Below are 112,812 nucleotides of genomic sequence, written 5' to 3' on the forward strand. Positions count from 1 at the left end.
GACGGACGAAGCCCTCCGGCGTCGTCGAGGCGATCGTCACCGACGGCACGTTCGGCCTCTACCTCGGGTGGGTGTGCGTCGCGACGGCAGCGAACACGGCCGCGGTGCTGACGGCAGCGGGCTTCCGGGGCTTCGACCTCGGGCAGGACGTCTGGGGTGTGCTCGTCGCAGCGGTGGCCGGGCTCGTCGGGCTGCTGCTGGCGGTGTGGGGTCGGGGTCGCCTGGCGCCGATGCTCTCCCTGGCCTGGGGGCTGGCGTGGGTGGCGGTCGCGCGGCTCGACGGTCCGCTGGTGTCGACGCCGACCGCCGTGGCCGCGGTGGTCGCAGCCGCCGCGGTCGTGGTGGTGACGGTCGCCGTGCGGGCACGGGCGGGTTGGTCCGGCGCGCGTGGCCTGGCGGCGCGCACGGCGTGACAGCGGGCCGGGGCGGGGCTGTGCGCCACGGTGCGTCGCGGTCTGTCCCGGTCTGTCCCGGTCTGTCCCGGTCTGTCCCGGTCTGTCCCGGTCTGTCCCGGCAAACCGACGCTTCTCGCGGCGCCGATCCGGTCCGTGCCGCCAAAGCGACAGTCTGCCGCGGATGTTCCGCGGCAGACTGTCGCTTTCGCGGGCCGGGGCCCGGGCCCGGCGCGGCGCAGCCGGGGCCTACCGCGCGGACGCCACGAGGCCGTGCGCGGCCGCCACTGCCTCGTTCGTGACCTGGCCGGCGTGCACGTTCAGGCCGAGGGCGAGCGATGGGTCGGCGGCCAGCGCGGCCTCCCACCCGCGGTCGGCGATCGCGACGGCGTACGGCAGCGTCGCGTTCGTCAGCGAGATCGTGCTCGTGCGCGGGACGGCACCGGGCATGTTCGCCACGCAGTAGTACACGGTGTCGTGCACCGCGAACGTCGGGTCGTCGTGGGTGGTCGGGTGCGAGCCCTCGAAGCAGCCGCCCTGGTCGATCGCGATGTCGACGAGCACCGATCCCGGCCGCATGTCCGCGACCATGGCGTCGGTGACGAGCTTCGGCGCGGACGCCCCGGGGATGAGCACGGAACCGATCACCAGGTCGGCGTCGCGCAGGGCCTCCGCGATGGCGTGCGCCGAGGACCGCAGCGTGGTGATGCGTCCATCGAACCGGGCGTCGAGCGCGCGCAGCCGGGGCAGGCTGATGTCGAAGACCGTCACGTCGGCCCCCATGCCGAGCGCCATCGTCGCGGCGTGCTCGCCCGCGACGCCACCGCCGATCACGACGACGCGGCCCTTCGGCGTGCCGGGCACCCCACCGAGCAGCAGTCCGCGTCCGCCGTTCGTGCGCATCAGGTTGTAGGCGCCGACCTGGGCGGACAGCCGTCCGGCGACCTCGGACATCGGCGACAGCAGGGGCAGCGAGCGGTCCGGCAGCTGCACGGTCTCGTAGGCGATCGCGGTGGCCCCGGAGTCGATGAGCGCGTCGGTCAGCGGGCGGTCGGCCGCCAGGTGCAGGTACGTGAAGAGCACCTGGCCCGGACGGATGAGCGGGTACTCGGACGCCACCGGCTCCTTGACCTTCAGGATCAGCTCGGCGCGCGCCCAGACCTCGGCGGCGGTGTCGACGATCTCGGCGCCCGCGGTGCGGTACTCGTCGTCGGGGAACGCCGACCCGGTGCCGGCACCGGCCTGCACCAGGACCTGGTGGCCGTGCAGCGCCAGCTCCGCGACACCCGCCGGGGTGGCCGCCACGCGGTACTCGTTGTTCTTGATCTCGGTGGGGACGCCGATGCGCATCGCAGACTCCTTCGTGGGTGGTGCTCTCGTCCACACCATTCAGCGCCGGATTCGTTGCGGTGACGTTACGGCCGAAGATCCTGACGACGCACGGCACATCCGTGCGATGAGATTCGGCGATCAGCCACTCAGAACACCTTGCCCGGGTTCAGGATGCCTGCCGGGTCGAACACCCGTCGGATCCCCCGCTGCAGCTCGAGCACGTCGCCGCCGAGCTCGTCACCGATCCACCGACGCTTCAACACCCCCACGCCGTGCTCGCCCGTCAGGGTGCCACCCAACTCGATCGCGGCACGGAACATCGCATCGGCGGCGTCCCAGACGTGAGCCGGCACCTCGTCGCCGTCGAAGACGAAGTTCGGGTGCAGGTTGCCGTCGCCGGCGTGCGCCACGGTCGGGATCGGGACACCGTGTTCGCGACCGATCTCCTCCACGCGGGCGAACATCTCGGCGAGCCGGCTGCGCGGCACGGCGACGTCCTCGATGAGCACCCGGCCTCGCGACTCCATCGCGGCGTGGAAGGACCGGCGGATCGTCAGCAGGCGCTCGCGTTCCGCCGCCGACCCGGCCAGGTGCACGGTTCCGCCCTCGGCCTGGAGGCGCGGCATGGCCCCCAGCGCGGCCTCGGTCGCGCCCGGACCGTCGAACTCCACGAGCAGGAACACCCCGCCCGCCGCGGTGCTCCCCACCGTCTCGACGATCACCTCGGGCCCCAGGTACGCCGCGATCCCCTCGAGGGCCAGGGCGTCCAGCAGCTCGACCGTCGACGGCCGGTCCGCTCCCGCCACGACGGCCGCTGCCGCGGCCGCCGCCTGCTGCACGGACGGGTAGACGGCCCCGAGCGTCGCGGGCTCCCCCGCCGGGATGGGCACGAGGCGCACCGTCGCGCCGACGATGACGCCGAGCGTGCCCTCGGACCCGACGAGCAACGCCGTCAGGTCGAGGCCGGTCACCCCCTTGACGGTGCGGTGGCCGGTCGACACGAGCCGACCGTCCGCCAGCACGACGTCGAGCCCGAGCACGGCCTCGCGCGTGACGCCGTACTTCACGCACCGCAGACCACCGGCGTTCGTGGCGATGTTCCCGCCGACGCTCGCGATCGCCGCGCTCGCGGGGTCCGGTGCGAAGCGCAGCCCGTGCTCGGCGACGGCGGCGTTCAGCGCACCGTTGAGCACCCCGGGTTCGACGACGGCGAGTTCGTCCTCGACGGACACCTCGACGATGCGGTCCATCCGCGCGACACTGAGCACCACCGTGCCCTCGGTGCCGTTCGCGCCACCCGCCAGACCGGTGCCGGCGCCGCGCGGGACGACGGGGACGCCCAGGGCCGAGCAGGTCCGGAGCGTCGCCTGCACGTGCTCGACGGTGCGGGCCTCGACGACGGCGACCGGACCGCCAGGGGCGATCCAGCCGGACTTGTCGGTCCGCGCGGCGTCGAGCACGCCCGGTTCGGTCCGGACGACGGTGCCGTCGGGGTCCTGCAGTGCGGAGCGGAGCGCGGTGACGACGGTGTCCATGTCGTCACGCTACCGCCGCCGGGTGGACTCCCCGGCTCGGTGCCCCCACGGCGGTCAGCGCGTGCGGAGCGACTCGCTCGGCAGCTCGCCGAAGCGGGCACGGTACGTCGCCGAGAACCGCCCGAGGTGTCCGAAGCCCCACGACCGGGCGATCTCGGCGACCGAGGTCTCGTCACGCGCACCGCCGAGCAGGTCCGCCCGCGCACCGTCGAGCCGCACCTCGCGCAGCAGGTCGCCGGGCGTCTGGTCGAGGTGCCGTCGCAGGGACTGCTGCAGCCCGCGCGGGCTGAGCCCCGCCGCCGCGGCGATCTCCGGTGTGCCGATGGGTTCGCGGGCGTGCTCGTGCACGAAGTCGAGCGCCCGGCGGACGCGGCCGTGCTCCGGACCGCCGCCGGCCACGGTCGAGCGCCAGCGATCGCGCTGCGGGAACGCACGGATCGCAGCGGTCGCGAAGGCCTCGGCGATGTCGCGCTGCGCGATCGGGTCGAGGTCGTGGTCCACGTCGAGCCACGTCGACGAGTGCGTCCGGACCACGTCCTGCCACGCGCCCGTGCCCGCAGCCGTCGGGCGCTGCATCGGCTCGAAGGCGAAGTCGTCCTCGCCGACCAGCGCCCGGACGAAGTCGCGGTCCAGGTGCACGAGGTTCAGCGCGATGTCGCGGTGGTGCAGGGAGTACGGCTCGGCGAACGGCAGCACGACGGGCACGCCGGCTTCGAGCGCCCAGGTCTCGCCGCCGCAGGTGATCCGGCTGGAACCGCTCCGCATCCAGGCCACCAGGAACTCGTCGTCGACCTGGCTCTCGCTGCGCAGGTCGACCATGAACCGCGACGACCGCAGCGACATCCGGTCGTCGCCGACTCCGGCGAAGTCCCAGTGCGCGGTGGGGCGGGTGCGCCGGACCGCGGGTGCCCGGAAGTCGTAGTCGCGCCCGAAGAACGCGAGCGCCTGGTCGACGTCCGTGCCGACCACGCGACGGGAGTACCGGCCGCCCGGTCGGTCCATCGAGATCACCATGGCCGAGAACGTACCCGGCACCCCCGACAGAACCGGGTCACATCCTGACTCAGGGCTGCAGGATCGCCTGCCCGACGCTCTCGTCCAGGATCAGGTCCGTGACGAGCCCGGACGCCAGCGCACCCCGCAACGACGCCGCCTTCGACCGGCCCGCGACGACGCAGACCCGACGCGGAGCGCGCTTGATGGTGTCGAGGTCCGGCCCGCCGGCGCGCGCGTTCACGCCGATGTCCCGCCACGACCCGTCGGCCCGGTAGAACACGGTCGAGACGTCCCCGACGACCTGGGCCTTCGTGAGCTCGTCGCGGTCCGCGGGGTCGAGGTAGCCGCCGGAGTACACGTGCGACGGCACCGGGGCCTGCGGGGCGCCCACACCGAACACCACCAGGTCCATCCGCTCGTGCAGGTCGAGCACGCGGCGGATCGACCGCTCGCGGAACAGCGCCTCCTTCGTGGCCGGGTCGTCGAAGAACGCGGGCACCGGGAACTGCTGCACGAACGCGCCGTAGGCCTCGCCGAACCGCCGCAGGATCTCCGAGGCGTAGACGATGCCCGTGGTCCGGGTGTTCGCGGCGCCGTTGATCTGCACGATGGTCGACCCGTGCGTGGTCTTCGGCACCAGGTACCGGCTGACCGCGCTCACCGTCGAGCCCCACGAGATCCCGATCACCATGTTCGACTCGACGTACTGCGTCAGGATCCGGGCGGCGGACAGGGCGACCCGTTCCAGCCGGTCGACGTCGCTCGTGTGGTCCGGCACCGGGACGACGTGCGCGTGCACCCCGAACCGCGAGCGGATGCTGCGGCTCAGCGCGGCCGCCTGGTCGAGGGGTGAGCGGATCTGGATGTCGACGAGACCGGTGTCCCTGGCGTACTTCAGCAGGCGCGACACCGACGAGCGCGAGGTCGCGAGTTCGTCCGCGATGGCGTCCATCGTCAGGTCCTGCAGGTAGTACAGGTGGGCGGCGCGCAGCGCCTGCTGCGTGCGCATGGGCTGAGCCGCATCGCTCATGGTGCTCCGATCTGTCGAACGCAACCATGCACGGACGTGCACGGCCTCTGCAACCCCTGTCGCGCCTCCCGGCCCCCGGATCGGAGCGCACGACACGTGTGCTGCACGTTCGTGCACGCAAGTTGCCCGACCTCCCAAACCGGCGCACGATCGATCCTGACCACGAGAACAGACGAAGGAAGCGACGAACCATGTCGAAGAAGACACAGCCCCGGAACACGGTGACCGCCCTCACCGAGCGCCCGAACGCGCAGGTCCTCGTCGTCGGCGGCGGCATCAACGGCATCGCCACGTTCCGCGACCTCGCGCTGCAGGGCGTCGACGTCGCCCTGGTCGAGCGCGGCGACTACGCCTCCGGTGCGTCCGCCGCGTCGAGCCACATGATCCACGGCGGCATCCGCTACCTCGAGAACGGCGAGTTCCGCCTGGTGCGCGAGAGCGTCCAGGAGCGCAACGGGCTCATCCGCATCGCCCCGCACTACGTCAAGCCGCTGCAGACGACGATGCCGATCTTCTCGACGTTCTCCGGCATCATGAACGCCCCGCTGCGCATGCTGACGCACAAGCAGCGCTCCACCAAGGAGCGCGGCGCGATGCTCATCAAGATCGGCATGACGATCTACGACTCCTTCTCGCGCGACGGCGGCTCCGTCCCGAAGCACGTCTTCCGCACCAAGAAGGCCGCGCTCGAGGACATGCCCGCACTCAACAAGGACCTCAAGTACACGGGTACCTACTACGACGCGAGCGTGCACGAGCCCGAGCGCCTGGCCCTCGACGTGCTCAAGGACGGCATCGCCGCCGGCACCGGGACCGGCTCCGCGGCGACCGCCCGCGCGACCAACTACGTCGAGGCCGCCGGCACCCGCGACGGCGGCGTGCTGCTCCGCGACCGCGAGACCGGCGAGGAGTTCGTCTTCTCCGCCGAGGTCGTCGTCAACGCCTCCGGCCCCTGGACCGACCTGACGAACGAGGCGTTCGGCGGCGAGACGAAGTTCATGGGCGGCACGAAGGGCTCGCACATCGTCGTCCAGAACGACGAGCTGCTCGAGGCCACCAAGGGCCGCGAGCTGTTCTTCGAGAACGACGACGGACGCATCGTCCTCATCTACCCGCTCAAGGGCCGGGTCCTCATCGGCACGACCGACATCGACGCCGACCCCTCGAAGCCGGTCACGACCACCGACGAGGAGATCGACTACTTCTTCGGGCTCGTGAAGCACGTGTTCCCGCAGATCGACGTCACCCGCGACCACATCGTCTACAGCTACTCCGGCATCCGCCCGCTCCCCCGCCACGAGGACACCGCCCCCGGCTTCGTCTCGCGTGACTACCGGATCGTGGACACCCAGATCGCCGGGCTGCCGAAGTCGACCGTGCTGTCGCTCGTCGGCGGCAAGTGGACGACGTTCCGCGCCCTCGCCGCGCACCTGTCGACCGAGGCCACCACGAAGCTCGGGATGACCCGCAAGGTCGACACCACCGGCATGGCGATCGGCGGTGGCAAGGAGTTCCCGACCACCGACGCGCAGCGCGCCCTGTGGATCACCTCGCACCGTGACGGTCTGGACGAGTCCCTGGTCGAAGGCCTGCTGGAGCGCTACGGCACCCGTGCCGCCGAGGTCGTGGACGTCCTGACCGACGGCCCCGTCGAGGCGCTCGAGTCCGACCCGTCGCTCACCCGCGCCGAGGTCGCGTACTTCGCCGAGCACGAGCAGGCCGTCCACCTGGTCGACGTGGTGCTGCGCCGCACGAACCTCGCGTTTGTCGGCGGTGTCACGATCGATCTGCTCGACGAGCTGGCCGACGTGCTCGCCGGGGCGCTCGACTGGACGCCCGAGGAGCGCGCGGACGAGGTCCAGCGCACGCTCGACGTGCTGCGCGAGGCGCACCGCGTGATCGTGCCGCTGACGTCCGCAACGGCACAGGCGTCGGCGTCGCAGCTCGCGTAGTCGACGCGACCGCATTCGGACGGGAGGCCCGGTACCAGCTGGTACCGGGCCTCCCGTCCGTCATGGGGTTGCGTTCTCGTGCGTCAGTAGCGCTCGCCGGTCGGGTCCAGCGCGGTGCGGTCGATGAGCTGGTCACCACCGATCGGCTCGCCCTCCCAGTCGACCAGGTGCCAGCCGTCGGCGAAGGACCCCTCGAGCTCGACGATGCCGGTGTTCTCCAGGTGGCGCTTGGTGCCGAAGTGGTCCGGGGTGTTGTCGGCGGCCGCGCTCGCCCAGGTACGGATCGCCGCACCGTGACTCACCGCCGCCGCCACGCCGACGCCGGTGGCCTCGATCTGCCGCACGGCGTCGTCGTACCGCTCGAAGAACTCGAGCCCGCTCTCCGCCCCCGGCATCCGGGTCGTGCGGTCCCCGCCGGACCAGCCGTGCACCGTCGAGATGTACAGCTGCACGGACACCTTGTCGCTCTTGCCCTGGGTGTCCCCGGCCTCGATCTCACGCAGACCGGGCAGCACGACGGGCTCGAGCCCGAGCGACGCCGCCAGGGGCGCCGCGGTGATCTGCGTCCGGACCATGGTGGAGGCGAAGAGCCGCTCGATCCCCCGGTCGGCCAGGGCTGCCGGCAGGGCATCCGCCTGCTGCTGGCCGAGCTCGGTCAGTCCGGGTCCGGGCACCACGGCGTCGAGGACACCGTTCACGTTCGCGGGGGTCTGGCCGTGGCGGATGAGCAGCAGTCGCATGGATCCACCCTACGGACCACCGCCGACGTCAGCCCTGGCGGGTGTTCCAGCGGGGGTTCTGCTTGTTGATGACGTAGGCCCGGCCGCGGCGACGGACGACCTGCGAGCCGGGGATCTTCTTCAGTGCCTTGAGCGAGTTGCGGACCTTCATGGTTCTCCTCCGTCGGCGCTCTCTTGTTGAGAACGGTTTTCAGGTAGGGTACCCGACATGCGTGCTGCTGCCATCACCCTCGTCACCGCCCTCCACGAGGCCGACGCCGACCGCGTCGCCGCCCGGATCACCACCGGGCACCGGATGCACGTGGACGGGAGCGCGTTCGCAGCGGCCCGCGCGGTCGCCGAGCGGGCTGACCACCTCGACCGCGCCTGCGGCCCCGACGCCGACCACGGCCTCGTCGTCACCCTGCGACCCGGCTCCGACGCCCGCGCCGTGGGCATGATGCTCGCGAACGCCGCCCGGAGCGAGACCGGCGACGACCGGGTGCTCCGACACGTGGTCGGGGTACTGCGTGCCGACGACATCGCCCACCTGCTGTGGTCCGACGTCGACGACGCGTTCGTGGCCGCCGACCGGGTGGCGTCCCTCGTCGAGTACGCGACCGTCATCGCGCTCGACCGTCTCGCGCCACTGTCCCTGCGCCGCCGTCGCGCACTGGTCGCACTGCTGCACCGGCTCGCACCGCAGGCCGTGATCGTGGCGCTGCCCGCACTCCGGACCGCGCGCGACCTGCCCGCGTCGAACGGCGGGGCCGCTCGGGTCCTGGCCTCGGGCGCCGGGTGGATGCGCGCCCTGTCGAGCGGAGCCGACACCGGCCGGGACGCCCGCGACGACCTGGTCGCGATGCGCTACCGGGAGCCGCTGCCGTTCCACCCCGGGCGACTGGCCACCGTGATCGAGCGAGACCTGGCCGCCGGTAGCTCGGGCCGGGTGCTCCGCTCGAAGGGGTTCTTCCGGCTGGCGTCACGCCCGGACCACGTCGGCTCGTGGTCGAGCTTCGGGGCGATGCTCGCGCTCGACCCCACCGCGAACCCGTCGTGGGACGCCGACGCCCCGATCGGGCAGGCGCTGTGGTTCGTCGGCGAGCGGCTCGACGTGCGGGCGATCGAACGTGCCCTCGACGAGGCGCTGCTCACGCCGCCGGAGCTGCTGGCCGGGCCGGATCTGTGGCGCGGGTGGGCGGACCCGTTCCCCGTGTGGCCGGCGGTGGACCCGGCGTCGGAGCACCGGCACGAGTGAGGCGAGTGCGCGCGGGTGCGTGCGTGCGCATCTTCCGACAGGACACGAGTCGATCGACGCGTGGATCGTCGCAGCATGCGCATGCATCCGGTGCGTGCGCATCTTCCGACAGAACACGAGTCGATCGACGCGTGGAACGTCGCAGCATGCGCACGCACAGACGGGAGGCGCGGTGCAGGTCGGACCTGCACCGCGCCTCCCGTCCGTGGTCGCGTCGCGAGCGCCCCCCAGTGTCAGCGCGCCGGCACGGCCTCGGCCTCGGCGGCGTCGCCCGCGGCCCGGGCGGCAGCGTCCTGCGCGGCGAACGGCAGGTCCCCCAGGTCCAGGTTCGGGTTCGTGTCCTGCGTGAGCACGAGTTCCTTCGCCTCAGCCTCGGTCTCCACCGCCGGCATCGAACCCGGCAGCGGACGGCGCGAGGACTCCTTCATGCAGAAGACGCCGATCGCGCCGACGACGCTCATCGCCATCAGGAAGTACGCCGGGGCGAGTTCGTCCCCGGTCACGGTCAGCAGCGCCTGCACGATCAGAGGCGTGGTCCCACCGAAGACCGCGATGGCGATGTTGTAGGCGAAACCCATGCCGCCGTACCGCGTCGAGGTCGGGAACAGCGCCGGCAGCGACGCCGCCTGGTTCGACACCCACAGCGCGGTCATCAGTGCGAGCAGCCCGAGTCCGGCCAGCGTGGACCACTGCGCACCGTGCCCGATCAGCATGAACGCCGGCACGACGAGCACCACGGTCGTCGCGGCACCGATCCACATCACGACGCGTCGACCGAGCTTGTCGGACAGCTTGCCGGTGAGCGGGAGCATGACCGCCAGCAGCAGGAGCACCGGGATCGTCAGCAGTGTGCCGTCGAGCGGCGAGTACCCGAGCGAGTCGGTCAGGTAGGTCGGCATGTACGAGGTCAGGGCGTACCCGACGGTGTTCGACGCCGCGACGAGCATGATCGCGATGACGATCGGCCGCCAGTGGTCCCGGACCATCACGAGCACGTTCGCGGGACGCTCTCCGTCGAAGGACGCGCGGGTCTCGGACGCGGCCTCCTGCGCCGCCTGGGTCGCCTGGAACACCGGCGACTCCTCGATGCGCAGACGGAACCAGATCGCGACGACGCCGATCACACCGGCCGCCAGGAACGGGAAGCGCCAGCCGTAGGCGACCATCGCGTCCTCGCCGAGGGTGATCTGCAGCACCGAGACCACGGTCGCTCCGAGCGCGAAGCCCAGGTAGCTGCCGAAGTCCAGGATGCTCGCGAAGAACCCGCGGCGACGGTCCGGGGCGTACTCGGTCACGAAGGTCGTCGCACCGGCGTACTCACCGCCGGTGGAGAACCCCTGCGCCAGCTTCAGCACGACCAGCACGATCGGTGCGAACACCCCGATCGTCGCGTAGGCGGGCAGCGCTCCGATGAGGAACGTCGACGCCGCCATCATGATGAGCGTCGTCGCGAGCACCTTCTGGCGCCCGATGCGGTCGCCGAGACGGCCGAAGACGATGCCGCCGAGCGGACGGGCGATGTACGTCGCAGCGAAGACACCGAGGCTGAACAGGATCTGCACGGCGGGCTCGGCGGTCGGCAGGAAGACCTTCCCCATCGTGACCGCCAGGTAGCCGTAGACGCCGACGTCGTACCACTCCATCGTGTTGCCGACGACCATGCCGCTCACCGCGCGGCGCATCATGCTCTTGTCGACCACGGTGACGTCGCTCTCGCGCAGACGTCGGTGCGGCCGGGTCGGGGTATGGCTGGGATCGGAGCCCATGTCTCTCCTCGAGGATCGTGACGAGCCGGCAGGGACCGGCTCGGGCCGGTGGAGACCGGCTCAGGAACAGCGAGCGACGTTACCGAGCGACCGAAATGTCATTGGCCGGTGATTCCCAGGCAGCGGCGTGTCACCCGAACGGGGGGAGGGCCCGATCCGCATGCGCCTGCGGATCCGGAAGGCTGAGTAACGAGGACATAACATCGGCGCATGGCGATCGAACCCGAGACGAAGAGCTGGACCTGGGTCATCGAGGGCACCTGCCCCGAGTGCGGCTACGACGGCACCACGGTGTCGATCCGCGACGTGCCGGGGATCATCGACGCGAACACGACCGCGTGGCCGACCGAACTCGGCCGGGATGACGTGCGCGAGCGTCCCGACGACCACACCTGGTCGGCACTCGAGTACGGCGCCCACGTGCGCGACGTGCACCGGAAGATGACCGAGCGGCTCGCCCTGATGCTCACAGAGGACGCCCCGACGTTCCCGAACTGGGACCAGGACGCCACCGCGGTCCAGGACCGGTACGGCGAGCAGGACCCGGCCGTCGTCGTCCGGGAGCTCGGCGAGGCCGCACACCGGGCAGCGCGGGCGTTCGACGAGGTCCGTGAAGACCAGCTCGAGCGCACCGGACTGCGGTCGGACGGCAGCGCCTTCACCGTCGCGAGCCTCGCGACGTACTACGCGCACGACCCCGTCCACCACCTGTGGGACGTGCGGCGCACGCACTAGGTTCGGGCGTACCTGCCCGAATCGGGCGTACCTGCCGGAATCGGGCGTACCTGCCACGAAGAAACGACCAGGTATGCCCGAAAGCGCCTTCCATCGCGCCCGTTCTGGGAAGGAGCGCGCACCTGCCAGGCGTCGAGCAGACCGCTCAGGCGAGCGCGTCGAGCAGGGCGCGGGCCGTCGCGGCGTCCGACACCAGCTCGTTGACGAGCCCTCCGCGCACGGCGCCGACGATGCTGCCGACCTTGGCGCTGCCGACGGCGACGCCGACGGCGTGCGGCACACCGGACAGGACCTCGCGTGAGGTCCGGACCATCCGGTCGCTGCCGGGGAACTCGATGGGCGAACCGTCCGCGGCGTAGAAGTTGAGGCAGACGTCACCGGCGGCCTGGTCGAACGCGGCGTCCTCGACGGGGACGCCCCGCGCCAGGGCGTCGCGCGTCGGGGTCGGCGCCCCGATGCCGAGGATCGCGCCCTTCGCCCGGCCCCAGAGCCCGACGACGTGCTGGAAGGCCGGGTCCTCGTCGAGCGAGGAGCGCATCGCGGGCGACGGAAGCGCCTGCGCGAACAGGAAGGCGGGGATCGCTCCGGAGTGCTCCGCGGCGGTCCGGGTGATCTCGTTCGTCTGGAACCACGGCATCGGGTCGGCTTGCCCGCCCACCGTCGGGACGAGCTGCACGCCGGGCAGGCTCGGCATGCCGGCGTGTGCGACGTCGTACACCGTGCGGCCCGACGACATCAGGACGGCGTCGCCGGGGACGAGTCCCATGCCCTCGACCGCTGCGGCCAGGGGCGCGGCGAGGTCGGCGCCGAGCGTGGCGGTGTGCGTGACGGCGGCCAGGTGCACCGCTCGGATGCCGAGCACGACCTGCAGCCGTTCGGCGAGCGCGACGGTCTCGTCCTGGAACGGGTCGACGACCTCGATGCGGACGAGTCCGGCCTTGCGCGCCTCGGCCACGAGCCGCGACACCGTCGGACGCGAGACACCGAGGCGCGAGGCGATCTCGACCTGGGTGGCGTCCTCGAGGTAGTACATCCGCGCCGCCTGGTACACGGTGTCAAGCGGGAACCGGGTCCGGGCACCCTCGGCGGCAGGGTTCTCGGCGGACATGCGCCGATCGTATCCCCGGCACACCTCAGCGGATCGTGAACCCGCCGTCCACCCGGAGGTCGGCGCCGTTCACCATCGCGCTCGACTCCCCCGCCAGGAACAGCACCGCGGCGGCGATCTCGTCGGGGGTGGCGAAGCGGCCGGTGGGGATCTCGTCCTGGTGCCGGATGCCGTTCTCGTTCGCCCACGCGGCACGGCCGAGGTCGGTGAGCACGACGGTCGGCGACACGGTGTTGACGGTGACGCCGCGACCGCCCCACTCGAGCGCGAGCACACGGGTGAGTCCGATGACGCCCGCCTTCGAGGCGCAGTAGGCGGCGTGCCCGTCGATGCCGACGTGCGCGGCCTGCGAAGCGATGTTCACCACGCGCCCGTACCCGGCGGCGAGCATGTGCCGGCCGACGGCCTGGGCGACGCGGAAGGTGCCGGTCAGGTTGACGTCGATCGTCCTCGACCAGGTCTCGGCGGACAGTTCGTCCGCCGGAGCGAGTGCGGCGATCCCGGCGCAGTTGACGAGCACGTCGACGCGACCGAAGTGCGCGACGACGTCGGCGACGGTGCGCGCCACGGATGTCTCGTCCGTCACGTCGCAGCCGAACCCGGCATGGAGGCCCGCGGCCGGCAGGTCGGCCGCCGCCGTCGTGGCGCCGTCGGCACGGACGTCGACGATCGCGACCCGCGCACCCCGTGCGGCGAGTGCCCGGGCGATGGCGTTCCCGATGCCGGAGGCGCCGCCGGTCACCACTGCGGTGCGGCCGGTGAAGTCGTTCGTCAGGTCGACGGTGTCCGGGCCCGGGCGCAGGGCTGCGGCGAAGTCGGGGGTGGTGCTGGTCGTCATGTTCGCTCCTTTGCGTCGGGTCGAACCTAGCAGAAATTGTGTTCTGGACAAACGTTCTGCGAGGTGTACAGTCGTCGCCGAAGCCATCCAACGAAGGAGCAGCGCATGTCGACGACGACCGAGAACGCGGCCACGACCGCCACCACGACCATCCCCACGACGATGCGAGCCGTCGTCGTCCACGGCCCGGGCGACTACCGGCTCGAGGAACGCCCCGTGCCGACGCCCGGCCCCGGCGAACTCCTGCTCCGGACCGACGCCGTCGGCATCTGCGCGAGCGACCTGAAGTGCTACCACGGCGCCGCGAAGTTCTGGGGTGACGAGAACCGCGCCGCCTGGGCCGAGACGGACCGCATCCCCGGGCACGAGTTCGTCGGCACGATCGTCTCCGGCGACGACGACACCCTGGCGAAGCGGAAGGTCTCACTCGGCGACCGCATCGCGTGCGAGCAGATCGTGCCGTGCTGGGAGTGCCGGTACTGCCTCGAAGGCGCGTACTGGATGTGCAACGTCCACGACATGTTCGGCTTCAAGGGCTACGACGGCGCGATGGCCGAGTACGTGCTCGTCCCCGCCAAGGCCCTGACCCACCCCGTGTCGAGCGCTCTGCCCGGTCAGGTCGCCGCGTTCGCCGAGCCGCTGTCCTGCGCGTTCCACGCCGTCGAGCGGGGCGACATCAAGTTCGGCGACACCGTCGTGATCGCCGGCGCCGGACCGATCGGCCTCTCCGCCATCGCCGGTGCTCGACAGAAGAACCCGCTCCGGATCATCGCGCTCGACGTGGTCGAGGCGAAGCTCGAGCTGGCACGCAAGGTCGGCGCGGACCTGACGATCAACATCGCCGAGGACGACGCGGTCGCCCGGGTCAAGGAGCTCACCGACGGCTACGGCGCCGACGTCTACATCGAGGCGACCGGCCACCCGTCGGCGGTGCCCCAGGGCCTCAACCTGCTGCGCAAGCTCGGCACCTTCGTCGAGTACTCGGTGTTCAAGGACGCCGTCTCCGTCGACTGGTCGATCATCTCGGACGACAAGGAGCTCGACGTCCGGGGCGCCCACCTCGGCCCGCACACCTGGCCGGCGGCGATCAAGCTGCTCGAGGCCGAGACCCTGCCGATGTCGGAGATCTGCACGCACCAGTTCCCGCTCGAGCGGTTCCAAGAGGCCCTCGACCTGGTCGGCGACTCCGCCGGCGCGAGCGTCAAGGTCTCGATCCTCCCGTCCCTGCAGGCCTGAGCCCGCCGACCCTTGGAGTCAGCAAGCATGTCAACGACGACACAGCGCGCCACCGGTGCGCCCACGACCCCTCGCGCCGAGGGCCGCCTCGACCGGATGGGGATCCCCCGCCCGCTCGCCCTCGGGTTCGTCGCCGTCCTGGTCTTCATGACCGGGAACGGCGTCGAGTCGAACTTCATCACCCCGCACATGGTCGCGGTCCTCGGCAGTCCCGAGGCCACCGTCGCGACGATCGTGACCTTCTACAGCCTCGCCGCCCTGATCGGCAGCTACGTCTCCGGCGCCCTCTCCGACCTGATCGGGCCGCGCCGGGTGATGATCCTCGGGTTCGCCGTCTGGGTCGTCTTCGAGGTGCTCTTCCTGCTCGCGCTGAACATCGGCAGCGTGCCGTTCGCGGCCGTCGCCTACGCCGTCCGGGGCTTCGGCTACCCGCTCTTCGCCTTCGCGTTCCTGGTCTGGGTGAACATCACCACCCCGGTCGAGCGGAACGGTTCGGCGGTCGGCTGGTTCTACGTCGCCTTCACGGGTGGCCTGCCGACGCTCGGTTCCCTCTTCGCGATCGGCGCCATCCCGGTGTTCGGCGGCGGCACGATCGGTGAGACCGGCGCGATGGTCGCCTCGATCGGCCTGGTCGTGATCGGGTTCCTCATCATGCTGTTCGGCGTCCGGCTGCCGAACGGGTTCTCCCGCATCGCCCCGGCCGGCGAGAGCGCCTGGCAGGTGCTGACGAGCGGCATCCGCCTGACCGTCACCCGGCCGAAGATCCTGATGGGCTTCCTGGTCCGTCTGATCAACACCGCGCCCGAGTTCGGCATGTTCGTCGTCCTGCCCGCCGTCATCGCGAACGAGCGCGGGTGGGGCCAGAGCCGCTGGCTGCTCATGACCGTGTGCGTCTACGCGACGAACATCCTGGTGAACGCGCTGTTCGGCTGGGTCGGCGACAAGATCGGCTGGCAGCGCACCGTCAAGTGGTTCGGCATCGTCGGGTCCGCCCTCGGCCTCATCGCCTGGTGGTACGTCCCACAGCTCGTCCCCGCCGGGTCGGACTGGGGCTACGTGCTCTCCGTCGTCGCCGGCTGCGTGTTCGGCTGCCTGCTCGCCGGCTTCGTGCCGATGGGCGCGATCATGCCGGCGCTCGCCCCCGAGCACAAGGGCGCCGCGATGGCGATGTACACGACGGCGGCCGGCGGCGCGGCGTTCCTCGGCACCGGTGTGGTCGCCGCGGTCTTCGCGCTCGGCGGTGGCGGTCAGGCCGCGACCTGGACGTTCGTCGGCCTGTACGCCTGCGCGTTCGTGATGATCCACTTCCTCAAGGTGCCGCAGGGCACCCGCACCTCCCACTGAAGGACTCGAGCATGACCACGATCCACGACGCCCCCGACGAGTTCGCCGAGGACCAGCTCGCCGGCTGGCTCGCGCTCTACGCCGACCGCGTCCGCGGCGTCCACGGCGGCGTCGTCACCCTGCCCACCGACGGCGCCGACCCCCAGGTCGCGGTGGTCGTCGGCGGCGGTTCCGGCCACTACCCCGCGTTCTGCGGGATCGTCGGCCCGGGGTTCGCCACCGGCGCCGTCGTCGGCAACGTCTTCACCTCGCCGTCCACCGCGCAGGTGTACTCGGTCGCCAAGGCGGCCGACCAGGGGAAGGGCGTCGTCCTGTCGTTCGGCAACTACGCCGGTGACACGATGAACTTCGGGCTCGCCGCCGAGCGGCTGCGTGCCGAGGGCATCGACACCCGGATCGTCGTGGTCACGGACGACATCGCGAGCGCCGACGAGGAGTCGAAGCGTCGTGGCATCGCCGGGGACTTCTCGGTCTTCAAGGCGATGGGTGCCGCAGCCGCCGCGGGCGCGGACCTCGACGAGGTCGAACGCCTCGGCAATGCATCGAACGCCGCCACCCGCACGATCGGTGTCGCGTTCTCCGGGTGCACCATGCCCGGCGCCACCGAGCCGCTCTTCACCGTGCCCGACGGCCACCTCGGACTCGGGCTCGGCATCCACGGTGAACCCGGCATCGAGGACGTCCCACTGCTCCGCGCCACCGACCTCGCGGCGCTGCTCGTCGAACGACTCCTCGCCGACCGACCGGCGAACGCGGGCACCCGGGTCGCCCCGATCCTCAACGGCCTCGGCGACACCAAGTACGAGGAACTGTTCCTGCTCTGGGGACGCGTCCTCCCGCTGCTGCGGGACGCCGGCCTCGAGATCGTCGAACCCGAGGTCGGCGAACTCGTCACGAGCCTCGACATGGGCGGCTGCTCGCTGACCCTCCAGTGGCTCGACGACGAGCTCGACCCCCTGTGGCGTGCCGACACCTACACGCCCGCGTACCGCAAGGCGGCCGCGCCGATCGCAGCGTTGCTGCCGGCCGACGCGGTGGACGACGCCGAGGACGAGGCGACGGTCGTGCCGGACGCGAGTGATGCCTCCCGGCAGGCCGCGCAGACGGCACGCGACGCGATCGAGGCGATCGACGCGCTCCTGCGGGAGCACGAGGAGGAGCTCGGCCGCATCGACGCCGTCGCCGGCGACGGCGACCACGGACGCGGCATGGTCAAGGGGATCGGCGCGGCTCGGAAGGCAGTCGACCGGGTCGGCCAGGAGGCAGGGGTCGCCTTCGTCCTCGGACGCGCCGGTGACGCGTGGGCCGAGTTCGCGGGCGGCACCTCGGGAGTCCTGTGGGGTGCGGCACTCGAGGCCTTCGGACGGTCGCTGCGCGACGACCGCTCCGCGTACGAGGCGTCCGACGTCGTGGAGGCCGCACAGGCCTTCGCCGACTCGATCGTCCACCTGGGCGGGGCGTCCCGCGGGGACAAGACGCTGCTCGACGCACTGCTGCCGTTCGTGGATGCACTGCGGACCTCGGTGTCGGCTGGTTCCTCGCTCACCGACGCGTGGCAGGCTGCAGCGGAAGTCGCTCGTGACGAGGCCGACAAGACAGCCGACCTCACGCCGAAGGTCGGGCGTGCCCGGCCGCTGGCGGAGAAGAGCCTGGGGACACCCGACGCGGGTGCCACCTCGATGGGGATGATCCTCACGCGGGTCGGCGAGGTCCTCGCTGCCCGTGCGAACGAACTGGAAGGAACACACGCATGACGTACCGTCTCGTGATCGGCTCGGACGATGCCGGGTTCGACTACAAGGAGATCATCAAGCAGGACCTGCAGGCCGACCCGCGGGTGGCGTCGGTCGTCGACGTCGGCGTCGACGCGGACGGGCACACCGCGTACCCGCACGTGGCCGTCGACGCAGCGCGACTCGTCGCGTCGGGTGAGGCCGACCGCGCGATCCTGATCTGCGGCACCGGACTCGGCGTCGCGATCGCGGCGAACAAGGTCCCGGGCATCCGGGCCGTCACGGCGCACGACTCGTTCAGCGTCGAGCGTTCGGTCCTGTCGAACGACGCCCAGGTCCTCTGCATGGGCCAGCGGGTCGTCGGCGTCGAGGTCGCCCGCCGGATGGCGAAGGAGTGGTTGGGCTACGAGTTCGACCGAACGAGCGCGAGCGCCTCGAAGGTCCAGGCCATCTGCGATTACGACGGCAGCGCGCCGGCCGGCGTCGACGCCCAGGCGTAGGCGCGGCGGCACTCCCGCGGAACCAGGTTCCGGACACAGCACCGTGCATCTGCGCGGTGCTGTGTCCGTTGCGCGGTGTCGAACGGTCAGCTGCGCGCGGCCAAGCGGTGCACGACGGCCTTCGTCGCCTCGTAGAGCTCGCGGTAGTCGCGGTACCCGGGCTCGTAGGCGGCCGTCGCAACGGGGTCGGGCTCGATGACGGTGGCCGGCGGGTTCCACTGCCGGATGTCGACGTCGGCCACGAGCGCTGCCGCCAAGAACGCCGACCCGTACGACGCCCCCACGGTCACCGACGGCACCGTCTGCCGCAGCCCGGTCACGTCGCTCACGATCGTCGGCCAGAGCCGTCCGAGCAACCCGCCGCCGGCCCCGACGAGCTCGCGGACCTCGACCCCGGCCGCACGCAGCACCTCGATGTTGTGCCGGACCGCGTAGGCCGTCGCCTCGAGCGTCGCCCGGTAGATGTCCCCACGCGTGTGCCGCACCGTCAGCCCAGCGATCACCCCGCGCGCGTCCGGATCGGCGATGGGCGTCCGCTCACCCGCGAAGTACGGCAGCATCAGCAGCCCGTTCGCGCCGATCCCGGCGCACCGTGCCTCTTCGAGCATCGTCGGCCACTCGCCGTCGACCAGCCGACGCAGCCAGTCGGTGATCGCCCCGGAGGTCGCCATCCCACCCGACACGCTCGGCTGCCCCGGGTGCGTCCCGACCGTCGTCCACATGCCCGGCACCGGCGTCGGCTCGGCGGTCGGCGCGATCATGAACATCGTGGTGCCGTACTGCAGGAACATCCGGCCCGGCACCGACTCGCCGACGCTCACGCCCTCCGCCCAGGCGTCGATGGTGCCGGCCGTCACGGGGATACCGACCGGGAGGCCCGTGGCCGCGGCCGCCTCGCGCGTCACCACGCCCGCCTGGTCGCCGGACCACAGCAGCCGCGGCAGGGGCAGGCCGGGCGCAAGCCGGTCGCACCACTCGGTGATCCAGGTGTTCTCGTGGACGTCGTAGAACGGGGTGGTCTGGCTGGCCGAGTGGTGGTCGAGGACGTACTCCCCCGTCAGCAGCTCCACCACGCGTGACGCCGGCATCGTGAACCGGACCGCCCGCTCCCAGACGTCGGGCTCGTGCCGGGCGACCCACGCGAGCTTCGCCCCGGCGGCCTGGGTGCTCAGCGCAGAGCCGCACCGGGCGCGGATCGTGTCCTCGCCCCCGAGCTCGGCCGTGACCTCGTCGAGCAGGTCGGCCGTCCGGGTGTCGATGCCGTACAGGACCGCCGGGCGCAGCGGATCCCCTGCATCGTCGGTCAGCAGGACGCAGGGGCCGATGCCGCTCACGCCCACGGCTTGCACGTCGGCATCGGGGACGAGCGCGAGGAGCTCGTGCGTCAACGTCGTGAATTCGTCCCACCACACGGCCGCGTCCATCTCGACCAGGCCCTGGGCAGGACGGTCGACGTCGTGCCGACGGCTCACCTCGGCGATCACGGTGCCGTCGAACCGGGCCAGCAGCGCCTTCGTGCTCGACGTCCCGATGTCCAGACCGAGCACCGCCCGCATGCCGCCTCCTTCGCCGCCACACGACCGCCGTCGGTCGCGCCCCGAGTCTACGAACGATCGCGATCCGTCGACGCCCAGCGTCCTGTCGGGGGCCGGACGTACCGTACTCACGACTCCGATGCTCCACGAGGGGAACCCGATGAAGAAGTCAGCCTGGCTGCCAGCAGTCATCGCGCCGGTGGTCGTCGCCGGCGCCGTCGCCGCCCCGATGATCGCGAACGCGGCGAACGACCCGATCGCGGGGACGAACCCGACCGCGGCCGACGTCATCGCCAGCATCGCGAAGTCCTCGGACGCGCAGTACTCCGGCAAGCTCTCGCAGTCGAGCGACCTCGGACTCCCCGAACTGCCGACCGGTTCCGGCGGCTCCTCGCTCGAGGGCGACGCCTCGGACGTGCTCGGGCTGCTCACCTCGTCGCACACTGCCCGCGTGTACGTCGACGGCGCCGACAAGCAGCGCGTGCAGTTGACGGAGCAGCTCGCCGAGCAGGACGTGGTCCGCAACGGGTCCGAGGTCTGGACCTGGGACTCGAAGGAGCGCACGGCCACGCACGTGACCCTGCCCTCCGACACCGCGAAGGACCTGCAGGACGGCACCACCACGCCGACCGACATCGCCGAGCAAGCCATCGACGCCATCACCCCCAGCACCACGGTCTCGAAGCCGACCGAGGTCAGCGTCGCGGGTCACGACGCCTGGCAGATCACGCTGACGCCGAAGTCCTCCGACACCCTGGTCGGCACCGTCCGACTGGCGGTCGACCAGCAGACCGGGCTCCCGCTGCGCGCGACGATCCAGGCCGCCGGGCAGGACGACCCCGCGGTGCAGGTCGGGTTCACGAGCCTCGACTACGGCGCCCCGGCCGCACGGCTCTTCGACTTCACTCCCCCGTCGAACGCGAAGGTCACCGAGAAGGACCTGTCCGACGCCGAGCACGGTGCGCACGCGAAGGGTGACCACGCCCGCACCGCGCACGACGGTGACGAGCCGACCTTGACGGGCGAAGGCTGGGGCACGATCGCCGAGCTCCCCGCCGGCACGGTGGACCAGTCGTCCCTCGGTGACGAGGCGTCGGGCCTGCTCGGCCAGCTCACGAAGGCCGTCGACGGCGGCCGTGCCGTCCAGACCTCGCTCGTGTCGGTCTACCTGACCGACGACGGCCGGGTCCTCGCCGGCGCCGTGCCGGTGTCGTCGCTGGTCGCCGCCGCGAAGTGAGCACACCGGAACCCGCGCACACGACGGAACCGGCCGCCGTGGACGCGACCCGTCCGACCACGGGCACCGACCTCGCGATCCGCACCACGGGCCTCCAGAAGGTCTTCCGCAAGCAGCGCGCCGTCGACGGCATCGACCTGTCGGTGCCGCGCGGCGCGGTGTTCGGGTTCCTCGGGCCGAACGGCTCCGGCAAGACGACGACGATCCGGATGCTGCTCGGGCTGTCGAGCGCGACCGGCGGCACGATCGAGGTGCTCGGCCAGTCGATGCCGAAGGCGCTCCACCAGGTGCTGCCGCACGTCGGTGCCCTGGTCGAGGGTCCGGCCTTCTACCCGTACCTGTCCGGGCGCGCGAACCTGCAGCGCTTCGACGCGGCCGACCCCACGTCGGACCCGCGCACCCGCAAGGCCCGCGTGGCCAGCGCCCTCGACCGTGTCGGCCTGACGCACGCGGCGGACAAGAAGGCGCACGCGTACTCGCTCGGCATGAAGCAGCGATTGGGCCTGGCGAACGCACTGCTCTCCCCGCGCGACCTGCTGGTGCTCGACGAACCGACGAACGGCCTCGACCCGCAGGGCACGCGCGAGGTCCGCAACCTCATCCGGTCCCTGGCGGACGACGGCACGACGGTGTTCGTGTCGAGCCACCTGCTCGCCGAGATCGAGCAGGTCTGCACCCACGCCGCGGTGATGCGCACCGGCAAGCTCGTGGCACAGGGCGAACTCGACGAGCTGCGGTCCGCCGGTGCACGCACCGTGACCGTCCGCACGCCCGACGTCGGGCAGGCCGGCAGCGTGCTGAGCCGGCTCGGACTCGTCCCCCGGCACGACGGCGGCGCGGACGTCCTGGTCGCCGACCTGCCGCACGAGCTGCTGCCCGAGACCATCACCGCCGAACTCGTCCGCGCCGACGTCCGCGTCCGTGGGCTGACGGTCGGCGGCGGCACGCTCGAGGACCTGTTCGTCGCGCTCACCGGAGAGGGCTTCGATGTCGCTGCCTGACACTGCCCGTGCACTGCCCGACGCCGAGGCCGATGCCGAGGCCCCGCGCCGCCAGCGTCCCTTCGCCCTGCTCGGCTCCGAACTCGCGCTGGTGTTCCGCCGCCGCCGCACGTGGGCGATGCTCGGGGCCCTCGCGCTCGTCCCCGTCCTGATCGCGGTCGCCGTGAAGCTGACGACCGACGGCGACGACGGCGGTCCGGCGTTCCTCGGCGACATCACCAACAACGGCCTGTTCGTGGCGTTCACTGCGTTGACGGTGTCGATCCCGCTGTTCCTGCCGCTCACTGTCGGCGTGGTCGCGGGCGACACCGTCGCGGGCGAGGCCAGCCACGGCACCATCCGCTACCTGCTCGTCGCACCGACCGGCCGGGTGCGGTTCATCCTGGTCAAGTTCGCCGGCGCGGTCGCGTTCTGCCTGGCAGCGACGCTGCTCGTGGTGCTCGTCGGTGCGGCGATCGGTGCCGTGCTGTTCCCGATCGGTCCGGTCACCCTGCTGTCCGGCACCCAGGTCGGCGGAGCGTCGTACGCCGGTCGGGCACTGCTCCTCGCCCTCTACGTGGCGATGTCGATGCTCGGACTCGTGGCGATCGGCATGTTCGCCTCGACACTGACGAACGTGCCGGTCGGGGCGATGGCCGCGACGGTGGTGTTGGCCGGGGCCTCCCAGGTCCTCGACCAGCTGCCCCAGCTCGACTGGCTGCACCCGTACCTGTTCTCGCACCAGTGGCTGGGGTTCGGCGACCTGCTCCGCGACCCGATCTCGTTCGACTCGTTCGGGTCGAACGCACTGCTGCAGCTCGGCTACGTCGTCGTGTTCGGGGCGCTGGCGTACAGCCGGTTCGCCTCGAAGGACATCCTGAGCTGAGCCCGACCGCCGAGCCCGACCGCCGTCAGCTCGCCGGACTCGCTGAACCGCCCGCCATCGTCTCCGCCTCCGAGCCGCGCGCATCCGCGTAGCGGTCCCGCAGGTCGCGGGCCTTCTCGGAGCGGTACCAGTCGAGCCGAGCCCCGGTCTCGACCGTCTGCATCCCGATGACGACCTTGCCGCGTGACTTCATCTCGGCGAGGTCCTCGTACGCCTCGACGATGTACTCGAACGGGTAGAACCCCGAGATGAGCACCTGGAAGCGGCGCTCCTGCAGGGCCTTCGCCAGCAGGGTCAGGAGTTCCCGGGTCTCCTCGTCCTCTGCCGGGGCGCGCAGGAACCGGAGCTCGATGTCGCGGCGTTCGTCCGACGACACGAAGCGCTCGTCCCCGACCCCGAGGCGTTCGGCCAGGAGCTCGGCGTTGCTCTCGCCGTGGTTGTCGATGAAGGCGGTGATCGGTCGGCCGTCCGCGATCGCTCGGATGCGGTCTTCCTCGCCCTCGCCGTACACGACCGGCAGCGTGCCGATCTGCCGCAGGTAGTCGTGGTTGCGCGCACTGCCGAGGGTGATCACGGTCGCACCGGCGTCGTGCGCCAGCTGGCTCTCGATGTGGCCGACACCGCCCGCAGCAGCGGTGATGACGACGGTGTCGTCCGGTCCGAGGCGGAGCGATCGCACCACCGACAGCGCCGTGCACCCGGCCAGGTACAGGCCACCGGCGACCTCCCACCCGACGTACTCCGGCTTCTTGATGACGGCACCACGCGGCACCGCGATCCAGTTCGCGTGCGAGCCTCCCTGGGGCGCGTGCCCCATGACCTCGTCACCCACCCGCAGGTCCTTCACGCCGTCGCCCCGCGCCCGGACGATGCCGGCGAAGTCGACGCCCTGCCGTGCCGGGAACTCGAGCTCGATGTGGTCCCGGAGCTTCCCCTCGCGCAGGAAGCGCTCGATGTGGTTCAGCCCGGCGGCGACGATCTCGACGACGATCTCGCCGGGGCCGGCCGTCGGCTTCTCCTGGGGGACGAGCTCGACCACGCTGAAGTCGCCGTACCGGTCGTACTGGACTGCCTTGCCGTTCCGCATGGGTGCTCCTTTGCTGGCGTGTGCCTCCGGCCTACTCGGTTTCCCCGCGTGCAGCCCGAGCAGGCGGGGTACCGGCCGTGGGCGGTACCGACGAGCGGACGGGAGGCCCGTGGCGGCGCCGCCACGGGCCTCCCGTCCGTCGGTCGCGCACGTCCAGTGCGCCTCGCGCGCCCGGTGCGCGTCGCGCGCTCACTGCACGCCGGCCGCTCAGTGTTTGCTGGCTGCCGCTCAGTGCTTGCCGGCTGCCGCTCAGTGCTTGCCGGCTACCGCGATGACGGACGCGACGGTCTCGGCGTCGAGGTGGAACGCGAGCGGGTCGGCGTCGGGTCGTGGGACGCGCAGCGGCGTCGACCAGACGGAGCCGTCCTCGGCGACGTCGACGACGAGGGCGCCGCTGTCGGCGTACGCGGATTCCTCGTCGTAGGCGCCGGTCACGTCCGTGTCGTTCGCGACCCCGGGGGCGACGAGGACCGGGACGCCGGCCAGCGATCCGGCGAAGTGGTGGTGGTAGTGCCCGCCCAGGACCACGCGGACGTCGGACCCCCGGATCACGTCAGCGAGCGCCTCGGGGTTCTGCAGTCGGAGCGCCTCGTGCAGCTCGGTCGGGGCCGGCAGGGGCGGGTGGTGCAGGACGACGACCGTGCCGTGCGGCGCGTGGTCCCCGGCGAGCGCGGCGCGGAGTCGTTCGAGGCTGGCGTCGCTGAGTTCGCCGTAGCCGGCACCCGGCACGCTCGTGTCGACCGTGACGATCCTCCGGCCGGCGACGAGCGACTGCCCCCGCACCGGCACGGTCGGCGGGTGGTACTCCATCGTGTGCATGACGGGGCGGCCGCCCTCGCCGAGGACGTGGCCGTTGGACAGCACCTGGCGGAAGCCCTCGCGCAGGTCGTGGTTGCCCGGGACCGCGACGAGGGCGGCTCCGTGGCGTTCGGCCCATCCGCCGACCCGCTCGAGGACGGCGGCGTAGGACTCGGGGCTGCCGTCCTCGGACACGTCGCCCGAGATGACGACGAGGCCGATGCCGGACACCCCGTCGACGCGGGCGAGCACGCCGTCCAGCGCTGCGGTGGTGTCGACGGACCCCTGGTGCAGGGCGCCGTCGCCGGTCAGGTGGGTGTCGGAGAGGTGGAGGACGCGGAGGGTTCCTGCTGCGGGCGGCTGCATGGGGTCCACGGTAGCCACGGGGGCGATGGGCGGGCTGGGCGGGTCGGGGTTGGGTCGGGGGCGCTTCGTGAGCAGGAATGGTCGGGTCGGGTCACCCCACCCGACCGTTTCTGCTCACGAAGTGACTCGTGCCGGGGCCGGCGACGTGCTGCGTGCCGTCGGGCAGGACGACGTCCGCGCCGGAACCGGGCGGCACCGTCACGGTGAGGGACACGGTGCCGTCATCGGCGGTCCACGCCACCGCGGCGTCGCCGTACGGGGTCCGCACCGTGCACGATGCCGACCCGACCGGGCCGCACACCGCGGGCGCCACGGTGAACCGCCGCCACCCGGCCTCGGTCGGCCGGATCCCCGCGACCCACCCGGTGAGCCAGTCGTCGACCGTCCCGAGGAAGTAGTGACCGTGCGACCGTGCCGCCAGGTCCCAGTGCTCGAACATCGACGTCGCCCCGGCCTCGCGCCAGGCGCCCCACGACGGTGGCGAGGTCTGTCGGGCGACGGCGAGCGCGAGGTCCGGGTAGCCGGCGTCGGTCAGGACGGGCAGCAGCCACTTCGTCCCGATCGCCCCGGTGTCCAGGTGGTCGCCGCGGGCCCGGACGTCGGCGGCGAGCGCCGCGGCCACGGCTGCCCGGTCGGACGGGGCGCGCACGACGTCGAACGCGAGGGCGAGCACCTGGTGGGACTGTCGGAATCCCTCGTCGTGTTCGCCCCGGACCGCGCCGTCGTGCAGGAACGCCTCGGTGAACGCCGCGCGGACGTCCTCTGCGGCCGTTCGTGCCCAGGACCCGTCGCGCCCGAGCACGTCGTCGATCGCGGCGACGGTGTCGAGGATCCGGACGAGGAACGCGGTGGCCGGCACGCGGGAGTCCTCGGGTGGGTTGCCGCCGCCGGGGCTCGTGCCGGGGGCGACCCAGTCCCCGAGGATCGTGTCGGCGATCCCCCCGGGCGACCGGTCGGCCTCGAAGCGCGCGTACTCCTCGATGACGTCGACGTGCTGCTCCAGCACTGCGGGGTCCCCGGTGTGGCGGTACACGTCCCACGGCACGGTGACGAGCGCTGCGTGCCACACGGGTGCGCGGGTGTCGACGCCGAACACGCCGGCGTTGGGGGCGATCAGCGCGGGCGGGTGCCCCGGTGCGACGGTCTCCGCGAGGTCACCGACCCACTTCGTGAGCACCGCCGCGGTGTCGAGGTTCGTCAGGAACATGTCCGCGCCGACCGCTGCGTCGCCGGTCCACCCGTTCTTCTCGTACTTCGGGGTGTCGGTCGGGTACCCGTGCAGGTTGTTCTCCATCGTGTGCACGGTCGCGTCGTGCACCCACTGCAGCAGGGCCTCGTCGGTCCGGAAGTCCGCGCGCCGTGCGACGTCGGTGCGCACCACCCGGGCGACGACGTCGGACGGAGCGGGACCGGACGCGTCCGGCCACCCGGAGAGCTGCACGAACCGGAATCCCTTGTACGAGAAGCGTGGCTCCCACCACCCGCCACGGTCGTCGAGGGTGACCTCGTCGGTCTGGAACCCGTCGGCGAAGTAGTGGTTGTCGTCGTCGGCGTTCGGCAGTCCGTCAGCGCGCAGCCGTTCGCCCGAGCGGATCCGGACCGTCCGCCCCGCGGCACCGGCCGGCAACTGCAGACCGACCCAACCGGCGATCACCCGCGGGAAGGCCACGACCCACTCCCCCGGTGCGGCTTCGGTGACCGAGGTGGCCGCGAGCTCCTCGACGATCCGGATCGGCTGCTCACGTCGCGCCTCGAGCGCCCCGGCCGGGCCGGGGACGACGGTGGCCGGTTGCGGAACCGCCGCCAGCGACCCGCCGACGCGACGGCGCAGGTCCGCCAGCTCGCCGCCGTACAGGTCGTCCAGGAGGATCGTGCCGGCCCGCGCGGTCCAGTCCGGTCCGGTGGGCAGCACCTCCACCGCGCCGCCGTCGCGCTCGATCCGGAGCACCGCACGGACCGAGGGCTCCGCGTGCCACGGAGCCCGTTCCCACGCCCAGACGTTCGCGTTCGTCATGCCGTGGAAGCCGCGGCCGAGTTCGAGACCGACCTCGTGCGCGTTGCCGTCGCCGAGCGCCGCCGTCAGGTCGTGCACGACGACCTGGACCCGGCGGTCCCAGTGCGTCGTGGTCGGCGCCAGGACCTCGTCGGTGGCGAGCGCCCCGTCGACGCGCACGTCGGCGTGGCCCCCGGCGGCGAGGGCGAGCAGTACCCGTTCGACCGGCGGTCCGGCCGGCACACCGATCGAGAGCACCGGTGCGGCGAAGCTGCCGTCCGCGCTGCGTTCGCGCGGACCCCGGCCGTCGTCGACGGCGTCACGCGCGGCGGCTCCGGCGCTGGCCGGGCCTCCGATCCAGCGCGCTCCGGACCACTCGGCGGCGGCGAGCGGTGCCGGGGTGAACCTGCCGCGTACCACGGCGACGCCCGTGGCGGACTCCACCCGGGCCTCCCAAGCGTGTTCGGTCCACGCGGTGAACCGCAGGTCGGACGGCGAACGCAACCAGGGTGTCGGCGTCTCCGTGCGGCCGGAGTCCCAGACGACGCGGTCGGCGTCCCGGACCACCACCTGCGCAGCGGTCTGGGTCTCGTCGGGACGCCAGGCGAACCGCAGGCCGCACTGTGCGGTCCCGATCGGGTCGTGTTGGCCGTCGACGTCGTGGTCCAGGAGCTCCATCGCACCTCCAAGGTCGGATGAAACGATTCAGGACGATCCGGGCGCTGTCAACCCGTGCGGCATCAAGGTCGGATGCGGTCGGTGCCGTAGCGACTCGGCGGGACTCCGAACGCGTCACGGAACGCCCGCGAGAAGTACAGCGGGTCGGCGAACCCGACTGCGGCGGCGACCTCGCCGACCCGGAGTCCGCTCGTCAACAGCAGTTCGGCTGCCTCTCGCATCCGGGTCTCGCGCACCCAGCTCGACACCGACGACCCGAGGTGCGCGGCGAACAGCCGGCCGGCCGTCGACTCACTGCAGTCGCCAGCGGTGGCGATCTCGGCGACGGTCATCGGGCGCTGCAGGTTCCGGAGCACGAAGTCCGTCATCCGGTCGAGCGCGACCGGGACCGTCTCGTGTTCGTCGTCGCGTGCGGCGCGGGTCTCGGCGAGCACGACCGCCCCGAGCGCGCGGAACACCGACTCGTCGAACGGGCCGTCGGCGAACCGTTCGACGACGTACCGGCCGAGCGACCCGAGGCGACGCGCGACACTGCTGCGCCCCGGCCAGAGGATCGGGAGGTCCACGCCGTCGGGATCGTCGAAGCGTGCGGAGTCGTCCAGCACCTGGTCACCGGGCGCGTGCGCGACCTCCGGCACGACCGGCCGACCGTGCGCATGGCGCGGGACGACGTGCACCGTCCCCAACCGGAACGGCGAGCGGTCGTCGGCGCGGTAGGCGACGTCGTGGCTCCACGGCAGCCGGAGGACGTCGCCGGCGGTCAGGTGGAACCGCTGCCCGGTGGACTCGACCACCCCGCTCCCGCTCAGCACCCAGAGGCAGCACACGCTGTGCACCCACAGGTGGTGGATCTGCTCACCCGGGCGGAAGCGGTACCAGTTCGCCGCGACGACGACGGGGCCGGCGGCAGCGCGTTCGTCCATGCGGACACTGTACGCATCGGTGCAGGTGGACCAGCGTTGACCGGATCGTCCAGGTTCTGCCCGCGGAACCCATGCCGCCGCCACCTGGTCCGAACGTAGCGTCGGTGCACCGGTCGACGGCGATCGGTGACAGGAGGACGACCATGCGGATCACCGCGGACACGGACATCTGCGTCGGAGCCGGGCAGTGCGCCCTGGTCGCCGGAGCACTCTTCGACCAGGACGACGACGGCATCGTGGAGCTGCTCGACGAGCACCCGGGCGCCGCCGACGAACCAGCAGCCCGACGAGCGGCGGCGCTCTGCCCCGCACACGCGATCACCCTGCAGGACTGACCGTGCACGTGGTCGTCGTCGGCGCCTCGGTCGCCGGTCTGACGGTCGCCGAGGCGCTCCGGGCCGAGGGCCACAGCGGGCCGGTGACCCTGGTCGGCGACGAGCCCCACGTGCCGTACGGTCGCCCACCGCTCTCGAAGCAGGTCCTGACCGGAGCATGGGATGCCGATCGCGCGGCGCTCCGGACCGCCGCGGAGCTCGACGCCCTCGACCTCACGATCCGCAGTGGTGTCCGAGCCACCGGCCTCGAGCCGTCGGCGCACCGACTGCTGACCGATGCCGGCCCGATCGCGTACGACGTGCTCGTCGTCGCCACCGGGGCGACCGCGGTCCGACCCGCAGTACCGGGCGCCGAACGCGTGCACCTGCTGCGGACGCTCGACGACGCCGTGCGGCTGCGTGCCGCGTGGACGTCCGCCGAGCGGGTCGTGGTCATCGGCAGCGGGGTGCTCGCGTCCGAGATCGCCTCGGCGGCCCGGGGCAGCGAGCGAGCGGTCACGATGGTCGGACGTCGTGGCGGGCTGTCGTTCGGCACGGTCGGGCTCGCGCTGTCCGATCGGCTCACCGCGCTGCACCGGGCCGCGGGCGTCACGGTCGAACCGAACGCCGGGGCACGGGCGGTCGAGGGCACGCGGACCGGCGGCACGGGGCGCGGCGGCACGGCGGTCGTGCTCGGCGACGGTCGGCGCGTGCCGGCCGACGTGGTCGTGGCCGCGACCGGCGGACGTCCGAACACGGCCTGGCTCGCTGGCTCCGGGCTGGTCGTCGACGACGGCGTCTGCTGCGATGCACGCGGGGTCGCGGCTCCCGACGTCTTCGCGATCGGCGACGTGGCGCGGTGGGCGGCGCCCGGGGTCTTGCCGGCACCCGCTCCCGCGTCCGGCACGTCGCTGCCGCCCCGTGTCGAGCACCAGACCAACGCGATCGAGCAGGCCCTGTCCGTCGCCGCGACCATCACCGGCCACGACGACCAGACCGAGCGCGTGCCGTTCTTCTGGTCCGAGGTGCACGGCGTGCTCGTGCAGGCAGCCGGCACCTTCGACCCCGCCGCGCCGCTCGAACCGTGGGACGACGACCCGGCCGTCCTCGTGCAGCGCTCCGGCGACCACGGCGGTGCCGGCGACCACGACAGTGCCGGCGACCGCGGTGGTACCAACGACCACGCAACCACGGGTGTCGTCGGCTGGGGTGCACCGCGGTCCTTCCGACGCGCACGACGGCTCCTGGCGGCCGGCATCCCGACACCCACCCGATGACCCGCACCGCACCGACCTGGAGGTCCCCGTGACCACTTCGACCGAACCCGCCGCCTGCCCGTTCGCGCACGCGCGCACCCTGCCCGTGGACGGCACGCCGCTCGCCCCGTCGCCGACACTCGCCGCGTGGCGCGCATCCGACGCCGCGGTACTGCTCGAGTACCAGGACGGCCACGTCGGCAGGGTCGTGACCCGGTGGGAGGCCGCGCGAGCGGTGCTCGGTGACCCGCGCTTCAGCCAGCTGCCCCACCGCATGCCGCGGAGCGACGCTGCACCGGCCCACGACCCAGCGCACGCAACCACGGCGCCTCCACCGGACACGCTCGACGACGCCGCACGCCGGTCGATCGACGCCGCCAACCTGCTCGCCCTGGACGGCGACGCCCACCAGCGCATGCGCCGCGGTGTGACCAGCCGGTTCTCGGTGAAGCAGGTCCGTGGTCGCGAGCCCTGGGTGCACGACACGGTGGCCGGCCAGCTCGCGGTGTTCCGGGCGCTGGGCCCCGGTGCCGACGTGTTCGCCGACTTCGCCCAGCCGATCGCCGCACGGACGCACTGCCGGGTGATCGGGGTGCCGGACGACCTGGTGCCGCAGTTCCGGGAACTGTTCGTCGACCAGGTGACGACGACCACCACCCAGCAGCGGTTCGACCACATCCGGACGGTCCTCGACCGACGGACGGGCGATCCCGGCGACGACGTCGTGAGCGACCTGCTCGCCTCGGACTTCGAGCGGTACGAGGTCGAGGGGCTCGTGTTCCAGCTCATGAGCGCGGGACACGACTCCGTCGCCTACCTGATCGCCACCGCCACGGTCGCGTTGCTCACGAACCCCGACCAGCTGGCCCTGCTCCGCGACGACCCGGACCGCATCGCGCCGGCCATCGAGGAGTTCATGCGAACCGGTGCGATGTTCCTGACCCTGTTCCCGCGGACGGCGACCGAGGACGTCGTCGTCGACGACCAGCTCGTCCCGGCCGGCACGACGGTGTCGGTCTCGCCCGTCGGTGCGAACCGGGATCCGGAACGGTTCCCGGACCCCGATCGCCTGGACGTCGAGCGGGACGCCTTCGGGCACCTCGGGTTCGGGCACGGTCCGCACGGGTGCGTCGGGCAGCAGCTCGCGCGGCTCGAGATCCGGCAGGCGCTCACGCAAATGCTCGCCGGCCTGCCCGGGCTCCGACTGCTCGACGCCGACCAGCTCCACCCGCTGCCGTTCGCGAACCCCGTCGCCACGTACGAGGCGGGAGCGGTCCATGTCACGTGGGACCAGGAGACCGCGGGGACCGCGGGGACCGGCCCGAAAACCGATTCTCGTTCAATTTGTCCATCGATCTGAATTAATGCTGGCGCTCCGGCCCGGAGCGTCGTACATTTGTCGCCAGCCGCCCGGTGAAACGATTCACCTCCACCGGACGGTGTGCCGATTGTCAACGAAGATGACCGGAGGGACTCGATGTCGAGCCGACCACCACACCCACCCACCAGGCCCGCGCCACGCGACGTGTCGCGTCGGGCGTTCCTCGCAGCGATCGCCGCCGGCACAGCGACGATCGGGCTCGCGGGGTGCACCGTGATCAGCGGCGGCGCAGTTGCTGCCGACCAGCAGGGCATCCGACTCAGCAAGGACCCGGCACCGGGCCGCGACCACGTCATCGAGCTCTACAACATCTGGGGCGGCACCCTCGGCAACGCCTGGGTGCTGCTCGGGGAGCTCTACGAGAAGTCGCAGTCGCACACCGGCGTCCGGGTCACGTACGCGCCGCTGTCCGGCAACACCCAGATCCGTCTGCAGACCGCGATCGCCGCGGGCACCCCGCCCGACCTGGCCTTCTGCACGCCCGAGGAGTACCCGCAGTTCGCCGGGTACGGCGTCGTCACGAAGCTCGACGGCTACATGGCGAAGGCCGGCCTCGGCGAAGCCGACTACGCCCCGGCGGTGTGGAAGCAGATGACCGCGACCGACGGCATCTACGCGCACCCGATCCTGGTCGACGTCAACTTCCCGCTGTTCTGGAACAAGAAGGTCTTCGCCGACGCCGGCCTCGACCCCGAGACGCCGCCGACGACCATCGACGAGCTCGACCGGTTCTCGGACAAGATCCTGCGGAAGGACGGCCGGCGGATCACCCGCATCGGCACGATCCCGTGGGACTACTACGGCTTCAGCAACTCGATGTTCACGCTCGGCTTCGCCTTCGGCGGCAAGTTCATGAGCGACGACAACCAGGTCGCGACCCCGGACGACGACAACATCGTGCAGGGGCTGCAGTGGATGTGCGACTACGCGAAGAAGGTCGGCGGCGCCAGCCAGCTCGCCGTCACCGCTCCGTCGCAGACCCTGCCGTCCATCGCGAGCGGCAACGTCGGCATGGCGCCGATGACCACGACCGACAGCTCGAACGTCTACAAGCAGGGTGACGCGTCCAAGGTCGAGCTCGGCGCCGCACTGTTCCCCTACGCCGAGGGGCTCGGCTCCCCCGGCAGTGCCACCTGGCTCGGCGGCTACGACCTCTTCATCCCGAAGGAGTCGAAGGAGCACGACGCCGCGTGGGACTTCCTGCAGTTCGCGACCACGTCCGACGAGGGCACCCAGGCGAACTTCACGAACGGCACCCTGCTGCCCGGCTACACGAAGTCCCCGGTGCTGCAGGAGTTCCGCGACGACCCGACGGTCGCGATCTACCGCGAGGGCCTGCTGTCCGCGCGGAACATCCGCCCGACGATCCCGGTCGCCAGCACGTACGCGACGGCACTCGACGTCGCCGTCAGCAGTGCCATCTACGGCAAGACGACCCCCGAGCGCGCCATGAAGAGCGTCGCCGCGCAGGTCAACTCCGCCCTCGACGAGTTCCGGAAGGAGCACCCGTGACCGTCACACGGAGCATCACGACCAGCGGACCACGGTCGCGCGACAAGGGGCCCAGCTGGCTCACCCACTGGATCCCCCGCACCCGCGCGCAGCGACAGACGTTCCTGTGGGGGCTCTTCTTCACCGCGCCGGCGATCATCGGTCTCGTCGCCTTCACGGGTGGCCCGATCATCACCAGCGCCGTGAACAGCTTCACGAACGCCAACCTGCTCGGCGGCAGCCGCGACTGGATCGGCTGGGACAACTACCGGACGCTCTTCGCCGACGGCCAGTGGTGGCTGTCGCTCGGCAACACGCTCTTCATCACGGTGATCTCCGTCCCGCTCGGCATCGCCGTCGCGCTCGGCCTGGCACTGCTGCTGAACTGGCGGGTGCGGGGCCTCGGCTTCTACCGCGTGGTCTTCTTCGTCCCGTCCATCGTGCCGATCGTCGCCAGTGCGGTGATCTGGGCGTACGTCCTCAACCCGCAGTACGGCGTCATCAACAACGTGCTCGGCCTGTTCGGCATCCAGGGCCCCGGTTGGCTCTCGGACCCGGACTGGTCCAAGCCCGCGCTGATCCTGTTCGGGCTGTGGGGCGTCGGCAACCTCATGGTGATCCTGCTCGCCGGCCTGCAGGGCGTGCCGCAGGACCTGCTCGAGCAGGCGTCCCTCGACGGCGCCGGCACCTGGCAGCAGTTCCGCAACGTGACGCTGCCGTTCATCAGCCCGCAGCTGCTGTTCGCGACCATCACGGGCCTGATCGCCGGGTTCCAGTACTTCACGCAGGCGTTCGTGATGACGGGCGGGTACGGCGATCCAGCCGGCTCGACCCTGGTGTCCGGCGTCTACCTGTACCAGTCCGCGTTCTACCACTACCAACTCGGCTACTCGAGCGCGGTCGGCTGGGTGCTCTTCGTGATCATCGCCGCCGTCTCGATCCTGGCGTACCGGATCATCGGCCGGCGCGTCTACTACGGAGGTGAGGCACGATGACCGCCATCGACAGTCCGACCGGCGCGGCCGCGGCCGCCCTCGAGCCGGGGCAACCCGGCCGCCCCGGCACCGCGGAGCCCAGCCGACCGGTCCCGAAGCACCGCAAGCGGACGTGGCCGCAGGTCGCCGAGTCGATCGCGAAGCACTCCGTCCTGATCGTGCTGAGCGTCGTCTTCCTGATGCCCCTGTTCTGGATGGTGACGGGCGCGTTCAAGACCCAGGCGGACATCGGTGCGTTCCCGGTGAAGTGGTTCCCGGACACCATCACGACCGGCAACTTCTCGTACGGCCTCGCCACGTTCCCGCTGCTGCAGTACTTCTGGAACACGCTCGTGATCTGCGTGCCCTCGATGATCGGCGCCGCACTGTCCAGCGCGATGGTCGGCTACGGCGTCTCGAAGATCCGGTGGCCGTGGCGGAACGGGATCTTCACGATCCTGATCGCGACGATGATGGTGCCGTTCTACGTCACGATGGTGCCGCTGTTCGTGGCCTACCGTGACATCGGCTGGACGGGCACGTACCTGCCGCTCATCGTGCCGACGTTCTTCGGCATCCCGTTCTTCATCTTCCTGATGCGCCAGTTCTTCCTCGGCATCCCCGAAGCGCTGTCGGACGCCGCACGCATCGACGGCGCCGGCGAGCTGCGTGTGTTCTTCCAGGTGATCCTGCCGCTCTGCAAGCCCGCGCTGGCGGCCGTGATGCTCTTCCAGTTCCTGGCGTCCTGGAGCGACCTGCTCGGCCCGCTCCTGTACCTGACGAAGTCGAGCCAGTACACCCTGTCCCTCGGCCTGACGTTCTTCCAGGGCGCGCAGGGCGACACCGCGGTCGGCCCCCTCATGGCCGTCTCGACCATCATCCTCATCCCCATCGTGGTGCTGTTCTTCTTCGCCCAGAAGACCTTCATCCAGGGCATCACGATGTCCGGCATCAAGGACTGACGAAAGGAACCGCATGACCGACACGACGACCTCCACCGCCCGCCGTGTGGCCGGCTCCCACCCGACCGGGAGGCCCGCCACCGGCCCGCAGGACATGGTCGCCCCGTCGGGGCTCCGCGTCGAACACCTCCGCGAACCCCTCGGGATCGGCTCACCGACTCCGCGCCTGTCGTGGCTCGTACCCGACGCCCCCGCGGGCTGGTCCCCGACCGGAGCCGACGTCGAACTCGTCTCGCGGTCGGAGGGCGACGACACCGGTTCCTCCGCCCGGGTCGACGGCTCCGGCGTCCTCGTCGCGTGGCCGTTCGCACCGCTGGCGTCCCGCGAGCGCGCGGTCTGGGGCGTCCGTGTGGTGGGCGACGACGGCACCGGAGCCGAGCACGCGACGGGCTGGAGCGAGCCCCTGGAGGTCGAGGCGGGCCTCCTGGCCGACAGCGACTGGACCGCCTCGTTCGTCGCCGCGCCCTGGCGGGAGAACACCCGTGTCGACCAGGCACCGCCGGTGCTCCGGCGACAGGTCCCGCTGCGCGGACCGGTACGCCGGGCGCGGCTCGCGGTCGCGAGCCTCGGCCTGCACGAGGTGACCATCGACGGGGTGCACGTCGGCGACGCCGAGCTCGCGCCGGGGTGGACGTCGTACGGACACCGCGTGCGGTACCTCGTGCACGACGTCACCGGACACCTGTCGCAGGGCGGCGACGTCGTCCTCGGCGCGCGCCTGGCGGACGGCTGGTACCGCGGCCGGATCACCTGGGACGACCGCATGCGGAACGTCTACGGCGACCGCCTCGCACTCATCGCTCAACTCGAGGTGGAGTACGAGGACGGCACGGCCGAGACCTTCGGCACCGATGACTCCTGGCGCGCCGCACGCGCCGGGATCCTGCTCTCCGGCCTCTACGACGGAGAGAAGTGGGATGGCGGAGTCGAGCCCGACGGTTGGCAGGCCGTCGGGTTCGACGACTCCGACTGGGACCCGGTCGAGGTCCTCGACCGCCCGTCCGCCTCGCTCGTCGCCGCCGACGGCCCCGTCGTCCGGGTGACCGAGGAGATCGAACCGACGTGGTCACGGCGTTGGGACGCCGGCGCGATCCAGCTCGACTTCGGGCAGAACCTGCCGGGCCGCCTGCGGATCCGGAACCACGCGGTCGGACCGTTCGGCGTCACGATCCGGCACGCCGAGGTCATGCAGGACGACGAGCTCGCCACCAGGCCACTGCGCACCGCGAAGGCCACCGACGTCTTCTACTCCGGGCCGTCCGACGACGGCACCGGCACGTGGCACCCGCGGTTCACGGTGCACGGGTTCCGCTACGCCGAGGTCGAGGGATGGCCGTCCGCGACGCTCGAGCCCGGGGACATCGTCGCCGAGGTCCTGCACTCGGACATGCGCCGCACCGGGTGGTTCCACTGCTCGGATCCGCGACTCGAACGGTTCCACGAGAACGTCGTCTGGTCGATGCGCGGCAACTTCGTCGACATCCCGACCGACTGCCCGCAGCGCGACGAACGGCTCGGCTGGTCCGGCGACCTGCAGGTGTTCACGCCCACCGCGGCGTTCCTGTACGACTGCGCCGGCGTCCTGCGGTCGTGGCTGCGGGACCTCGCGCTCGAGCAGCGACCGGACGGCGGCGTGCCGCACTACGTGCCGACGCTGCCGGGCGCCGACCCCGAGGGCAACCACGCCGCCGTGTGGGGCGACGTGGCGGTGCTCACACCCTGGGAGCTGTACCGGGCGTACGGCGACGTCGGGCTGCTCGAGGACCAGTGGGCCTCCGCCAAGGCCTGGGTCGACGGGGTGCACGCGACCTCGGACGAGTCGTTGGTGCGCGTCGACGGCTTCGAGTTCGGCGACTGGCTCGACCCGCTCGCCCCGCCGGAGGACGCCGCGGCTGCGAAGGCCGACAAGTACTGCCTGGCGACGGCGTACTCGTACCGATCGACGTCGGTGCTGGCGGCGTGGGCGGGGGTGCTCGGGGACCAGTCCTCGTCCGACCACTACGCGGCGCTCGCCTCACGGATCCGGGACGCATGGCGCGAACGGTTCCTGTCCGACGCCGGCGAGGTGCTCGATGACTCGCAGGCGTCCAGCGCGCTCGCGATCGTGTTCGGGCTCGTGGACGCCTCGGGGCCGGTCGGTGAACGGCTCGCCGCCCTGGTGCGCGCGAACGGACACCGGATCGGCACCGGGTTCGCGGGCACCCCCGTGGTCTGCGACGCGCTGCTGCAGGCCGGACACCTCGACGACGCCTACGCGATGCTGCTGCAGGACGAGTGCCCGTCGTGGCTCTACCCGGTGGCGCAGGGCGCGACGACGATCTGGGAGCGCTGGGACTCGTTGCTGCCGGACGGCCGTGTGAACTCCGGCGGGATGACGTCGTTCAACCACTACGCCCTCGGGTCGGTCGCGGACTTCATGCACCGGGTGGTGGCCGGCATCGCGCTCGCGTCCCCCGGCTACGGGGACATCCTGTTCGCCCCGCGCCCCGGTGGTGGGTTGACCTCGGCGGGGGCAGCGCTCGACACCCCGCACGGACGGGCGGCGATCGACTGGGAGGTCGTGGACGGCACGCTGTCGGTCACGGTCACCGTGCCGGTCGGCGCGACCGCGGTGCTCGACCTGCCCGGCGCTCCGGCGACGCCGCTGGCCCACGGCACGTGGCAGGCCTCGGTTCCCGTGTAGCGCGGGCGGGCGCTTCGTGAGCAGGAATGGTCGGGTCGGGGCGTCAGACTCGACCATTTCTGCTCACGAAGTCATCCGGGCACGCATTCGCGCTTAGTCCGGCAGCACCACGTCCGGGATGTCCCGCAGGAAGATCTCGATCGTCTTCGGGCCGACCCCCTTGAGCGCACCGAGTCGGTCGCGCAGGTCCTTCCGCGACGCCGCGGTCTTCACCAGGTGCGACACGGACCCCTCGTCGGCGTCGAGCGTGTGCATCGTCTCGTGCAGGGCATCGGTCATCTGGTAGTCGAACCGCGCGTAGCCGCCCTCGTCCAGGACCCGGCGCAGCTGCTCGCGTCCGGCGCCCGCGAACTTCCCCGGGCTGGTGAACCCGTGGTCGATGAGGACGCGGTAGGTCTCCGCCGCCTGCTCCTGCCGGATGGGCCGGCCGAAGAGCATGCTGGCGAGGAACCACCGGTAGAGCTGTTGGGGCTTGCCGTCGGACAGGTCGATCCCGAGGTCCGCGGCGTGGGTCACGTCGGCCATGGACCGGACGCTACCCGCTCCCCGCTCCCCCGCTCCTCACTCGGCGGCGGCGGCCAGCTGGTCCTCCAGGTTGAACACCTCGGGCAGCACCCGCGCGGTCTGGTCCGCCCGACCCGCGGCACCGTCGAACAGGTCCTGCATGTGCGCCTCCCATGCGCTCGCGACCTCGGAGGCCGCGAGCGACGCGTCGGCATCGGCCACCGAGTCGGTCTCGTAGTAGCCGATCAGCAGGCCGTCGTCGTCGAGGAACAGGGAGTAGTTCCGCCGCCCCGCCGTGGCGATCGCCCGGAGCATCGCCGGCCAGACCGCGGCGTGCCGCTCGCGGTAGGCGTCCAGGTGCTCGGCCTGCACCTGCAGTCGGAAGCAGACGCGGGTCATCGGTCGGCCTCGGCGCGGCGACGCTGTTCGGCGTCCTGCACGGCGCGCTCGTCGGCGGTGCGCACGGTACCGGTGACGGTGGTCACGGTGCCGTACCGCTCGGCCTCGATCGCCTCGAGCGTCTTGCCCTGCGTGCGCGGCGCCCAGATGGTGCCGACCAGGAACGACATCGCGAGGAGCCCCAGGATGAGTCCACCGAGTGCACGGAGTCCGATGTCGGACAGCAGCAGCGGGAACCAGATGCTCAGCAGACCGACCATGACCCGCGCGGCGAGGAAGAGCACGCCCTGCGCACTGGCCCGGTACCGGGTGGCGAAGAGCTCGCTCGTCCAGAGGCCGTAGAACGCCTGGGCACCGATGCCCGACGAGATGCCCCACGCCACGGCGAAGAACAGCAGCGTGCCGAGGTTCGCCGGCGCGTAGATCAGGACGGCCCAGGCGACGATCGCGAGCACCGCGCCGAGGGCGAACAGCAACCGTCGACTGACCCGGTCGCCGTAGCGCATGAAGCCGAAGTAGGTCGCGGCGACGGTGCAGCCCCACACCAGGATCTGCAGGCCGTACTGCTCGGTGACGCTCGTGACCCCGGTGGCCGAGTACACCCGCGGCTGGAAGATGCCGGCCTGCCCGGCGACGGTGTTCCAGAGCGCGTAGACGCCGAACAGGAACAGCATCGCGGTCAGGTTCCGGCGCCGGCTGAACAGCTGGGTGATCCCGTGGAAGAAGTTCGCGGTGCCGGTCGCGGCGCGCTCGTCCTTCCAGATCGCCGACTCCGGCAGCCCGCGGCGGAGCCACCAGACGACGGCGGCGACGACGAACAGGTGCGCGAAGATGAGCCGGCTGCCGAGCAGCCCGAGGGGTGCGGCGGCGATGGCCAACCCGAAGCCGACCATCGGGCCGATCGACCAGGCGAGCTGCGCGGTGCCGACGTGGGCCGCACGCTTGTCCGCTGGTGCCTGCTCGGCGATGTAGGTCCAGCTCGCCGGCACCCCGGCGCCGACCGCGATGCCGGTCAGGATGAAGCCGACCAACAGCATGCCGTAGCTGCCGGCGAAGACCGCGAGCAGGATGCCGAGCATGTACAGCAGCAGGTCGTAGGTGTAGATGAACTTCCGGCCGTAGCGGTCGCACAGCGGTCCGCCGATGATGGCGCCGGCGGCCGCGCCGAACGCGTTCGCCGACAGGCTCGCCAGCAGACCGACCTCGAGGTCGCCGACGTGGAACTGCGCCTGCCACAGGCTGAGGCTCGTGGCGATCGCGATGATCGACCCCGACTCGATGTAGTTCGACATGGCGACCGAGACGGTCGCCTTCCAGCCCGTGGTGCTCCGGGCTCCGATTCGGACCGCCATTGGTCCTCCGTTCGCGTGTTCGTCAGTGAATCGTTTCAACGGGACAGCGAGACGATAGTGCGACCCGGCGGGCGTTGGCAAGTCCGTGCTGTGCGCGTCCGCACGGTGCGCGGTCGCTCACTTGGTGCGAGGTTGCCCGCTCCGTGCGGCGCTGCAAGCGCGCACCGAGCGGCCAACCTCGCACGTTGCGGCGCAGCACGCACGGTGCGACGCCGGAACGGAGCACGCACGGGGCGCGGCCGCACCCACAATCTCGCACCGTGCGGTGGACCTGCCCACCCACCGGACGGGAGGCCCGGGTCCAGCCCGCACCGCGCCTCCCGTCCGCCGTTTTCCACAGATCACGGCGCGCACCACCCGGAAGCGCAGGTGCGATGCCAGGATGGCCACATGGCGGTCAGTGTGCGAGAGGTGGCAGCGCTCGCCGGCGTGTCCCTGGGGACGGTGTCGAACGTCCTGAACCGCCCTGACAAGGTGGCCCCGACCACTGTCGACCGAGTGCAGTCCGCCATCGCCGCGCTCGGGTTCGTCCGCAACGACTCCGCACGCCAGCTCCGGGCCGGCCGCAGCTCCACCGTCGGCCTGATCGTGCTCGACGGCGGCAACCCGTTCTTCACCGACGTCGCGCGCGGTGCAGAAGACGCCGCGATGGACAAGGGCCTGGCCGTCCTGATCGGCAACTCCGACGAGTCCACCGACCGCGAGCGCACCTACGTCGACCTGTTCGAGGAACGCCGCGTCGCCGGCCTGCTCATCTCCCCCGCCGGTGACGACCTGTCCCGCCTCGCCCGCCTGCGTGACCAGGGCACCGCCGTCGTGCTCGTCGACCGCCGCGCCGACGACGAGCACTTCGCCTCGGTGTCGGTGGACGACGTCGCGGGCGGTCGCATCGCGGTCGAGCACCTCGCGGCCATCGGGCGGACGCGCATCGCGTTCGTCGGCGGCCCGTCCAGCATCCGCCAGGTTGCCGACCGGCACGCCGGCGCACTGTCGGCGGCCCGGGCAGCTGGTATCGAGCTCGAGGTCCTGCCGACCGCGTCACTGTCGGTGCTCGAAGGGCGTCGCATCGGCGAAGAACTCCAGGCACGCGCCCGCGCCGAACGGCCGGACGCGGTGTTCGCGGCGAACGACCTGCTCGCGGTCGGCCTCGAACAGGCGTTCATCATGCGCGGCACGATCGCGGTGCCGGACGAGATCGCGATCGTGGGCTACGACGACATCGCCTTCGCCGAGGCAGCCGTCGTCCCGTTGACCTCGGTGCGCCAGCCTGCACAGGACCTCGGGCGCCAGGCGATCGAGCTGTTGACGAAGCAGGTCGAGCTCGGGCAGGGCATCGACCTCGAGCACGTCGAGTTCACGCCGGAGCTGGTGGTCCGGCAGTCCTCCGTCGCCGACGCGTAGCCGACCGCCTCGCGTCTGCCCACCAGCCTGCCCGGCTCTGCGGCACGGATCGGCCGCCGCTGCGGCCTACGATCGGAGCATGGTGCATGTCCCCCGGCGCGACGGCCCGCCGAGCGTGCACCACGTCGCAGCTCGCGCCGGCGTCTCGCTGGCGACGGTCTCGAACGTCCTGAACCACCCCGAGCGGGTCGCCGAGCCCACGGCCGCACGCGTGCACGACGCGATCGCCGAACTCGGGTACACGCCGAACCGCAACGCCCGGGCACTGGTGTCCGGCAGCACCCGGGCGATCGGTCTCGTGGTCGCCTCGCTCCGCAACTCGCTGTTCACCGACGTGGTCAGCGGCGCGCACACGACCGCCCGCGAACGCCGGCGAACCCTGCTCGTCGCCAGCAGCGAGAACGACCTCGAGGCGCAGGGCGAACACCTCGCGTTCCTCGAGAGCACCCGGGTGTCCGGCATCCTGCTGGCCTCGATGACGGAGTCCCGCGCACAGGTCGAGGCGGCGAAGCAGCACGGCCTGCCCGTCGTCTACGTCAACTACGAACCGACCGAGGTGGACGCCTGCTCGGTGGTCGTCGACAACGAGCAGGCCGGGTACGTGGCCGCGCAGCACCTCATCGAGCAGGGCTGCCGACGCATCGGCTTCGTGAGCGCCCGGCCCGACCTGCAGCCGGTGGCCCGTCGCCGCGCGGGGCTCCTCCGCGCGATCGCGGAACACCCCGGAGTCGAACTCGTCGACGTCGACGCCGGTGACATCGACCCGCCCGGCGGCACCGACGCCGGCGCGCGGATCGCCGCGATGCCGGTCGCCGAACGGCCCGACGGCGTCCTGGGCGTCACGGACCTGCTCGCGATGGCGGTCGTCTCCGAGCTCCGAGCCGCCGGCATCCGCGTGCCCGAGGACATCCCGGTGTCGGGGTGCGACCACAACTCGGTGGCGTGGGGCGGCGCGGTGCCGTTGACCTCGGTCACCATGCACGGCGAGGAGATGGGCGCCACCGCCGTGGCCCTGCTGCTCGAGGAACTCTCCGACCCGATGCACGTCCACCGCACCGTGGTGCTCGGCAGCGAGCTCGTCCCCCGCGAGAGCACGCTCGGCCGCGCCGGTGCAGCGGCCGCGCGGGCCACGGCGCCGAGCGACCCGCGCCGCACCGAGGCCTGAGCGCCCGAAAGCGACAGTCCTGCGGCACGGGACGCCGTCTGGTCCGGCAAAGCGACAGATCCACGCGAACAGTTCGCGGCACACTGTCGCTTTCGCGGGTGGGGTGGAGGCAGGGCGGGCGAAGCAGGGCGGGTGGGGCGAGGCGGGACCGCGCGCACCAGGCATGCGCGTTCCCGTAACGAAATCGGCACAGCGATTGACACGCTTCAATCCACGTGGTTCCATCCTGATTGAAACGTTCTAAACAGCAGCAACCGGAGCCCACGACGACGCGGGATCCGGGTCCGTTTCACCCGGGGTACCCCGCCCCGGGCCTTACGAGGAGGTAAGGAATGTCAGCTCGTTCCCTGACCACGAGGACGCTCACCAAGCGCGCCGTCGTCAAACGGCTCGTCGCCATCGGCGGCGCCACGGTCCTGATCGGCGGGCTCGCGGCGTGTTCGTCCGGCGGTTCCGCCGACGAAGGCGGCGGCAAGGTGCAGATCACCTACCAGGCCGACAACTCACCCGCGACCGCAGCCACCGCGAAGCCGCTCATCGAGGCGTTCGAGAAGGCCAACCCCGACATCACGGTCAAGTTCGACACCCGCCCGCAGGGCACCGACGGCGACAACCTGGTGAAGACCCAGCTGTCGACCGGCGAGATGGCCGACGTCTTCAACTACAACTCCGGTTCGCTCATGCAGGCCCTCAACCCGGACAACACCCTGGTGGACCTGTCCGACGAGAGCTGGACGAAGGACGTCGACGAGCAGTTCACCAAGGTCGTCAGCACCGACAAGGGCGTCTACGGCGCTCCCTTCGGCACGAGCTTCGGCGGCGGCGTCATGTACAACAAGAAGGTCTACGCCGACCTCGGACTCAGCGTCCCCACCACGTGGGACGAGTTCATCAGCAACAGCGAGAAGATCAAGGACGCCGGCAAGGTCGCCCCGATCATCCAGACGTACGGCGACACCTGGACCAGCCAGCTGTTCGTGCTCGGCGACTTCGCCAACATCACGGCGCAGGACAAGGACTGGGCGGAGAACTACACCGCGAACAAGGAGTCCTACGCCAAGGACCCCGCACTCGCCGGCTTCGACCACCTCGCCGAGGGCAAGGACAAGGACCTCTACAACGAGGACTACGCCTCGGCCACGCAGGCGAACGGCCTGAAGATGCTCGCCGACGGCACCGGAGCGCAGTACCCGATGCTGACGAACGCGATCTCGACCCTGCAGCAGGACAGCCCCGACGCGGTCGCGGACATCGGAGCGTTCGCGCTGCCGGCCGAGGACGCCGACGACACGAACCTGACCATTTGGGAGCCGAACGGCCTGTACATCCCGAAGACCACCGAGGGCGACGAACTCGCCGCCGCGAAGAAGTTCATCGCCTTCGCGAACTCGGCCGACGGCTGCAAGGTGCAGAACGACACCGGAACGCCCGGTGGCCCGTACGTCATCTCGACCTGCTCGCTGCCGGACGACGTGCCCCCGATGATCGACGACCTGCAGAAGTACCTGGACGACGGCAAGGCGAGCCCGGCGCTCGAGTTCCTGTCCCCGATCAAGGGCCCGAACCTCGAGAAGATCTGCGTGCAGGTCGGCTCCGGCATCACCAACGCGGCCAAGGGTGCTGACCAGTACGACGACGACGTCGTCCAGCAGGCCCAGCAGCTCGGCATCAAGGGCTGGTGACACGGTGACCGCGACACTCACGACGGCACTCGAGCCGGCGAAGACCCGAGCGGGTTCCGGCGGGACCGGTCCCGCGCGCAAGCGGATGCGCTCGTTCTACCCCGCGTGGTTCTTCATCCCCGCGATCGCGCTGTACGTCGTGTTCTTCGCGGTCCCCACCTTCGCCGGGTTCTACTTCTCCCTCACCCGCTGGACGCTGTTCGACCAGACCTTCATCGGTTTCGACAACTTCGTCCGGTTCTTCCAGGACCCGCAGCTCGTCTCCGGGTTCGTGCACACGTTCCAGTACGGCTTCGTGACGAGCGCGGCGAAGGTGGTCATCGGACTCGCCCTCGCCCTGCTCCTCACGTCGCCCGTGCTGGGGCGCGGCTACCTGCGGGCGGTCGTGTTCTTCCCGGTGCTCGTGTCGACGATCGGCATCGGCATCACGTTCAAGGCGCTGATGGACCCGTTCCACGGGATCATCAACGGCGTCCTCGGCTCGGTCGGCCTCCCCACTCCGGGGTGGCTGACCGACCCGGCCCTCGCCCTGTGGAGCGTCGCCGCGGTGGACGTCTGGAAGGGCGTCGGCATCGCGACGCTCATCTTCATCGCCGGCATCGTGGCGATCCCGCAGGAGTACTTCGAGGCCGCACGGGTCGACGGCGCGAGCGCGTGGTCGATCTTCCGGAACATCACCCTGCCGCTGTCGCGTCCCGCGATGGGCACCGTCATCATCCTGTCGCTGATCGGCGGGCTGCGGTCCTTCGACCTGATCTGGGCGATGACCGGCGGTGGGCCAGGGTTCACCAGTGACGTCATCGCGAGCGTCATCTACAAGCAGTACCAGGCCGGGTTCTACGGCCTGTCCACCGCCGGCAACGTGGTCCTGTTCGTGGTCGTGACAGCGATCATGGTCCCGATCTCGTGGCTCCTGAACCGCAAGGAGGCGGACCTGTGACCGCCGTCACCAGCCCCCGCCGGACCGCCGGCCGTGCGCCGACGCCGGCGAGCCGGAACCGCCACCCCGGCCGGACCCGCCGGTGGATCATCGGCTCGATCGCCATCGTCGTCAGCTTCGTGGTGTTCCTGGTGCCGTTCGTCTTCGTCCTGCTGCAGGCCATGAAGAACCCGGCCGAGGCGAACCAGCTCGGCTTCAGCCTGCCGACCGAGTGGCAGCTCTGGCAGAACCTGCAGGCCGTGTTCGGGTCCGGTGACGGCGTGATCGTCCGCGCGTTCCTGAACAGTGCGGTCCTGACCGTGGGCAGCGTGATCGTGATGGTCGTGTTCTCCGCGATGGTCGGGTACGTGCTGCAGCGTCGTCCGAGCAAGTGGAACGGCGTGATCAACTTCTTCGTCCTGGCGGGCCTCATCGTCCCGCCCGCGATCGTCCCGACGATCTGGGTGCTGCAGGGGCTCAACCTGTTCAAGACCATGGGCGGGATGATCCTCATCGAGGCGACGTTCGGCCTGTCGTTCTGCATCCTGCTCTTCCGGGCGTTCGTGGCGACGATCCCGAAGGAGCTCGACGAGGCAGCCGTCCTCGACGGCGCCGGACCGATCCGTCTGTTCTTCGGCGTCGTGCTGCCGCTGCTCAAGCCGGTCATCATCACGGTCGTGCTCGTGCAGTCCGTCACGGTGTTCAACGACTTCACGAACCCGCTGTACTTCCTGCCGGGTTCCGAGAACGCCACGGTGCAGCAGACGCTCTACTCGTTCCAGAGCCAGTCGGTCAGCCAGCTCAACCTGCTGTTCACCGACGTCCTGCTCATCACGATCCCGCCGCTCATCCTCTACATCTTCTTCAACCGACAGATCGTCGCCGGCATGACCAGCGGCGCCGTCAAGGGCTGACGCCCGACCCCGGCCTGGAGGCGCGGCTCGCCTCCTCCGGTCGTCCCACCTCGACGGGACGGCCGGGCCCACGACCCCCGCACCGGTCGACGACGACCGGTCGCGTGAAAGGACACACCACATGACCGCCTGGACAGCACCGTTCATCACGAGCGACGCCGACCTCGGGAGCGCACCGATCCTGCGCCGTGAGTTCACCCTCGACGACGGCCACGGCGCCGTCACGAGCGCGACCCTCGACGTCAGCGCCCTCGGCGTCGTCGAGGCGTGGCTTGGTGGCGAACGCGTCTCCGACCACCTGCTCGAACCGGGGTGGACGAGCTACGAGTGGCGCATCCGCGTCGTCTCGCACGACGTCACGGCGCACCTGACCGAGACGCCCGCGGGCAGTGCCGCCGTGCTGGCACTCGTGCTCGGCAAGGGCTGGGCCGCCGGTCGGCTCGCCTGGGGTGGCGGCGGCGGCTGGTACGCCGACGAGCCCGCCGGGTTCGCCGAGCTCCGCATCACCTTCGCCGACGGCCACGAACAGCTCGTCGCCACCGACACGGACTGGCAGGCCCTGTCCAGCGCGATCACCGCCGATCAGCTGTACGACGGTGAGGACATCGACGCCCGGCTCCGCGACGGCTCCTTCCTGACGCCCGGCGAGGTCACCACACCGAGCGTCGACGGCCACGAGGGACGCATCAGCGCCGTGCGCACCGTCGACATCGGCGAGCGCGAACTCGTCGCCGACACCGTGCCGCCGGTCCGACCCCTCGCCGAGATCGCCCCCGTCGAGGTGTGGACGAGCCCGTCCGGCGCGACGCTGATCGACTTCGGCGTGAACCTGGTCGGCTGGCTCCGCGTGGTCGCCTCTGGGCCCGCGGGCAGGGTGCTGACCCTGAAGCACGCCGAGGTGCTCGAACACGACGAGCTCGGCACCCGCCCGCTGCGCACCGCGAAGGCGACGGACCACTTCACCCTGAGCGGCGGTGAGGACCGCTTCGAGCCCCGCTTCACCTTCCACGGCTTCCGGTACGCCCAGGTCGACGGCTGGACCGGCACGCTCGACGAACTCCGCGCGGCCGTCACCGCGGTGCAGGTCGGCTCCGACCTGACCCGGACGGGCACCTTCGAGTCCAGCCACGAGCTGCTCAACACGTTCCACGACAACGTCATCCGGGGCATGCAGGGCAACTTCCTGAGCGTCCCGACCGACTGCCCGCAGCGTGACGAGCGCCTCGGCTGGACGGGCGACATCGCGGCGTTCGCGCCGACGGCGTCCTACCTGTTCGACACCCGCGCGTTCCTGGGCGACTGGCTCCGCGACGTGTGGCTCGAGCAGCAGCACGCCGACGGTGTCATCCCGTTCGTGGTGCCGGACGTGCTCAAGTACTCCCCCGCCGAGGACTTCGGCACCCCCGACGCCACCGCCATCTGGTCGGACGCCGGCGTCTGGGTGCCGTGGACCCTGTACCAGGCCTACGGCGACACCGCGGTGCTCGAGGAGCAGCTCGACTCGATGACGGCGCACCTCCGCCGCATCAAGGGCCACCTGTCACCCGAGGGCCTGTGGGACACCGTCTTCCAGTTCGGCGACTGGCTCGACCCGGACGCCCCGCCGGAGGACGCCGCCAAGGCGAAGGCCGACCCGGGCGTCGTCGCGACGGCGTGCGCGTACCGCAGCGCGACCCTGGTGGCGCAGGCGGCGCGGTTGACGGGCCACGAGGCGGAGGCGACGGAAGCCGAGGAGCTCGCCACGGGCCTCCAGGCCGCGTTCCGTCAGCACTACGTGACCGACGGCCGCATCCGGAGCGACTGCACCACCGTCTACGCGCTCGCGATCGTGTTCGGCATCCTCGACGAGGACGACGAGCGCCGTGCGGGCGACCGCCTGGCGGAGCTGGCCGAGCAGTCCGGGTACCGGATCTCGACGGGCTTCGCGGGTACGCCGTTCATCACCGACGCGCTGACGCAGACCGGACACCTCGACGACGCGTACCGGCTGCTTCTGCAGACGGAGTGCCCGTCGTGGCTGTACCCGGTGACGATGGGTGCGACGACGGTCTGGGAGCGTTGGGACTCGATGCTGCCGGACGGCACCATCAACCCGGGTGAGATGACCTCGTTCAACCACTACGCACTCGGTGCCGTGGCGGACTGGATGCACCGGGTGGTGGGCGGTCTGTCGGCGCTCGAACCGGGGTACGCCTCCGTGCTCATCGCACCGCAGCCGGGCGGTGGCCTGACGTGGGCTTCGACGTCGCTCGACTCCGTGCACGGGCACATCGCGGTGCGGTGGGAGCTCGTCGACGGCGAGCTGCTCGTCCGTGCACAGGTGCCGGAGGGCGTCACTGCGGTCGTGCGCCTGCCGGGTGCTGCGGAGCAGCGGCTCGGCGCTGGCTCGCACGAGCTGCGCGCGCCGGCTGCGGTCCCCGCGGCGTAGCGCGGGGAGCGGACGGTGGGCTGGTCACGGTGGGTGCGCGGGACGCCTGACGGCGCTCGCCCGGCGTCGCGCCCCCGGGCGGTCTTCGCGCCCCGACTCTTCGGGGCGCGAAGACCGCAACGGGGCGCGCAGCCCGCGCCCGTCCCGCGCCCCCGTGCGCGCATCGCGCCCGCGCCCGTCCCGCATCGCGCCCCCGTGCGGTCATCGCGCCCCGACTCTCCGGGGCGCGATGACCGCAACGGGGCGCGCGACGCAACACACCCCACACGGTTGCGGCAGACCGCCGCGACCCGTACTGTATGAAACGATTCAATCGCACACGAGGAAGTGACACGATGACATCGACCCCGACCTTCACCGGCATCGCCGACCAGCTCGCACGACAGCAGATCGAGCTGCCCAGCTGGGCCTTCGGCAACTCCGGGACCCGCTTCAAGGTGTTCAGCACGCCCGGCACCCCGCGCGACCCGTACGAGAAGATCGCCGACGCCGCCCAGGTGCACAAGTACACGGGCCTCGCACCGACCGTGGCCCTGCACATCCCGTGGGACCTCGTCGACGACTTCAGCGACCTCAAGCGGCACGCCGAAGAGCACGGGGTGTCGCTCGGCACCGTGAACTCGAACACGTTCCAGGACGACGACTACAAGTTCGGCGCCCTGACCCACGTCGACGAGACGATCCGGCAGAAGGCGATCGACCACCACCTGCGCTGCATCGACGTGATGGACGCCACCGGCAGCCGCGACCTGAAGATCTGGCTCGCCGAGGGCTCGAACTACCCCGGGCAGGAGGACATGCGCTCCCGCCAGGACCGCCTGCACGAGTCGCTCAGCACGATCTACGACCGCCTCGGTGCCGACCAGCGCCTGGTGCTCGAGTACAAGTTCTTCGAGCCGTCGTTCTACCACACCGACGTGCCGGACTGGGGCACGAGCTACGTGCAGACGTCCGCGCTCGGCGACAAGGCGATGGTCTGCCTCGACACCGGCCACCACGCCCCCGGCACGAACATCGAGTTCATCGTGATGCAGCTCCTGCGCCTCGGCAAGCTCGGCAGCTTCGACTTCAACTCGCGGTTCTACGCCGACGACGACCTGATCGTGGGCGCAGCGGACCCGTTCCAGCTGTTCCGCATCCTGGTCGAGGTCATCCGCGGCGGCGGCTACGACAACCACGACGTCGCGTTCATGCTCGACCAGTGCCACAACATCGAGGACAAGATCCCCGGTCAGATCCGCTCCGTGCTCAACGTGCAGGAGATGACGGCCCGGGCACTGCTCCTCGACCGCGTGGCCCTGACCGCAGCGCAGGAGGCCCACGACGTCCTCGGCGCGAACGAGGTCTTCATGGACGCGTACCAGACCGACGTCCGGGCGGACCTCGCCGCGTGGCGCGAATCCCGCGGTCTGCCGGCGAACCCGATGCGCGCGTACCTGGACTCCGGGTACCAGCAGTCGATCGCCGAGGACCGCGTCGGTGGCGTCCAGGCCGGCTGGGGCGCGTAGACAGATGACGATCAACGACCTGGAGGCTCGGGTGGACCCCGCAACGCACGGCACCGACGCAGACACCACGATCAGTGCGCTCATCGCGCGCTCGAACGCGCTCGGCTCGGATCCGCGGATCACGAACTACGCCGGCGGGAACACCTCGGCGAAGGGCACCGACACCGACCCGGTCACGGGCGAGCCGGTGGAGCTGCTCTGGGTGAAGGGCTCCGGGGGCGACCTCGGCACCCTCACCCCGGCGGGCCTCGCGGTCCTGCGCGTCGACCGCGTCCGTGCCCTCCAGGACATGTACGCATCAGAAACAGGCCCGGGAGTGGAGCGCGAGGACGAGATGGTCGCCGCGTTCGACTACACGCTGCACGGCAAGGGCGGTGCCGCCCCGTCCATCGACACGGCGATGCACGCCCTGGTCGACGCCGCGCACGTCGACCACCTGCACCCGGACGCCGGCATCGCCATCGCGACGGCGGCGGACGGACCAGCCCTGACGTCGACGATCTTCGGCGACACGGTGGTGTGGGTGCCGTGGCGCCGACCCGGGTTCCAGCTCGGGCTCGACATCGCCGCGATCAAGCGGGACAACCCCCAGGCGATCGGCACGATCCTCGGCGGCCACGGGATCACGGCTTGGGGCGAGACGAGCGAGGAGGCCGAGGCGAACTCGCGCTGGATCATCGACACCGCCGAGCAGTTCATCGCGGAGCACGGGAAGGCCGACCCGTTCGGCGGATCCCGAGCAGGCTTCGAGGCGCTGCCGACCGAGGAACGCCACGCACGCGCCGCCGCCCTCGCACCGACGATCCGCGGCATCGCCGGGCACGACAAGCCGGTGGTGGGGCACTTCACCGACAGCGATGTCGTGCTCGAGTTCCTGGCGTCGTCGCGCGCCGAGGAGCTCGCCGCGCTCGGCACGAGCTGCCCCGACCACTTCCTGCGCACCAAGGTGAAGCCCCTCATCCTCGACCTGCCCGCCACCGCGAGCGTCGACGAGCAGACCGCCCGCCTGCACGAACTCCACGAGCAGTACCGCGCGGACTACCAGGCCTACTACGACCGCCACGCGAACCCGGACTCCCCCGCGATCCGCGGCGCCGACCCCCTCATCGTGCTGGTGCCCGGCGTCGGGATGTTCTCCTACGGCAAGGACGCCCAGACCGCCCGCGTCGCCGGGGAGTTCTACGTCAACGCGATCAACGTCATGCGCGGCGCCGAGTCGCTGAGCACCTACGCCCCCATCGACGAGGCCGAGAAGTTCCGCATCGAGTACTGGGCCCTCGAAGAGGCGAAGCTGCAGCGGATGCCGGCCCCCAAGAAGCTCGCCACCCGCATCGCCCTGGTCACCGGAGCCGCGAGCGGCATCGGCAAGGCGATCGCGAAGCGCCTGGCCGCCGAGGGTGCCGCGGTCGTCATCGCCGACCTCGACCTCACGAAGGCGCAAGACGCTGCGGCCGAGATCGGGAACACGGACAGGGCCATCGGCGTCGCGGCGAACGTGACGTCCGCAGCGGAGATCGAGCAGGCCATCCAAGAGACGCTGCTGCACTTCGGCGGCCTCGACCTCGTCGTCAACAACGCCGGACTGTCGCTCAGCAAGAGCCTGCTCGAGACCACCGAACAGGACTGGGACCTGCAGCACGACGTCATGGCGAAGGGGTCGTTCCTGGTGTCCAAGGCGGCAGCGAAGGTCCTCATCGAGCAGGGCCTCGGCGGCGACATCGTCTACATCTCGTCGAAGAACTCGGTGTTCGCCGGTCCGAACAACATCGCGTACTCGGCGACGAAGGCCGACCAGGCGCACCAGGTCCGGTTGTTGGCGGCGGAGCTCGGCGAGCACGGTGTCCGCGTCAACGGGATCAACCCCGACGGCGTCGTCCGTGGCTCGGGGATCTTCGCGAGCGGCTGGGGAGCGAACCGCGCGAAGACCTACGGCATCGAGGAGCAGGACCTCGGCGCGTTCTACGCCCAGCGCACCATCCTCAAGCGCGAGGTCGTCCCGGAGAACGTCGCGAACGCCGTCTACGCCATCTGCACCGACGACTTCTCGCACACGACCGGGTTGCACGTGCCCGTCGACGCGGGTGTCGCCGCCGCGTTCCTGCGCTGATGAACGACAAGAGGTAAGAGCATGTCCACCAGCGGCACCGTCGCCGCCGTCGACCTCGGGGCCACCAGCGGCCGCGTGATCCTCGGGCACGTCGACACCGACGGCGTCCGGATGGAGCACGTCGCCCGGTTCCCGAACGGCCCCGTGACCCTGCACGAGCACGACCGCGAGGCCCTGCACTGGGACGTCGTCGAGCTCCACCGACAGGTGACCGACGGCCTCCGTCAGGCGTTCGCCACGCACCCGGCGATCGTCAGCATCGGCATCGACTCGTGGGCGGTCGACTACGGCCTGCTGCGCGACGGTCGGCTGCTCGGGCTGCCGTACCACTACCGCGACGAGCGGCACGAGGGCGGCGTCGACCGCGTGCACCGACGGATGGACGCGGCCGAGCTGTACGCCCGGAACGGTCTGCAGCACCTGCCCTTCAACACGGTGTTCCAGTTCGCTGCCGACCCGTCCCTGCAGCTCGCGCAGCGGGCGTTGCTCGTCCCCGACCTGCTCGGCTACTGGCTCACCGGTGTCGAGGCGGCCGAGCGCACGAACGCGTCGACGACCGGGGTCCTGAACGCGACGACCCGCGGGTGGGACCCGGCGTTGCGGGCTGCTGCGGGCCTCCCGGCCGGCCTCCTGCCCACCCTGCGTGACCCGGGCGACCGACTCGGGCCCCTGCTGCCGTCCGTCGCCGACGCCGTCGGCGGGCAGGCACCCGTCACGCTCGTCGGCTCGCACGACACGGCCTCCGCCGTCGTCGCGGTCCCCGCGACCGAACCGGACTTCGCGTACATCTCCTCCGGCACCTGGTCACTCGTCGGCGTCGAGCTCGACGCACCCGTCCTGTCGGACGCGGCGCGCGACGCGAACTGCACCAACGAGGGCGGGGTCGACGGCCGCGTCCGGTTCCTGAAGAACGTGTCCGGACTGTGGTTGCTCTCCGAGAGCGTCCGCACCTGGGAACGTGACGGCGCGAGCATCGACCTGGAGGCCCTGCTCGCCTCCGCCGCGGCCGTCACGGCCCCGGTCCCCGTCTTCGACCCCGCTGACGAGTCGTTCACGGCGCCCGGCGACATGCCCGCGCGCATCGCCGCCTGGTGCGGCGACCACGGGCTGAGCGCGCCCGCGTCGCGGGCCGAGTTCGTGCGCTCGATCCTCGAGTCACTGGCCGGCGCGTACGCGGAGACACTTGCGACGATCAGCACCATCACGGGGAAAGACGTCCGACAGGTGCACATCGTCGGCGGCGGATCGCAGAACCGACTGCTCTGCCAGCTGACGGCCGACCGCACCGGGCTGCCCGTCCTGGCCGGGCCCGTCGAGGCGACGGCACTCGGCAACATCCTGGTGCAGGCGCGGGCAGCCGGACTCGGCGGCCTGCGCGGCGCATCGCTCGAGGCCCTGCGCGCGACGATCGCGCGCACCGTCGAGCCCGTCCGGTACACCCCGCGTTCCTCCGACGCTTCCCTCCGCCAATCCACCTCGAGACGTAGGATGTCTGTATGACCTCGACCGACGACCAGCACCGCGTCGACCCCGCCACGGGCGCACCGGCAGCCACCCCGGGCACACCGTCGGCCCGGCGGACCCCGATCAAGCGGCAGCTGCCGACCGTGCGTGACCTCGCGCCGCTCATGCAGTTCAAGAAGCCTTCGCTGCCCGGTCGGCGTCAGCGCCTCGAACAGGCCCTGACGATCTGGGACCTGCGCGACATCGCCGCCCGCCGCACGCCGAAGGCCGCGTTCGACTACACCGAGGGCGCCGCCGAGGCCGAGATCTCGCTCGCGCGCGCCCGCCAGGCGTTCGAGGACATCGAGTTCACACCCGCGATCCTGCGCGACGTGTCGTCCGTGGACACCTCGCGCTCGGTGCTGGGTGCGCCGGTCGCGTACCCGTTCGGCATCGCCCCCACCGGGTTCACGCGCATGATGCAGACCGAGGGCGAACGTGCCGGTGCTCGGGCAGCCGGACGCGCGGGCATCCCGTTCTCGCTCTCCACCATGGGCACCACGGCCATCGAGGACGTCCGCGGCGCCAACCCGAACGGCCGCAACTGGTTCCAGCTGTACATGTGGAAGGACCGCGAGAAGTCGATGGCGCTGGTCTCCCGCGCCGAGAAGGCCGGGTTCGACACGCTGCTCGTCACCGTGGACGTGCCCGTCGCCGGCGCGCGCCTGCGGGACAAGCGCAACGGCTTCTCGATCCCGCCGCAGCTGAGCGCCCGGACCGTACTGAACGCCATCCCGCGACCGTGGTGGTGGTTCGACTTCCTGACCACCGAGCCGCTGGCGTTCGCGTCGCTCGACCGGTGGTCCGGCACCGTCGGGGAGCTCCTCGACCACATGTTCGACCCGACCGTCACCTACGAGGACCTCGCCTGGATCCGCGACCAGTGGAAGGGCAAGGTCGTCGTCAAGGGCGTGCAGTCCCTGGCCGACGCCCGTCGTCTGGCGGACATGGGCGTCGACGGGATCACGCTGTCGAACCACGGCGGACGCCAGCTCGACCGGGCACCCGTGCCGTTCCACCTGCTGCCCTCCGTGGTGAAGGAGGTCGGCATGGACACCGAGGTGCACCTCGACACCGGCATCATGTCCGGCGCGGACATCGTCGCCGCCGTGGCGCTCGGTGCGAAGTTCACCATGGTCGCTCGCGCGTACCTGTACGGGCTGATGGCGGGCGGCGAGGCCGGTGTCGACCGGATGATCCAGATCCTGTCGGAGCAGATCGAGCGCACGATGCGGCTGCTCGGGGTCACGTCGCTCGACGAGCTCGAGCCCGGTCACGTGACGCAGCTGCAGCGCTTGCAGCCGGTGCCGCGCGGCTGAGGCGGCGGGCGCGGGCTGCCCGCCGTTCACCGCGCGTTCGGGTGCCGATTCGGGCGATTACCCCCGAACGGGGCACAAATGATGCAAGATGTCCGTGGACGCGTCACCGAACCCCTCGGCATCCTGCCCCCTGGCGCGCCGTCCCCTCCCCGCATCCTGCGCCCGAGCACCCCGAGGAGCCCGACATCTCGACCCGAAGCACGTGCACGCCCATGCGCGGCACGACCCCCGCGACCACCACGCCCATCACCTCCACCACCGAACGGCACACCCGATGAGCCGCCGTCGCGCGATCCTGGCGGCAGCGACCGCCGGTTGCCTGGCACTCGGAGTCCCCACCGCCTCCGCCGCCTCCGCTGACAGCTGGTGGGGCTGGGGCGGACACCGCCACGGGCAGCACGCCCCGGTGACCCCCACGCCCACCCCCTCGGACACTGCGACCCCGGCCCCGTCAGACGACGAGGAGTCGGACGCGACGCCGACGGAGACGCCCGCGCCGACCGCCGAGGCCGCGCCGATCAAGGACACCACCCCGACCGCGGAACCCGAGGCGGCTGCGCCCACCGACGACGCCGAAGCCGCGGAGTCGGACGCCGACGACGCGGCCGAACCGCAGGACGAGGTCGCCGACACCTCCGCTGCGCCGGCCGCCTCGTTCGTCGAGGACTTCACCACCGACGCCGTCACCGGCCTCGTCTCGCGGCTCTACCCGCAGTCGTGGCAGCCCTACCCCGACGGCACCTCCGGCATCTACGCGCCGAGCAAGACCGTCTCGGTGCACGACGGCGTGATGGACGTCGCCCTCGGCACCGGAGCGGGGGCGGCCGGCACGTTCGGCTCCTCCGCCGGAGCCTGGGACCACGTCGGCGGCTCGTTCTCCGTCCGCGCCAAGGCAACCGGTGGCGACGGCAACGGCGCGGCGTTCATGCTGTGGCCGACGTCGGGCACCTGGTCCGACGGCGAGATCGACTTCCCCGAGGGCAACTTCGAGGACAGCCCCTCGGCCTTCCACCACTCGATGACCCCGGGCAAGGAAGCCGACCGCGTCCAGATCGGCACGGGCGTCTCATGGCGCGACTGGCACACCTACACGGTGGACTGGGTGCCCGGAGAGTCGGTCACCTACAGCGTCGACGGCAAGGTCCTCGACACGATCACGCACGACGTACCGACGACCCCGCACCGCTTCATGTTCCAGGTCGGCAACTGGGGCGACCAGGGCAACCTGCTCATCGACTGGGTCTCCACCACGGAGTGAGCGTTCGGCCCACTGAGTGAGCAGAAGACGTCGGTTTCCCACCAGGGACCCGACGTCTTCTGCTCACTGGATCAGGCTCGCGACGTCAGCGCACGGTCCAGGTTCCGCGCAGGGTGGTCAGCAGGTGGTCGATGTTCCGCAGTGCCCGTCGGGTCTCCCAGACGGAGTACGCGCACATCCCCACGAACAGCACCAGGATCGCCCACCAGAACGGACTGACCGTCAGAGCTGCCCAGACCGAGAAGGCCGCGAAGACGACGACCATGATCGGCACGATGACCCGGTTGTTCCGGTACCGCTTGCGGGTCGACTCGAGCTCGCGGGTCCACACGACGTGGTCGACGTCGTCCGGCAGGTCTCCGGAGCGCACCGCTCGCTGGATCGCGGCAGCACCCTCGGTGCCACCCGCTCGGCGGCGACGGTAGGCGATGAGGAAGCCGAAGAACACCGTCATCAAGACGGCGTAGAAGAGCGATCCGATCGCGCGGGCGGCCAGACCGGCACCGTCGGGGTTCGAAGCCAGACCGATGGCGAAGTACAGTCCGCCGACCAGGACGAACACGATGGGCAGCAGTGCCGGCAGCGGGAGTCGTCGAAAGCGGTCCACGGTGTCTCCTCGTCGAATGTTCGAGTGGTCCTCGGTTCCTCCACCATGCCGACGGTGCCCGGGAGTCGGCTGAGCCTTCCCGCTCGAGTAATAGTTAGGTTAGCCTTACCTACGTGGCACGGACGAACATGCAGGCGACCCGCACGAAGCCGGAACGCGTCGAGCTCCTCACCCTGCACGTCGTGCGGACCGAACGGATCTCGCCGTCCTTCATCCGCGTGGTGTTCGGCGACGACGACCTGAGCCGATTCACCCACATGGGCTACGACCAGTGGTTCCGTCTGTTCCTGCCGGTGGACGGCGGTGACCTCGCGCGGGCCCCGCAGAAGCTCGACACGGTGAGCTACCTGAGGTTCCTGACGGTGGCGAAGGCGAGCCGACCGATCCTCCGCAGCTACACCGTGCGGAGCCTCCGGCGACTGCACCAGGGCGACGAGCTCGACGTCGACTTCGTGGTGCACGGCACTGGTGACGACCACGCACCGACCGGGCCGACCGCGGCTGGGTGGGCACTCGGCGCACAGCCCGGCGACGTGGCCGGGCTCATCGACGAGGGCATCGGCTTCGACCGGGACGCCCTCGGTCGTCCGATCGTGATCGTCGCGGACGAGAGCGCCCTGCCCGCTGCAGCCGGGATCCTCGAGTCGCTCCCCCGTTCGACCAAGGGCACCGCGATCCTCGAGGTCCCGACGGACGCCGACGTGCGGACCATCGATGCGCCGACCGGCATCGACGTGACGTGGATCACCCGCGAACCCGGTCGACGTCCCGGAGCCGCGGCGCTCGACGCGGTCACCCGATCGTCGGTGAGCCCCGACCACGCTGCCTGGGTCGCCGGCGAGCAGTCCCTCGCCGGCGGAGCACGACGGCACTGGGTCGGCGCGGGCATCCCGAAGGAGCGGATCGCCTTCACCGGGTACTGGCGCGCGGGCCGGTCCGGCTGACTGCGTTCGGGCACCTCCGGCAACTTCGTGAGCAGGAATGGTCGAGTGCCGATTCCCGACCCGACCATTTCTGCTCACGAAGCACGGCACACGGCGCACGGCCACCAGCGCCGCACGCCTAGGGTGGGCGGGTGATGGGTGACGAGGGGCGAGCACGGGCGGCACTCGCGACCGTCGCAGCGAACGGGTGGGGCGACGCCGAGCCTCCCGTCGAACCCGGCGGCACGACCACCCCGCGGCACGCCGCCGTCCTGATGCTCTTCGGCACGCTCGACCGCACCCCCAGCGACCGCCCGGCCGTCGCCGCCGACGTCCAACGCGACCTCGACGTCCTGCTGCTCGCGCGTGCCACGACCCTGCGCGCGCACCCGGGCGAGGTCGCGTTCCCCGGTGGACGGATCGACCCGGGCGATGCCGACGCCGTCGCCGCAGCCCTCCGCGAAGCACACGAGGAGACCGGGCTCGACCCGACGGGCGTCGAGGTCCTCGGCACGCTGCCCGCGGTGCCGCTGGCGTTCTCGAACCACCTGGTGCGCCCGGTGCTGGGGTGGTGGCGCGAGCCGTCCCCGATCCGGGTCGTCGACGAGCGCGAGTCGGCCGCGGTGTTCCGGGTCCCCGTGGCGGACCTGCTCGACCCGGCGAACCGCGGGGTCACGGTGATCCGACGCGGTGGTCAGGAGTGGCGCGGGCCGGGCTTCACCGTCGATGCGGAGCACAGCGACCACGACGACGGCGACCACCACGACGACCACCTGGTGTGGGGGTTCACCGCGATGCTGCTGGATGCGTTGTTCGACCGGCTCGGGTGGACCGAGGACTGGGATCGGGAGCGGGAACTGCCGCTCGATCGTCGACACTGATCCGGTCGGCACCGCCCAGCGGGAACGACAGCGGGTCGGCACGGACCGCGTCTACCGCGTGGGCGACTGCCCCGATGACGACGACGTCACCGCCGAGCGTCGACGCCACCAGGTCGGGCACGGGGTCGAAGTGCCAACCGTCGAGCAGGGCACGAGCCCGGTCGATGACGGCGACCGCCGGCTGGGCGATCGCACCGGCGACGACCACGCGGTCGATGTCGAGCAGGCTGGCGAGCAGGACGCAGACGCGGGCCAGTCGGTCGCCGAGGCGGTCGACGATCGCCAGCGCCACGGTGTCGCCGTCCTGCGCCGCGCGGAACACGGCGGAGGCACCGGCGTCCACCGCGAGCGGACTGCCCGGCCGGACCTCGCCCGCAGCGACGGCCTCGGCGACCAGCGTCCGCGCCGTCGCGCCGATGCCGTCCGACGACCCGACCCCCTGGACGATGTCGAGCACGCGCATCTCCCCCGCGCCGCCGTGGGCACCGCGGAGCAGCACACCGTCGACCACGAGGCCGCTGCCGAACCGCTCGCCGGAGAGCAGTGCGGCGAACGAGGCGTCCCCCGATGACGGCCGCTCGGCGAGCGCGGCGAGGTTCGCGTCGTTCTCGACGACGACGCGGCCGTGCGGGACGGCGCCGGCGAAGCCCGGGTTCATCCGGTCCCAGAAGCCGCCGTCGCCCGGCGATGCCCCGCCGGCGTCGACCGGCGCGGGGATGCCGACGACGGTGACCAGGACGCGGGAGCGGTCGGCTCCGGCCGCGGCGAGCGCGTCGTCCACGGTGTCGGCGAGGACTGCGAGCCGGACGGGGACCTCGAGTCCCGACTCACCGAGTGCCCCTTCGGCGCGCCCGAGCACGGTGCCGCGCAGGTCGGCGACGATGGCGGTGACCCGGTGCTGTCCGGCGTCCACGCCGACGACGACCCCGGCGGCGGTGTCGAGTTCGTAGCGACGGGCAGGCCGGCCGATCCGGTACTCCCCGGCGGCACGGGCGTCATCGAGCTCGTGGAGCCAGCCGAGCCGGACGAGTTCCTCGCACGCGGCCAGCACGGTCGAGCGGGTCAGGCCGGTGGCGTCGATGGCTTCGGTCGCGGTGAAGGCGCCAGCGTCGAAGGCGTGCGCGAGCAGTGTCTCGGCGCTCGTTCGACGGGGTGGCGGCATGCCGCGACCTTATCGCGCAACGAGTTCCTTGCGTAATTAGATTTTGTCGCTAGATTTAGTCTCGCGGTCGGCATCGGAGCCGATCGCAGGACGGAACGGCAGGGCTGCCGGGTCCGGACGGACGGAGACGACGTGCAACCACACGCCACGACCAGGACGGCGGCATCGGTGAGCCGACGCTCGTTCCTGCTCGGAGCCGGCGGCATCGGAGCGGGCCTCGCGCTCGCCGGGTGCGCCCCGATCGGGTCCTCGAGCGCCAAGCCGGAGACCATCACGTTCTACGTCTCGAAGCCCGAGGTCATCGGGTACTTCGACGGCGTCATCGCGCAGTTCCACGACAGCCAGTCGAAGGTGCGGGTCGTCCGCGACTCGACCTCGAGCATGTCCGCGAACTTCGTCCGGAACCGGCCGCCGGACCTCGGCTGCTGGAACTACAACTTCTCGGTCGTGCCGTTCGTCGAGCACGGAGCCCTGACGGACCTCTCCGACCTGTCGCAGGCCGACACGATCAACCCGGACCTGTGGCCGCTCATGCAGCAGACCGCCGACTACCCGGGTCGCAAGAGCGCGCTGCCGTACTCGGTGACTGCCGCCTCGGTGATCTACAACAAGGCACTGTTCGCCGAGCAGGGACTCGAGGTACCCACCACCTGGAGCGAGTTCGCCGATCTCTGCGGGCGCCTGCAGCAGGCCGGCATCGCCCCGATCTACGGGACGTTCAAGGACAACTGGACGATCGCGCAGGGCATGTTCGACTACACGGTCGGCGGTGCGATCGACACCCCGAAGACGTTCGACGCACTGCGACGCGAGGGCACGAGCGTCGGCAAGGACTCGTCGGTGTCGTTCGAGAAGGACCTGCGGACGCCGATGGAACGCATGACCCAGCTGCGCGCATGGCACCAGGACGGTGCCGCCAGCCGCGGGTACGGCGACGGCAACCTCGCGTTCGCACAGGGCAAGGCCGCGATGTACCTGCAGGGGCCGTGGGCGCTCGGCGAGATCGCCAAGACGAACAAGGACATGGACCTCGGCACGTTCCCGCTGCCCGTCACCGACGACGCCGCGGACAACAAGGTGCGGGTGAACGTCGACCTGGCGCTCTGGATCCCGGAGGCGTCCCGCAAGCAGGAGGCCGCCCGCGAGTTCCTGACGTTCCTGATGCAGTCGAAGGTCAACGACAAGTACAACGCCGACAACAACGGCTTCGGTGTCCGCAAGGACGCTCCCCCGGCGTCGAACCCGGCGCTGACCGGCATGCAGTCGTACTACGACGACGCCGCCTTCTACCTCGGTGCGTCGCAGCTCATCCCCGCCGAGATCCCGGTCGCGAACTACGCGCAGTCGATCGCCTTCGGAGGCGATCCGCAGCGCCAGCTCCGCACCCTCGACGCCGACTGGGCGCGTCTCGCGCTCCGCACGGCCGCGTAAGGAGACGTCCCATGGCAACCACGACCACCGAAGCCATCACGACGGCGGACCGCCGCCGACGTGGCGGAGCCGCCCCGGGCCTCCCGTCCGTCACCCACAAGCGGAAGCGGATCGAACCGCTCTTCCTCGCCTTCCTGCTCCCCACCCTGCTGCTCTTCACGCTCGCCATCACGCTGCCGGCCGTGATGGGCATCGTGCTCAGCTTCACGAACTCCGTCGGCTTCGGTGAGTTCCGCTTCATCGGGCTCACGAACTACGTCGCGGTGTTCTCCGACCCCGCGATCCTGCAGGCGTACCTGTTCACCCTCGGGTTCTCGCTCGTCACCGTGATCGTCGTCAACGCGATCGCGTTCCTGCTCGCCATCGCGCTGACGTCGAAGATCCGCGGCAAGATCGCCCTCCGCGCGGTGTTCGTGCTGCCGATGGTCATCTCGGGCATCGTCATCGCGTACGTGTTCTCGTTCCTGTTCGCGAACAGCCTGCCGGCCCTGGCCAGTGCGATCGGCTTCGGTCCGCTCGAGCAGAGCATCCTGGCGAACCCCGACCTGGCGTGGGTCGCCATCGTGATCGTCACCGCGTGGCAGGCGATCCCGTCGACGCTCCTCATCTACATCGCCGGGGTGCTGTCCATCCCCGGCGAGGTCTACGAGGCAGCTGCCCTCGACGGCGCGAGCGCGTGGCGGCAGCTGATCTCGATCACCGCACCGCTGACGGCCGGCTACATCCTGATCAACCTGGTGATCGGGTTCAAGAACTTCCTGAACTCGTACGACATCATCGTCGGCCTGACCGACGGTGGCCCCGGCACCTCGACCACGAGCGTCGCGATGTCGATCTTCAAGGGCTTCAACGGCGGCGACTACGCCTACCAGATGGCCAACGCCACGATCTTCTTCATCATCGCGGTCGTCATCGCCGTGATCCAGCTGCGGGCGACCCGCGGGAAGGCAGCGCTCTGATGACCATCCAGACACCCCTCCGTCCGGGGACGACGAAGACGGGCAGCATCAGATCGGTCGACGCCGACCGGACCGCCGGCCGCCGCGGCGGCAACGCCAACTGGCCCGTCACCGTCGTCCTCGTGCTCTGCGCGCTCTCGATCCTGGTGCCGCTCTACGTCACCCTGACGATGGCGTTCAAGACGACCGGCCAGGCCGTCGACGGCAACGCGTTCTCGCTGCCGGCTCCGTTCAGCGTCGACGGCTTCGTGCAGGCGTGGGAGCTCACCGACTTCCCGCGGGCGTTCGGCGTCTCGGTGCTCGTCGCCGCGATCACCGTCGTCGGCACGATCCTGCTCGCGTCGTTCACGGCGTTCGCGATCGCCCGGAACTGGGACCGTCGGCTGTTCCGCTGGTCGTTCTTCTACCTGCTCGCCGCGATGTTCCTGCCGTTCCCGGTGCTCGCGCTGTCGCAGGTGAAGCTCACCGGCCTCGCGCACCTGGACAACCCGTTCGGCGTCGCGCTGCTGCACGTCATGTTCCAGCTGTCGTTCAGCGTGCTGCTCTTCACCGCGTTCCTGCGGTCGATCCCGGCCGAGCTCGAGGAGAGCGCCCGCATCGACGGCGCGAGCACCGGTCAGGTGTTCTGGCGGCTCGTGTTCCCGCTGCTGGCACCGATGAGCGCCACCGTCGGCATCTTCGCGTTCCTGGCGTCGTGGAACGACTTCGTGATGCCGTCGCTGATCACCTCGGACCCGGCGTTGCAGACCCTGCCGGTGCTGCAGCAGATGTTCCAGACCCAGTTCAGCAACAACTACAACGTGTCGTTCGCCTCGTACCTGATGGCGATGGCCCCGGCGATCATCGTCTACCTCGTCACCCAGCGATGGGTGATGGCCGGTGTGACCCAGGGCGCCATCAAGTGAGCAAGACGACCGACCCGGCCGGTACGACCGAACCGACCGACACCGCCACGAACATCGAAAGGCCCGTCGTGACCGACACCCTCGCCCAGCCCGCCACCACCAGCGCCGACGAGACCTGGTGGCGCCAGGCGAGCGTCTACCAGATCTACCCCCGCTCCTTCGCGGACGCGAACGGCGACGGCATCGGCGACCTGCCCGGCATCACCGAACGCGTGCCGTACCTGGCGTCGCTCGGTGTCGAGGCCGTCTGGCTCAGCCCGTTCTACCCGTCCGCCCTCGCCGACGGCGGCTACGACGTCGACGACTACCGCGACGTCGACCCGAAGCTCGGCACGCTCGACGACTTCGACCGGATGGTCGAGGCGCTGCACGCCGCCGGCATCCGGGTGATCGTCGACGTGGTGCCGAACCACACGAGCGACCGGCACGAGTGGTTCCGCGAGGCGCTCGCCGCGCCGAAGGGCTCCCCCGCCCGCGACCGGTACGTCTTCCGCGACGGCACCGGGCCGTCCGGCGAACAGGCTCCGGCCGACTGGATCTCGATCTTCGGCGGCCCGGCCTGGACCGCGGTCGGCGACGGCCAGTGGTACCTGCACTCCTTCGCCAAGGAGCAGCCCGACCTGAACTGGGCGAACCGCGAGGTCCGCGACGACTTCCTGCACACCCTGCGCTTCTGGTCGGACCGCGGCGTCGACGGCTTCCGCATCGACGTCGCCCACGGGCTCGCGAAGGACCTGCCCTCCGGCGCCCTGCCGACCTGGGCGGAGCTCGCCGAGATCCCGAAGGACGGCTCGCACCCGCTGTGGGACCGCGATGACGTGCACGAGATCTACGCCGAGTGGCGGACCGTGTTCAACGAGTACACCCCCGCCCGCACCGCGGTCGCCGAGGCCTGGGTCGCCGCCGACCGCCGCGCCCGGTACGCCAGCGCCGACGGTCTGGGGCAGGCGTTCAACTTCGACCTGCTCGAGGCCGACTTCGACGCCGGTTCGTTCAAGGAGATCATCGAGTTCAACCTCGGCCTGGCCGAGCAGTCCGGCTCGTCGACCACGTGGGTGTTCTCGAACCACGACGTCGTCCGGCACGCCACCCGCTACGCGCTGCCTGCGCGGAACGGCTCCCCCGACAAGCAGGGCGGCAAGTGGCTGCTCGCCGGTGGGTCGCAGGACGCGCTGGACCGCTCGCTCGGGCTGCGCCGCGCGCAGGCGGCGACCCTGCTCGAGCTCGCACTGCCCGGCTCCGCCTACCTGTACCAGGGCGAGGAGCTCGGTCTGCACGAGGTCGGCGACATCCCCGACGCCGACCGCCAGGACCCCGCGTTCTTCCGCAACCCGGGCGTCGACGTCGGCCGCGACGGCTGCCGTGTCCCGATCCCGTGGACCCGGTCCGGCCCGTCGTTCGGCTTCGGCTCCGGCTCCGCGCACCTGCCGCAGCCGGCGTGGTTCGCGGACGCGAGCGTCGAGGCCGAGGACACCGACCCCGACTCGACCCTGAGCCTGTACCGGAAGGCCCTCGGGCTGCGCGGCCAGCTGCAGTCCGAGGAGCACCTGGAGTGGCTCGAGACCGGCCGCGACGACGTGCTCGCGTTCCGACGCCCGAACGGCTGGACGAGCGTGACGGTGTTCGGTGACGAGCCCTACGAACTCCCCGCCGGCGAGCTGCTGCTCGCCTCGGCACCGGTGGCAGACGGTGCTCTCACGGGCGTGGGGACGGCCTGGTTGCGTTCCTGACGCAGGGTGCGCGTCGTGGACGCGACCAGGTGACGGACGGGAGGCACGGTGCAGGCAGGCACCGGGCCTCCCGTCCGCCGTGGGGTCACCATCTCGGGCCGCGACCGGCATCCGAGACGTCAGCCGCTGACGGTAGGGTCGCCGCATGAGCGGGGCGACGATCAGCGTGCAGGACTTCGTCATGCGGTTCGGGGACCGGAACGTGGTCGACGGACTGTCGTTCGACGTCGCCGCCGGCGAGACGTTCGGCCTGCTCGGCAGCAACGGCTCCGGCAAGACCACGACGATCCGTGCCCTGCTCGGCATCACCACCCCGACCGCGGGCACCCTGACCATCGACGGCCAGCCCTACCGGCCCGCCACCGGTGGCATCGGGTACCTGCCCGAAGAGCGCGGGCTCTACCGCAAGGAATCCGTCATCGACGTGATGTCCTACTTCGGACGGCTCCGCGGGCTGCGCGGCCCCGAGGCGACGGCCTGGAGCATGGACTACCTGGCACGCGTTGGTCTGGCCGACCGCGCCAAGCTCCGCGTCGACAAGCTCTCCGGCGGGCAGCAGCAGAAGGTGCAGCTCGGCATCACGATCATGGACCGGCCGCGGCTGCTCATCCTCGACGAACCGACGAAGGGCCTCGACCCCGTGAACCGACGGCTGCTGCTCGACCTGGTCGACGAACGGAAGGCCGACGGCGCGACCGTCATCCTCGTGACCCACCACATGGACGAGGTCGAGCGGCTCTGCGACCGGATCCTGCTGCTCAAGGACGGCACCGCCGCCGCCTACGGGTCGATCCCCGACGTGCAGGACGCCTTCGGCGGCGCCGTCGCCCGGGTCGGCCTCGACGGACCGGTCCCCCGCTCGCCGCTGTACAAGCTCGCGCGGCACGAGGGGCACGTCGCCTACCTCGTGCCGACGTCCGCCGCCGCACCGGACGGTGCCGACATCCTCGCGGCGCTCGTGGCGGACGGTGTCCGCGTCACCGCGTTCGAGATGCGTCGGATCCCGCTCGACGAGATCTTCGTGCAGGTCTACGGCCACGACGCGCTCGCCGCCGCGGGGGCAGCAGCGTGAGCCGCCTCGGCACCGTCGTCCGGTTCGAGTTCGTCCGCGCGGTCAAGAAGCCCGCGTTCTGGATCGGCACCCTCGCACTGCCGGTCGTCATCGTCATCGTGTCCCTGCTCGTCGGCATCGGACAGGCAGCCGGCACCGACTCGGTCGTCTCGGGCTCGTCGGCCACGAAGACCCCGTTCCGCTACGTCGACCACTCCGGGCTGGTGTCCGAGTCCGTCGCGGCGAAGTGGGGCGGGTCGCCGTCCACCGACGCCGACGCCGACCGCGCCGCCGTGCGTTCCGGGGACCTCGACGCCTTCATCTCGTTCCCGTCCTCCCCCTCGACCTCGCCGATCACCGTCGATGCCGCCGACCGCGGCCTGTTCGCGAACGGTGGCTACTCGTCGCTCGCCGAACGGGTGCTCGAGCAGAGCGTCGCCGCGACCGTCGACGACCCCGAGACCGTCGAGCTCCTGCGTTCCCCACCGGCCACCGACGTCACGACCTACGCCGACGGGCAGGTCGCGCCGGGATGGCTGTCGATCGTTCCGCCGTTCCTGTACGTCGCCGCCTTCTTCGGACTCGTCATCCTGCTCGCGGCACGCATGGTGACCGTCGTGGTCGAGGAGAAGGAGAACCGCATCTCCGAGATGATCCTGACCGCCGTCACCGCCGGCGACCTGATCCGCGGCAAGGTGATCGCGATGCTGCTCGTCGGGTTCGTGCAGGTCGGGGTGTTCGTCATCCCGGGGCTGGTCGGGATGCTCGCCGTCCTGCCACTCGTCGCCTCGCAGCTCGGCGGGCTGACGATCGACCCGTGGCGCATGCTCGTCGGCGCGCTGCTGCTCGTCGGCGGCGTGCTGCTGGCGTCCGGACTGTTCGTCGCCGTCGGTGCCGCGGTGCCGTCGATCAAGGACGCCTCGGCACTGCAGTCGGCGGCGATCTTCGCCCTGATCATCCCGCTCTACGCGGCGTTCTTCGTGATGACCACCCCGACGTCGCCCGTCGCCGCGTTCTTCACGTACTTCCCGACGTTCACGCCCGTCACCGCCATGGTGCGGAACGCCGTCGGCTCGCTGAGCGTCACCGAGTCGGTGGTCTGCATCGTCGAGGTGTTCGTCGCCGCCGGCCTGCTGCTCTGGTTCGCCGAGTACCTGTTCCGGCACTCGGTCGCGCAGTACGGGTCGAAGGTGACGCTGCGCCAGATCGTGTCGTGGCGGCGGCGGTCGGTCTCCCGTTAGGGACGGCTCTGGGGTTCCCGCTCGGCTTCGCGTGCAGTCTGCTGGTGTTCCGCCGGTCGCTGGCGCTGCGGCGTCTCGCGCTCGGGGACGTCGGCGTCGAGGTCCCACGACGGCAACTCGTGCTGCTTCCAGCCCTGGCGGAGCGTCCGGACCGACCGGTCGAACTCCACCATGACGTCGATGTGCGGCCGGACGAGCATCTGGATCTGCAGTCCCTCGTACACCGCGAGCAGCTGCGTGGCCGCCTGGTACGACGGGATCGCCGATTCCTCGGCACCGTTGTCGAAGTCGCGCTGCAGACCGTTGCTGAGCTGCTCGACGTACTCGTCGAAGCGCTTGCGGAACAGCTCGGCGAAGCCGGACTCCGAGCTCGCGACCGTGATCACGCCCGCGAGGACGCGGACGAGCCCCGGGTCGGCGACGTCCTCGGCCAGGGTCAGCCGGACGTGGTCGATCGTGCACGCCGGCGGGGTCTTCCGACGGGTGCCACGCAGCTGCGTCCACCGGTCGTACGTCACCAGCAACAGGGCTTCCCACGCGGGGAACAACCGCTCCACGGTCTCGAGCGGGATGCCCGCGACCTCGGCCACCACCGAGGCGTCGACCGCGTCGAAGGAGTGCAGCCGGTAGGCGCGGATCGCTCCGCGGACGGTGCGCTCGGCGAGGGACTCATCGTCCTCGACGCGTTCGCCGTGCAGGGGTTCCATCCGACCATCCCATCGTGTGCGGTACCCCATTGTCTCGTCCCAGACCGGGGGCCGTCACATCCACGCCGGGTCGGCGTGGACCGGATCGGCGTGGGCGGGCCGTTCAGCCGGGTCGTCAGCCGACTCGTCAGCCGACGGTGACGGGGGCTGCCGGGGGCTTCACCCGCTGCTTCGCCCAGACGAAGAACCCGGTCAGCGTGAAGACGCCGTAGAAGACGTACATGAGACCCGACGCGTAGTACCCGGCCGAGAACAGGAGCGGGACACCGACAAGGTCGACCGCGACCCAGATGAGCCAGAACTCGACCCAGCCCTTCGCCATGCCGTAGGTGGCGAGCAGTGAGCCGACGAAGATCCACGCGTCACTCCACACCGGCTCGTACGACCCGAGGGCGCGGAACACCGGGGTGAGCAGGGCGGTCCCGCCGACCATGCCGACGACCAGCAGGACGCGCGTCCGCCACGACGCCCAGTGCGGTTCGATCACGGTGGACGTGTCGTCGGGCCGGTGGGTCCAGCGGTACCAGCCGTAGATGCTCACGATGATGAACATCACCTGGCGGCCGGCCTGGCCGAGCAGGTTGACGGGGTTCGGGGTGTCGAACAGTGCGCCCATGAAGACGGTGAACAGGAGCGCGTTGCCGACCAGCCCGACGGGCCAGGCCCAGACCTTGCGGCGCATCCCGCCGAGCGCGCTGAGCAGCCCGACGACGTTGCCGATCACCTCGCGCCAGAGCACCGTCTGGTCGCCGATGACGATCTGCGCGTCGAACAGCCAGCGCACGATGCCCATGGGCCCTCCTCGTTTCCGGTCGGTGCAACGGTCGGGGGCCGTCCGGCATTCCGGTGGTGATCGGGGTACAAACATGTCCTCCACAGGGTGGACAAAAATCACCCCCGTTCTGGGTCCATGCGAAAGCATGTTCCTACTTGTCCGCACTTTGGGGGACGAGTACCGTCGTCACCAGAGCGAGTCCAGCCCGCCCGAGCAGCAGATCTGCGCTCCGGAGCCCGGCGACCGCTCTCGGCAAAGGTCAGCCGCGACCCCTCACCCGCGAGGTCGATGACACCGTCCCACCGGCACGACGACCCGAATCACGAGCTGGTGGAATCCAGTGCGCCCCGAACGCACAGAACGGACCCGCCAACATGCACAAGATCGTCACCGGTGCCATCGCCGGCGCAGCCGGCATCGCCCTCCTCCTCGGTGGAGCAGGCACCTTCGCCCTCTGGAACGCCAGTGCCTCCAGCGCCGCGTCCTCGGTGAGCTCCGGCACGCTGACCCTCAGCGCGAACAACGACGGCGCCTGGACGGACATCACGAACGGCCGCTCGACCGCGATCAACCCCACCACCGCCCTGATGGTGCCGGGCAACACGTTCCAGTTCACGCAGACGCTGAACATCGGTGCGACCGGCCAGGACCTCAAGGCGAACCTGACCTACGCCAGCCAGTCGATCACCGGTGACTCCGCACTCCTCGCCGCGACGCAGAAGACCCTGGCCGTGACGTCCTCGAGCGCCACCGTCGTGCAGTCCACGTCGAACGCGAACACCTTCGTCGTCTCGCCGTCGGCGTCGACCTCGACCGTCAAGGTCGTCTTCACGATCACGCTGCCGTCCTCGGCGACGACCGGGCAGAACGGGTCGATCAACGTCGGCGCCCTGGCCTTCACGCTCACCCAGACCGCGATCGGTTCCTGATCCACCGATCGCACTGACGCGGGCCACGACCGGCCCCTGATCCGCCGGTCGTGGCCCGTGCTGGGCCCTTGTGGCCCGTCTGGGCCCTTGTGGCCCGTCTGGGCCCTTGTGGCCCGCACCAGCAGAGGCTCACGAGCACCAGGGGACGCACATGACCGGGACACCGAGGACGACGGGCCGCCACCGCGCGGCACGACGCCACCGGTGGATCCTGCCCGTCGCGCTCGCCCTGGTCGTCGCCGTCGCCACGGCGCTCCTCGGCGTCGGCGGGACCTACGCCCTCTGGAACGGCACCGCCAGCACCGCGGCCACCACCGTGAAGTCCGCGACCGCGACGATCACCGTCGGCACCCTGTCGACGATGAACACGACCGTCCTCGGACCGGGTACCGGAGTCACCGGCACCTTCGCCGTGAAGAACACCGGTTCGATCCCACTGTCGATGCGCGTCGCCACGACGTCCACGAACGTCGCCTACGCGACGAACGCGTCGTCGGCGGCCGTCCTCGGCGAGCTGACGCTCCGTCTGACCAACGTGTCATCGGCTGCGGCCTGCACCGCCGGGCTGTCCGGCGCGAGCGGCCGTCTCGCCGCCTTCGACACCGGTAGCGGTTCGTTCACGCTCCAGCCCGGTGCGAGCACCGTCGGCTGTGTCGAGCTGGTCCTCGACGCCGACGCGCCGCAGAGCGTGTCCGGCGCCGTCACCGACTTCACCCTCACCGTCACCGGAACGCAGGTCTCCGCATGAACCGCCGTCTCCGGCTCGTCGTCGCCGTGCTGCTCACCGCCGTGTTCGTCGGCGGTGGGTCGAGCGCCGCCTGGGCACTGTGGAGTGCGTCCGGCACCACGGCCTCGAGCGTCACGATCGGCAAGGTCTCCGCCTCGATCGCCGGCACGAGCGCGCTGACCACCACCTTCTCGTCCACGGTGACGTCGGTCACGAAGCCGATCACGCTCACCAACTCGGGCTCCATCGCCGGCACCGCGACGACCACCGTGTCCGTCGTCGCCGGCAGCTCGACGGCGCTCGCGCAGGCGGTCACCGTCGTCGCGTGGCCCGTCGCCACGACCGCGGCGTGCACGACGAACACCGCGGTCGGCAGCGGCTCGGTCACCGGCACCTGGGCGTCACTGCCGAGCATGACGTCCAAGCTCGCCGCCGGCGCCTCGGCCATCTGGTGCACCCGCAGCACGCCCAAGTCCTCGGCGCCGGCATCCGCCACGGCCAACGTGAACGTGAACCTCACCGTGGCGAGCGGCAGCTGGACCTCGGGCGTCGTGCAGGGAGGCTTCTACCTGAACACCTCGGCAGCGGAAGCAGCGCTGACCTGCAACGACCACAGCGGCAACTACGTCGACGTCACCTGGGACGCCGCAGGCCGCCCCAAGGAGACCTGGTACGCCGCCTACGTCGGGACCACGCCGGTCGGACAGAAGGCCCAGGACTACTCGGCGTTCATCACCATCGCCCCGAGCGACATCCCGGCGAGCGCGGGTACCTCCGGCACGCTCACCGTCACGGTCAAGGTCCTCGACAGCGCCGGCAACCCGACCTCGACCGTCGCCGGCAGCGGCCCGGTCACGCTCTTCACGCAGAACAACGGCGCGGCGATCCGGTGCGGCGCGTGACCCGCGCGGCGGCTCGTCCCGAACGTGCAGAGCGCTCCGGTGGGCGTGCGGTCGTGCACGCCGTCGTCCTCGGTCTCAGCACCGGGCTGCTCCTGCTCGTCGCGGCCCTCGCCGTCGTGCTCATCGTCGTCCCCAAGGCCACCGGGTCGATGCCGCTGACGGTCCTGACCCAGTCGATGGAGCCGACGCTGCCCCCGGGCACCCTGCTCGTCGTCCGCCCGACCGCCGTCGACGACATCGAGGTGGGCGACGTCGTCACCTACCAGATCGTCTCCGGCCAGCCGGCCGTCATCAGCCACCGCGTGACCTCGGTGTCCTCGTCGTCGAACGGGGCGCGCACGTTCGTCCTCAAGGGTGACAACAACGCGAAGGCCGACCCGGACCCCGTCGCCGCCGCGCAGATCCGGGGAGTCGTCTGGTACAGCATCCCCGAGATCGGTGTCGTCAACCAGCTCGTCAACGGCTCGCGGAGCTGGCTCATCCCGACCGTCGCCGGCGTCCTGTTGGCGTACGGCGGCGTGATGATCACCATCGGCACGGTCACGGCCGCGCGCCGTCGACGTGGGGCGTGCGGGCGCGGGCGACGTGCGACGGCCGGTCACGGGCGCCGCAGGGCATCGCACCGGGGCTCGGGGCAGGCCCCGGTCTAGGCTCGGTGGACGTGACCGACGGAGTGCAGCGAGCGAGGGAACTGCTCGACGACGCTGCACGACGGCTCCGTGCCGCCGGGGTGCCGGACGAGGCGCTCGGCGAGTACGCGCAGCCGAAGGCGGTGCTCGGCATCCGCCGCGAAGCGACCATGCGGCCCCTCGGTCGCGTGTGGCGGGTCGGTGCGCTGCTGATCGGGTCGTCGCTCGAGTCCGGCGGTCGGGTCTGGGCCACCGGGGCGATCACCCGGGTCACCGATCCGGGCCGGGCGCAGTTCCAGTCGGTCTCCGCCGAGGTCCGTCGGGCCTACCGTGCTGCTGCGGCGAAGGGACACTTCGCGGCCGGCGACACCGTCAACCACGGCGCCACGGCGATCGCGTTGGACGGGACGCTCGTCGGCTCGACCGGGGTGCTCTTCGTCGAGGACGACGTGCCGCTCGTCCGCTGGTCACCGGCTGCCGGCTCCGCCGTCCCGCTCGCCGACTACCTGGCCGACCGCGTCGGGTTGCTCGTCGAACCGCCCCGGGGTGCGACCGACTGACCCGCTATCGTGACGGCATGGACGGACAGCAGCCGCGCGAACGACGCAACCCCTGGTGGGCGGTGCTGCTCGTCTTCATGTTCGGGGGCGTGCTGTCGCTGGTCGCCGGTCGGATGCTGCCCTGGCAGGACCAGGACCGGCAGGACCCCGACTACTGACGGCTGGCGGAGCCGCCCGACGGTCCGAGACCGAGGCAGAACGCCATCACTGCTTGCTGCACCGGGAGCAGTGCGGCCTTGAACCCGTGCCCGACGAACGCGGGGTGTTCCACGGCATCGGCGCTGACCTCACGGCCACGCACGAACGGCGGACACGGGTCGAAGCGGGCTCCCGTCGGCGCGAGGTCGAGGAGCGCCGCGGTGATCCGGTACGACTCAAGGGCGTCGGCGTGCGCTCCGGGGCCGTCCGTCAGGATCACGTCCGCCGACCGCACGGCAGTCTCGAGGTCGTCGGTCCATGCAGCGCCCGGCGTTGCGAGGCCGGCCGGGCAGCATTGGACCAGGTCGAGTCGCAGGACTCGAGCAGCTTCCTGCCATGCCCTGGCGATGTTGCCGTCCGCCCCGACGAAGAGGAAGCGGAGCGACGAGATCTCCCCACGCTGCCGCAGTGCGTAGAGGTCGGAGAGGACCTCGCACGGGTGGTTCTCGTCGGTCATGGCGTTCACGACAGGCAGCGCATGCGCGGCAACCAGTCCCTCGATGACGGCGAGGTCACGGTGACGCACCACGATGATGTCGACCCAGTTGACGAGGTACCGGGCGACGTCTGCCAGCGCCTCTGGCTTGTCGAGCGTCGTGTCCGGGAACACGATCGGACCGAGCCCCATCAGCGAAGCACCCTGCTCGAACGTCACCCTGGTTCGCAGACTGGTCGGCGGGAAGAACATGGCTGCCGACCCCGCCGTCACCGGTCCCCGGCCGTGCTGGTACGCGTCAGCAAGCTCGAAGACCGCATGGACGTCGGACGGAGACCAGTCATCGAGCTTGGCGAGAGAACGCATCCCACCACCGTAGGGACTGTCCGGAACAGCGTGTGCTTGGAGGGTGTCAGCCTCAGCCGAACTCGTCCGATCGATACGCCACCGATGCGCCGCTGAGGAAGACCACCTGGGCACCAACGCCGACATCGGCTTGGATGCGCGCTGCCGTCCGGAGCCCGAGTGCGCGGGTCTCGGCGTCACCGAACGGCGTCCCGACTCGTTCGGTGAGGGCACGCCAGTGCACGATCGCCTTCGCGGTGCCATCACCAGTACCCGCGGCGCGTGCCGACCGGACGTCCCGCTCCCCGTCACGCAAGAACTCGACATCGGTTCCGGGCCGTGCACTCGGCAGCACGACGGCAGTACCCGCCTCGGCCACCGTGTCGATGCCGGCGCCGGCTCCGCACCAGACATGAGCATCGTCACCGAGCTCGAGTTGCACACGGCTCGCGAGCACGAATGCTTCGACGCGATGAGCCACGGACCGCTCCGGAAGGCCAGTCGAAGTCGGGCTCCCCGTGGGAATCGAAGACGTCGTTCCACGCCCGGAGGTCGTCGCGCAGCGGCCTGCTCAGCCCGAGTGCTCCCGCATCAACGCTCCCGATGCACTCGCGCGACCCGCGGTACCAGAGCGGGGAGTCGTCCACCATGTACTCGGCCATCACGAGGACGATCGCGCTCACCACTCGCCCAGCGTACGACGCCAGAACGGGAGGGTGCGAGCGCGGCCGGCGTGCACGACACTGTGATCGACATGAATGCCTCGTCTGTGCACGACCACCTGCGCCGCCGCCGATGGAGCAGCATCATCGGGCTGACGCTCGTGATCGTGGTGTCGCTCACCGCCTGCTCCGGCCGTGCGACGCCGGTTGACGACGCTTCCGCCTGGATGGAGAACGTCCAGGATCGGTGGGCGGACCAGCCCGGCGAACTCGGCGCTGGTGCCGGGACCAACGACGCGTCGAGTCGGCTGTCCCTGGGCGTCGCAGACGGCGGCGAGCGCGCACACGTCCGCGTGTCCGTCGCCTGCCAGGGACACGGAACCGTCCGCATCGCCGTCTGGGGTGGTCGCATCGCCGACGGCGCTGACACCGGCAGGGAGCTCGCGGCGCGCTCGGTCCAGTGCGGCCACGACGAAGACCTCTACGTCGTGACGTCGGCCGACTCGATCACCATCGGGCCGACGGCAGGTGACTCGACCGTCAGCTGGTACGCCGCCGCCTACGCCAATCTCGCAGCGCAGACGCACTGAGCGGAGCTAGCGGACGACATCCCACCCTGCCGGCATCTGCGGAGCGGACCAGTTCGGGTCCGGCACCCACCGCGACCAGTCGGTCTCGAACGGGAACGAGCCCGCGTGCACGGCCGCAGCGGCATCCTCGCCGGTGCGTTCGATCATCGCGCGGTCTGCTTCCGTGACCAGGCCCTCGTCCGTGTAGAACGCGAGTTCGTCTTCGTCCTTGTACCGAACCGACCAGCGGCCCGCATCGTCTCGGGTCGCGATGACGTCGAGGGTCCAGTCCTGGCTGTCGAAGCCGACGGAGGTACGCACCCATGGCAGCTCGAGGTTGATGTACCAGTCCGGCAGCCACTGCGTCCCATCGTGCCAGCGCCACACCGACCACGCTGCGCCCTTCGGGTGCACGCGGACCACGGTCGCTCCGAACCAGCTGTCCTCGACGTAGGAGCCGTCCCAGTCCGAGGGGAGGACGAGCCGCGCGTTCGGTCCGCTGCCGGTACCGGCCCGGCGACGGACCGCGGAGCCGAGCGGACTCGCGACCACCGCGACGTCGTCGTCATCGACGAGGACTCGACCCGCGACGGCGAAGGCGACGGCTCGACCGTGCGAACCGAGCGCGTGCAGACTGCGGAGGACCACGGATTCACCGGAGCGGAACGGTTCGCTCCGCACGTCGTTCGCAACATCGCCGTGCATCCGGTGATGCTCTCACAGGAGTTCTCGGTCACCGCACCCTGCATCACGATCCGGTGTCGAGCTCCGTGCTCTCCCCCGCGCTCTGTCAGGATGCCGCTCATGGGGGACCACAGAACGACCGCATCGGTGACCGGGGCGCTGCTCGCGCTGATCGTGCTGACGGGCTGCGCGGTCGAGAGCAGCACGGCCTCGAGCGGCCCGTCGACGAGCAGCACGCAGGCCGGCGCCACGGCCGGAGAGCCGACGGGCGCCGCGGGCACGTACGCCGCTTCCGGGGACGGCGCCGGCCCCGGCGCCGACAGCCCACCGCAGTACGGGCTCAACAAGCGGCACCACGACCGCACCGACCTGAGCGCGGAGTCGGCGGCAGCGCTCGACGTCGCACGTGCTCAGGTGGAGCGGGAGCTCGCCGCGCAGTCGACCCCGGTCCTGCAGCCCGCGGTCGAGGAGATCCTCGACGGCGTCGGAGCACCGAACCGCTGGATCGTGACGACGCAGACCGGCGAGAAGGTGCTGTTCGAAGCACAGGTCGAGATGTCCGGGTGCCTGATCGGCGAGGTCCAGCGCGACGGCAGGGCCGACGTCACGGCCGCGGGCTGGGTCCTCGACGGCGGATGCCACGCCCTCGACGGGCACTGAACGGTCCGACCGGCACCGAGCGCTCCGACGAGCGCTGCGCCCCGACAGAACCTAATCTGGTCGGATGCTCTCCCGACGCGACGCCGCCGTTCGACTCGACATCACCCTCGAGATGGCGACCCACCACGGAATCCCCTCGCGTCTCAGCGAAGCCGAACTCGACGCGATCGAACAGGATCCGCCCGCCTGGCTCGCGCAGTCCCGGGCGAACCGCACGGGTGCCAAGAAGGTCTGGGTCCGCCTCGAGTGCGTCGTCTGCGCGTTCGCCGAAGAAGCGCGGCCGAAGAAGTGGTGGCCCGAGTGGGACTACCTGATGTGCGACTACCACGAGCCGTACCAGGCGCCGGAACCGACTGCGGGGCTCACCCGGCGTGAGGTCGAGGGCATCGGCAGCCGGTTCATCGCCCTCGTCGACGAACGCCCCTGACTGACAGCTCCACCCCACTCGCTGGGTACGGTCCACCCATGCCCTCCGAACGTCGTCGCCTGGTCCTCCCCGGCCAGTACGGGCCCCTGTTCGACGACGGTGGCCCGGCCCTCGTCGTCGAGGCACGCGAGTTCTTCACCGCTCGCCCCGTCCACCGGGCGAAGGCCCACCTCTGGTTGAGTGCCCTGCGCCACCGCGTCCACGAACTCGGTGACCGTGCCGAGCACGTCCAGGTCGACACCCTCCGCGAAGCGTTGACCGGCCGCGACGACCTCGAGGCGATCGATCCGCCGTCCCGCACCCTCCGCGCGCAGATCCGGCACTGGGGCCGGGGCACCGTGATCCTTCCGAGCCGCGGGTTCGTGACCGACGAGGACGAGTTCGCGGAGTGGGCGGCGCAGGGCACGGGTCGGTTCCGCATGGAAGACCACTACGAGCGTATCCGGCGCCGTGAGGGCTGGCTGCTGCGCGACGGCAAGCCGATCGGTGGGAAGTTCAGCCTCGACGACCAGAACCGCCAGCCGCCGCCGAAGGGCGCGACGACCCTCGGGCTGCCCGAGCCCTGGTGGCCGGACGAGGACGACATCGACGACCAGGTGCGGCACGACCTGGACCGGTGGGAGCGGGACGGCACCGCCCGGTTCGTCGGCCGCGACGACACCCGTCGCTTCGCGGTGACGGCGGACGAGGCGCAGCGTGCCCTGGACGACTTCGTCGCGGTGCGCCTCGGCGACTTCGGGCCGTTCGAGGACGCCACGTTGACGAACGACTGGACGATGGCGCACTCGCTCCTCAGCGTGCCGATGAACCTCGGGGTGCTCGATCCGCGGCAGGCGATCGACGCCGCCCTCGAAGCGCACCGCACCGAGGCCGCCCCGCTCGCCAGCGTCGAGGGCTTCGTCCGCCAGGTCGCCGGATGGCGCGACTACGTCTGGCACCTCTACTGGTGGTTCGGGGACGACTACGGCGCATCGGAGAACGCCCTCGGCGCGCACGGACGACTCCCCGACTGGTGGCGGGAACTCGACGCGTCGGAGATCGACGCCGTCTGCGTGCGGACCGCGATCGAGGGCCTGCACGACCACGGCTGGCTGCACCACATCCAGCGCCTCATGGTGCTCGGCAACTGGGCACTGCAGCGCGGCTACGACCCGGTGCACCTGACCGAGTGGTTCACCGACGTGTTCGTCGACGGCACCGACTGGGTGATGCCGGCGAACATCATCGGCATGTCCCAGCACGCCGACGGCGGGATGGTCGCCACGAAGCCGTACACGTCGGGCGGTCGCTACATCGACCGGATGTCGGACCACTGCGGGGGCTGCCGCTTCGACCCGACGAAGCGGGTCGGCGACGACGCGTGCCCGTTCACGGCCGGGTACTGGGCGTTCCTCGCGCGCACCGAGCCGGCACTCCGTGACAACCACCGGATGGCCCGCCCGCTGCAGCAGATGCGGTCGCTGGCGGACCTCGACGAGGTCATCGTGCAGGAGGCCCGTCGCACCTTGCCGTGACGTCACCCGGTCCCGATAGGGTCGTGAGCGTGAGCAACGAGGCATTCGACGACCGCTACGAGCTGCGCGAGTTCGCGCCCGGGACGGATGACGAGGGGGCACCGAACGCCGAGACCGGATCGTGGATGCAGGCCGTCGGCCTCGGGTTCCACGAAGCCGATCCGGACGCCGAAGGTGCAGCCCGTATGGCGTCCCACTTCATCGCCGACGAAGAGACCTTCCTGGGCGTCTACGTCCGGAAGCCCTTCCCCGGGTCCGTCGACGAGACCTGGCCCGCCGGCACCTTCACGTGGTTCCGCAAGGCACTGAGCTGGGGCGACGGGTCGTCCGTCGACACGCAGGCCATCTCCGCGGTCACCGTCCGGCCCACCGAGCGTCGCCGCGGCATCCTGCGCCGCATGATGACGCACGCGCTCGAGCGCGGTGTCGCCGAGGGCTACGCCGTGGCGTCCCTGACCGCGTCCGAGGGCACGATCTACCGCCGCTTCGGCTTCGGCAGCGCGATCCGCGAGCGCGCGGTGCGCGTACGTCGCGAACGCGCACTCCCCCTCCTCGCCCCGACGTCGGGCTCGGTGTCCGTCGTCACGCCGCAGTGGCTCGCCGACGGCCCCGGCAAGGCGGTCTTCGAGCGCTTCCACACCCGCACGCCCGGCTCGATGGTCCGCAACGCGGGCACCTGGCCGGTCGTCTTCGGACTGCTCGGCAACGACGGCCAGAAGGCGAAGGACGTCCGTGCGGCGGTGCACCGCGCCGAGGGCACGGACGAGATCGACGGGTACGTCACCTGGCGCGTCAAGGAAGACGGGTCCTCCGACACCGCACTCGAGATCGTCGACCTGGTCTACGCGAACGACCAGGCCTACACGGCGCTGTGGGAGTTCGTGCTGTCGATCGACCTGAACGACGTCGTGAAGTACAACCGCTCGCGCCTCGACGACCCGATCGTCGCGGCCCTCGGCGACAACCGTGCGTACGACGTCGACCACGAAGAGGACCACGTCTGGCTGCGCGTCCTCGACGTGGCCGCCGTGCTCGAGTCGCGGCCGTTCGCCGTCGACGGCTCGCTGACACTCGCGGTCACCGATGCGCTCGGCCACACGACCGGCACGTACCGGCTGGACGTCCAGGAGGCCCGTGGCAGCGTCACGCGCATCGCCGACGACGTCGACGTGGCCGGTTCCGACGTCCAGCTCGACGTGGCAGAGCTCGGAGCGCTGCTCATCGGGTCGGTCTCGCCCGTCACCCTGGCGGCCGCCGGCCTGGTCCGCGCTGCGGACCCCGCGTCGATCGAGCTGCTGCGCGCGATGCTCCTGCCCCCGCGGACCCCGCACGGCATCACCTACTTCTGATGGACGTCCAGGACCTGAGCGACGAGGTCGAGGCCGTCTCCGCGTTCTACGCCGAGCGGCACGGCATCGACCGCACCGACGAGTGGTTCGTCCTGAAGCTCGGCGAAGAGGTGGGTGAACTCACGCAGGCGTTCCTCGCGCGCTCGGGTCAGGCTCGGCGCAAGGGCCGCACGGACGACGAGATCGAGCAGGGTTTCCGGGACGAGATCGCGGACGTCCTCGCGCAGGTCCTGCTCATCGCGCGGCACTTCGACGTCCCGCTCGATGCCGCTGTTCGTGAGAAGTGGGCGAAGTGGCACCCCGATCGGCTGGCGGCGGAAGGTTGAGCAGGGCCACGGAGCCGCTGGCACGTGCACGGCAGGTGGTGTCGGCGGTGGCGAGCCGGACACTGCGCCCAGCGCTCGTCGATCGCGTTCAGCTCGACGAGCGGACCATGTCCGCGGTCAGCGCGTTCGACTGGCTGGATGCGGACGGACCCGATGTGGCGCTGCTCGGCCGTACAGCGCAGGATCTGCAGCGTCTGCAGGCGCCGGCCGCGCTCCTGGAGTTCGACCGGATCCACCGGATGCCCGTGAAGGACGACGAGCGGCTCCCGCTGTCGACGCGCATCGTCGAGTTGGTGTTCGAGCGACTCGGATCGTCACGCCCGGTCACCGAGGCGGTACTGAACGCCGCCATCGCGATGTTCTGCGAGGACGTCGCGATCGTCCGACGTGACGCCGTCGACCTCGGTGTGGTCGATCGGACCGACGACGGCTCGTCCTACCGGTACGTGGCGGCGGGCTTCCGCACGGCGTAGCCTCCGCGCCATGAACGACGACGCGGTGGTCGAGTGGCTGCTCGACTCGGACCCGGCGATCCGGTGGCAGGTCGAGCGTGATCTGGTCGGTGCGCCGCCGTCCGTGTGGCAGCAGACCCGGGCGCGGGTCGCGACCGAGGGTCTCGGGGCGGCGATGCTCGCGCACCAGGACCCCGACGGGCAGTGGGCCGGCGGCGCGTACTTCCCGGCGGACTTCGACTTCGACGGTCCCGAGGCGGACGAGCCCGGGCAGCCCTACACGGCGACGACCTGGTCGCTGAACGCCCTGCGCGATTGGGGGCTCGACGCCGCGGTCCTCGGGGACACGGCTGCTCGGCTCGCGACGAACAGCCGCTGGGAGTACGAGGACCTGCCCTACTGGAGCGGCGAGGTCGACTGCTGCATCAACGCCTTCACCCTGGCGAACGGCGCCTGGCTCGGTGCCGACGTCGGGCAGCTGGCGGAGTGGTTCCTCGACCACCAGCTGGACGACGGTGGCTGGAACTGCGAGTGGATCGAGGGGTCGACGGTGTCGTCGTTCCACTCGACCCTCAACGTGATCGAGGGGCTCCTGCAGCACGAGCAGCTGACCGGCGGCAACCACCCCCGAGCAGCGGAACTCCGAGCGGCTCGACTCCGCGGTACCGAGTACCTGCTCGAACGACGGCTGCTGTTCCGGAAGCACGACGGCGAGCTCGTCGGGCCGTGGGCTACCCGGTTCGCGTACCCGCTGCGCTGGATCTACTCGGCGCTCCGGGTCACCGACCACCTGCGGGTTGCTGCGCTGCAGGACGGTACCGCGCCGGACGCCCGGGCGGCCGAGGCGATCGAGGTCGTCCGTGCCGCCAGGAACGACGACGGGACGTGGACCCAGGGAACGCGGCCGCCGGGTCGGCAGTGGTTCGAGGTCGACGTCCCCGAGGGCGAGCCGTCGAAGTGGCTCACGCTCCACGGCACCCGCGTGCTGCGCTGGTGGGACGCCACCTGAGCTACGCCCGGCGCCGCACCCGCGGGTCGACGAACGCGTAGACCACGTCGACGATCACGTTCGCCGTGACGATCAACAGCGCCGAGAACAACGTGAAGCCCACGACGACCTGCAGGTCGAGGGTGTGCACGGCGTCGATGAGCAGCGCGCCGAGGCCCTGCATCGAGAACACCTTCTCGGTGATGACCGCACCGCCGAGCAGCGACCCGAGGTCGAGTCCGAACAGCGTCACCACCGGCAGGATCGCGGTACGCAGTCCGTGCCGCACGACGACCTGGCGCTCGCGCAGGCCCTTGGCCCGAGCGGTGCGCACGAAGTCCTGCGACATCGACTCGAGCATCTCGCCACGGGTCAGGCGCGCGTAGATCGCGGCGCTGATGAACGCGAGCACGCACCACGGCAGGATCAGGTGGGTGAACCAGCCGACCGGGTCGTCGGTGAACGCGACGTACCCGCTCGTCGGCAGGATGCCGAGCACGAACCCGAACAGCAGGATGCCGAGCAACCCGATCAGGTACGCCGGCGACGAGACCCCGGCGACCGCGACGGTCATCACGGCCCGGTCGACGAACGTGCCGCGACGGAGCGCCGAGACGGCTCCGCCGAACACCCCGGCGACGAGCCACAGCACGGCGGCACCGACGGCGATCGACGCGGTGACGGGCAGGCGGGACAGGATCAGGTCGGTGACGCTCTCGTGCAGCTGGAACGAGTACCCGAAGCACGGTGCGGCGCAGGTGATCACGGACGCGCCGCTGCCGAACGTGCGGCCGGTGAAGATCCCCGCCAGGTAGGCACCGAACTGCGCCAGCCACGGCTTGTCGGTGCCCAGGAACGCCTGCACCTCGCGCAGCCGGTCCGGCGTGCAGGGCTTGTCGCAGATCGCCCGCGCGGGGTTCGTCGGCAGCAGCATGAACAGTGCGTAGGTGATCGCGGCGACGACGAGCAGCACGACGGCTGCACCGAGGACGCGGATCGCGATGAAGCGGAAGGTGCTCATCGGCGTGCTCCTCTCGGGTCGAGGGCGTCACGCAGCGCGTCGCCGAGCACGTTGAACGCGAGGGTGATGAGGAACAGTGCCACTCCGGGGAACACGAGGTACATCGGGTCGGTCTGCACCCAACCGACGGCGTCGCCGATGCTGCGGCCCCACGAGGGCGTCGGCGGGGTCACGCCGACCGCCAGGAACGACAGCGCGGCTTCGGCGCCGATCATCGACGGGATCGAGATCGTCGCGTAGACGGTGATCGTCGCCGCCAGGTTCGGCAGCAGCTGGGTGCGGATGACGTGCCACCGGCCAGCGCCCATCGCCGTGGAGGCGACGACGTAGTTCCGACTGACGAGCGACAGTGTCTGGCCGCGGACCACGCGGGCGACGGACGGCCAGCCGAAGAACCCGATGACGAGCACGACCAGGACGGGCTTCGGGAACGACGTCGGCACGATCGCGGTCAGGGCGATCATGAAGACGAGCGACGGGAAGCCGAAGATCACGTCGACCACGCGGGAGAGCACGCGGTCGTACCAGCCGCCGAAGAAGCCGGTGGTGACGCCGACGAGCACCCCGATGACGATCGACAGGAAGGTCGCGGCGAGCCCGATGCCGAGCGACGTCCGGGCACCGTACGTCACGATCGCGAACAGGTCGCGACCGGTCAGCGGCTCGACGCCGAACCAGTGCTCGGCGCTGATCCCCCCGCCGAAGCCCTTCGGCGCCCCGAACGAGTTGAGCGCGTCGATGTCGTACCCGTAGGGGTCCTGCCCGGTGACGGCACTGATGAGCGGCGCCGCGACGGCGACCACGAGGAACACGACGATGACGACCGCCGAGGTCACGGCCCAGCGGTCCTGCCGGATGCGGCGCACCACGGCGCGGAAGCCGGTGGTGCGTCCGGACGAGGCCACGGGGCGCTCGACGACGTTGGCGGTCACGAGGACACTCCTTCCCAGGCGCGCCAGGCTTCGCGGCGGGCCGCCTGTCGCACGGGATCGGCGACGGGCGCCGCTGCGAGCAGCATGCGCGTGTAGTCCTGCTGCGGGTCGTCGAGCACGGCGTCCGTGGTCCCCCGCTCGACCACGCGACCGTCGTGCAGGACGACGACCTCGTCAGCGAGCTGCCGGACGACCGCGAGGTCGTGGCTGATGAGGAGCATGCCGAACCCGAACTCGTCCTGCAGCTGCGCGAGCAGGTCGAGCACGGCCGCCTGCACGGTCACATCGAGTGCCGAGGTGGGCTCGTCGGCGATGACGAGCGCCGGACGGAGCGCCAAGGCCCGCGCGACGGCGACGCGCTGGCGCTGCCCGCCGGAGAGCTGGTGCGGGAACCGCTCGGCCCACGACGGGTCGAGCTGCACGGCGGTCAGCAGTTCACGGACGCGTTCCGCACGATCGGCCGCCGAGGCCGTCCCGTGCACGAGCAACGGCTCGGCGATGCTCCAGCCGATGGTCTGCCGCGGGTTGAGCGACGACGCCGGATCCTGGAAGACGATGCCGACGCGGCTGCGGAGCTCGCGGAGCCGTCGGCCCCTGGCGGTCCGCAGGTCGCTGCCGTCGACCTCGACCGAGCCCTCGACGACGGGCACCAGCCCCGCCAGCGCGCGGCCGATGGTCGACTTGCCGGACCCGGACTCCCCGACCAGCCCGACGGTCTCGCCGGCCCGCAGGTCCAGGTCGATGCCCGACACGGTCGGTCCGCCGCGGCGCGAGTACCGCACGGCGACGTCGCGCAGCTGCGCGACCAGCGGACGGGAGGATCGGCTCGCCTGCGCCACGTCGGCCCGGGCAGTGGACGGGTCCCCTTCGACATCCGCAGCAGCGTCGGCGGGGCCGCCACGGGCCTCCAGGCTGGGGACGGCGGCGAGGAGCTCGCGCGTGTAGTCGGCGGACGGGTGCGCGAAGACCTCGGCAACGGGGCCGTGCTCGACGGGGTCGCCGCGGCGCATCACCAGGAGCTCGTCCGCGACGTCCGCCACCACACCCATGTCGTGCGTGATGAGCAGGACGGCCAGGGAGCGCTCGCGACCGAGTCGGCGGAGCAGGTCGAGGATCCCGGCCTGCACCGTGACGTCCAGGGCGGTCGTCGGCTCGTCGGCGATCAGCGCGACCGGGTCCCCGGCCAGGGCCATCGCGATCATGGCGCGCTGCAGCTGCCCGCCGGACAGTTCGTGCGGGTAGGCCTTGCGGATGCGCTCGGGGTCGGTGAGGCCTGCGGCACGCAGGAGCTCGTCGACGCGAGCTGACACCGCTGCTCGATCGAGGTCCGTCGGGTGCGCCCGGATCGCCTCGGCGACCTGCGTGCCGATGGACAGCACCGGCGTGAACGAGTTCATCGGTTCCTGGAACACGACGCCGATGCCGGCGCCGCGAACGGCACGGAGCGTGTCGTCGGAGGCGCCGACGAGCTCCTCGCCACGGAACCGGACGCTGCCGGAGACCCGCGCCTCGGGCGGCAGCAGGCCGAGCACGCTCATGGCGCTGACGGACTTGCCGGAGCCGGACTCCCCCACGAGGGCGAGCACACGACCGGGGGTCAGGGTGAAGGAGACGTCACGGACGACGGGCTCCGCGTCGCCGAACGCGACGTGGAGCCCCTCGACCTCGAGCAGCGGCGAACTCACTTCGCGAGCGAGACCTTGAGGTAGTTCGGGTACGCCGGGAAGTCCGCGATCTGGAAGTTCTGCACGTTCGAACCGGCCAGGAACGACTGCTTCGCGTAGGTCAGCGGGACGATCGGCGCGTCGGCCATGATCTTCTTGTCCGCTTCGACCCACAGCTTCTGCGCGTCCTGCTGGTCGACGGTGGCGCTGGCCTTCTTGATCAGCGCGTCGACCTCGGGGTTGCTGTACTTCGAGACGTTGTAGCCGCCGCCACCGATCTGCGACGAGTCGTAGAGCGGCTGGATGTTGGCGTTCGCGCTCGGGAAGTCCGGCTGCCAGCTGAACAGCGCCAGGTCGAAGTCGGTGCCGTCGGTCGTCGCGGTGTAGAACGAGTCCGCGTCGAGCGGCTTCAGCGTGACGGTGATGCCGGCGCGCTTGAGGCCGGACTGCAGCGCCTGCGCCTGGGCGAGGTAGGTCGGGTCGTTCTGGGTCGCCAGGGTCAGCTTGAGGTCGGACACGCCCGCGTCCTTGAGGAGCTGCTTCGCCTTCGCGACGTCACCGTTCGCGCCGGGCTTGTACAGGTCGTAGTCCTCGCGGCCCGCGATGCCCGGGGTGATGAGGGTCGTGGCGTACGAACCGGCGAGCGCGCCGCCCGCAGCGATCCGGTACGACTTCTTGTCGACGGCGTACTGCAGGGCCTGACGGACCTTGAGGTCCTTGAGCGATCCCTTCTGGGTGTTGATCGCCATGTAGTTGATCGGGCCGGCCTTCGACGTGGCGAGGCGGTCCTGGGCGGCGGGGTTGCTCCGCACCTGGTTCAGCTCGGCTGCGCCGAGGTAGCTCGCGCCGAAGGAGTCCTTCGCGTCACCGTTGTCGGCGATCAGCGTCTGCGTGACGGTCGACGGATCCTGGCTCTCCTTGAACACGACCTTCGACGGGCCGGCGGTGCGGACGTCGTCGGTCTTCGCGCTCCACTCCTTGTTCCGGACGAGGGTGATCTGCGAGCCCTGGGTGTTCGACTGCACCTGGTACGGCCCGGACGCGACCGGCTTGTTGTCGTACGCACCCGTGTCCGTGCCGTCGCCGTCGGGAACCGGAGCGAACGCCGGCATCGACACGAGCCACGGCCAGTCGCCGTACGCGGCGTTGAGCTTGAAGACGATGGTCGAGTCGTCAGGCGTCTCGATACTGTCGAGGGTCTTGCCGTCGAACGGGCCCTTGTAGTCCTCGCCACCGACCAGGAGCGACTTGTGGTAGCTCAGGCCACCGGTCAGGGTCGGCGCGAACGAGCGCTCGATGCCCCACTTGATGTCCTTCGTGATGATCGGCGTGCCGTCCTGGAACTTCAGCCCGTCCTTCAGGTGGTACGTCCAGGTCTTGCCGCCGTCGCTCGAGTCGCCGGTGTTCGTAGCCAGGTCCGGCACCACCTTGGCGGCCTTGCCGGGCTCGACGTCCCACGCCGTCAGCCGGCGGAGCACCAGACCCAAGGTGGTGATGTTCAGGTTCTGGCTCGTCGCCGGGTCGAGGTGCACCGCGGTGGCCGTCGTCAGGATGTTGAGCGTGCCGCCCTTGGCCGTGCCGTCACCGTCGTCGGACGAGCTCCCACCCGAGCAGCCGGTCAGGACCAGGGCTGCTGCTGCGGCGACGGCCGCGGTGATCGTCAGGCGGTTCGGGCGTCTCATGACGGTGGTGCTCCTCGTGGGAAGGGTGGTGGCGACCGTGCTGCAGCCGCTGTGGTTGCACGGACCGGGTCGCCGGGCGGCGTCCATCCTGACACCGCGGCGGTCGCCCGTCCGAATCACACGTGCGACAGACGTCGCACGACGAAACAATCCAAGTGCCGCGCGACGTCCGTCTATTCCCGATGGATCTGCACCGAGCCCACCCGAGGGGCGTGGGTCAGCGGTCGAACAGGCCCCCGAGGAAGTCGTTGCCCAGGTTCGAGGCCTGCTCGCCGAGGCCCGACGCCTGCTCACCGAGGCCGCCGAGGAGCTGCTCACCCTCGCCCGCGATCCCCTCGAAGCCGCCGCCGAGGTCGGCCCCGAGGTCGGCAAGTCCGAGGTCGCCGATGCCCGAGGCGATGCCGTCGAAGTCGACGCCGAGGTTCGCTGCCTCGGCCAGCACGGGCCCGGCGGCGGCGCTCAGCACCGCTCCCCCGGCGACCGCGACACCGATGCCGCCGAGCGCCATCGCGCCGGCGCCGACCGCGGCACCGCCGGCGAAGGCACCACCACGCCCGCGGCCGTTGCCGTTGCCGTTGCTCGAGCCGCCGAGGACGCGGCGGATCAGGCCCGGACGGCGGACCTCGCCGCGGGTCATCGCGCGCGCCATGCCGCCCGCCGAGTCGTCGCGCAGGTGCTCGTGCGGCGGGAGTTCGGAGTTCAGGCGGTTGCGCACCTGCTGCCGCTGCGCCGGGGTGAGGCGGGCGAAGGCGTCGTGGTGGACCTGCTCGAGCTGGTCCGGTGACGAGGTGCGGAGCAGGTAGTCGTACTTCGCGAGTGCGACCTTGTCCGAGTCGGCCGGGCCGTGCTGCTGCGGCTGCCCGTACTGCTGCTGGCCGTACTGCTGCTGGGGCGCCTGCCCGTACTGCTGCTGGCCGTACTGCTGCTGCTGCGGCTGGCCGTACTGCTGCTGCGGCCGCTGCTGCTGGCTCCGGTCGTCGCCCGTCAGCCGGTCCGCTGCACCGCGGACGACGTCACGCCAGTCGGTCCCGCCAGCGCGCTGCGCTCCGTTGCCGGGCGCACCGTCCCCCTGCCCACGCTTCTGGAGCTGCTTGTCGATGACCTTCGAGGCCATGCCGAGGATGCGGTTGAAGTTCGCCATCCCCCGACCTTTGTGGATGCACATGTGCGCTCCCAGCGACGAACCGGCGGGTCGCCCGCACATCCGGCAGGAAACCGCTGTGAGCAACGACCGGAATGTCACCGGACAGTTCGTCGTAGGCTTGACCCGGTCGCGCCACCGCCGGAGCGCGATCCGGGCGAAAGCTCGAAGCCCGGGACTGCGACAACAGTTCCGGGCTTCGATTTGCCTTCCGAGTGGAAAGCCAAGGGATGAACCAACCATCCCGAGTCCAACGCTCGGAACCGATGGTAGCCGAGCACGCTCGGCGACGCATCCCTTGGTCGAAGCTCCTCGTGTCAGCCGGCGACGACACCAGGAGGTCACCGATGTCGAACGACACCGATGATCGGTCCAGGCGTCGGGTGCCCTGGCTGGGGATCGCGAGCTTGCTCGTGACCGTGGTCAGGCTCCTGATCGACCTGTCCCGCAGGGACTGAGGACCCGGGTGTCCCGCATCGCGCTCAACGGTGCGGGACACCTGTCGTCACGCGAGCAGCTGTGCCGCTCGCACGACGAAGGCAGCCGACGCCGCCAGCCCGAGGATGACCGCTGCGAGTGAGACTCCGAACCCGGTGATCCGTTGCCCGGTGAGCTGCCCGGCGCGTGCCAGACCGATCGCGCCGAAGACGATCCCCAGGATGCCGGGGATCGCGAACACGTTGACGATGAACCCGAGCAGCGCGAGGACCAGCCCGGCGTACCCGAACGGATTCGCTGCACGGGTCGCCCGGTCCTTGGCGATCCGGGCCTTCCTCCCTCGGAGCGGTTGCTCGGTGACGGCCGCGCGGTACTCCGACGGCGCGGGCGGACGCGGTGCCGGCTCCCACTGTGGCGTGGGGACAGCTGCAGCAGGTTGGGGTGCGAGTGCTCCCCAGCGTGCTCCGTCCCACCACCGTGTGCGGTTCGAATCTTGCGGGTCCGGGTACCACCCGGCGATCGGCAGCGTCACTGTGCTCCCCTCCGTTGCCTCCGAGGAGGCTACGGAACCGGCGTCGTCACGCGCACGCCCCAGTCGTGGTGCCACGCGGCACGCCCCGTCAGGACAGGACGCGCGCCAGGTACGCGTTGCGGAACCGGCCCGTGGGGTCGACGTCGCGGGCGACCGCGGCGAAGTCCGACAGCCGCGGGTACGCCTCGTGCAGGCGCTCGACGCTCACGCCGGACACCTTGCCCCAGTGCGGCCGCGGGTCGAAGGGCGCGAGCGCTTCCTCGATCCGCGTCACCGCGGCCGCCACGGCAGCGGCGTCCCGGCGGAACGTGAAGTGGATGCCGACCGACTGCCGACCGGACGACGGCGCGAGCCAGGCGGTGTCGGGTGCGATCGTGCGGACCTCGGCGGCGATGAGGATCGGCGCGAACACCGACTCGAGCGGACGGAGGGCCGCGAGCGCGGACACTGCCGACGCTGCCGGGATCAAGTACTCGGCCTGGATCTCGGCACCGGTCGACGGCGTGAACGAGGACCGGAAGTGCGGCAGCCGCTCGGCCCACGGCCCGGGGACGCCGCCCTGCTCGGTGACGCCGGCGGGGTCGTTCTCCCCCGGGTGCACGGGGCCGGTGGCGGGCCGCGCTCCGAGGGCGACGAGGTCGACGGTGGGCGAGGGCTCGTCCACGCGGTGCTTCACCCAGACCTGCCGGGCGCCGCGGTCGTCGAACGAGGTGAACATCGACACCGAGTAGGCGTCGGACATGACCTGGTCGAAGTGGGCGGACACCGCGTCCCACGGCAGGTCGAGGTGCACCGTCGTGGCGACCTCGAACGTCGGCTCGATCGCGAGCTCCACCGTGGTGACGACACCGAGCGCACCGATGGCCACCCGGTGGGCGTCGAGGGCCCCGTCCGGCGAGGACGCATCGACGTGCTCGATCGCCCCGGAAGCGCGGACGACGTCGAGCCCGACCACCGCCTGCGCGAGCGACGGGTTGCGGACGCCGGAGCCGTGCGTGCCCGTGGCGACGGCCCCGGCCGTGGAGATGTGCGGCAGGGACGCGAGGTTCCCGAGTGCCCAGCCACGGGCCTCCAGACCGGCCGCGACCTGACTGTGCGTCATGCCGGCGGCCACGCGGACCACACGACGCGACGTGTCGATGTCGAGCACCGGCGGCAGGTCCTGCAACGACACCTGCACGGCGTCGGTGTCGGCGATCGTGTTGAAGGAGTGCCGTGAGCCGAGCGCCGTCAGGCGCGGGGTCGACGCGACCAGTTCCTGCAACGCGGCCACCGACGTCGGACGCGCCAGACCGGACGCCCGGTAGGTGACGTTGCCCGCCCAGTTCGTCCGCGTGCGCTGCTCTGCGATCACGTCGCTCATCGTACGGTCCGCGTCCCTCAGAAGCCGCGGTCGAGACGGTGCCACGTCTGCTGGAGACGCAGCTCGTCGCGGAACCCGCGGGCGGTGGTGTGCTCGTCGATGACCAGGAACTCGGTGCCGACCATGGTCGCCAGGTCCTCGACCACCTGCAGACCGACGGCCGTCGTCATCACGGTGTGGTGGGCGGCGCCGGCGGTGAGCCAGGCCTCGGCGGCGACGGGGAACGACGGGCGCGGCTCCCAGACGGCACGGCCGACGGGGAGCTTCGGCAGGGCCTCGGTCGGCGGCACGACGTCGACGACGTTCGCGGTCAGGCGGAAGCCGTCGCGGGTGTCGGAGAGCGCGACCACCACGGCCTCGCCGGAGTCGGCGGTGAAGACCAGGCGGACCGGGTCGTCCTTGCCGCCGATGCCGAGCGGGTGGATCTCCAGCGTCGGCTTCGTGGTGGTGAGCGTGGGCGAGACCTCGAGCATGTGGGCACCGAGGATCTTCTCAGCACCGGGCGTGAGGTCGTAGGTGTAGTCCTCCATCAGGCTCGCACCACCGGGCAGTCCGGCGCCGGCGACGTTCATCGCACGGACCAGGACGGCCGTCTTCCAGTCGCCCTCGGCGCCGAAGCCGTAGCCGTCCGCCATCAGGCGCTGGACCGCGAGGCCGGGCAGCTGCTTGAGCGTGCCGAGGTCCTCGAAGTTGGTGGTGAAGGCGGCGGAGCCGTTCTGCTGCAGGAGCGTGCGGAGGCCGATCTCGATGGCGGCGCCGTCGCGGAGCGCGGCGTGCCGTGCGCCGCCGTCGCTGCGGAGTGACGGGTCGACGTCGTAGTCGCGCTCGTAGGTCGCCACGAGCGCGTCGATCTCTTGGTCCGACGCGGCGGACACGGCCGCTGCCAGCTCGTTCACCGCCCAGGTGTTCACCTGCACGCCGAGCTCGATCTCCGCCTCGGTCTTGTCGCCCTCGGTGACGGCGACGTAGCGCATGTTGTCGCCGAAGCGGGTGAGCTTCAGCTCACGGACTGCTGCGGCGCCGGCTGCGGCACGGGTCCAGTTCGACACTCGCTGCTGGACGCGAGGATCCGAGACGTGCCCGACGGCGGTGGCGTGCCGGACACCGAGGCGTGCGAGCGCGTAGCCGAACTCACGGTCGCCGTGCGCGGCCTGGTTGAGGTTCATGAAGTCGAAGTCGATGTCCGCCCACGGCAGCGTGACGTTCGCCTGCGTGTGCAGGTGCAGCAGCGGCTTCGTCAGCGCCTGCAGGCCACCGATCCACATCTTCGCGGGGCTGAAGGTGTGCATCCAGGTGGTGACGCCGATGACCTTGTCGTCGGCGCTGGCCTCGATCAGGGCGCGGCGGATGCCGTCGGCGTCCTTCAGGACCGGCTTCCAGACGAGCTTGACCGGCAGCGCGCCGGCCAGTTCGGCGTGCACGGCCTTGCTCTGCTCCTCGACCTGGCGCAGCGTCTCCTCGCCGTACAGCCCCTGGGAGCCGGTGAGGAACCAGACCTCGTAGCCGTCGAGCGTGGCCTGGGGGTCGACGGTGGTCTCCTGCGTCATTGCATGGCTCCTTCGGGGTTCTGTCCGTAGACGTTCTGGTAGCGATCGAAGAGTCGATCGATGTCTGCTTGCGCGATCGGGACCACGTCCCCGCCCTGTTTCGCGATGTGCACGGTGCGGGCGACGTCCTCGCACATCACGGCGGCCTTGACGGCGTCCTTCGCGTCCTTGCCGATGGTGAAGACGCCGTGGTTCTGCATGAGGACCGCGCGGGATCGGTGGCCGGTCAGCGTCTCGACGATGCCGTGGCCGATGGAGTCGTCACCGATGATCGCGAACGGCCCGACCGGGATCGGCCCGCCGAACTCGTCCGCCATCGCGGTGATCACGCACGGGATGGGTTCCGCTCGTGCGGCCCACGCCGTCGCGTACGTCGAGTGGGTGTGCACGACACCGCCGACCTCGGGCATGTTCCGGTACACGTGGGCGTGCGCGGCGGTGTCGGAGCTCGGTCCGTGCGCGTTGCCCCAACCGTCGGCCGGCTCGCCGTCGAGGGTGCAGACGACCTGGTTCTCCGGGGTCAGGTCGTCGCTCGAGACGCCGCTCGGCTTGATGACGAACAGGTCGGTGCCGGGCACACGCTCGGAGACGTTGCCGCCGGTCCAGATCACCAGACCGTAGCGGACGAGTTCACCGTGCAGGCGGGCGACGCGTTCCCGGGTGGTCGCCACTGCCTGGCGCGTGGTCGGGTCGGTCGCGTCGGCGTGCTGGGTCGCGTTCTGCTGGGTCGCGTCGGTCATCGGGTCGCTTCCTGCTCTGCCGGGAGGCGCGGGTCGGCGCCGTCGGTCTGCTCGGTCGGGCGCGTGGTCGCGCTGGGGCGGGTCGCCGCCGCCGCCACGTCCTGCACGGGCAGTGCGGCCCGGTAGCGGCCCAGGTAGGTCTGGAAGCCGTCGACGTCGGCCGGCTCGGGCTCGGCCACGTGCACGGCGTCCCCGCCGAACACGGTGTCCGACAGGAAGTCGGCGAGCTGCTGGTCGGTGTGCTCGAGGTAGGCGGCCAGGACGGCGATGCCCCACGCCCCGCCCTCGCCCGCGGTCTCCTCGAGGGCGATCGGCACCCGCAGTGCCGCGGCGAGCAGTCGCTGCGGGGCACCCGGCGTGCGGAAGAGCCCGCCGTGCGCGGTCATCCGGTCGACCTGCACCTGCTCGCCGTGCAGCACGTCCATGCCGATCGCCAGGGTGGCGAACGCGCCGTGCACCTCGGAGCGGACCAGGTTGCCCAGGGTGAAGCGGGCGTCGGGGGTGCGGAGCAGCAGGGGCCGGCCGTCCTCGACGTGGGTGACCGGTTCACCGGCCAGGTAGTTGAACGAGAGCAGGCCGCCGGCGTCGGGGTCGGTGCTGTCCGCGATCGATTCGGTGAGCAGTGTCGCGTAGACGGTGTCGACGTCGAGGGGCTGCCCGGCCGCTTCGGCGAACCGTCCGAAGACCTTCGCCCAGCTCGCGATCTCGCTCGCGCCGTTGTTGCAGTGCACCATCGCCACGGCGTCGCCCGCCGGGGTGGTCACGACGTCGAGTTCCTCGTGCGGGGTGCTGAGCGGGTGCTCGAGGACCACCATCGCGAAGATGCTCGTGCCGACGCTGACGTTGCCGGTGCGGGGTGCGACGGCGTTCGTCGCGACCATGCCGGTGCCGGCGTCGCCCTCGGGCGGGCAGAGCGGCGCGCCGGGTTCGAGCGTGCCGGTGGGGTCGAGCCACGCGGCGCCCTCGGGGGTCAGCTCACCGGCTTCGGCACCGGCGACGAGGACCTCGGGCAGCAGGGACCGCAGGTCCGGCACACCGATCAGGTCCTGCGCGGTGGCGAGCATCGCATGGTCGAAGTCCTTCGCGCCCGGGTCTCCAGGGCCGCTGTCGACGGGGCCGCCCTCGATCGGGAACACGCCGGACGCATCCCCGACGCCGAGCACGTTCCGTCCGGTGAGTCGTCGGTGCACGTAGCCCGCGAGCGTCGTGATGCCCGCGACCTCGGCCACGTGCGGCTCCTCGTCGAGGACCGCCTGGTACAGGTGTGCGATCGACCAGCGGAGCGGCACGTTGAAGGCCAGTGCCTCGCTGAGCTGTTCGGCTGCGGGCCCGGTCGAGGTGTTCCGCCAGGTCCGGAACGGCACGAGCAGGTCGCCCGCGGCGTCGAACGCCAGGTAGCCGTGCATCATCGCGCTCACGCCGACCGCGCGGAAGGTGGTCGGACGCACGCCGAACTGCGCTTCGACGTCGGCGACGAGCGCGGCGTACGCGGCCCGGAGGCCGGTCTCGACGGCGTCGAGCGAGTAGGTCCAGCGGCCGTCGACGAACTCGTTCTCCCACTCGTGGGAGCCGGCGGCGATGGGGACGAGGTCCTCGTCCACCAGGCATGCCTTGATGCGGGTGGAGCCGAGCTCGATCCCGAGTGTCGTGCGGCCGTTCGCGACCTGCTGGGTGGGGTCGTCGCCCATGCGTTCCTCCAGAACTCCGTCGTCCTCCGTGAGCGCTCACATCCTGGCACGTGAGCGCTCACTCTCGCAACGTCCGGGCGCGCCGCCCGCTCGCCTGCCCCACCAGTCGAGACACCCCGCTCACGTCCGCCGAGGTTCCACAACTCGCCGCCCGCGCAGCGCCCAGGTTCCACGACCGCCTCGGATCCCCGCCCAGATGCCGAAATCTCGGAACCCCGGGCGCCGAGCGGCAATCCCGGGCAACGGCCTTCGGCGCGTCCCGACGGACCCCGACGCGGCGACGACTCGCCCGACCCTTCCCCGCCGAGGTTCCACGACTCGCCGCCGCCGGTGCGCCGAGGTCCCACGAACGGCTCGGAGTCCCGCCCAGATGCCGAGATTTCGGAACCTCGGCGACGGGCGCGACGGGCGGACGGGCGCGCGGGCTACGCGCCGGCGGTGCTCTCGCGGATGACGAGGGACGGGGTGACCGTCGCCGAGGCGGCCGCACCGCCGTCGATCAGGCCGAGCAACGCCTGCCCGGCCACGCGCCCGAGCTCCTCGAGCCGCAGGTCCACCGTCGTCAGTGGCGGCCTCGAGGCGAGCGCCATCACGTCCCAGTCGTCGTACCCGGTGACGGCGACGTCCTCGGGGACCGAGCGTCCGAGCTCCCGAAGCCGATCGCACACGCCGCGGGCGATCTGGTCGCTGCCGCACACGATCGCGTCGACCTCGGGCGACTGCCGCGCGAGCACGTCGACGGCCTGGCGCCCCCACCGCTCCGACCACTCGCCGAACAGCGGCGGCGTGACCAGTCGCGACCCGAGCACGGAGGCCGCGCCCGCCACCCGACGTTCGGCGGAACGGTGCCGTGCGGGCCCGGTGACGACGGCGACCCGCTGCCGCCCGAGCGTCAGCACGTGCGAGGCGACGAGCGCGGACCCGGCGGAGTCGTCGAGGGTGATCGACACGTCGTCGGCCGAGGTCGACGGCGTGAACGCGTACACGACCGGGATCGCCACGTCGATCGGCGGTCGCGGGTCGGCGGACCGTCCGGTCACGATGATGCCGTCGACTCCGCGGGCTGCAAGCGAGCGGAGGTAGTGGGCCTCGCGGACGTGGTCGTCGCGGGTGTCGCAGAGCAGGACCGCCATCTGTCCGGCGGACAGGGCGTCCTCGGCACCGAGGAGCACCGGGATCGAGAACCGACCGAAGGAGTCGGTGGTGATCATGCCGACCGTGTAGGTCCGGCCGGAGGACAGCGCACGGGCCCGGGCGTCGCCCACGAACCCGAGCTTCTCGGCGGCGTCCTTGACCCGTGCCCGGGTGGAGTCGCGGAGCTGTCCGGTGCCGTTGAGCGCCTTCGACGCCGTGCCGATCGACACCCCGGCGAGCGCGGCGACGTCGGTGATCCGGACAGGCTGCGTGCTGCGGTCGGCACCGGTGCGCTCGAGGGTCACGGCAAGTTCCTTTCCGGATCGCGGGACGTGACGATGAGCATACGCAGAAAACCCACCAGCCCCCTTGCGCGGCGAAGACCAGTGTCGTAACGTCCACCGCAGAAACCGTTTTCCGAAACGCTGCACGAACGGCGGCACCGGGACGGTCCCAGTCACATCGCAAGGAGGCGACATGACCACCACGCTCGCGACCGACAGCCGTGCGCACACCGCGACCCCGGTCCTCCCGACCGCCGACGCGCACCTCACGCTCCGGCCCCTGCCGACGGGCGACGCCCGGATCACCGGCGGCTTCTGGGCACTCCGGCAGGAGCGCAACGGCCGTGACGCGGTCCGCGGCGGGTACGCCTTGCTCGAGACCGCCGGCAACTTCCGGAACCTGCGCATCGCCGCGGGGCTCGAGGAGGGCGAGGCCACCGGCCCGATCTTCATGGACTCGGACGTGACGAAGTGGCTCGAGGCGGTGGCGTGGGAGTACGGCCGCGCCCCGTCCGAGGACCTGCTCGAACTGCAGCGCGAGGTCACCGCCCTGTACGCCCAGGCGCAGGCCGACGACGGCTACCTCGACTCCGTGCAGCAGATCCGGGGGAAGGGCGAGCGGTACACGGACCTCAAGTGGAGCCACGAGATGTACTGCGCCGGCCACCTCTACCAGGCGGCCGTGGCACAGCACCGTGCGACGGGCGACACCGGCCTGCTCGAGGTCGCGATCAAGAACGCCGACCACCTGGTCCGCACGTTCGGCGACGGGACCGCACCGGACGGCACGCCGAAGACCCGCGACGTCGACGGCCACCCCGTCGTCGAGATGGGCCTCGTCGAGCTGTACCGCGAGACCGGCAACCGTGAGTACCTCGACTTGGCGCACTGGTTCGTCGACGCCCGCGGCACGGGAATCATCGAGCGTGCCGGCGGCGAGCCGACGTACTTCTCCGACCGGGTGCCGAGTCGGCAGGCCACGACCGTCGAGGGCCACGCCGTCCGCGCCGTGTACCTGGCAGCCGGCGCCGTCGACGTCGCGATCGAGACCGGCGACACCGAGCTGCTGGCCGCGAGCGAGGGACAGTTCGCGGACATGATGGCGACGAAGGCGTTCATCACCGGCGGCCTCGGGGCGCGCTGGGACTGGGAGGCGTTCGGCGACCCCTACGAGCTGCCGACCGACCGTGGCTACGCCGAGACCTGCGCGGCCATCGGCGGTGTGCAGTGGGCGTGGCGCCTGCTGCTCGCCACCGGCAAGCCGGTCTACGCCGACGCGATCGAGCGCCTGCTGTACAACGCGTTCCTGGCCGGCGTGAGCCTGGCGGGCACCGAGTACTTCTACGTGAACCCCCTGCAGCAGCGGGACCACGCGCACCAGGACGAGAACCGCTCCCCCGCTCACGGGCGCCGAGGCTGGTTCGACTGCGCCTGCTGCCCGCCGAACATCATGCGCACGTTCGCGAGCCTGGACGGCTACCTGGCGACCGCGACCGACGGCGGCCTGCAGATCCACCAGTACGCAACGGCGGACCTCGGGCCGGTGTCGGTCGAGACCGGCTACCCGCACGACGGCCGCGTGGTCGTCACGGTCACCGAGGACGGCCCGCTCGCCCTCGGTCTGCGGATCCCGGTCTGGTCGGACACGACGACGGTGCAGGGACCGGACGGTACGGCCCACCCGGAGCCGGGCACGCTGCACGTCGTCGACCGGCACTGGACCGCCGGGGACACGGTCGAGCTCGTCTTCGACACGACGCCGCACCGGTACGTGGCCGACACCCGCATCGACGCCGCCCGCGGTCAGGTCGCCATCGAGCGCGGCCCCCTCGTGTACGCGGTGGAGCAGGCGGACCAGCAGGGCTTCACGGTCGACGACCTGACGGTCGACGCGGTCGCACCGATCACCGAGGAACGTCGCGACGACCTGCTCGACGGCATCGTCACGCTGCGCGTGCCCGGACACGCCCCGGCCGGACACGAGCAGGCATCGTGGCCGTACCAGCGGCTGGACGGGCCGGGAGGCGCGACGAACGCTCTCGACGCGACCAACGTCGGCGACGTGGCCGGTTCCGAGAACGCCACCACGGGCCTCCCGGCCGTCACCGCGACCGCGGTTCCCTACTACGCCTGGGCGAACCGGGGCGCAGCGCCGATGCGCGTGTGGCTCCCGCTGGCGCGGTGATCTGATGGACCGCAGAGCGTTCCTGGTCGGCGGTGTCGCCGGCGGCGCAGCACTCGCCCTGGCAGGGTGCTCCGGCACCCTGCCGAAGGTCGACGCGAAGGTGGCGAGCTTCGGGAAGGACGCGACCGGCACCGTGCACGTCTGGTGCCGGTCCGCGACCCAGGCAGGGCTGACCTCGGCCGTGGCCGGGTTCAACAAGGCGAACCCGAAGCTGCAGGTCGAGCTGACCCCGGTGCCGGACGGTCAGTACGTGACGAAGCTCGCGACGGCCATCCGCGGTGGTGAGCCGCCGGACGTCGTGGACATCGACGACATCAACTCGCAGCTGTTCATCTTCCGCGAGGCGTTCGCCGACCTGACCGACGTCGTCAAGGGCCTCGACTACTTCGACGCGATCTCGCCGGGCCACCTGCGGCTGCTCGAGTACCGCGACCGGTACTACGGGCTGCCCTACCTGGCGGACAACTCGCAGCTGTTCGTCAACACCGAGCTGTTCGACCGGGCGGGGCTCGACGTCGAGGACTCCACGAAGGACCTCTCCACGCTGCTCGACGCGGCGAAGGCCATCCGGAAGCTCGACGACGACGTCTACGGGTGGTCGATCTCCGGCAACGCCGCCGGCATCATCGGCTTCGTCACCCAGCCGCACGTCTGGGCAACGGGTGTCGACATGATGTCCGGCGAGGTCGGCTCCCAGACGGCGAACATCACCGGCAACGACGCGCTGGAACGGATGCTCGAGTTCTACCGGCAGCTCTGGAAGGACGGCTCGCTGTCGAAGGCGACGTACTCGGACGCCGGCACCACGTGGGGCGCGGACTTCCGGGCCGGCAAGGTCGGGATCTTCCCGACCTCGTACGGCGCCACCGTGCCCGCGGCCACCAAGGCGATGCGGGCGAAGATGCAGACGGTGCTCATCCCGTCGTGGGACGGCCAGCGGTCGTTCTTCGACGGCGGCGACAACATGTGCATCCCGAACGGGGCGGCGAACCCGTCCGGCGGCTGGGCGTTCATGCAGTACGCGAACGGCCTGCAGCAACAGCAGGCCCTGCCCGACGGCGGGTACTTCCCCACCCGCTCGGACGCCGCGACGCCCGAGTACCGGAAGCGGTTCCCGTTGGCGTTCGGCCCGCTCGACGCCATCGACAAGGGCTACGCGCCGCAGACCCTGGCGTACAACCTGCTCAACAACCAGCCGTCGTCACCGTACTTCGCGATGTTCCGCGAGGCCGTGTTCGGCTCGGGCACCGCTGCCGCGATGAAGACGGCGCAGGCGGACTACACCCGCATCCTCGACCAGGTCCAGGCCTGACCGTCGCCCGCTCGCCTGTTCGCTCGTTCGTTCGCTCGTTCGCTCGCTCGCTCGTTGCACAGAGAGGTGCAGACATGACCACCATCTCCAACCGACGGACCGGCGCCGGCCGCCCCACCGTCGGCCGCGGCGCCGGCCGCCCGGGCCGCTCGGGCCGCCCGGGTCCGTCCCGCGGGTCGCTCACGCACCCGCCGCGCGCCGGCGCCGTGCTCGTCACCCCGGCGATCGTCTTCGTCGCGGTGTTCGTCCTCGCGCCGCTCGTGTTCGCGCTCTACATCTCGTTCACGAACTGGCCCCTGATCGGTCCGTACCGGTTCATCGGGCTGCAGAACTACCTGACGCTGTTCCAGGACCCGACGTTCGTGCACGCCATCGGGTACACGCTGCTGTACACCGCGATCGTGACGGTGCCGATCCTGGTGCTCGGCTACTTCCTGGCGGTGCTCATCCGGGCACGGCGACGGGGCAGCACCCTGCTGCGGACGGTGTTCTTCCTGCCGTACGTCGTCGGCCTGACCACGCTGTCGTTCATGCTCGTGCTCGAGGCGCAGCCGAACTCCGGAGCCGTCAACATGGTGCTCCGCTGGCTCGGCATCACCGACGGCAGCACCGCTTGGCTCGTCAACGGCCCCCTCGCCACGCTGCTCATCTGCGTGCTCGTGGTCTGGGCGGTGTCCGGCCTGACGATGGTGCTGCTGATGTCGGCCATGCAGGGCATCCCCGACGAGGTGTACGAGTCGGCGCAGCTCGAGGGCGCGTCCTGGTGGCAGACCGAACGGCTCATCACCCTGCCGATGATCCGGTCGACCATCGCCCTCAGCGCCATCATCTCGGTGATCGGCTCGCTGCTCGCGTTCAACCAGTTCTACATCCTGACCCAGGGCGGGCCGGGGACCGAGACCACGACGATCGTCAACGCGATCTACAACCGTGGCTTCGTCAACCTGCAGCTCGGCGCCGCGACCGCCGAGTCGATCGCCCTGGTCGTCGTCATCGCCGCCGTCACGGTGTTCCAGTTCTGGGCACTGCGAGAGAAGGACTGAGCCATGAGCACCACGACCTCCCGTGCCGGACTCGCAGCGCCGGACCTGTCCACCCGCACGCTGACCACCACCGGCGACGGACGCGGCCGGCGCCACCACCAGGGCAGCGTCCGGCACCCCCGCGACACCGCCGTCAAACGCACCCTGTACGTGATCGCCGGCGTCGGGTCGGTGCTCGTCTTCGGTGTCCCGCTGCTGTGGTCGGTCCTGCGGGCGTTCCAGTCCGAGGCCGTCATCACGCAGGCCGCCGACCCCGCGACCTTCTTCCAGCTCGGCTGGCAGAACTTCGCGGCCGTCTTCAGCTCGTCGTCACACCTGCTGACCGGCGTGTTCAACTCGTTGATCGTGTCGATCGCCACCGCGGTGCTGACCGCGGTGATCGCCACGATGGCCGGGTACGGGTTCGCCCGCTTCCGGTTCCGGGGGTCGGGCATCGTGTTCGGTCTGGTGCTGCTGACGATGATGGTGCCGTTCCAGGCGATCCTCACCCCGCTGTACCTCGAGATGAACGCCATGAAACTCACGAACTCGCTGCTCGGGCTCGTGCTGTTCTACACGACGGTGAACCTGCCGTTCGGGGTGTTCGTGATGCGGAACGCGTTCGAGTCGATCCCGACCGAGCTCGAGGACTCGGCGTTCGTCGACGGTGCCTCACGCTTCCGGGTCGTCGTGTCGGTGCTCCGCCCGCTCCTGCTGCCCGGTGCGGCCACCGCTGCGCTGTACGCGTTCCTGGCGTCGTGGACGGAGTTCCTCGGAGCGCTGACGTTCCTGACGAAGGACTCGCTCTACACGCTGCCGGTGGCGCTGCTCAACCTGCAGACCGGGGCGTACGGGCAGGTGTCGTACGGCAACCTCGTCGCCGGGTCGGTGGTGGCGATGATCCCGTGCATCGCGCTCTACGTCGGGCTGCAGCGGTTCTACGTCGCAGGCCTGTCGTCCGGCGCGCTGAAGGGCTGACGGTCGGGTCAGCCCGGCCGGTGCGAGGTTGACACGGCCCCGCACCGTGCGAGGGCCCGCTCCGGTGCGAGGTTCCGTACTCCGTGCCAGGCCCGGTGGCTCGCACGGAGCACGGAACCTCGCACCGTTCGACACCACCCCTCGCACCGTGCGAGGTCCGCCGAGCTAGGCGCTGCGGCGCACCACGAGCTCGGGCGCCAGCAACGTCTCGTCGCGCGGCTCGCCCTCGACCAGGGCCCGCACGGTGTCGAGCACCCGCTCCCCCATCGCCCGGAAGTCCTGCCGCACGGTGGTCAGCGGCGGCGTGAAGTGCGCGGCCTCGGGCACGTCGTCGAACCCGACCACCGCGATGTCGTCGGGCACGCGCAGGCCCTCGTCGGCGAAGGCGTGGAGCACCCCGAGCGCCATCTGGTCGTTGCCGGCGAACACCGCGTCGACGGCCGTCACGTCGATGTGCCGCGCGGCCGCGAACCCGCTCCCCGGGGTCCAGTCGCCGTCGAGCACGACGGGCTCGAGGCCGGCGTCCTGCATGATCCGGACGTACGTGGCGCGACGCACCTCGGACTCCTGCGAGACGGGCGGGCCGGCGATGTGCACGATCCGCCGGTACCCGCGCCCGAACAGGTGTTCCATCACGAGCGACGTCCCGGCGGCCTGGTCGATCGCGACCGCGGCGACGGTCGACGCCGCCGGGGTCCGCACGGCGTCGCGCTGCACGGCGTTGGACACGACGACCGGCACGGTGACCGGCACGGTGAGCGACCCGAGGGCGTCGAGCACCCGGTTGTCCGCGGCGACGAGCACGATCGCGGCGACGTCCTGCGCGAGCAGCGTCGTGAGTGCACCGGACAGGTCGGACGGCGTCGGTTCCTCGGGCAGGGTGGAGAGCAGCACGTGGTACCCGGCCGACCGGGCCGCGCGTTCGAAGCCGATCGCGGTGCTCGACGGGCCGTACAGCGCGTCGCCGGCGGTGATGATGCCGAGCGCGCGGCTCCGCCCCCCGGCGAGTGCGCGGGCGGCGGCGCGGGGCCGGTAGCCGAGGTCGTGGACGGCGTCGGTGACCTGCGTGCGGAAGGCGTCGCGGACCGTCGGGTCGCCGTTGATCACGCGCGAGACGGTCTGGTGGGAGACGCCCGCACGCTCGGCGACGTCGAAGATCGTCGGAGCCTTCCGGCGTTTGCCGCCCGTGCCCCCTGGGGCGGTCGTGGTCGTCACGAGGCCAACCGTACCGCGCAGTCCGGCCCGCGCGGCAAGATCGCGAAACGGTCAGGTCGAGTTGACACCCCGTTACGAAAGCCCCAGTATGTGAGCGCTCACACGAGCACATCCCTCGGGGCACAGCAGCCCCGGCACCTGAGCGCGTCGAGGACGACGCGAGAGGAACAGAGGTACTTCGATGACGAAGCGCAGGATCATCGCGGGCGTAGCAGCCCTCGGCATCGCGATCGCACTCGCCGGCTGCTCGGCCGGTGGCCGCGCGTCCACCGACGGCGGCGGCAGCAGCAGCGACAACAAGGGCGCCCTCGTCGGCGTCGCCATGCCGACCAAGGTCTCGGAACGCTGGATCAAGGACGGCGACGCCGTCAAGAGCGACCTCGAGAAGGCCGGTTACAAGGTCGACCTCGAGTACGGCGACAACAAGGTCCAGCAGCAGGCCCAGCAGGTCAGCAACATGATCACGAAGGGCGCGAAGGTCCTCATCATCGCGTCGATCGACGGCGGAGCCCTCTCCGACCAGCTCGACGCCGCCGCCAAGGCCGGCATCAAGGTGATCTCCTACGACCGCCTGCTGACGGGCAACAAGAACGTCGACTACTACGTGTCGTTCGACAACGAGAAGGTCGGCGTCGACCAGGCGACGAGCCTGCTCACCGGCCTCGGCGTCCTCGACGACAAGGGCGAGAAGACCGGCGAGAAGGGCCCGTTCAACATCGAGGTCTTCGCCGGCTCGCTCGACGACAACAACGCCAGCTTCTTCTTCAACGGCGCCATGAAGACCCTCAAGCCGTACCTCGAGGACGGCACGCTGAAGATCCAGTCCGGTCAGGACCAGCTCTCGCAGGCCGCCACGCAGCAGTGGGACCCGGCGACCGCCAAGGCCCGCATGCAGAACCTCGTCGCGAAGTCGTACTCGGGCGGCACCACGCTCGACGGCGTGCTCTCGCCGTACGACGGCATCTCGATCGGAATCATCTCGGCACTGCAGGGTGCCGGCTACGGCACCAGCGACCGTCCGCTGCCGATCGTGACGGGCCAAGACGCCGAGGCGGCCTCGGTCAAGTCGATCATCGCCGGTCAGCAGTACTCGACCATCTACAAGGACACCCGCAAGCTCGCCAAGCAGTCGGTCACCATGGCCGAGGACCTGCTCACCGGTGACAAGCCCGAGGTCAACGACACGAAGAGCTACGACAACAAGGTCAAGGTCGTCCCGACCTTCCTGTTCCAGCCGACGGTCGTCACCAAGGACAACTACAAGGAAGTCCTCGTCGACTCGGGTTACTACACCGAAGCCGACCTGAAGTAGTCGCAACCCACCTGTCGGACAGGAGGCACGGGTCGACCCCGCCCCGTGCCTCCCGTCCGCCCCATCCGCGCGCCACGGCGCGCACCACGGAAGGCGGTCGACGTGACGGACACGATCCTCGAGATGCGTGACATCACCAAGACGTTCCCCGGCGTGAAGGCCCTGCAGGGCGTCTCGATCGAGGTCGAGCGTGGACAGGTCCACGCCATCTGCGGCGAGAACGGCGCCGGCAAGTCGACCCTCATGAAGGTGTTGTCGGGCGTCTACCCGCACGGCTCCTTCGAGGGCGAGATCCTGCTCGACGGCGCACCTGTCTCGTTCGCGAACATCAACGACTCCGAAGCCGCTGGCGTCGTCATCATCCACCAGGAACTCGCGCTGAGCCCGTTCCTGTCGATCGCCGAGAACATCTTCCTCGGCAACGAGCGGTCCAAGGGCGGCTTCATCGACTGGAACAAGACGAACCTGGCAGCCGCCGAGCTCCTGCAGCGCGTCGGCCTCAAGGACAACCCGGTCACGAAGATCGTGGACATCGGTGTCGGCAAGCAACAGCTCGTCGAGATCGCGAAGGCACTGTCGAAGAAGGTCAAGCTCCTCATCCTCGACGAGCCCACCGCTGCCCTGAACGACGACGACTCCGCGCACCTGCTCGAGCTCATCCGCTCGTTGCAGGCCGAGGGCATGACGGCGATCATCATCAGCCACAAGCTCAACGAGATCAAGGCGATCGCCGACAAGGTCACGATCATCCGCGACGGCAAGACCATCGAGACGCTCGACATGCACGCCGACGACGTCTCCGAGGACCGCATCATCCGCGGGATGGTCGGCCGCGACCTGTCGAACCGGTACCCCGAGCACGAGCCGAAGATCGGCGAGGAGCTCCTGCGGATCGAGGACTGGACGGTCCACCACCCGCTCGACGGGTCACGCGAGATCATCCACCAGGTCGACCTGAACGTGCGCGCCGGCGAGATCGTCGGCATCGCCGGACTCATGGGCGCCGGGCGGACCGAACTCGCGATGAGCGTGTTCGGCCGGTCGTACGGATCCGGCATCAGCGGCACCGTCTACAAGCGCGGCGAACCGATCAAGACCCACACGGTGTCGCAGGCGATCGACCACGGCATCGCGTACGTCACCGAGGACCGCAAGCGCTACGGCCTGAACCTGATCGACGACATCAAACGGAACATCTCCGGGTCGGCGCTCGGCAAGCTCGCCAGCTGGGGCTTCGTGAACGCGTCCGAGGAGACCACGGTCGCCGGGCAGTTCCTGAAGAACCTCAACATCAAGGCACCGAACGTCGACGTCATCACGGGCAAGCTCTCCGGCGGCAACCAGCAGAAGGTCGTCCTGTCGAAGTGGATGTACACCGATCCGGACGTGCTCATCCTCGACGAGCCCACCCGCGGCATCGACGTCGGTGCGAAGTACGAGATCTACACGATCATCAACAGCCTCGCGGACCAGGGCAAGGGGGTCATCGTGATCTCCTCGGAGCTCCCGGAGCTCCTCGGCATCTGCGACCGCATCTACACACTCTCCGAGGGCACCATCACCGCCGATGTGCCCCGCTCCGAGGCCACCCCAGAGGTCCTCATGCAGTACATGACCCAGGAACGGGAGACCCCTGTCAATGAACGCGCTTAAGTCCGCCGCCGGCTACCTCACCGGGCAGCTCCGACAGATCGGCCTGTTCATCGCGCTGATCGTCATCGTCGTCTTCTTCCAGGTGACGACCAACGGCATCACCCTGGCCCCGATCAACGTCTCGAACCTGATCGTCCAGAACAGCTACATCCTCATCCTCGCCATCGGCATGGTGATGGTGATCATCGCCGGGCACATCGACCTGTCCGTCGGGTCGGTCGTCGCCTTCACCGGCGCCATGGCCGGCGTGATGATCACGCAGTGGCACATCCCGTGGCCGATCGCCGTCGTGCTCTGCCTGGTCGTCGGTGCGCTCGTCGGCGCCTGGCAGGGGTTCTGGATCGCCTACTTCGGGATCCCGGCGTTCATCGTCACCCTGGCCGGCATGCTCGCCTTCCGCGGTGCGGCGCAGATCGTGCTGCACAACCAGCAGATCTCGCCGTTCCCGGACGGGTTCCGTGCTCTCGGCTCCGGCTTCCTGCCGTCGTTCGGCACCACCGGGTACGAGCCGCTCACGATGATCCTCGGCTTCGCCGCCGCGGCGGTCATGGCCGTCACGGCGTTCCGCGGCCGGGCCACCCGCCGCAAGTACCAGCTCGAGAGCGAACCGTTCGCCTGGTTCATCGTGAAGCTCGTCTTCGGCGTCGTGCTGGTCGTCTACGTGGCCCTGCTGCTCGCGAGCTACAACGGCACCCCGATCGTGCTCGTCATCCTCGGCGCACTCGTGGTGATCTACTCGGTCATCATGCGGAGCGCGGTGTTCGGCCGCCACGTCTACGCCATCGGCGGCAACGCCCTGGCCGCGCAGCTGTCCGGCGTGAAGACGAAGCGCGTCACGTTCATGCTGTTCGTCAACATGGGTGTCATCTCGGCGCTGGCCGGCGTGGTCTTCACCGGCCAGCTCAACCTGGCGGCACCCGGTGCGGGCAACGGCTTCGAACTCGACGCCATCGCCGCGGTGTTCATCGGTGGCGCAGCGGTCACCGGCGGCATCGGCACGGTGCCCGGCGCCATCGTCGGTGGTCTCATCATCGGGCTGCTGAACAACGGCATGTCGATCCTCGGGGTCGGCACCGAGTACCAGTCGCTCATCAAGGGCTTGGTCCTGCTCGCCGCCGTCGCGTTCGACGTGTTCAACAAGCGTCGGGCGGCCGCCGCGCGCAAGTAGGGGCGTCCTTCCGGGGTCACCTCCGCGAAAGCGACAGAGTGCTGCGGAACATCCGCGCACTTCTGTCGCTTTCGTGCGTCAGCGGGACAGGACGGCCCAACCCCTGGCCGGGAGGCGCAGGGTCCCGTCCCCGAGATCCGCGCCGCCCGCCTCCACCTGCGTCGCATCCGCCGCGGGCACCTCGACGGGATCGGCCGACAGGTTCAGGGCGGTCACCACGGCCGCGTCCGACGTCGCGGTCCGCAGGACGACCGCCGTGTTCGTCAGGTGCACCACGTCGGTGTGCGCCCGGTGCAACCACGGGTTGCGGCGGCGCAGGGCGATCAGGGCCTCGTACGCGTGCGTCAGGTCCCCCGCTGCGGGTGGTGTGTCCGGGAACTCCGGTCGGACCGCGTCGTCGCCACCCTCGCGTTCCTCCTTCACCCCGGTCCAGCCGTACTCGTCGCCCGCGTAGACGATCGGGGTGCCGGCGACGGTGAACAACACCGCGGCCGCGTGCCCGGCGAACTGCTCCCCCACGGCGCTCGCGATGCGGGTGACGTCGTGGTTGCCGATGAAGGTCGTCGGGGCGAACGTCTCGAGCAGGGCGTCGTGCCGCTCGATCGCGTGCGCCAGCTCGTGGCCGTTGCCGTCCGCGATGCCGTGCCAGATGCCCTGCCACAGTTCGTACTGCGTCAACGAGTCCATGGTCGACTCCCGCGCGATCGCCGCCGCGTCGCCGTGGATCACCTCACCGCTGAACCACGCGTCCGGGAACCGCTCGCGCACCCGCGGCAGCACCCTGGCCCAGAACGCCGGTGGGACCGCGTACGCAGCATCGAGGCGCCAGCCGTCGATCCGGCGCTCCAGCCAGTGCGTCATCACCTGGACGACGAGGTCCTCGGTCGCTCGGCTGTCGTGGTCCAGCGCCACGAGGATGTCGTGTCCCTCGAACAACCCGACGGGAACCGGCTGCCCCGGCGTCCACCCCGACCAGTCGATCGCGAACAGGTCAGCGGTCGCCGCGTCCGGTCCTGCTTCTTCGAGCGCCCGGAACGCCGGGTGCTCACGGCCGACGTGGTTGAAGACACCGTCGAGCAGGACCCGGATCCCCCGCTCGTGCGCCGCGGACACCAGGCGGTCGAAGTCGGCGTCGTCGCCGAGCCGGGGGTCGATCCGGAAGTGGTCCACCGTGTCGTAGCCATGGGTGGAGCTCGCGAACACCGGCCCGAGCACCAGGCCGTTCAGGCCGAGGTCCACCACGTGGTCGAGCCAGGGTTCGATGCGGCCGAGACGGTGCTCGACGGCACGCTCCTCGACCGGCACCCCCGGGCGGACGTCCGCCCCGACGAACCCGAGCGGGTACACGTGCCACCACATGACGTGCGGGACCCACGCGGGCTCGGGCGGACGGATCGGTGCGGTGTCGGTGCTCACCGCTCCGATGCTGCCAGCCGGACCTGAGCCGGGTGCGCCGGTGCTGGGAACGGACAGGGGCGGCGGGACGAGGATGTGGGCATGGGACGTGCGATCAGGACGGAAGCGGACGCTGCGGCGTCGGAGTCGGCACAGGCTGACCGGACCTGTGCGTCGTGCGGCCGTCGGATGCCGTCGTCGGCGGCGCCCGAGACCAAGTGGTGTTCCCGCGCCTGCCGTCGCCACGGGGTCGACGCCACGGACCTGGCACTCGAACAGCGCATCGACGAACTGCTCGCCGCACGGGCACGCACCTCGAGCATCTGCCCGTCCGAGGTGGCGCGGTCGCTCGAACCGGACGACTGGCGCCCACTCATGGAGCCCGCCCGTCGAGCGGCCCAGCGCATGATGGCGCGCGGCGAGGTCGAGATCACCCAGGGCGGCTCCGTCGTGGACCCGTCGACGGCGAAGGGCCCGATCCGCATCCGCCGCCCGCGGTGAGGGAACACCTGTCATGGACCGTCGGTTGGGGACGGGGATGACTGCAACCGGATCGACCGAACCGACCTCCGCCCAGCCCCGAGCCCTCGTCGTGGGAGCGAGCGGCATCACCGGCTCCGCCCTGGTGGGCCATCTGCTCGACCTCGGCTGGGACGTGACCGCGCTGTCCCGCCGACCGCTCTCCCAGCAGGACGTCCGGACCGTCGCCGCGGACCTCCGCGATCCCGACAGCCTCGGCGCCGCGCTGGCCGACGAGCGTCCCACGCACGTGTTCTTCACCGCGTGGCAGCGCCAGGAGACGGAGGCGGAGAACATCCGCGTGAACGGCGGCATGGTCCGCGACCTGCTCGCCGCACTCGCGCACGCCCCGCTGGCGCACGTCGCACTGGTGACCGGGCTGAAGCACTACCTCGGCCCGTTCGAGGCCTACGCCGCGGGCGAGATGCCGGACACGCCCTTCCACGAGGAAGAACCCCGCCTGGACACCCCGAACTTCTACTACGCGCAAGAGGACGAGCTGTTCGCCGCCGCCGAGCGCCAGGGCTTCACGTGGTCGGTGCACCGCTCGCACACCGTGATCGGGCACGCCGTCGGCAACGCGATGAACATGGGCCTGACGATCGCGGTGCAGGCGACGCTCGCGAAGGAGCTCGACCTGGACTTCGTGTTCCCGGGCAGCGAGGCGCAGTGGAACGGCCTGACCGACATGACCGAGGCGGGGATCCTCGCCGAGCAGATGGTCTGGGCGGCGACCGCACCCGAGGGTGCCGACGAGGCCTTCAACATCGTGAACGGCGACGTCTTCCGGTGGCGCTGGATGTGGCCGCGCCTGGCTGCACACCTCGGCGTCGACCCGGCGCGTGTGGTCGGGTACCAGGACGAGCCGCGACCGCTCGAGCAGCAGATGGCGCCGTACGAGTCGGAGTGGGCCGGCATCGCCGAGCGCCACGGTCTGGCAGAGGCGGACATCACGCGGCTCGCCTCGTGGTGGCACACCGACGCCGACCTCGGTCGCGCGATGGAGGTCGTCACCGACATGGGGAAGAGCCGCGAGGCCGGGTTCACGGCCTTCCGCCGGACCGAACGCGCGTTCGCCGACCTGTTCGCGCGCTACCGGGCCGACCGACTCATCCCCTGAGCCGTCGGCCCGGGACAGCGGGCTACAGCGCGAGCAGGAGCACCACGAGCGTCGCGACCGACAGCACCAGCAGGACGACGGCGCCCTGCAGGTCCTTGTCGTGCGCTCGGAGGTGCGCCACCACGGCGCCGACGAAGTAGACCACCGCGCCGATGGCCGCGGCGATGGCGAGGGGCACCCACCAGATGCCGATGACGAGCCCGGCGGCAGCGGCGACCTCGAGCACCCCGAGGACGGTCATCTGCGAGGGAGTGACGTGGACGGCCTGCATCGAGGCGACGATCTTCGGGTTGCGGACGAGTTTCATGACGCCCGAGCCGAGCAGGGCAACGGCGAGGACGAGGGACAGGACGACGGCAGCGATGTGCACGGGGAACTCCAGGTGGTGAAACGGATGGTTGTCCCCGTTTCAAACCGGGGACTGCTCCCCGTATTCCCGGCCACGCGATCTAGGCTCGGTGCATGACCCGCCGAGACGTCGCCCGGAACCGTCAGGCGCTCGTCGACGCGGCCCGGTCCGCGTTCACCGACCACGGCCTCCAGGCTGCACTGGAACCGATCGCGGTCGCAGCGGGACTCGGCAACGCGACCCTGTACCGGCACTTCCCGACCCGAGCGGCGCTGTGGGAAGCCGTCCTGGTCGAGCCGATGCACGAGGTGCTCGACCTCGTCGAGCACTGCCGCGAGCTGTCCGCCTCGGACCCGTGGGAGGGCTTCGCGACCTTCGTCCGCGAGACGGCGGCGATCGAGGCGCGCCGCACCGGCTTCAGCGAGCTCATGACCACCGACTACCGCGACGCTCCGGAACTGCTCCGGCTCCGCATCGCCGTGCAGGACGGGATCGACGCCCTCTTCACAGCCGGACAGGCGGCCGCGGTCATCCGCGCCGACGCCACCCTGGCCGACGTCGCACTCCTGCAGCTGTCGATCGCGGAGACGATCCGCACGTTCGGCCGGGTCGCACCCGAGGCGCACCGACGCTGGGTGGACCTGGTGCTCGACGGGTTCCGGGCGGCAGACGTCCCGCGCGGCACGCTGGCCGGACGCCCCCTGCGCGGCGACCAGGTCCGTCGGGCCCTGGCGGAGCGTCACCAGGCATGACCTGGCACGCTCGGAGGATGACCGCCGCCGAGGACGACCACTTCTTCGTCGTCAACGGGCGACGATGGCGCCGCACCGACCCAGCGCTGCCCGAAGACGTCGCGACGGCGCTCCGGAGCCACCTCGGTCGTGGGCGGAACGCCGTCAAGCGGGCCAAGCGCGTGGGCGACGACGAGGCACTGGCCACGGCCCGGCACCGGAACGGCCTCGCCAAGCACGGGCTGGGCGAGCGCGGGCCGGAGTGGTGGACGCGCCCCGAGGCCGATCGGATCGCCGATGCCGAGCAGGCGCTCGCCGACCTGGACGCCCTCGACGCCGACTGATCCTTCCCAGAGCACCCGCGGTGGAAAGCGGAAACGGGCGTACCTGGTCGGAAGTTCCGACCAGGTACGCCCGATTCGACCAGGTACGCCGGGGGCTGCGTCAGCCCTCGGTGTGGCCCAAGTTCGGCTCGAGGAGCAGGTGGGCCGTGCGGGATGCCGACGCGTGCAGCTCGAGGACGACGACTGCGTTCCGGCCACGACGCAGGACCGGCCCCGGGATCGCCAGGGTCTGCTGCGGGCCGCGCGACCAGTAGCGACCGAGGCAGAACCCGTTCACCCACGCGACACCCTTGCGGAAGCCGTCGAGCGCCAGGTAGCGGTCGTCCACCGCGTCGAGGTCGAACGACCCTGCGGCGAACGTCGGCCCCGCGAGCACCTCGCCGTCGGTCGGCTCCGCGGCGAACAGCGTCTCGAGGGCGGACGGTGCGATCGGGTCGAGCGCCAACGGTGCCGCGGTCCAGCGCGACAGCGGGACACCGTCGACGGCGACACCGCCGATCAGGCCCTTCGGTTCGCCGATGCGGATGCCGTAGTCGACCCGGCCCTGGTCCTCGACGAGCAGTTCGAGCGTGCCGGTCACCGGCGGCAGGACGACGGCGCGGTCGTGGTGCTCGCGCTCCAGGACGCCGACGACGACACCGTCGACGGACACGATCGCGCGGTCGCGGACCTCTTCCCCGATGGTGAGCACTCCGCCGGTGGGCAGGTCGACCTCGGCCCGGTACAGGACGAAGCCGCTGGCTGCACCGAGGGCGTCGAACGTCGGCGGCTCGTCGTGCGCTGACCACCTCGTGAGCGTGGGCAGCAGGGAGCGGAGCGACGCGACGCGGTCGAGGCGGACGGCGAGGTCCGTGGCGGGGGTGATCCGGGCCTCCAGGCCGACTCCGTCCGCCCCATCGGACGCGAGTCGACCCGACCCACCCGGCTCCATCGACGCCGGCAACGGCGGGACGGGCGCGTAGCGCTCGATGACCGCGCGGAAGGCGTGGAACTTCGAGGTGGGCCGACCAGCCTCGTCGAGCGGGGCGTCGTAGTCGTACGACGTCGCGATCGGTCGGTACACGCCCTTGTCGTTGGCGCCGTTCGTGAAGCCGAAGTTCGTGCCGCCGTGGAACATGTAGATGTTGACCGAGCCACCGGCGGCGAGCAGGACGTCGAGGTCCGCAGCGCTGTCCGCGGCCGAGGTGGTGTGGTGGTGCTCGCCCCAGCTGTCGAACCAGCCGTCCCAGAACTCGGAGCACATCAGGGGGCCGGTGGGCTGGGCCCGCCGCAGGCGTTCGAGGCGCGCGGCGGACCGTGACCCGAACGAGCCGGTCTTGTGCAGCGACGGCAGCGAACCGTCCTCGAGCATCGTGCCCATCGGCTGGTCGACGCTCGTGAAGGGAACGGTCAGCCCGATGTCGCGGTGCATCTGCTCGAGTGCACGCAGGTACTCGGGGTCGGAGCCGTAGGCGCCGTACTCGTTCTCGACCTGCACCAGGACGATGGGCCCGCCCTGGTCGATCTGCCGCGGGACCAGCACGGGGGCCAGCTGCTGCAGGTACGTCTGGACCGCCGCGAGGAACCCGGGCTCGTTGCGCCGGACGCCCACGGAGCCGTCCGCGAACAACCAGTACGGCAGACCGCCGTTGGCCCACTCCGCGCAGATGTAGGGGCCGGGGCGGACGATGGCGTGCATCCCCTCGGCAGCGACCAGGTCGAGGAACCGGCCGAGGTCGAGCCCGCCGGTCAGGTCGAAGACCCCGGGCGACGGCGCGTGCGCGTTCCAGGCGACGTAGGTCTCGATGGTGTTGAGGCCCATCAGCTTCGCCTTGCGGATCCGGTCGGCCCACAGGTCGGGGTGTACGCGGAAGTAGTGGATCGCACCGGACAGCACGCGGTGCGGCTCGCCGTCGAGCAGGAAGTCGGTGTCGCCGATGGCGAATCGCATGAGATGACTCTTTCAGACAGCGGGGTGGGGGGGGGGGGGGGGGGGCCCCCCCCCCGGGGGGGGGGGGGGGGGGGGGGGGGGTTTGGGGGGGGGGGGGGGGGGGGGGTGGGGGGGGGTTGGGGGGGGGGGGGGGGGGGGGGCCGGGGGGGCGGGGGGGGGGGGGTGGGGGGGGGGGGGGTTCTCCACCGGGGGGCCGCCCCCCCCCCC

At 70.9% G+C, this 112,812-nt stretch carries 101 protein-coding genes (1 of these 101 running past the window's edge); 62 read left to right on the top strand and 39 right to left on the bottom strand.

Features of this window, described 5'->3' with window-relative positions; translation table 11 throughout:
* On the top strand, nt 1–413 hold the 3' portion of the coding sequence (locus EDF48_RS08875) for a tryptophan-rich sensory protein (RefSeq protein ID WP_123292320.1). It extends 388 nt beyond the left edge of the window; only the last 413 of its 801 coding nucleotides appear in the window; its start codon lies beyond the left edge, outside the window; the stop codon is at nt 411–413.
* 228 nt (nt 414–641) lie between these two features.
* On the opposite strand, the gene ald is transcribed toward EDF48_RS08875, so the two are convergent.
* The 4 genes from ald to EDF48_RS08895 form a co-directional block, all read right to left on the bottom strand.
* Nucleotides 642–1,742, bottom strand: coding sequence for an alanine dehydrogenase (ald, locus tag EDF48_RS08880; RefSeq protein WP_131879428.1), 1,101 nt, complete (start codon nt 1,740–1,742; stop codon nt 642–644).
* Nucleotides 1,743–1,870: 128 nt separating this feature from the next.
* Complete coding sequence (locus EDF48_RS08885) at nt 1,871–3,259, bottom strand: FAD-linked oxidase C-terminal domain-containing protein (protein WP_131879430.1); 1,389 nt, start codon at nt 3,257–3,259, stop codon at nt 1,871–1,873.
* A gap of 54 nt (nt 3,260–3,313) precedes the next feature.
* A complete protein-coding gene (locus EDF48_RS08890) occupies nt 3,314–4,273 on the bottom strand; it encodes an AraC family transcriptional regulator (protein WP_131879432.1) in 960 nt (319 codons plus the stop codon).
* A 49-nt stretch (nt 4,274–4,322) separates the two neighbouring features.
* Entirely contained in the window at nt 4,323–5,285 is a 963-nt protein-coding gene (locus EDF48_RS08895) for a sugar-binding domain-containing protein (RefSeq protein ID WP_165901120.1), read from the bottom strand.
* A gap of 191 nt (nt 5,286–5,476) precedes the next feature.
* Here EDF48_RS08895 and EDF48_RS08900 point away from each other — a divergent pair, with 191 nt between their 5' ends.
* On the top strand, nt 5,477–7,237 hold the full coding sequence (locus EDF48_RS08900) for a glycerol-3-phosphate dehydrogenase/oxidase (RefSeq protein WP_131879434.1): 1,761 nt from the start codon (nt 5,477–5,479) through the stop codon (nt 7,235–7,237).
* A gap of 83 nt (nt 7,238–7,320) precedes the next feature.
* Here EDF48_RS08900 and EDF48_RS08905 read toward each other — a convergent pair whose 3' ends face one another.
* Together EDF48_RS08905 and ykgO are read right to left on the bottom strand one after the other, a co-directional pair.
* Nucleotides 7,321–7,977 carry a histidine phosphatase family protein gene (locus EDF48_RS08905; protein ID WP_131879436.1) on the bottom strand — a complete coding sequence of 219 codons (657 nt, stop codon included), beginning with the start codon at nt 7,975–7,977 and terminating at the stop codon, nt 7,321–7,323.
* A gap of 28 nt (nt 7,978–8,005) precedes the next feature.
* The gene (gene ykgO, locus EDF48_RS08910) at nt 8,006–8,128 is read right to left on the bottom strand and encodes a type B 50S ribosomal protein L36 (RefSeq protein ID WP_131879438.1); all 123 of its coding nucleotides are present in this window, start codon (nt 8,126–8,128) and stop codon (nt 8,006–8,008) included.
* A 57-nt stretch (nt 8,129–8,185) separates the two neighbouring features.
* Here ykgO and EDF48_RS08915 point away from each other — a divergent pair, with 57 nt between their 5' ends.
* Nucleotides 8,186–9,214 (top strand): GTP-binding protein, encoded by a 1,029-nt coding sequence (locus EDF48_RS08915; RefSeq protein WP_131879440.1) that lies wholly within the window; start codon nt 8,186–8,188, stop codon nt 9,212–9,214.
* Between the two features lie 233 nt (nt 9,215–9,447).
* Here EDF48_RS08915 and EDF48_RS08920 read toward each other — a convergent pair whose 3' ends face one another.
* Complete coding sequence (locus EDF48_RS08920) at nt 9,448–10,980, bottom strand: MFS transporter (protein WP_123338750.1); 1,533 nt, start codon at nt 10,978–10,980, stop codon at nt 9,448–9,450.
* A gap of 210 nt (nt 10,981–11,190) precedes the next feature.
* Here EDF48_RS08920 and EDF48_RS08925 point away from each other — a divergent pair, with 210 nt between their 5' ends.
* Entirely contained in the window at nt 11,191–11,715 is a 525-nt protein-coding gene (locus EDF48_RS08925; protein ID WP_131879442.1) for a DinB family protein, read from the top strand.
* A 145-nt stretch (nt 11,716–11,860) separates the two neighbouring features.
* Here the strand turns inward: EDF48_RS08925 and EDF48_RS08930 are convergent, their stop codons facing one another.
* Both EDF48_RS08930 and EDF48_RS08935 read right to left on the bottom strand, forming a co-directional pair.
* Nucleotides 11,861–12,823: a sugar-binding domain-containing protein gene (locus EDF48_RS08930; RefSeq protein WP_131879444.1), complete on the bottom strand. Its 963-nt coding sequence runs from the start codon at nt 12,821–12,823 to the stop codon at nt 11,861–11,863.
* 25 nt (nt 12,824–12,848) lie between these two features.
* Complete coding sequence (locus EDF48_RS08935) at nt 12,849–13,661, bottom strand: GolD/DthD family dehydrogenase (RefSeq protein ID WP_131879446.1); 813 nt, start codon at nt 13,659–13,661, stop codon at nt 12,849–12,851.
* A 105-nt stretch (nt 13,662–13,766) separates the two neighbouring features.
* On the opposite strand from EDF48_RS08935, the gene EDF48_RS08940 reads away from it, so the two are divergent.
* Genes EDF48_RS08940 through EDF48_RS08955 form a run of 4 tightly spaced genes read left to right on the top strand, consistent with a single transcriptional unit; the run spans nt 13,767 to nt 18,474 of the window.
* On the top strand, nt 13,767–14,897 hold the full coding sequence (locus EDF48_RS08940) for a zinc-binding dehydrogenase (RefSeq protein ID WP_123672438.1): 1,131 nt from the start codon (nt 13,767–13,769) through the stop codon (nt 14,895–14,897).
* Nucleotides 14,898–14,924: 27 nt separating this feature from the next.
* Entirely contained in the window at nt 14,925–16,241 is a 1,317-nt protein-coding gene (locus EDF48_RS08945; RefSeq protein ID WP_207895492.1) for an MFS transporter, read from the top strand.
* Between the two features lie 11 nt (nt 16,242–16,252).
* On the top strand, nt 16,253–17,995 hold the full coding sequence (locus EDF48_RS08950; RefSeq protein WP_131879448.1) for a dihydroxyacetone kinase family protein: 1,743 nt from the start codon (nt 16,253–16,255) through the stop codon (nt 17,993–17,995).
* Nucleotides 17,992–18,474 (top strand): ribose-5-phosphate isomerase, encoded by a 483-nt coding sequence (locus tag EDF48_RS08955; RefSeq protein ID WP_131879450.1) that lies wholly within the window; start codon nt 17,992–17,994, stop codon nt 18,472–18,474. Before EDF48_RS08950 ends, EDF48_RS08955 begins: the two co-directional genes overlap by 4 nt.
* Before the next feature lie 86 nt (nt 18,475–18,560).
* Here EDF48_RS08955 and EDF48_RS08960 read toward each other — a convergent pair whose 3' ends face one another.
* Complete coding sequence (locus tag EDF48_RS08960; RefSeq protein WP_131879452.1) at nt 18,561–20,030, bottom strand: FGGY family carbohydrate kinase; 1,470 nt, start codon at nt 20,028–20,030, stop codon at nt 18,561–18,563.
* A gap of 139 nt (nt 20,031–20,169) precedes the next feature.
* Between EDF48_RS08960 and EDF48_RS08965 the strand changes: the two genes are divergently transcribed.
* The 3 genes from EDF48_RS08965 to EDF48_RS08975 are packed head-to-tail and all read left to right on the top strand — an operon-like array spanning nt 20,170 to nt 23,112.
* Nucleotides 20,170–21,246 (top strand): sigma-E factor regulatory protein RseB domain-containing protein, encoded by a 1,077-nt coding sequence (locus tag EDF48_RS08965; protein ID WP_131879454.1) that lies wholly within the window; start codon nt 20,170–20,172, stop codon nt 21,244–21,246.
* Between the two features lie 38 nt (nt 21,247–21,284).
* A complete protein-coding gene (locus EDF48_RS08970; protein ID WP_131879456.1) occupies nt 21,285–22,247 on the top strand; it encodes an ABC transporter ATP-binding protein in 963 nt (320 codons plus the stop codon).
* Entirely contained in the window at nt 22,234–23,112 is an 879-nt protein-coding gene (locus tag EDF48_RS08975; protein ID WP_173169249.1) for an ABC transporter permease, read from the top strand. Before EDF48_RS08970 ends, EDF48_RS08975 begins: the two co-directional genes overlap by 14 nt.
* A gap of 25 nt (nt 23,113–23,137) precedes the next feature.
* On the opposite strand, the gene EDF48_RS08980 is transcribed toward EDF48_RS08975, so the two are convergent.
* The 4 genes from EDF48_RS08980 to EDF48_RS19550 form a co-directional block, all read right to left on the bottom strand.
* Nucleotides 23,138–24,199, bottom strand: a complete 1,062-nt coding sequence (locus EDF48_RS08980; protein WP_131879458.1) for an NADP-dependent oxidoreductase — start codon at nt 24,197–24,199, stop codon at nt 23,138–23,140.
* Nucleotides 24,200–24,448: 249 nt separating this feature from the next.
* The gene (locus EDF48_RS08990; protein WP_131879460.1) at nt 24,449–25,363 is read right to left on the bottom strand and encodes a metallophosphoesterase; all 915 of its coding nucleotides are present in this window, start codon (nt 25,361–25,363) and stop codon (nt 24,449–24,451) included.
* A gap of 91 nt (nt 25,364–25,454) precedes the next feature.
* On the bottom strand, nt 25,455–28,034 hold the full coding sequence (locus EDF48_RS08995; protein WP_131879462.1) for an alpha-L-rhamnosidase: 2,580 nt from the start codon (nt 28,032–28,034) through the stop codon (nt 25,455–25,457).
* 62 nt (nt 28,035–28,096) lie between these two features.
* Nucleotides 28,097–28,957, bottom strand: coding sequence for an AraC family transcriptional regulator (locus EDF48_RS19550; protein WP_131879464.1), 861 nt, complete (start codon nt 28,955–28,957; stop codon nt 28,097–28,099).
* A 143-nt stretch (nt 28,958–29,100) separates the two neighbouring features.
* Here EDF48_RS19550 and EDF48_RS19085 point away from each other — a divergent pair, with 143 nt between their 5' ends.
* The 7 genes from EDF48_RS19085 (at nt 29,101) to EDF48_RS09030 (ending at nt 38,018) form a co-directional block, all read left to right on the top strand.
* A complete protein-coding gene (locus EDF48_RS19085; RefSeq protein ID WP_165918787.1) occupies nt 29,101–29,292 on the top strand; it encodes a ferredoxin in 192 nt (63 codons plus the stop codon).
* Nucleotides 29,293–29,294: 2 nt separating this feature from the next.
* Nucleotides 29,295–30,548, top strand: a complete 1,254-nt coding sequence (locus EDF48_RS09005; RefSeq protein WP_165932359.1) for an NAD(P)/FAD-dependent oxidoreductase — start codon at nt 29,295–29,297, stop codon at nt 30,546–30,548.
* A gap of 28 nt (nt 30,549–30,576) precedes the next feature.
* On the top strand, nt 30,577–31,887 hold the full coding sequence (locus EDF48_RS09010) for a cytochrome P450 (RefSeq protein ID WP_131879468.1): 1,311 nt from the start codon (nt 30,577–30,579) through the stop codon (nt 31,885–31,887).
* Between the two features lie 165 nt (nt 31,888–32,052).
* The gene (locus EDF48_RS09015) at nt 32,053–33,420 is read left to right on the top strand and encodes an extracellular solute-binding protein (protein ID WP_165918785.1); all 1,368 of its coding nucleotides are present in this window, start codon (nt 32,053–32,055) and stop codon (nt 33,418–33,420) included.
* Nucleotides 33,417–34,394, top strand: a complete 978-nt coding sequence (locus tag EDF48_RS09020; RefSeq protein WP_207913239.1) for a sugar ABC transporter permease — start codon at nt 33,417–33,419, stop codon at nt 34,392–34,394. The genes EDF48_RS09015 and EDF48_RS09020 overlap by 4 nt, the downstream gene beginning before the upstream one ends.
* On the top strand, nt 34,391–35,335 hold the full coding sequence (locus EDF48_RS09025; protein WP_131879473.1) for a carbohydrate ABC transporter permease: 945 nt from the start codon (nt 34,391–34,393) through the stop codon (nt 35,333–35,335). The genes EDF48_RS09020 and EDF48_RS09025 overlap by 4 nt, the downstream gene beginning before the upstream one ends.
* A 13-nt stretch (nt 35,336–35,348) precedes the next feature.
* Nucleotides 35,349–38,018 (top strand): alpha-L-rhamnosidase, encoded by a 2,670-nt coding sequence (locus tag EDF48_RS09030; protein ID WP_243698070.1) that lies wholly within the window; start codon nt 35,349–35,351, stop codon nt 38,016–38,018.
* A gap of 93 nt (nt 38,019–38,111) precedes the next feature.
* Here EDF48_RS09030 and EDF48_RS09035 read toward each other — a convergent pair whose 3' ends face one another.
* From EDF48_RS09035 to EDF48_RS09045, 3 genes are read right to left on the bottom strand one after another with little or no spacing between them, the layout of a single operon-like run.
* Nucleotides 38,112–38,543, bottom strand: a complete 432-nt coding sequence (locus EDF48_RS09035) for a DNA methylase (RefSeq protein WP_111084411.1) — start codon at nt 38,541–38,543, stop codon at nt 38,112–38,114.
* A 36-nt stretch (nt 38,544–38,579) separates the two neighbouring features.
* Nucleotides 38,580–38,921, bottom strand: a complete 342-nt coding sequence (locus tag EDF48_RS09040; protein ID WP_131879475.1) for an L-rhamnose mutarotase — start codon at nt 38,919–38,921, stop codon at nt 38,580–38,582.
* Entirely contained in the window at nt 38,918–40,273 is a 1,356-nt protein-coding gene (locus tag EDF48_RS09045; protein ID WP_207906672.1) for an MFS transporter, read from the bottom strand. Before EDF48_RS09045 ends, EDF48_RS09040 begins: the two co-directional genes overlap by 4 nt.
* A 390-nt stretch (nt 40,274–40,663) precedes the next feature.
* Here EDF48_RS09045 and EDF48_RS09050 point away from each other — a divergent pair, with 390 nt between their 5' ends.
* From EDF48_RS09050 to EDF48_RS09100, 11 genes are all read left to right on the top strand, one after another.
* Nucleotides 40,664–41,674, top strand: a complete 1,011-nt coding sequence (locus tag EDF48_RS09050) for a LacI family DNA-binding transcriptional regulator (RefSeq protein WP_123938523.1) — start codon at nt 40,664–40,666, stop codon at nt 41,672–41,674.
* Between the two features lie 79 nt (nt 41,675–41,753).
* A complete protein-coding gene (locus EDF48_RS09055) occupies nt 41,754–42,839 on the top strand; it encodes a LacI family DNA-binding transcriptional regulator (RefSeq protein ID WP_123338735.1) in 1,086 nt (361 codons plus the stop codon).
* A gap of 332 nt (nt 42,840–43,171) precedes the next feature.
* Nucleotides 43,172–44,521, top strand: coding sequence for an ABC transporter substrate-binding protein (locus tag EDF48_RS09060; protein ID WP_123938521.1), 1,350 nt, complete (start codon nt 43,172–43,174; stop codon nt 44,519–44,521).
* 4 nt (nt 44,522–44,525) lie between these two features.
* Nucleotides 44,526–45,461, top strand: coding sequence for a sugar ABC transporter permease (locus EDF48_RS09065; RefSeq protein WP_243649937.1), 936 nt, complete (start codon nt 44,526–44,528; stop codon nt 45,459–45,461).
* An 86-nt stretch (nt 45,462–45,547) separates the two neighbouring features.
* The gene (locus EDF48_RS09070) at nt 45,548–46,354 is read left to right on the top strand and encodes a carbohydrate ABC transporter permease (protein ID WP_235036067.1); all 807 of its coding nucleotides are present in this window, start codon (nt 45,548–45,550) and stop codon (nt 46,352–46,354) included.
* Nucleotides 46,355–46,475: 121 nt separating this feature from the next.
* Nucleotides 46,476–48,782 carry an alpha-L-rhamnosidase gene (locus EDF48_RS09075; RefSeq protein ID WP_131879477.1) on the top strand — a complete coding sequence of 769 codons (2,307 nt, stop codon included), beginning with the start codon at nt 46,476–46,478 and terminating at the stop codon, nt 48,780–48,782.
* Between the two features lie 335 nt (nt 48,783–49,117).
* Nucleotides 49,118–50,290 (top strand): L-rhamnose isomerase, encoded by a 1,173-nt coding sequence (rhaI, locus tag EDF48_RS09080; RefSeq protein ID WP_131879479.1) that lies wholly within the window; start codon nt 49,118–49,120, stop codon nt 50,288–50,290.
* A gap of 4 nt (nt 50,291–50,294) precedes the next feature.
* Complete coding sequence (locus tag EDF48_RS09085; protein ID WP_131879481.1) at nt 50,295–52,397, top strand: bifunctional aldolase/short-chain dehydrogenase; 2,103 nt, start codon at nt 50,295–50,297, stop codon at nt 52,395–52,397.
* Nucleotides 52,398–52,418: 21 nt separating this feature from the next.
* Nucleotides 52,419–53,897 (top strand): rhamnulokinase family protein, encoded by a 1,479-nt coding sequence (locus tag EDF48_RS09090; RefSeq protein ID WP_131879483.1) that lies wholly within the window; start codon nt 52,419–52,421, stop codon nt 53,895–53,897.
* A gap of 128 nt (nt 53,898–54,025) precedes the next feature.
* Nucleotides 54,026–55,219, top strand: coding sequence for an alpha-hydroxy-acid oxidizing protein (locus EDF48_RS09095; protein WP_131879591.1), 1,194 nt, complete (start codon nt 54,026–54,028; stop codon nt 55,217–55,219).
* A 274-nt stretch (nt 55,220–55,493) separates the two neighbouring features.
* Nucleotides 55,494–56,477, top strand: coding sequence for a glycoside hydrolase family 16 protein (locus EDF48_RS09100; protein WP_131879485.1), 984 nt, complete (start codon nt 55,494–55,496; stop codon nt 56,475–56,477).
* 85 nt (nt 56,478–56,562) lie between these two features.
* Here EDF48_RS09100 and EDF48_RS09105 read toward each other — a convergent pair whose 3' ends face one another.
* A complete protein-coding gene (locus tag EDF48_RS09105) occupies nt 56,563–57,084 on the bottom strand; it encodes a hypothetical protein (RefSeq protein WP_131879487.1) in 522 nt (173 codons plus the stop codon).
* Nucleotides 57,085–57,197: 113 nt separating this feature from the next.
* On the opposite strand from EDF48_RS09105, the gene EDF48_RS09110 reads away from it, so the two are divergent.
* Both EDF48_RS09110 and EDF48_RS09115 read left to right on the top strand, forming a co-directional pair.
* Nucleotides 57,198–58,028: a siderophore-interacting protein gene (locus tag EDF48_RS09110; RefSeq protein WP_243698071.1), complete on the top strand. Its 831-nt coding sequence runs from the start codon at nt 57,198–57,200 to the stop codon at nt 58,026–58,028.
* A gap of 134 nt (nt 58,029–58,162) precedes the next feature.
* Entirely contained in the window at nt 58,163–58,888 is a 726-nt protein-coding gene (locus EDF48_RS09115) for a CoA pyrophosphatase (protein WP_131879489.1), read from the top strand.
* On the opposite strand, the gene EDF48_RS09120 is transcribed toward EDF48_RS09115, so the two are convergent.
* The gene (locus EDF48_RS09120) at nt 58,794–60,050 is read right to left on the bottom strand and encodes an ROK family protein (RefSeq protein WP_131879491.1); all 1,257 of its coding nucleotides are present in this window, start codon (nt 60,048–60,050) and stop codon (nt 58,794–58,796) included. The genes EDF48_RS09115 and EDF48_RS09120 overlap by 95 nt on opposite strands.
* A 168-nt stretch (nt 60,051–60,218) precedes the next feature.
* Here EDF48_RS09120 and EDF48_RS09125 point away from each other — a divergent pair, with 168 nt between their 5' ends.
* The 6 genes from EDF48_RS09125 (at nt 60,219) to EDF48_RS09150 (ending at nt 67,367) form a co-directional block, all read left to right on the top strand.
* Nucleotides 60,219–61,481 (top strand): extracellular solute-binding protein, encoded by a 1,263-nt coding sequence (locus EDF48_RS09125; protein WP_243698072.1) that lies wholly within the window; start codon nt 60,219–60,221, stop codon nt 61,479–61,481.
* Between the two features lie 11 nt (nt 61,482–61,492).
* Entirely contained in the window at nt 61,493–62,440 is a 948-nt protein-coding gene (locus tag EDF48_RS09130; protein ID WP_123291962.1) for a sugar ABC transporter permease, read from the top strand.
* Nucleotides 62,440–63,345, top strand: a complete 906-nt coding sequence (locus EDF48_RS09135) for a carbohydrate ABC transporter permease (RefSeq protein WP_123291961.1) — start codon at nt 62,440–62,442, stop codon at nt 63,343–63,345. Before EDF48_RS09130 ends, EDF48_RS09135 begins: the two co-directional genes overlap by 1 nt.
* A gap of 68 nt (nt 63,346–63,413) precedes the next feature.
* Nucleotides 63,414–65,075 (top strand): glycoside hydrolase family 13 protein, encoded by a 1,662-nt coding sequence (locus tag EDF48_RS09140; protein WP_131879595.1) that lies wholly within the window; start codon nt 63,414–63,416, stop codon nt 65,073–65,075.
* Between the two features lie 145 nt (nt 65,076–65,220).
* On the top strand, nt 65,221–66,147 hold the full coding sequence (locus EDF48_RS09145; RefSeq protein WP_123338726.1) for an ATP-binding cassette domain-containing protein: 927 nt from the start codon (nt 65,221–65,223) through the stop codon (nt 66,145–66,147).
* Nucleotides 66,144–67,367, top strand: a complete 1,224-nt coding sequence (locus EDF48_RS09150) for an ABC transporter permease (protein WP_123291959.1) — start codon at nt 66,144–66,146, stop codon at nt 67,365–67,367. The genes EDF48_RS09145 and EDF48_RS09150 overlap by 4 nt, the downstream gene beginning before the upstream one ends.
* Here the strand turns inward: EDF48_RS09150 and EDF48_RS09155 are convergent.
* Together EDF48_RS09155 and pnuC are read right to left on the bottom strand one after the other, a co-directional pair.
* Nucleotides 67,364–68,074 (bottom strand): hypothetical protein, encoded by a 711-nt coding sequence (locus EDF48_RS09155; RefSeq protein ID WP_123291958.1) that lies wholly within the window; start codon nt 68,072–68,074, stop codon nt 67,364–67,366. The two genes, EDF48_RS09150 and EDF48_RS09155, sit on opposite strands and share 4 nt — an antisense overlap.
* 127 nt (nt 68,075–68,201) lie before the next feature.
* Nucleotides 68,202–68,867, bottom strand: a complete 666-nt coding sequence (gene pnuC / locus EDF48_RS09160; RefSeq protein WP_131879493.1) for a nicotinamide riboside transporter PnuC — start codon at nt 68,865–68,867, stop codon at nt 68,202–68,204.
* 356 nt (nt 68,868–69,223) lie between these two features.
* On the opposite strand from pnuC, the gene EDF48_RS09165 reads away from it, so the two are divergent.
* From EDF48_RS09165 to EDF48_RS19090, 6 genes are all read left to right on the top strand, one after another.
* Complete coding sequence (locus EDF48_RS09165; RefSeq protein WP_123291956.1) at nt 69,224–69,778, top strand: alternate-type signal peptide domain-containing protein; 555 nt, start codon at nt 69,224–69,226, stop codon at nt 69,776–69,778.
* A 151-nt stretch (nt 69,779–69,929) separates the two neighbouring features.
* Nucleotides 69,930–70,526 carry a TasA family protein gene (locus EDF48_RS09170; RefSeq protein ID WP_123291955.1) on the top strand — a complete coding sequence of 199 codons (597 nt, stop codon included), beginning with the start codon at nt 69,930–69,932 and terminating at the stop codon, nt 70,524–70,526.
* Nucleotides 70,523–71,407 carry a hypothetical protein gene (locus EDF48_RS09175; protein ID WP_131879495.1) on the top strand — a complete coding sequence of 295 codons (885 nt, stop codon included), beginning with the start codon at nt 70,523–70,525 and terminating at the stop codon, nt 71,405–71,407. Before EDF48_RS09170 ends, EDF48_RS09175 begins: the two co-directional genes overlap by 4 nt.
* A complete protein-coding gene (locus EDF48_RS09180; RefSeq protein ID WP_243698073.1) occupies nt 71,404–72,057 on the top strand; it encodes a signal peptidase I in 654 nt (217 codons plus the stop codon). Before EDF48_RS09175 ends, EDF48_RS09180 begins: the two co-directional genes overlap by 4 nt.
* An 11-nt stretch (nt 72,058–72,068) precedes the next feature.
* Nucleotides 72,069–72,596, top strand: a complete 528-nt coding sequence (locus EDF48_RS09185) for a hypothetical protein (protein WP_131879500.1) — start codon at nt 72,069–72,071, stop codon at nt 72,594–72,596.
* 17 nt (nt 72,597–72,613) lie between these two features.
* On the top strand, nt 72,614–72,754 hold the full coding sequence (locus EDF48_RS19090) for a hypothetical protein (protein WP_165901085.1): 141 nt from the start codon (nt 72,614–72,616) through the stop codon (nt 72,752–72,754).
* Here the strand turns inward: EDF48_RS19090 and EDF48_RS09190 are convergent.
* Both EDF48_RS09190 and EDF48_RS09195 read right to left on the bottom strand, forming a co-directional pair.
* Entirely contained in the window at nt 72,748–73,596 is an 849-nt protein-coding gene (locus tag EDF48_RS09190; RefSeq protein WP_123291951.1) for an ornithine carbamoyltransferase, read from the bottom strand. The genes EDF48_RS19090 and EDF48_RS09190 overlap by 7 nt on opposite strands.
* 52 nt (nt 73,597–73,648) lie before the next feature.
* Complete coding sequence (locus EDF48_RS09195) at nt 73,649–74,056, bottom strand: hypothetical protein (RefSeq protein WP_131879502.1); 408 nt, start codon at nt 74,054–74,056, stop codon at nt 73,649–73,651.
* Between the two features lie 273 nt (nt 74,057–74,329).
* Here EDF48_RS09195 and EDF48_RS09200 point away from each other — a divergent pair, with 273 nt between their 5' ends.
* Nucleotides 74,330–74,827 carry a hypothetical protein gene (locus tag EDF48_RS09200; protein ID WP_131879504.1) on the top strand — a complete coding sequence of 166 codons (498 nt, stop codon included), beginning with the start codon at nt 74,330–74,332 and terminating at the stop codon, nt 74,825–74,827.
* 6 nt (nt 74,828–74,833) lie between these two features.
* Here EDF48_RS09200 and EDF48_RS09205 read toward each other — a convergent pair whose 3' ends face one another.
* A complete protein-coding gene (locus tag EDF48_RS09205; protein WP_165932360.1) occupies nt 74,834–75,454 on the bottom strand; it encodes a DUF402 domain-containing protein in 621 nt (206 codons plus the stop codon).
* A gap of 156 nt (nt 75,455–75,610) precedes the next feature.
* Between EDF48_RS09205 and EDF48_RS09210 the strand changes: the two genes are divergently transcribed.
* The 7 genes from EDF48_RS09210 (at nt 75,611) to EDF48_RS09240 (ending at nt 81,227) form a co-directional block, all read left to right on the top strand.
* Nucleotides 75,611–76,150, top strand: a complete 540-nt coding sequence (locus EDF48_RS09210) for a hypothetical protein (protein ID WP_131879508.1) — start codon at nt 75,611–75,613, stop codon at nt 76,148–76,150.
* 64 nt (nt 76,151–76,214) lie between these two features.
* Nucleotides 76,215–76,577, top strand: a complete 363-nt coding sequence (locus tag EDF48_RS09215; protein ID WP_131879510.1) for a hypothetical protein — start codon at nt 76,215–76,217, stop codon at nt 76,575–76,577.
* 38 nt (nt 76,578–76,615) lie between these two features.
* Complete coding sequence (locus EDF48_RS09220) at nt 76,616–78,091, top strand: cryptochrome/photolyase family protein (RefSeq protein WP_131879512.1); 1,476 nt, start codon at nt 76,616–76,618, stop codon at nt 78,089–78,091.
* A gap of 29 nt (nt 78,092–78,120) precedes the next feature.
* A complete protein-coding gene (locus EDF48_RS09225) occupies nt 78,121–79,440 on the top strand; it encodes a GNAT family N-acetyltransferase (RefSeq protein WP_131879514.1) in 1,320 nt (439 codons plus the stop codon).
* Nucleotides 79,440–79,766 (top strand): MazG nucleotide pyrophosphohydrolase domain-containing protein, encoded by a 327-nt coding sequence (locus tag EDF48_RS09230; RefSeq protein WP_131845820.1) that lies wholly within the window; start codon nt 79,440–79,442, stop codon nt 79,764–79,766. The genes EDF48_RS09225 and EDF48_RS09230 overlap by 1 nt, the downstream gene beginning before the upstream one ends.
* A gap of 107 nt (nt 79,767–79,873) precedes the next feature.
* Nucleotides 79,874–80,239: a DUF2087 domain-containing protein gene (locus tag EDF48_RS09235; protein WP_131845821.1), complete on the top strand. Its 366-nt coding sequence runs from the start codon at nt 79,874–79,876 to the stop codon at nt 80,237–80,239.
* A 10-nt stretch (nt 80,240–80,249) separates the two neighbouring features.
* Complete coding sequence (locus EDF48_RS09240) at nt 80,250–81,227, top strand: squalene cyclase (protein ID WP_131879516.1); 978 nt, start codon at nt 80,250–80,252, stop codon at nt 81,225–81,227.
* A gap of 1 nt (nt 81,228) precedes the next feature.
* On the opposite strand, the gene EDF48_RS09245 is transcribed toward EDF48_RS09240, so the two are convergent.
* The 11 genes from EDF48_RS09245 to EDF48_RS09295 all read right to left on the bottom strand — a co-directional run bounded on the left by EDF48_RS09245 (nt 81,229) and on the right by EDF48_RS09295 (nt 95,393).
* Nucleotides 81,229–82,227, bottom strand: coding sequence for an ABC transporter permease (locus EDF48_RS09245; RefSeq protein WP_123672464.1), 999 nt, complete (start codon nt 82,225–82,227; stop codon nt 81,229–81,231).
* Entirely contained in the window at nt 82,224–83,159 is a 936-nt protein-coding gene (locus EDF48_RS09250; protein ID WP_123291939.1) for an ABC transporter permease, read from the bottom strand. The genes EDF48_RS09245 and EDF48_RS09250 overlap by 4 nt, the downstream gene beginning before the upstream one ends.
* Complete coding sequence (locus EDF48_RS09255) at nt 83,156–84,844, bottom strand: ABC transporter ATP-binding protein (RefSeq protein WP_131879518.1); 1,689 nt, start codon at nt 84,842–84,844, stop codon at nt 83,156–83,158. Before EDF48_RS09255 ends, EDF48_RS09250 begins: the two co-directional genes overlap by 4 nt.
* Complete coding sequence (locus tag EDF48_RS09260; RefSeq protein WP_165932361.1) at nt 84,841–86,505, bottom strand: ABC transporter substrate-binding protein; 1,665 nt, start codon at nt 86,503–86,505, stop codon at nt 84,841–84,843. Before EDF48_RS09260 ends, EDF48_RS09255 begins: the two co-directional genes overlap by 4 nt.
* Nucleotides 86,506–86,722: 217 nt before the next feature.
* A complete protein-coding gene (locus EDF48_RS09265) occupies nt 86,723–87,646 on the bottom strand; it encodes a cation-transporting ATPase (protein ID WP_131879522.1) in 924 nt (307 codons plus the stop codon).
* A 505-nt stretch (nt 87,647–88,151) separates the two neighbouring features.
* Nucleotides 88,152–88,616 (bottom strand): DUF2510 domain-containing protein, encoded by a 465-nt coding sequence (locus tag EDF48_RS09270; protein WP_131879525.1) that lies wholly within the window; start codon nt 88,614–88,616, stop codon nt 88,152–88,154.
* Between the two features lie 88 nt (nt 88,617–88,704).
* Nucleotides 88,705–89,970 carry a D-arabinono-1,4-lactone oxidase gene (locus tag EDF48_RS09275; RefSeq protein WP_279432382.1) on the bottom strand — a complete coding sequence of 422 codons (1,266 nt, stop codon included), beginning with the start codon at nt 89,968–89,970 and terminating at the stop codon, nt 88,705–88,707.
* A gap of 26 nt (nt 89,971–89,996) precedes the next feature.
* Complete coding sequence (gene araA, locus EDF48_RS09280) at nt 89,997–91,526, bottom strand: L-arabinose isomerase (RefSeq protein ID WP_131879529.1); 1,530 nt, start codon at nt 91,524–91,526, stop codon at nt 89,997–89,999.
* Nucleotides 91,523–92,266, bottom strand: a complete 744-nt coding sequence (locus tag EDF48_RS09285; RefSeq protein WP_243698074.1) for an L-ribulose-5-phosphate 4-epimerase — start codon at nt 92,264–92,266, stop codon at nt 91,523–91,525. Before EDF48_RS09285 ends, araA begins: the two co-directional genes overlap by 4 nt.
* Nucleotides 92,263–93,954, bottom strand: coding sequence for an FGGY-family carbohydrate kinase (locus EDF48_RS09290; RefSeq protein ID WP_131879531.1), 1,692 nt, complete (start codon nt 93,952–93,954; stop codon nt 92,263–92,265). Before EDF48_RS09290 ends, EDF48_RS09285 begins: the two co-directional genes overlap by 4 nt.
* 425 nt (nt 93,955–94,379) lie before the next feature.
* On the bottom strand, nt 94,380–95,393 hold the full coding sequence (locus tag EDF48_RS09295; protein WP_131879533.1) for a LacI family DNA-binding transcriptional regulator: 1,014 nt from the start codon (nt 95,391–95,393) through the stop codon (nt 94,380–94,382).
* A gap of 172 nt (nt 95,394–95,565) precedes the next feature.
* On the opposite strand from EDF48_RS09295, the gene EDF48_RS09300 reads away from it, so the two are divergent.
* From EDF48_RS09300 to EDF48_RS09315, 4 genes are all read left to right on the top strand, one after another.
* Nucleotides 95,566–97,557, top strand: coding sequence for a beta-L-arabinofuranosidase domain-containing protein (locus EDF48_RS09300; protein ID WP_131879535.1), 1,992 nt, complete (start codon nt 95,566–95,568; stop codon nt 97,555–97,557).
* Between the two features lie 4 nt (nt 97,558–97,561).
* Nucleotides 97,562–98,869 carry a sugar ABC transporter substrate-binding protein gene (locus EDF48_RS09305; RefSeq protein ID WP_131879536.1) on the top strand — a complete coding sequence of 436 codons (1,308 nt, stop codon included), beginning with the start codon at nt 97,562–97,564 and terminating at the stop codon, nt 98,867–98,869.
* A gap of 74 nt (nt 98,870–98,943) precedes the next feature.
* Nucleotides 98,944–99,912 (top strand): sugar ABC transporter permease, encoded by a 969-nt coding sequence (locus tag EDF48_RS09310; RefSeq protein WP_123672474.1) that lies wholly within the window; start codon nt 98,944–98,946, stop codon nt 99,910–99,912.
* 3 nt (nt 99,913–99,915) lie between these two features.
* Nucleotides 99,916–100,869, top strand: a complete 954-nt coding sequence (locus tag EDF48_RS09315) for a carbohydrate ABC transporter permease (protein WP_131879538.1) — start codon at nt 99,916–99,918, stop codon at nt 100,867–100,869.
* Between the two features lie 165 nt (nt 100,870–101,034).
* On the opposite strand, the gene EDF48_RS09320 is transcribed toward EDF48_RS09315, so the two are convergent.
* Nucleotides 101,035–102,084 (bottom strand): substrate-binding domain-containing protein, encoded by a 1,050-nt coding sequence (locus EDF48_RS09320; protein ID WP_131879540.1) that lies wholly within the window; start codon nt 102,082–102,084, stop codon nt 101,035–101,037.
* 181 nt (nt 102,085–102,265) lie between these two features.
* Here EDF48_RS09320 and chvE point away from each other — a divergent pair, with 181 nt between their 5' ends.
* The 3 genes from chvE to mmsB all read left to right on the top strand — a co-directional run bounded on the left by chvE (nt 102,266) and on the right by mmsB (nt 106,217).
* Nucleotides 102,266–103,396: a multiple monosaccharide ABC transporter substrate-binding protein gene (chvE, locus tag EDF48_RS09325; RefSeq protein ID WP_123672475.1), complete on the top strand. Its 1,131-nt coding sequence runs from the start codon at nt 102,266–102,268 to the stop codon at nt 103,394–103,396.
* A 102-nt stretch (nt 103,397–103,498) separates the two neighbouring features.
* Nucleotides 103,499–105,049 carry a multiple monosaccharide ABC transporter ATP-binding protein gene (gene mmsA, locus EDF48_RS09330; RefSeq protein WP_131845834.1) on the top strand — a complete coding sequence of 517 codons (1,551 nt, stop codon included), beginning with the start codon at nt 103,499–103,501 and terminating at the stop codon, nt 105,047–105,049.
* On the top strand, nt 105,036–106,217 hold the full coding sequence (gene mmsB / locus EDF48_RS09335) for a multiple monosaccharide ABC transporter permease (RefSeq protein WP_111086259.1): 1,182 nt from the start codon (nt 105,036–105,038) through the stop codon (nt 106,215–106,217). Before mmsA ends, mmsB begins: the two co-directional genes overlap by 14 nt.
* Before the next feature lie 78 nt (nt 106,218–106,295).
* Here mmsB and EDF48_RS09340 read toward each other — a convergent pair whose 3' ends face one another.
* Complete coding sequence (locus EDF48_RS09340) at nt 106,296–107,633, bottom strand: alpha-amylase family glycosyl hydrolase (RefSeq protein ID WP_243698075.1); 1,338 nt, start codon at nt 107,631–107,633, stop codon at nt 106,296–106,298.
* Between the two features lie 81 nt (nt 107,634–107,714).
* Between EDF48_RS09340 and EDF48_RS09345 the strand changes: the two genes are divergently transcribed.
* Both EDF48_RS09345 and EDF48_RS09350 read left to right on the top strand, forming a co-directional pair.
* On the top strand, nt 107,715–108,113 hold the full coding sequence (locus EDF48_RS09345; protein WP_131879542.1) for a DUF3253 domain-containing protein: 399 nt from the start codon (nt 107,715–107,717) through the stop codon (nt 108,111–108,113).
* 37 nt (nt 108,114–108,150) lie between these two features.
* The gene (locus tag EDF48_RS09350; RefSeq protein ID WP_131879544.1) at nt 108,151–109,251 is read left to right on the top strand and encodes an SDR family oxidoreductase; all 1,101 of its coding nucleotides are present in this window, start codon (nt 108,151–108,153) and stop codon (nt 109,249–109,251) included.
* Between the two features lie 22 nt (nt 109,252–109,273).
* Here the strand turns inward: EDF48_RS09350 and EDF48_RS09355 are convergent, their stop codons facing one another.
* Nucleotides 109,274–109,621, bottom strand: a complete 348-nt coding sequence (locus EDF48_RS09355) for a DoxX family protein (protein WP_123291920.1) — start codon at nt 109,619–109,621, stop codon at nt 109,274–109,276.
* Between the two features lie 92 nt (nt 109,622–109,713).
* Between EDF48_RS09355 and EDF48_RS09360 the strand changes: the two genes are divergently transcribed.
* Both EDF48_RS09360 and EDF48_RS09365 read left to right on the top strand, forming a co-directional pair.
* A complete protein-coding gene (locus tag EDF48_RS09360; protein ID WP_131879546.1) occupies nt 109,714–110,352 on the top strand; it encodes a TetR/AcrR family transcriptional regulator in 639 nt (212 codons plus the stop codon).
* 17 nt (nt 110,353–110,369) lie between these two features.
* Complete coding sequence (locus EDF48_RS09365; RefSeq protein WP_131879548.1) at nt 110,370–110,675, top strand: biopolymer transporter Tol; 306 nt, start codon at nt 110,370–110,372, stop codon at nt 110,673–110,675.
* Between the two features lie 100 nt (nt 110,676–110,775).
* On the opposite strand, the gene EDF48_RS09370 is transcribed toward EDF48_RS09365, so the two are convergent.
* The gene (locus tag EDF48_RS09370; RefSeq protein ID WP_131879550.1) at nt 110,776–112,605 is read right to left on the bottom strand and encodes a beta-galactosidase family protein; all 1,830 of its coding nucleotides are present in this window, start codon (nt 112,603–112,605) and stop codon (nt 110,776–110,778) included.
* Nucleotides 112,606–112,812: the final 207 nt, after the last annotated feature.

This window comes from Curtobacterium sp. PhB191 (assembly GCF_004346515.1).
In the GTDB taxonomy this organism is placed as follows: domain Bacteria; phylum Actinomycetota; class Actinomycetes; order Actinomycetales; family Microbacteriaceae; genus Curtobacterium.

Bases quoted from the DNA above. Each gene is read 5' to 3' on its own strand.
- EDF48_RS08895 (WP_165901120.1), bottom strand. From the start codon at position 5,285: ATGAGCGATGCGGCTCAGCCCATGCGCACGCAGCAGGCGCTGCGCGCC.
- EDF48_RS09045 (WP_207906672.1), bottom strand. From the start codon at position 40,273: ATGGCGGTCCGAATCGGAGCCCGGAGCACCACGGGCTGGAAGGCGACC.
- EDF48_RS09190 (WP_123291951.1), bottom strand. From the start codon at position 73,596: ATGCGTTCTCTCGCCAAGCTCGATGACTGGTCTCCGTCCGACGTCCAT.
- EDF48_RS09175 (WP_131879495.1), top strand. From the start codon at position 70,523: ATGAACCGCCGTCTCCGGCTCGTCGTCGCCGTGCTGCTCACCGCCGTG.
- rhaI (WP_131879479.1), top strand. From the start codon at position 49,118: ATGACATCGACCCCGACCTTCACCGGCATCGCCGACCAGCTCGCACGA.
- EDF48_RS09095 (WP_131879591.1), top strand. From the start codon at position 54,026: ATGCAGTTCAAGAAGCCTTCGCTGCCCGGTCGGCGTCAGCGCCTCGAA.
- EDF48_RS19085 (WP_165918787.1), top strand. From the start codon at position 29,101: ATGCGGATCACCGCGGACACGGACATCTGCGTCGGAGCCGGGCAGTGC.
- EDF48_RS08975 (WP_173169249.1), top strand. From the start codon at position 22,234: ATGTCGCTGCCTGACACTGCCCGTGCACTGCCCGACGCCGAGGCCGAT.
- EDF48_RS09090 (WP_131879483.1), top strand. From the start codon at position 52,419: ATGTCCACCAGCGGCACCGTCGCCGCCGTCGACCTCGGGGCCACCAGC.
- EDF48_RS09365 (WP_131879548.1), top strand. From the start codon at position 110,370: ATGACCGCCGCCGAGGACGACCACTTCTTCGTCGTCAACGGGCGACGA.
- EDF48_RS09025 (WP_131879473.1), top strand. From the start codon at position 34,391: ATGACCGCCATCGACAGTCCGACCGGCGCGGCCGCGGCCGCCCTCGAG.
- EDF48_RS08980 (WP_131879458.1), bottom strand. From the start codon at position 24,199: ATGCGGAACGGCAAGGCAGTCCAGTACGACCGGTACGGCGACTTCAGC.
- EDF48_RS08915 (WP_131879440.1), top strand. From the start codon at position 8,186: ATGCGTGCTGCTGCCATCACCCTCGTCACCGCCCTCCACGAGGCCGAC.
- EDF48_RS08965 (WP_131879454.1), top strand. From the start codon at position 20,170: ATGAAGAAGTCAGCCTGGCTGCCAGCAGTCATCGCGCCGGTGGTCGTC.
- EDF48_RS08905 (WP_131879436.1), bottom strand. From the start codon at position 7,977: ATGCGACTGCTGCTCATCCGCCACGGCCAGACCCCCGCGAACGTGAAC.
- EDF48_RS09165 (WP_123291956.1), top strand. From the start codon at position 69,224: ATGCACAAGATCGTCACCGGTGCCATCGCCGGCGCAGCCGGCATCGCC.
- EDF48_RS09245 (WP_123672464.1), bottom strand. From the start codon at position 82,227: ATGAGCACCTTCCGCTTCATCGCGATCCGCGTCCTCGGTGCAGCCGTC.
- EDF48_RS09145 (WP_123338726.1), top strand. From the start codon at position 65,221: ATGAGCGGGGCGACGATCAGCGTGCAGGACTTCGTCATGCGGTTCGGG.
- EDF48_RS09235 (WP_131845821.1), top strand. From the start codon at position 79,874: ATGTCCGCGGTCAGCGCGTTCGACTGGCTGGATGCGGACGGACCCGAT.
- araA (WP_131879529.1), bottom strand. From the start codon at position 91,526: ATGACGCAGGAGACCACCGTCGACCCCCAGGCCACGCTCGACGGCTAC.
- EDF48_RS09075 (WP_131879477.1), top strand. From the start codon at position 46,476: ATGACCGCCTGGACAGCACCGTTCATCACGAGCGACGCCGACCTCGGG.
- EDF48_RS09130 (WP_123291962.1), top strand. From the start codon at position 61,493: ATGGCAACCACGACCACCGAAGCCATCACGACGGCGGACCGCCGCCGA.
- EDF48_RS09240 (WP_131879516.1), top strand. From the start codon at position 80,250: ATGAACGACGACGCGGTGGTCGAGTGGCTGCTCGACTCGGACCCGGCG.
- EDF48_RS09055 (WP_123338735.1), top strand. From the start codon at position 41,754: ATGGTGCATGTCCCCCGGCGCGACGGCCCGCCGAGCGTGCACCACGTC.
- EDF48_RS08940 (WP_123672438.1), top strand. From the start codon at position 13,767: ATGTCGACGACGACCGAGAACGCGGCCACGACCGCCACCACGACCATC.
- EDF48_RS08955 (WP_131879450.1), top strand. From the start codon at position 17,992: ATGACGTACCGTCTCGTGATCGGCTCGGACGATGCCGGGTTCGACTAC.
- chvE (WP_123672475.1), top strand. From the start codon at position 102,266: ATGACGAAGCGCAGGATCATCGCGGGCGTAGCAGCCCTCGGCATCGCG.
- EDF48_RS09155 (WP_123291958.1), bottom strand. From the start codon at position 68,074: ATGGAACCCCTGCACGGCGAACGCGTCGAGGACGATGAGTCCCTCGCC.
- EDF48_RS09120 (WP_131879491.1), bottom strand. From the start codon at position 60,050: ATGCCGCCACCCCGTCGAACGAGCGCCGAGACACTGCTCGCGCACGCC.
- EDF48_RS09040 (WP_131879475.1), bottom strand. From the start codon at position 38,921: ATGACCCGCGTCTGCTTCCGACTGCAGGTGCAGGCCGAGCACCTGGAC.
- pnuC (WP_131879493.1), bottom strand. From the start codon at position 68,867: ATGGGCATCGTGCGCTGGCTGTTCGACGCGCAGATCGTCATCGGCGAC.
- EDF48_RS08960 (WP_131879452.1), bottom strand. From the start codon at position 20,030: ATGCGGGCGGTGCTCGGTCTGGACATCGGGACGTCGAGCACGAAGGCG.
- EDF48_RS09210 (WP_131879508.1), top strand. From the start codon at position 75,611: ATGGGGGACCACAGAACGACCGCATCGGTGACCGGGGCGCTGCTCGCG.
- EDF48_RS08995 (WP_131879462.1), bottom strand. From the start codon at position 28,034: ATGGAGCTCCTGGACCACGACGTCGACGGCCAACACGACCCGATCGGG.
- EDF48_RS09300 (WP_131879535.1), top strand. From the start codon at position 95,566: ATGACCACCACGCTCGCGACCGACAGCCGTGCGCACACCGCGACCCCG.
- EDF48_RS08990 (WP_131879460.1), bottom strand. From the start codon at position 25,363: ATGCAGCCGCCCGCAGCAGGAACCCTCCGCGTCCTCCACCTCTCCGAC.
- EDF48_RS08930 (WP_131879444.1), bottom strand. From the start codon at position 12,823: ATGTCCGCCGAGAACCCTGCCGCCGAGGGTGCCCGGACCCGGTTCCCG.
- ald (WP_131879428.1), bottom strand. From the start codon at position 1,742: ATGCGCATCGGCGTCCCCACCGAGATCAAGAACAACGAGTACCGCGTG.
- EDF48_RS08945 (WP_207895492.1), top strand. From the start codon at position 14,925: ATGTCAACGACGACACAGCGCGCCACCGGTGCGCCCACGACCCCTCGC.
- EDF48_RS09135 (WP_123291961.1), top strand. From the start codon at position 62,440: ATGACCATCCAGACACCCCTCCGTCCGGGGACGACGAAGACGGGCAGC.
- EDF48_RS09170 (WP_123291955.1), top strand. From the start codon at position 69,930: ATGACCGGGACACCGAGGACGACGGGCCGCCACCGCGCGGCACGACGC.
- EDF48_RS09370 (WP_131879550.1), bottom strand. From the start codon at position 112,605: ATGCGATTCGCCATCGGCGACACCGACTTCCTGCTCGACGGCGAGCCG.
- EDF48_RS09260 (WP_165932361.1), bottom strand. From the start codon at position 86,505: ATGAGACGCCCGAACCGCCTGACGATCACCGCGGCCGTCGCCGCAGCA.
- EDF48_RS09085 (WP_131879481.1), top strand. From the start codon at position 50,295: ATGACGATCAACGACCTGGAGGCTCGGGTGGACCCCGCAACGCACGGC.
- EDF48_RS09290 (WP_131879531.1), bottom strand. From the start codon at position 93,954: ATGGGCGACGACCCCACCCAGCAGGTCGCGAACGGCCGCACGACACTC.
- EDF48_RS19090 (WP_165901085.1), top strand. From the start codon at position 72,614: ATGGACGGACAGCAGCCGCGCGAACGACGCAACCCCTGGTGGGCGGTG.
- EDF48_RS09305 (WP_131879536.1), top strand. From the start codon at position 97,562: ATGGACCGCAGAGCGTTCCTGGTCGGCGGTGTCGCCGGCGGCGCAGCA.
- EDF48_RS09030 (WP_243698070.1), top strand. From the start codon at position 35,349: ATGACCGACACGACGACCTCCACCGCCCGCCGTGTGGCCGGCTCCCAC.
- EDF48_RS09310 (WP_123672474.1), top strand. From the start codon at position 98,944: ATGACCACCATCTCCAACCGACGGACCGGCGCCGGCCGCCCCACCGTC.
- EDF48_RS09360 (WP_131879546.1), top strand. From the start codon at position 109,714: ATGACCCGCCGAGACGTCGCCCGGAACCGTCAGGCGCTCGTCGACGCG.
- EDF48_RS09220 (WP_131879512.1), top strand. From the start codon at position 76,616: ATGCCCTCCGAACGTCGTCGCCTGGTCCTCCCCGGCCAGTACGGGCCC.
- EDF48_RS08885 (WP_131879430.1), bottom strand. From the start codon at position 3,259: ATGGACACCGTCGTCACCGCGCTCCGCTCCGCACTGCAGGACCCCGAC.
- EDF48_RS08890 (WP_131879432.1), bottom strand. From the start codon at position 4,273: ATGGTGATCTCGATGGACCGACCGGGCGGCCGGTACTCCCGTCGCGTG.
- EDF48_RS08900 (WP_131879434.1), top strand. From the start codon at position 5,477: ATGTCGAAGAAGACACAGCCCCGGAACACGGTGACCGCCCTCACCGAG.
- EDF48_RS09230 (WP_131845820.1), top strand. From the start codon at position 79,440: ATGGACGTCCAGGACCTGAGCGACGAGGTCGAGGCCGTCTCCGCGTTC.
- EDF48_RS09035 (WP_111084411.1), bottom strand. From the start codon at position 38,543: ATGGCCGACGTGACCCACGCCGCGGACCTCGGGATCGACCTGTCCGAC.
- EDF48_RS08920 (WP_123338750.1), bottom strand. From the start codon at position 10,980: ATGGGCTCCGATCCCAGCCATACCCCGACCCGGCCGCACCGACGTCTG.
- EDF48_RS09115 (WP_131879489.1), top strand. From the start codon at position 58,163: ATGGGTGACGAGGGGCGAGCACGGGCGGCACTCGCGACCGTCGCAGCG.
- EDF48_RS09350 (WP_131879544.1), top strand. From the start codon at position 108,151: ATGACTGCAACCGGATCGACCGAACCGACCTCCGCCCAGCCCCGAGCC.
- mmsB (WP_111086259.1), top strand. From the start codon at position 105,036: ATGAACGCGCTTAAGTCCGCCGCCGGCTACCTCACCGGGCAGCTCCGA.
- EDF48_RS19550 (WP_131879464.1), bottom strand. From the start codon at position 28,957: ATGGACGAACGCGCTGCCGCCGGCCCCGTCGTCGTCGCGGCGAACTGG.
- EDF48_RS09215 (WP_131879510.1), top strand. From the start codon at position 76,215: ATGCTCTCCCGACGCGACGCCGCCGTTCGACTCGACATCACCCTCGAG.
- EDF48_RS08935 (WP_131879446.1), bottom strand. From the start codon at position 13,661: ATGACGACCAGCACCACCCCCGACTTCGCCGCAGCCCTGCGCCCGGGC.
- EDF48_RS09315 (WP_131879538.1), top strand. From the start codon at position 99,916: ATGAGCACCACGACCTCCCGTGCCGGACTCGCAGCGCCGGACCTGTCC.
- EDF48_RS08925 (WP_131879442.1), top strand. From the start codon at position 11,191: ATGGCGATCGAACCCGAGACGAAGAGCTGGACCTGGGTCATCGAGGGC.
- EDF48_RS09100 (WP_131879485.1), top strand. From the start codon at position 55,494: ATGAGCCGCCGTCGCGCGATCCTGGCGGCAGCGACCGCCGGTTGCCTG.
- EDF48_RS09200 (WP_131879504.1), top strand. From the start codon at position 74,330: ATGAATGCCTCGTCTGTGCACGACCACCTGCGCCGCCGCCGATGGAGC.
- ykgO (WP_131879438.1), bottom strand. From the start codon at position 8,128: ATGAAGGTCCGCAACTCGCTCAAGGCACTGAAGAAGATCCCCGGCTCG.
- EDF48_RS09060 (WP_123938521.1), top strand. From the start codon at position 43,172: ATGTCAGCTCGTTCCCTGACCACGAGGACGCTCACCAAGCGCGCCGTC.
- EDF48_RS09265 (WP_131879522.1), bottom strand. From the start codon at position 87,646: ATGGCGAACTTCAACCGCATCCTCGGCATGGCCTCGAAGGTCATCGAC.
- EDF48_RS08950 (WP_131879448.1), top strand. From the start codon at position 16,253: ATGACCACGATCCACGACGCCCCCGACGAGTTCGCCGAGGACCAGCTC.
- EDF48_RS09345 (WP_131879542.1), top strand. From the start codon at position 107,715: ATGGGACGTGCGATCAGGACGGAAGCGGACGCTGCGGCGTCGGAGTCG.
- EDF48_RS09050 (WP_123938523.1), top strand. From the start codon at position 40,664: ATGGCGGTCAGTGTGCGAGAGGTGGCAGCGCTCGCCGGCGTGTCCCTG.
- EDF48_RS09285 (WP_243698074.1), bottom strand. From the start codon at position 92,266: ATGACCGACGCGACCCAGCAGAACGCGACCCAGCACGCCGACGCGACC.